Source organism: Streptomyces sp. NPDC021212 (assembly GCF_044332925.1).
Classification (GTDB): Bacteria; Actinomycetota; Actinomycetes; order Streptomycetales; family Streptomycetaceae; genus Streptomyces.
On the sequence record NZ_JBIRPZ010000011.1, the window covers coordinates 282,020 to 368,937 of the forward strand.

The window sequence follows — 86,918 nt, forward strand, 5'->3', positions numbered from 1 at the left end:
CGCCCACTCCCAGCAGCACGATCACGCCCTTGGGCAGCCCCTGCTTGGCGAAGGAGACGACTCCGCCGAGAAGGAACAGCCCGAGCAGGATGAAAACGGTCGACAGCCCGTTCATTCAGAGGGCGCCCTTCGTGGAGGGGAGGATCCCGGCGGCGCGCGGGTCGCGCTCGCTCGCGTACCGCAGGGCCCGGGCGAGCGCCTTGAACTGGCACTCCACGATGTGGTGGGCGTTGCGCCCGTAGGGCACGTGGACGTGCAGGGCGATCTGCGCCTGGGCGACGAAGGACTCCAGGATGTGCCGCGTCATCGTCGTGTCGTACGTGCCGATCATCGGCGCGATGTTCTCCGGCTCGGTGTGCACGAGGTACGGGCGGCCGGAGAGGTCGACGGTCACCTGGGCCAGCGACTCGTCCAGCGGCACGGTGCAGTTGCCGAAGCGGTAGATCCCCGTCTTGTCGCCGAGCGCCTGCTTGAAGGCGGCGCCGAGCGCGAGGGCGGTGTCCTCGATGGTGTGGTGGGTGTCGATGTGCAGGTCGCCCTCGGTCTTGACGCTGAGGTCGAAGAGGCCGTGGCGGCCGAGCTGGTCGAGCATGTGGTCGTAGAAGCCGACACCCGTTGATACTGCGACGTCGCCTTTACCGTCGAGGTCGATCTCGACGACGACCGAGGTCTCCTTGGTGGTGCGCTCCACGCGGCCCACGCGGGTCATGCGCTTCTCTCCTTCATCAGCTCGCGAACCGCGTCGAGGAACGCGTCGTTCTCGGTCGGGGTGCCCGCGGTGACCCGCAGCCGGCCCGGTACTCCGTTGTCCCGGACCAGGACGCCGTGGTCCAGCAGGGTCTGCCAGGCCGCATGGGCGTCCTCGAAGAGTCCGAACTGGACGAAGTTGGCGTCCGAGTCGGTCACGTCGCAGCCAAGGGCGCGCAGCTCCCGCACCAGCCGGTCGCGCTCGGTCTTGAGCGCGTCGACGTACCCGAGCAGCGTATCGGTGTGCTCCAGGGCGGCCAGCGCGGTGGCCTGGGTGACGGCGGACAGGTGGTACGGCAGCCGGACGAGCTGGACGGCGTCGACCACGGCCGGGTCGGCGGCGAGGTAGCCGAGCCGCAGCCCGGCGGCGCCGAACGCCTTGGACATCGTCCGGGAGAGCACCAGATGCGGCCGGCCCTCGATCAGCGGCAGCAGCGACGGGCGGTGGCTGAACTCGGCGTACGCCTCGTCCACGACCACCAGCGACGGCTTGGCCGCCTGCGCCGCCTCGTACAGCGCGAGCACCGTCTCGGCTCCGACGGCGGTGCCGGTCGGGTTGTTCGGCGAGGTGATGAAGACGACGTCCGGCTTGCGCTCGGCGATCTCCGCGCACGCGGCCCCGACATCGATCGTGAAGTCGTCGTTCCGCGGGCCGGAGATCCAGCCGGTGCCGGTGCCGCGCGAGATCAGCGCGTGCATCGAGTACGAGGGCTCGAAGCCGATCGCGGTGCGCCCGGGGCCGCCGAAGGTCTGGAGCAGTTGCTGCAGCACCTCGTTGGAGCCGTTGGCCGCCCACACCTGCTCGGGTCCCACCGCGAGACCCGCCGTACGGGTGAGATAGCGGGCCAGCTCGGTGCGCAGCTCGACCGCGTCCCGGTCCGGGTAGCGGTTGAGCCGGCGGGCCGCCTCGGCGACCCGCTCGGCGATCCGCTCCACCAGCGGCTCGGGCAGCGGATAGGGGTTCTCGTTGGTGTTCAGCCGTACGGGCACGTCCAGCTGCGGCGCGCCGTACGGGGTCTTGCCGCGCAGCTCGTCACGGATGGGCAGATCGTCAATCCCGGTCACTTGCTCCCAGGTACCTTCCAGTCGAACCGTGCCTTCACCGCCGCGCCGTGCGCGGGCAGGTCCTCCGCGTCGGCGAGCGTCACCACATGGCCCGCGACCTCGGCCAGCGCCTCGCGGGTGTAGTCCACGACGTGGATGCCGCGCAGGAAGGACTGCACCGACAGGCCGGAGGAGTGGCAGGCGCAGCCGCCGGTGGGCAGGACGTGGTTGGAGCCCGCCGCATAGTCGCCGAGCGACACCGGTGCGTACGCGCCGACGAAGATCGCCCCGGCGTTGCGCACCCGGGCCGCGACCGCCGCCGCGTCCTCGGTCTGGATCTCCAGGTGCTCGGCCGCGTACGCGTCGACCACCGCGAGGCCCTGTTCGAGGCCGTCGACCAGCACGATGCCGGACTGCCGCCCGGCGAGCGCCGGGGCGATGCGGTCCTCGACGTGCTTGGTGGCCGCGACCTGAACCTCCAGCTCCTTCTCGACCGCGGCCGCCAGCTCCTCGGAGTCGGTGACCAGCACCGAGGCGGCCAGCGGGTCGTGCTCGGCCTGGCTGATCAGGTCCGCGGCGACGTGCACCGGGTCGGCGGTGGCGTCGGCGAGGATCGCGATCTCAGTCGGCCCGGCCTCGGCGTCGATGCCGATGCGGCCCTTGAGCAGCCGCTTGGCGGCGGCGACCCAGATGTTGCCGGGCCCGGTGACCATGGAGACCGGACGGCACTCCTCGGTGCCGTACGCGAACATGGCGACCGCCTGGGCACCGCCCGCCGCGTACACCTCGTCGACGCCGAGCAGCGCGCAGGCCGCCAGGATGGTGGGGTGCGGCAGCCCGCCGAACTCCGCCTGCGGCGGGGAGGCGACGGCCATCGAGGCGACCCCGGCCTCCTGGGCGGGCACCACGTTCATCACAACGGAGGACGGATAGACGGACCGGCCGCCCGGTGCGTACAGCCCGACGCGCTCGACGGGCACCCAGCGCTCGGTGACCGTGCCGCCCGGCACGACCTGCGTGGTGTGGTCGGCGCGCCGCTGCTCGTGGTGGACCAGCCGGGCCCGCCGGATGGACTCCTCCAGGGCCGCGCGCACGGCCGGGTCCAGCTCCTGGAGGGCGCGGGTCAGCGCCTCGGCGGGCACCCGCACCCGCTCCATGGTCACGCCGTCGAACCGATGCGCGTACTCGATCAGTGCAGCGGTGCCGCGATGGCGCACGTCGTCGCAGATGGGCCGCACCTTCTCCAGGGCGGCCTCGACGTCCAGCTCGGCACGGGGCAGCAGGTCGCGGTCGATCCCGCCTTCCGGGAAGGCGGCACCGCGCAGATCGATACGGGAGATCACGCGATCAATTGTCTCAGACGTGTTCCGGCGTCCCGCCCCCCGTATCAGTGAGTGATACGGACCCCCTAAGTTGATCCTGACCGTTGGCGTTCAAGCGGTTACTCAGCGGGAATGTGGATCCGTACGGGGATACGGAGGACAGGAGGCACACGGCTGTGACCGAGCCACACGACGGCGATCCTCCCCCGGGGCTCGACCTGACCACCGCCGAGTGGGGCATGTGGCAGGCGTTCCGTAACGGCAGTACGCACGATCTGCGCACCTCCCACCCCCAGCGAAACGATCCGTCCGGCCCGTACGCCTGGGGCCCGGAGCGCAGTGTGCGCGCCCGGGTCGTCGCCCTGCTGCTGCTCGACGGGCCGCACGCCCAGCCGGGCCGGGTGGCCGCGCTCAAGCTCAACGGGGTGCACATCACCGGCACCCTCGACCTGGCCGGCGGCAGCATCGACCCGTACGTGGAGCTGAAGAACTGCCGCTTCGAGCGGGAGGTGCTGCTTCCCGAATCCCACTTCACCACCCTCCGCCTGGTGGGCTGCTCGCTCCCCCGGCTGGAGGCGGCCCGGCTGAGCACCGAGGGCGACCTGCATCTGCCGCGCTGCGTGGTCGACCACGGCATCCGGCTCACCGACGCCCACATCGGCACCGATTTACTGCTCAACCAGCTGATCGTGCGCCGCGACCGCCGGGGGATGTCGATCACGGCGGACGGGCTGACGGTGGCCCAGGACTTCCAGGCCGACATGATCGAGTCGTACGGCGAGATCAGTCTGCGCGGCGCCCAGATCGGCGTGTCGCTCTCCCTGCGCGGCAGCCGGCTGCGCAACCCGTACGGGCGACGGGCGCTGAACGCGCCGCAGCTGACCGTCGAGCGCAGCCTGTACCTCACCGCGGGCGGGCTGAGCACCTATTCCAGCGGTTCGACGCCGCCGTACGGCACCACCAGCACGCCGACGCGCGGCACCCGCATCCAGCGCTTCGAATGCGAGGGCGGGATCCGGCTGGACGACGGGCGGATCGGCGACGCCATCGACTTCGACCAGGCCCGCTTCGTCATGGAGAACGACCAGGAGCTGTCGCTGCGCCGGGTGCAGACGCCCGAGCTGCGCTTCCTGGGCGAGCGGCCGCAGCGCGGCCGGGTGATCCTGTCCGGCGCCAAGGTGGTCAATCTGGTCGACAAGTCGGTGAGCTGGCCGGGCCCCGGCGGGCTGACCATGGCGGGCTTCTCCTACGAGAACCTGATCCCGCGTGGCCACTTCCCGCTGTCCCGGCGGCTGGAGTGGGTGGCGGCCGCGACCCCCGAGTACGCGCCCGAGCCGTACGAGATGCTGGCCAACACGATGCGGGCCAGCGGCGAGGACGCCGACGCGCGCGAGGTGCTGCTCGCCAAGCAGCGCCGCCGCCGCGAAACGCTGCCGCTCGCCGGGAAGATGTGGGGCTACCTCCAGGACTGGACCGTGGCCTACGGCTACCGGCCCGGCCGGGCGGCGGTGTGGATGGCGGTGCTGTGGGCCGTCGGCTCGGTGTTCTTCTCACACAACAGACCGGACCCCATCAAACCGGACGAGACCCCGTACTGGAACGCCTCGCTCTATACGCTCGACCTGCTGATCCCGGTCATCAACCTGGGCCAGGACGGCTACTGGAAACCCGCGGGCGCGGTCCAGTGGGCGTCCATCGTGATGATCCTGCTCGGCTGGGTGCTGGCGACCACCGTCGCGGCCGGTGCCTCCCGGCTGCTGCGGCGCCAGTGAACAGACACGCGTGGGGCCATTAGGCTTACACCCCGTGACCTCCGCGCGCCTTCCGCTCTTCCCGCTGAACACGGTGTTGTTCCCGGGGCTCGTCATGCCCCTGAACGTCTTCGAACAGCGGTACCGCTCCCTGATGCGCGATCTTTCGGCGCTTCCCGAGGACGCGCCGCGCCGGTTCGGGGTGATCGCCATCAGGGACGGCCACGAGGTCGCGCCCAGCGCGATCGGTCTCCCGGAGTCGGCGCCCACCCCCGACCGGGGCCCGGCGGCCGGCTTCGGCCCGGACCCGGCCAAGTCGTTCTACGGGGTGGGCTGTATCGCTGACGCGGCCACCATCCGGGAGCAGAGGGACGGCACCTTCGAGGTGCTGGCCACCGGCACCACCCGCTTCGAACTGCTGTCCGTGGACTCCACGGGGCCGTACCTGGTGGGCGAGGTCAACGAGTTGGAGGAGGAGCAGGGAGACGGTGCCGGAGCGCTGGCCTCCGGGGTGGTACGGGCCTTCCGCACCTACCAGAAGCGGCTCGCGGGCGCCCGGGAGCGCACCCTGGCCGCCGAGCAGGACCTGCCGGGCGAGCCCTCGGTGCTCTCCTATCTGGTCGCGGCCGCCGCCGTGCTCGACACCCCGGCCAAGCAGCGGCTGCTCCAGGCGCCCGACACGGCGAGCCGACTGGCGGATGAGCTGAAAATGCTGCGCTCCGAGAGCGCGGTCATCGGTAAGCTCCCGTCCCTGCCCGCCGTCGACCTCACCCGCCGCCCCACCAGCCCCAACTGACGCAACCTCTTGTGAAGATGGCGAAGAAGACCAAGAAGAACTCCTCCGGTTCCACCGGAACCCCCGCCACCACCGCCCTCGCCGCGGCGGGCACGGCCTTCACCGTGCACTCCTACGACCACGACCCGGCCGCCCCCTCGTACGGCGAGGAGGCCGCGCGGGCGCTGGGCGTGGAGCCGGGCCGGGTGTTCAAGACCCTGATCGCGAGCGTCGACGACCGCCTCACGGTCGCCATCGTGCCCGTGTCGGCCACCCTCGACCTCAAGGCGCTCGCCGCCGCGGTCGGCGGTAAGCGCGCCACCATGGCGGACCCGGCGGCGGCCGAGCGCACCACGGGCTACGTCCGCGGCGGCATCTCCCCGCTCGGCCAGCGCAAACGGCTGCCGACCGCGCTGGACGCCTCCGCCGACGGCCACGAGACGGTCTGCGTCTCGGCCGGCCGCCGGGGCCTGGAGGTCGAGCTGTCCCCGCAGGACCTGGCGTCGCTGACGGACGCGGTGGTGGCGCCGATCGCGCGGTTCGACACGCCGTAGGGGGCGGTCCGCACGGTCGCGTCGGGCCCGTGATGTCGCCTCACGGCGGTAGCTGGGGGAGGCACTGCCCGCGACGAGAACGGAGCCGGGGTGCCGGGCCGTGCGTCGCGAGCCCGGCATGATCGGCGAGACACTCCCAGGGCTTGCCCGCGGGTCCCGCGGGGCGCACGGCACGCTCCCCCGGCGACCGCTCTGGACGTCGCGGGCGACCCGACGCGACTCTCGTGGGCGGGGGCGCGGCCGTCCTCCTCGCCCACGGAGGCCCCGACACTGTCGTGCTGACCCGCGCCGACCGGTGTGCCGACGCGCCGAGGACTGGTGGTGGCCCGGCGTCATCGCGGGGCTGAGCATGCTGGTCCTGCTCGCGCCGGGGTGGGCCCTGGCCCGACTGCGGGCCACCCCTCAGCCCCGGACGGTCCGGGCCCGGACCACGTGGCCGTCGCGGACCTCCACGTCGTACTCCACGCCCGGCGCCAGCGGGCCGCGCACCGCGCGGGCCGCGCCGTCCAGCCGTCCGCTCTGCCGGGCCCACTCCAGCCGCAGCAGTACGTCGGCGGCGAGCTCGGCGGGCTCGGGGGGCGTACCGGCCACCGGGCGGCCCCAGGCCGCGGCCACGCCCTCCACCCGCTCCAGAAAGCGGCGCGGCGACCAGCGGGGCGAGGCGAGGGCGGCCAGTACGGCGCGGGCCGTGGCCTCGGAGTCCACCAGCGCCACGTCCGCCGCGCCGTCCAGCGCCGCGTCGGGGCAGCCCGACCCGCCGGGGCCGACGCGCAGCACGACCCCGGTACGGCCGTCCGCCGCACCCGGCACCGACAGCGGCCCGGAGGGCCGGGCGGGGTCCAACGGCTCGGGCTCGTCCACCGCCCCCAGCCGCCGCAGGGCCGCGACGAGCGCGCCGAGCCCGTCGCACGCGGCGGCGGCGCCGGTCGGCCCGTTCACCAGCCACCCGCCGCTGTTCGCCACCACCCGCAGACCGGGCCGGCGGCCCGCCCGCGCCGCCGCGACCGCGACGGCCCGCCGGGCGGTCACGCCGCTGGTCCACGGCCGGGCCCAGTCGAACGCCCCGCGCTCACCGCACGCCCCGCACATCCGTTCACCTCCTCCGTCCCGGTACCGCCCACGGTCTCCCGGCCGCCCGCACTCCGGTGGCACACCGCCGGTGCGGACGTGGGAGACCCAGGTCCACCCCCGGCTTGGGAGCCGGGGCCGCGCGAGCCGCCGCGGCTACGGCATCACGTCGCCGCTGTTGGGTCCCAGCGTCTGGCCGACGTATAGGTTGCCGCCAGGGTCGGAGGCCAGCAGGACGGCGGTCGGCGCCACTTCCTCGGGGCGACCGAAGCGGCCCAGGGGGAGTTCGGCCTGCTTGGCGGCCTTCCACTCGGCGGTGATCCCGGCGACCATCGGGGTGTCGACGGGGCCGGGTGCGATGGCGTTCACCAGAACGCCGCGTTCCGCCACCTCCAGGGCGAGGGACTTGGTCAGCCCGATGACCCCGGCCTTGGCCGCCGCGTAGTGGGACAGCGAGCGGCCGCCCTTGATGCCGAGCTGGGAGGCGATGTTGATGACCCGCCCCCAGCCGCGCTCGGCCATCCCCGGTACGACGTAGCGGCAGCACAGGAAGACCCCGGTGAGGTCGACGGCGATGGTCTCCGACCACAGCCGCGGGTCCATCTCGGTCAGGGGCGCCTCGGTGAGGATGCCCGCGGCGTTGACCAGGATGGCGATGCCGCCGTGCTCCCGCGCCACCGCGGCCGTCACGGCCTCGACGGCGGCGGGGTCGGTGACGTCCAAGGCGGCGTGGCCCGCCGCGCCGGTCTCGGCGGCCGCCGCGGCGGCGCGGGGCCCGTCGCGGTCGGCGATCACGACCCGGGCGCCTTCGCGTACGTAGGCCGCCACGACGGCGCGGCCGATGCCGCTGGCCCCGCCGGTGACAAAAGCGGTGCGCCCGTCCAGCGCCCCGGCCGTCATGCGGGCATCCTCACCGTGAGGCCGCCGTCCACCACGAGGCTCTGCCCCGTGACGTACGAGGCGTCCTCGGAGGTCAGATAGGCGATCGCGGAGGCGACCTCCTCGGGCCTGCCGACCCGCCCCCAGGGGATGGAGCCGGCGGCGCGGGCGAGCCCGTCGGGGCCGAGCGAGTTGACCGGGTCGGAGGACTGCGGGGTGACGATGAGCCCGGGGATCACCGCGTTGACGCGGATTCCGCGCGGGGCGAGTTCGACCGCCAGGCTCCGGCACAGCCCCAGCACTCCGGACTTGGCGGCGGCGTAGTGGGCGTGGTCGCCCCAGCCGTAGACGCCGCCCGCGATGGAGGAGACGGCCACCATCGCGCCCGGCCCGGACATGCGCCCGGCGGCGGAGCGCAGGGTGCGCAGCACGCCGGTGAGATCGACGGAGAGCATGTCGTCCCAGGCCGCGTCGGTGAGTTCGGCGAGCGGCGCCCGGCGCAGCACCCCGGCGTTCGCCACGGCGATGTCCAGGCGGCCGTACGAGGTGAGGGCGGCCTGCGCGAACGCCTCGACGGCCGCCGGGTCGCGTACGTCCACCTCGTGCCGTACGCACTGGCCGCCCGCGGCCTCGACCAGGGTTGCGGTCTCGTCCGGGTCGTGGGGGTCGCCGGGGTAGTGGCCGAGCACCGTCCGTACGCCGCGGCGCGCGTAGGTGACGGCGAGCGCGCGGCCGATGCCGCTGGCCGCGCCGGTGATCACGGCGACCGGCCGCTCCGGCTGATCGTGCTGTATCACTGATCGGACTCCTGGTGGGATTCAGGCTTCGACGGTGTCGACCCGGCGGGCCGCGAACATCACGAAGCCGGAGAGGAACGTTCCGGCGGCGCCGACGAGCAGCGCGGTCTGGCCCCAGTGGGCGCCGGAGGCGAGCATCGCGGTGGCGATGGCACCGGCGATGACGGCCCCGGGCTGGCTGAAGGCGTTGATGAAGGAAGTGCCGGTGGCCCGGCAGCGGGTGTCGTAGCACTCACCCATGTAGAAGAGCATCGCCGCGTACGGGCCGATCAGGAAGAACATCCCGAGGGAGTAGAGCGCCACCACGGGCCCGGTGCCGTGCGCGACGGTGAGCATGAGGGCGAAGAGGATGCCGGAGACGATCCAGCCGCAGGCGATGACATTGCGGCGGCCGAAGCGGTCACCGGCCCAGCCGTGGAAGAGGTAGCCGGCGAAGCCGACGGCGTTGATGACGATGAACAGCAGCAGGGAGCCCTCGAAGCTGACGCCCTTGGCCTTGGTGAGCACCGTCGTACCGAGCACGCTGAAGATCTGGATGCCGAACCAGTTGGCGAGCCAGGCGAAGCTGAGGACGAGGGTGTTGCGCCGCGCCCGGCCGCGGAAGATCTCCAGCAGCGGGGCGCCGGGAGTCTCGTCCACGCCGTGGTCGGCGGCGAGTTGCCGCGCCTCCGTCTCCTTGCCCTCCTTCCGCAGGGCCCGCAGCCGCTTCTCCAGTTCGAACTGCGGGGTCTCCGGCAGGCCGCGCCGCAGCAGGGCGATGACGAGGGCGGGGAAGGTGGCGAGCAGGAAGCAGCCGCGCCAGCCGACGAGCGGCAGGAAGACGGCGACGAACGCGGCCGCGACGAGCGTGCCGACAGGCCAGCCGGACTGCACCATGCTGTAGACGAAGCCGCGGCGCTTCTTGATCGCCTCGTCCTCGGTGACGGCGTAGATCTCGTTGAGATAGGTGGTGTTGACGGCCTGTTCGGACAGGCCAAGGCCGCCGATCGAACGGACGCCGACCAGATAGCCGGCACCGGGGGTGACGGCCGAGGCGGCGGAGGCCAGGGCGGTGCCCGAGACGGTGAGGATCATGCCCTTGCGGCGCCCGAGCCGGTCCACGAGCGGGCCGACGCCGAGGACGACGACGGCGGTGCCGATGGAGATCAGGGTGGAGATCAGCGCCGCCCGCTCCTCGCTCCAGCCGAAGCGGCTGGAGATCTCGGGCAGCAGGGTGCCGAACAGGATGTAGTCGTAGACGGCGAACACCCAGGCGCAGAAGGCGATGGCGGTGGCCTTGCGCGTGGGGCGCACCCCGATGCGGGGCAGCCGCCGGGCGGGGGCCGTGGGGGGTCTGGGGTCGGAGGTGTCTCTGTTGTGGGAGGAGACGGTGGTCATGGCGGATGCCCCTTGTCGGAAGCGGGCCGCGCCGGCGCGGTGCGCCGTCGCGGTGAGAGGGGGAGGGGATGCTTCGTCGGCCGGGGGTGGGGGCCGGGCGCCGGCAGCGGGTGATCTGCCGCGCGGGAGGGTGCCGCGCCCGCGCGGGGTGACCGCGCGTGAGGGCTGATGGCGAGGGAAGCGGGGGGGACGGGGAGTACGGAGGGGGAATCAGGCCCGGGGGGAGCGGGCCTTGAAGTCGGTGGCGATCTCGTCGAAGGTCGACCAGCGCACGCCCTCGTGGCCGCTGATGTACTCGATGAGCCGCTCCAGCATCAGCAGCGTCTGGGGGCGGCCGGAGACATCGGGGTGGATCGTCATGGTGAAGGCCGCGTAGTCCATCTCGCGGTAGACCCAGTCGAACTGGTCGCGCCAGGTCTGTTCCAGCTCGCGCGGGCTGACGAAGCCATGGCTGTTGGCGCTGGCCTTGACGAACATCATGGGCGGCAGGTCGTCGAGGTACCAGTTGGCCGGGATCTCGACCAGATCGGTTTCCTCGCCGCGCACCAGCGGCTTCATCCACTCCTCGGCAGGGCGCGAGTAGTCGATCTTCGTCCAGCTGTCGCCGACGCGCACGTAATAGGGCGTGAAGTCGTTGTGCATCAGGGAGTGGTCGTACGCGATGCCGCGCTCGATCAGCAGCTCGTTGGTCACCGGCGAGAACTCCCACCAGGGGGCGACGTAGCCGGTCGGGCGGCGCCCCGCGACCTTCTCGATCAGCTCGATGCTGCGGTCCAGGATGGCGCTCTCCTGCGCCCGGGTCATCGCGATCGGGTTCTCGTGGCTGTAGCCGTGGGCGCCGATCTCATGGCCGCCGTCGACCACCGCGCGGGTCTGGTCGGGGAAGGTCTCCAGGGAGTGGCCGGGGATGAACCATGTGGTCCGCAGCTCCTTGCGCTCGAACAGGCGCAGCAGCCGCGGCACCGCGACCTCCCCGGCGAACATGCCGCGGGAGATGTCACAGGGCGAGTCCTCGCCGCCGTAGCTGCCCAGCCAGCCCGCCACCGCGTCGACGTCGACGCCGAACGCCACAAAGATCTCTTTAGCCATGCTGATTCCTCTCCAATGATGTTTCCACTGCTGTTCTCAGTTCGGTCCGCACCCGCGCCGGGTCGCCGTAGCACCCGAGCAGGGCGGTGAGCAGGACCCGCGCCTGGGAGGGGCGCAGGGTGCCGGTGGGGATGGCCCCGGCACGGGCAAGGTCGGCGCCGCCGCCGTTGCCGTACACCGCGGCGACCGGACCGGCGTGGACGCGGGTCGAGAGCGCGACCACGACGCCGGCGCCGACGAGCCGTCCGACCTCGGCGGCGACCTGTGGGTTGGCGTTGCCCGCGCCGGTGGCTTCGAGGACCACCGCGCGGGCGCCCGCGTCGGCCACCGCGCGCAGGGCCCGGATGTCGCAGCCGGGGTAGACCGCGACGATGTCGGTGCGGACGCGCTCGGGCTCCTCGGGGCGGAAGGCCGCGAGGTCGAGCGGTTTGGGACGCAGCGGCGCCGCGGTGATCTCCACCTCGCCGTCGGCCACCCGCCCCAGCGGGCCGCCGTCGGGGGCGGCGAACGCGGCGGGGGCCAGGGTGTGGGCCTTGCGGGTGCCGCGGGCGGGGTAGATCCGGCCGTCGAAGGAGACCAGCACGCCGAGGTCACGGGCGCGGGTGGCGTTCGCGACCGCGATGGCGTCGGCGAGGTTGCGCGGGCCGTCGCCGTCCGGGGCGTCCGCCGGGCGCATCGCGCCGGTGAACACCACGGGCCGGGGGTCCGCGTGGAAGAGGTCGAGGAGGTACGCGGTCTCCTCCAGGCTGTCGGTGCCGTGGGTGACCACCACCCCCCGGACGCTCTCGTCGGCCAGCGCCCGGTGGGCGGCCACGGCGACGTCACGCATATCGGCCGGGGTCAGCAGATAGCTGCCCAGGCAGAAGACGTCGCGCGTCTCGACGGGCACCCCCGGGGATCGGGGAAGCCGGTCCAGCAGGGCGTCCGCCGGATCGGCGGCGAGCCTGGTGCCATGGGCGTCCTGGCGGGTGGCAATGGTCCCGCCCGTCGACAGTACGACGATCCTGCGCACCCTGCCTCCTCCTGATGTGGCGCCGCAATATGGCGTGAAACCACGCCTGAGCGGCTCAATATTGTGCCCAATCGTTTGGGCCAATCGTTTGGGTAGGATGGGTGTCACCGGCCACGGGTGTCAAGAGGTCCGCTGTTACGATCACGCCCATGCGCCGTACCGGGGTCCGGGGTGCGGCAGTGGGACAACCGGAGGCCGAGCCGAAGTGGGCACGCAGAAATCACGACCGGTCACTCTGCGCACCATCGCCGATCAGCTCGGTCTGCATGTCTCGACCGTCTCGCGGGTGCTGCACGCCAAGCCGGACGAGAGCCTGCGCGCCGCCTCACCCGGCACCGTGGAGCGGGTCCGCCGGCTCGCCGACGAACTGGGCTACCAGCCCAACCCCCACGCCACCAGCCTGCGCACCCGGCGCAGCAACCTGGTCGGCGTCCTGGTCCCCCGGCTGTCGGACATCGTGCTCGCCACGATCTACGAGGGGATCGAGGACGCCGCCGCCGAGCAGGGCCTGTCGACGTTCGTCGCCAACACCGGCGACGAACCCGAGGCCCAGCGCACCCGCACCAACATGGTCATCGGGCGGCGTGTCGACGGCATGATCTTCGGCGACGCGCACGCGGACGGGCGCTTCCTGGACGAGGTGGCCGGGCGCGGCATCCCGTTCGTCCTGGTCAGCCGGACCTGTGGCAGCCACCCGTCGGTGACCTGCGACGACTATCTGGGCGGTCGGCTTGTCGCCGACCATCTGCTGGAGCTGGGCCACCGCGATGTCGCGGTCGTCGCGGGCGAGCCGTACGCGAGCACCGGCATCGACCGTACGGCGGGCCTGGTGGACCGCTACCGGGAGGCGGGGCTGCCGATCCCGGCCCACCGGATCACCCACTCCCGCTTCGACGTGCCCGGCGGGCACACCGCCACGGCGCGGCTGCTGGACACGCCGGAGCCGCCGACGGCGGTCTTCGCGGTGAACGACTTCGCGGCCATCGGCGCGATCGGCGCCCTCCGCGAACAGGGCCTGCGGGCGGGGGCCGACGTGGCGGTGGTGGGGTTCAACGACACCCCGCTGGCGGCGGAGCTGCCGCTGCCACTGACGACCGTCCGGTCCCCCATGCTGGAGATGGGCCGCCGGGGCCTGCGGCTGCTGGTCCGGCTGCTGGAGGGCGAAGCGGTCGAGTCCGAGCGCCTGCGCCCGGAACTGGTCGTCCGCGCCTCCAGCGCGCCGAGGGCCTAGCGGCCGCCGCCTACGCGGTGGTCGAGGCCTGGTAGTAGGTCTCCGGCTCCTCGTCGCGGGGGCCGAACAGGCCGGTCAGGGCCAGGTGCACGACCATCGCGGCCACCGACCACGCCAGCAGCGCGCCCTTCGCGTTCAGCTTCAGCGGGGCCTGGAACGCGACGCCCTTGCCGACCTGCCGGGCGTGCGCCACGACGTCCGTGGACGGCCCGAGCCAGACGCCGATCCGCCAGGCGATCACCGAGCCGAGGACGCCGCCGATGGCCAGCCCGACCACCAGGGCGACCCCGCCGCGCCGGCAGAACAGGAAGGTCAGCAGCGCCGAGACGAGGCCGAAGGCGAGCGCCGCCAGCACGAACACCCCGTCCGCGCCGATCGCGTCCTCACCCTCCGAGTTCTTCAGATAGACGGCCTTGCCGTCCGAGATCAGCCCCACCCGGGGCGCGAGCCACAGCCACAGCAGCCCGAGCCCCACGCCCGCGACCGCCACCGCGATCGCCACCACGGAGGCCTGTACCAGCTCGGCCCGCAGCTCCTCCCCCGGTTCGGAGTACTCGGCGGGCTCGGACTCCTCGGCGGGATACGGGTCGGGACGCCCCTGCGCGGCCGGTTCGCCCGGTGCGGGCTGCCCGTGCTCGGAGTTGTCGTGCGGCGAGGGCTGATCATGTGGCGTCAACGGTGCGGTCACTCCGTCATCGTGCCAGTTGGACGGCGTACTTCGGTCGGCGGGAGGTCCGCTGCGGCGCGTCACCGCACAGCGGCCCGGCGATAGGCCCAGGTCGCGGCGGCGAGCGACACCACGGCCACCCCCGCGCACACCCCGAGGTCGGCGCAGACCGCCAGCCAGTCGGGCTGGCCGTCGAAGGACCGGGCCAGGGCCTCCACACCGTACGTCGACGGCAGCAGATCGCGCGCGTACGACACTACCTCCGGCATCCGGGCGGCGGGCAGCACCCCCAGCAGCAGCGCGGCCGACATTCCCAACTGCCCCAGCAGCGTGGCCAGTTCCTGGCGCGGCGCGAGCAGTCCGAGCGCCGCGCCGAGCCCCGCGAGGGCGGCACCCGAGAGCGGGATCACCGCGGCGAGCACCCACAGGTGGCCCAGCGGCAGCTGGAACAGCACGCTGCCGACGACCGCGGTGACGGCCGTCCCGGGCACGGTGAAGGAGGCGTACGCGGCGGCCGCGCCGAGCACCACCGCGGCGGGCGGCACCGGCAGCGTCGCGTAGTGGTCGAGCCCGCCGCTCGCCCGTAGCTGGCCGAAGTACTGCGCGAGCAGATTGAGCGCCACGAAGGCCACGACGAGCACGCTCGACCCGGCCACCACGGACCGCGCCGCGCTGCCGCCCTCGTCCACCACACCGCGCATCAGGACCATGATCCCGACGGACTGGAAGGTCGCCACGAACAGCAGCGGAATCCGGGCCACCCGCGCCCGCGACAGCTGCGCCCGGTAGACCGCGACCAGCGCGGGCAGCAGCCGCGCGGAGGCCGCGAGCGGGGCGGGGGCTGCGTCGGCTGGCCGGGGCACGGCACCACCGGCCTCCTCGGCTGGCGCACCGGCCTTCGGCATGCCGGGCATGGCCTGCGCGGGCACGACACTCACGTCTGCGCTGCTCCTCTTCCGTCTGGCTTGGTCACGGGCTTGGTTACGGACGTGATCACGGTGGCGTTCAAGGGCGCGTTCACCTCGCGCCGTCCCCGGGTGCCGTCCCTCACGTCTTCACCAGCCCCTCCGCGCCCTCCGTACGGCCGCCCAGCGCCACGTAGACGTCCTCCAGGCTGGGCGTGGCGAGGGTGAAGTCGTCCAGCGCGGCGAAGGCGGGCCCGCCGGTCACGGTGGCGATCGCGGCGCGCGCCGCGTCCGGGGCCAGCCGCAGGGTCCAGCGCCGCCCGGAGGCGTGCGCGGCGTCCCGCAGCGCGGCGACCCCGGGGATGTGCAGCGGTGCCTCGGCGCGCCACACCAGCTCCACCCGCACCTCGTCCGCGACCATCGCCTTGAGCCCGGCGGGGGTGTCGCAGGCGATGACCCGGCCGTGGTCGAGCACCGCGACCCGGTCGAGCACGGTCTCGGCCTCGATGACGTTGTGCGTCACGAGCAGCACGGTCACCCCGCGCTCGGCCCGCCGCCGGTCCACGGCGGCCCAGACGGCGCGCCGCGCCACCGGGTCCATGCCGGTGGTCGGCTCGTCCAGCACCAGCAGCGGCCGCTCCCCCACCAGGGCGGCGGCGACGCAGGCCAGCCGGCGCTGGCCGCCGGAGAGCTTCTTGAGCGGCCGCCCGGCGATCCCGGCGAGCCCCAGCTCCTCGATCACCGCGTCCCGCTCGGCGCGGGCCGTGCGCGCGTCCAGGCCGCGCAGCCGCGCGGTGGTCTCGGCGGCGAGGGCGACGGTCAGCTCGTCCAGCGCGGTGGAGTCCTGGCCCAGGTAGCCGAGGAGGCGGGAGGCGCGCTCGGGGTGGCGCACGAGGTCGTGGCCGAGCACCCGTACCCGTCCCTCGTCGGGCCGCAGCAGGCCGGTGAGCTGGCGTACGAGGGTCGACTTCCCGGCGCCGTTGGGCCCGAGCAGCCCGAACACCTCACCGCGCACCACGTCCAGATCGACGCCGTCGCTGGCCCGTACCTCGGGCGTGGCGGGCGCACCGCGGCGGCCACGCGCCGCGGGATAGGTCTTGACCAGGCCGCGCACGGTGCACACCACATCGCCTGCCGTCGCCTGTTTCGCGCCCGTCCTCACGAGCTATGAGGGTACGCGCCCAAACACCCGGAGCCGTCCGCGGGGGCCCGGGGACAGGGGCGCTACTCCCCCGCCGGGGCGTGCTCGGCGGCGGTGCGGACGTCGATCTCGCGCCAGAACCCGGCCCGGATGGCATAGCGGTCGTGCTCGTCGATCTGGTCGTCCTTGTGGGCGAGCAGACCGAAGCGGGCCGCGTAGCGCAGCAGCTCGCCGTCGATGCGGTGCGGGATGCGCGGGTACTCCGTCGACAGCTGGTGGAGGTGGCCGGCGTCGGAGAGCCGCTCGGTCCAGCGGCGGGCGAAGACCTGGCCGACCTCGAACGGGTCGCCGCTGACCGCGGTGATGTCCTCCTCCCGGTCGGCCCAGCGCTGCTCGGCGCTGGTGAGCTGGGCCAGCATGGGCAGATTGGCGGTCTCCGGCGGCTCGCCCACTCCGGAGCCCGGGCCGCGATCGACCCAGCCCTTGTCGGAGGACCAGCGGAGGGTGGCGCTGGGTGCCGGGTGCTGGGCGGCGGGGCCGCCGGGCCCGCGGCCGAGGCCCGCGAGGTCCTTCGGGGTGGGCACGCCCTTGGCCCCGCCCGCGGTCGTGGCGTCCTGCCCGGCGGCTGGGGCCGGTCCCGGCGCCGTCCGGGCGTCCTGCCCGGCCGCGGCGGGGGCGGCCCCCGGGGCGGCCCCGGCGGGCCGCGCCGTGCCGTTGTGCGTGGCGGGCGGCTCCCCGGCCGCTGCCGCGGCGGCGGCCGCCGCGGCGGTCTCCGGCAGCGGGGCGGCGAGGATGGCGGCGATCTCGGGGCGCGGCTCGGTGGTGGGGGCGCAGGGCCCGGGAAGCTCCTTGGCGCGCACCGCCCTGGTGATCCAGGCCCGGTCCAGGACGCGCCGCTCGTCGGCCTCGGCGACCAGGTCCTCGGACTGGTTGTAGTCGCCGTCGGCGGCCTGGACGGCCCACAGGTGGACGGCGACGCCGTGCTCCTTGGCCGACATCAGCCCGGGCAGCAGATCGCCGTCGCCGGTGACCAGCACGATGTCGGAGCAGGCGCGGTTGCGGGCCAGCTCGGTCAGCTCGGCGTGCATGGCGGCGTCCACGCCCTTCTGCGCCCAGCGGCCGTCGCTGCGGGTCAGCGCGCCGAGCCGGACGGTGACACGGGGCATCACCCGCAGCCGCCGGTGCTCGGGCTGCGGTACGCGGTCGGGGGCGCCGTCGAACCAGTAGATGCGGAGCAGCGGGCGCTCGGTCTCGGCCTGGGCGCGCTCCCGCAAGCCCTGGATCAGGGTCGCGTGATCGACGGAGATACGGGAGCGGGCGGGCTCCCCGGCGAGCAGGCTCGCGGCGGCGCCCAGCAGATAGCCGGCGTCCACCAGGACGACGCAGCGGTCCACGTTCCACCCTCTTTCCTGAAGTCCAGTCGTCGGTCGCCCCCGACGCAGCCGTGCCCCGGATCTCTTCTTCGTCCTCCCTTCGAGTCTGCCCGACCGTACGGGGGTTATCAGTCCGAACTGGATCACCGGCGTGGCGGATACGGCCTCCTCGGCAAGACCGCCCTTCTCACTCACGGTAATTGCCCGAAATGCACGGGTCACCGAGGCGTGTCACTGTTCTTCCCGGGGGCTGATCCCAACTGGAGGCACACCACCATGGGTAAGAACAAGAACCGCGATCGCAAGCAGCAGCAGGAGCGGAACCGCGGTCAGGCCGACCAGACGCAGCAGTCCTCGGTGGAAGCGCAGGCCCCGCAGATGCCGTCGGAAGGCAGCCCTTCGACGGCACGCAAGGGCCGCCAGAAGAGCTTCGGCCACAACTGAGCCACCGCCCATGAGCGGTTGAGGGGCGCGCCCGGCAGTCCGGGCGCGCCCCTCGTCGTCTCACCATCCGCCGCTCAGCCCGCCAGGCAGGAGGCTCCCAGCAGCACCTTGAGGTCGCCGAAGAGCGCCGGGTCGGGGGTCACCCGGTGCCGGTCGAGCCGCAGCACGGTGGTCTTGCGCGCCCCTTGCAGCTTGATCCGCACCTCGGTCGAACCGCGGTGGTGGGTCAGCACCTCGCCCAGCTTCTCGACCAGCGGCGGGGTGACCTTGACGGTCGGAATGGTGATCGTCACGGGGGCATTGGCGCCCGCCTCGGACAGGTCGGGGACCATCAGCTCCATGGCGACCAGCCGGGGCACGTCCTCGCGCTTGTCGAGCCGTCCCTTGACGAAGACGACGGCGTCCTCGACGAGCTGGGTGGAGACCAGCTGATAGGTGGCCGGGAAGAACATGCACTCGATGGACCCGGCCAGGTCCTCGACGGTCGCGATGGCCCAGGCGTTGCCCTGCTTGGTCATCTTGCGCTGGAGGCCGGAGATGATGCCGCCGATGGTGACGATCGCCCCGTCGGCGTGCTCGCCACCGGTGAGCTGGGAGATGGCGGCGTCGGCCTTGTCGTTGAGGACGTGCTCGATGCCGAAGAGCGGGTGGTCGGAGACGTAGAGACCGAGCATCTCCCGCTCCTGGGCGAGCAGATACGCCTTGTCCCACTCGACGTCCGAGAACTCGATGTCGAGGCCGAAGCCCGGGGCCTCCCCGTCTCCGCCCTCGCCGCCCATGCCGCCGAAGAGGTCGAACTGCCCCTCGGCCTCCTTGCGCTTCACCGCCACCACGTTGTCGATCATCGTTTCGTAGTGCGCGGTGAGGCCCTTGCGGGTGTGGCCCATCTCGTCGAAGGCGCCCGCTTTGATGAGCGATTCGGTGGTGCGCTTGTTGCAGACGACCGCCTCGACCTTGTCCAGGTAGTCGGGGAACGAGGAGTACTTCCCCTTCGACTTGCGGCCGCGGATGATCGCGTCCACCACGTTCTGACCGACGTTACGGACCGCCGTGAGGCCGAAGAGGATCACATCGTCACCCTGGGCGGTGAAGTTGGCCTCGGACTCGTTGACGTTCGGCGTGAGCACCTTGATGCCCATGCGGCGGCACTCGTTGAGGTAGACCGCCGACTTGTCCTTGTCATCACGGACCGAGGTGAGCAGCGCCGCCATGTACTCGGCGGGGTAGTTGGCCTTGAGGTACGCGGTCCAGTAGGTGACCAGGCCGTACGCGGAGGAGTGCGCCTTGTTGAACGCGTATCCGGCGAACGGGACCAGCACGTCCCACACGGCCTGGATGGCCTCGTCGGAGTAGCCGCGCTCGCGGCAGCCCTTCTGGAAGGGCACGAACTCCTTGTCCAGGACCTCCTGCTTCTTCTTGCCCATCGCCCGGCGCAACAGGTCGGCTTGTCCTAGCGAGTACCCCGCGAGCACCTGGGCGGCCTTCTGCACCTGCTCCTGGTACACGATGAGGCCGTAGGTGATGCCCAGGACCTCCTTGAGCGGCTCCTCCAGCTCCGGGTGGATCGGGGTGATCTCCTGCTGGCCGTTCTTCCGCAGGGCGTAGTTGATGTGCGAGTTCATGCCCATCGGGCCCGGCCGGTAGAGGGCCGAGACGGCGGAAATGTCCTCGAAGTGGTCGGGCTTCATCATGCGCAGCAGGGAGCGCATGGGACCGCCGTCGAACTGGAAGACGCCGAGGGTGTCGCCGCGGCAGAGCAGTTCGAAGGTCTTGGGGTCGTCCAGGGTCAGGTCGAGCAGCTTGAGGTCGATGCCCTTGTTGGCACGGACCATCTTGACCGCGTCATCCATGATGGTGAGGTTGCGCAGGCCGAGGAAGTCCATCTTCAGCAGGCCCAGCGACTCACAGGTGGGGTAGTCCCACTGGGTCACGACCTGGCCGTCGTTCTTCGGCGAGAACACCGGGACGTGGTCGGTCACCGTCTCGCTGGACATGATCACGCCCGCGGCGTGCACGCCCATCTGCCGCACCAGGCCCTCGATGCCGCGCGCGGTGTCGATGACCTTCTTCACGTCCGGCTCGTTCTCGTACATCCCGCGCACCTCGCCCGCCTCGCTGTAGCGGGGGTGCTTCTCGTCGGTGATGCCGGACAGCGGGATGCCCTTGCCGAGGACATCGGCGGGCATGGCCTTGGTGATGCGGTCACCCATCGCGTACGGGTAGCCGAGCACACGGGCCGAGTCCTTGATCGCGTTCTTGGCCTTGATGGTGCCGTACGTGCCGATCTGGGCGACCTTGTCGGCACCGTACTTCTCGGTGACGTACCGGATCACCTCACCGCGCCTGCGCTCGTCGAAGTCGATGTCGACATCGGGCATGGACACACGCTCGGGGTTGAGGAACCGCTCGAAGATCAGCCCGTGCTCGACCGGGTCGAGGTCGGTGATGCCCAGGGCGTACGAGACGATCGAACCGGCCGCGGAGCCTCGGCCGGGGCCCACCGCGATGCCGTTGTTCTTGGCCCACATGATGAAGTCGGCGACCACGAGGAAGTAGCCCGGGAACCCCATCTGGATGATGACGTCCATCTCGTACTCGGCGAGCTTCTGCCGGTCCTCGGGGACGCCGCCGGGGAAGCGCTGGGCCATCCCCTTGCGGACCTCCTCCTGGAACCAGGTGACCTCGGTGTACCCCTCGGGCACGTCGAAGCGCGGCATCAGGTCGCGCTTCTCGAACCAGCCGGTGTTGTCGATCTGCTCGGCGACCAGGAGGGTGTTGCGGCACCCCTCCTGCCAGGCGTCCGAGGAGTCGATGGCGTACATCTCCTCCGTGGACTTCAGGTAGTAGCCGGTGCCGTCGAAGCGGAAGCGGTCCGGGTCGGAGAGGTTCTTGCCGGTCTGGACGCACAGCAGCGCGTCGTGCGCCACGGACTCGCGGGAGTAGGTGTAGTGCGAGTCGTTGGTGACCAGCGGCGGGATGCCCAGCTTCTTGCCGACCTCCAGCAGCCCGTCCCTGACCCGGCGCTCGATCTCGATGCCGTGGTCCATCAGCTCCAGGAAATAGCGGTCCTTGCCGAAGATGTCCTGGTATTCGGAGGCGGCCTTCAGGGCCTCGTCGAACTGGCCGAGCCGCAGCCTCGTCTGCAGCTCGCCGGACGGGCAGCCGGTGGAGGCGACCAGCCCCTCGGACCACTGGGCGATGGTCTCCTTGTCCATCCGGGGCCACTTGACGAAGTAACCCTCCATGTAGGCGTCGGAGGAGAGCCGGAAGAGGTTGTGCAGACCGGTCTTGTTCGTCGCCCAGAGGGTCTTGTGGGTGTAACCACCGGAACCGGAGACGTCATCGCGCTTCTGGTGCGGCTGGCCCCACTGGACCCGTCGCTTGTAGCGCCGCGACTCCGGGGCGACATACGCCTCGATGCCGATGATCGGGGTGACCCCGGCGGCCGTCGCCTGCTGGTAGAAGTCATACGCACCGTGCAGGTTGCCATGGTCGGTCATGGCGATGTGCGTCATGCCCATCTCGTTGCAGGCGTTGAACATGTCCTTGAGCCGCGCCGCACCGTCCAGCAGCGAGTACTGGGTGTGGACATGCAGGTGCGTGAAGGGCGGCTTGGTCACGGTGGCAGACCTCCGGCGAACGGTCGATGACAGGTGGGTGGGACAGGACCGAAGGTTACCCCTCCGGACTGACAGCGGACGGGCACGGGCGAGTAGCCTCAGACGTTGATTCTCTCGGGATCCTCCGTCCCGTCATGTACGTCGGAACGTATGTCGTACGGGACGAGAAACACCCTGTCGTATGAGTCACCACGCCGTAATCCCCATGCCCCAGGAGGCGCTCCGCGATGTCGACCCAGCAGACCCAGGCGGAACAGCGCGGCGAGCACATCCTCGCCGTCTTCGACACCGCCTTCGGCGAGCTGCTCGCCGCCGACCCGGCCGCCTTCCGGGTGAAGTTCCGGAAGATGGCCGCCTCGGCGTTCGCCTTCTACCGCGGCACCGCCTGCCTGTTCTACTCCGACGTGGAGCGCGAGCGCGCCGGCGGGCCGTACCTGGACGACCGCACCAGCCGGGTGTGGATCCACGGTGACCTCCACGCCGAGAACTTCGGCAGCTACATGGACGCCAACGGGCGTCTGGTCTTCAATGTGAACGACTTCGACGAGGCGTACGTCGGCCCCTTCACCTGGGACCTCAAGCGCTTCGCCGCCTCCGTCGCGCTCATCGGCTACACCAAGGCGCTCAGCGACGAGAAGATCACCGACCTGGTGCGCATCTACGCCGCCGCCTACCGCGAGCGGATCCACGCGCTGGCCACCGGCGCCAAGAACGACGAGGTGCCGCCCTTCACGCTGGAGACCGCCGAGGGCCCGCTGCTGGACGCGCTGCGCGTCGCCCGTTCGCTGACCCGCTTCGGGCTGCTCGACTCGATGACCGAGATCCGCGACTTCGAGCGCCGCTTCTCGGCGGGCGGCGGCTCCATCGAGCTGGACGCCGCGACCCGCTACAAGGTGCTGGCCGCCTTCGACGGCTATCTGGAAACGCTTCCCGAGTCCAGTCTCGCGCGTCCGGACTCCTACCGCGTCAAGGACGTCGTGGGCCGCCGGGGCATCGGCATCGGCAGCGCCGGGCTGCCCTCGTACAACATCCTCCTGGAGGGCAACAGCGACGCCCTGGAGAACGATGTGGTGATCTACATGAAGCAGGCGCAGACCCCGGCGGTCTCCCGGCACATCACCGACGAGCAGGTGCGCGCCTACTTCCACCACGAGGGCCACCGCACGGTGATCTCGCAGCGCGCGCTCCAGGCGCACGCCGACCCGTGGCTGGGCTGGACCGAGCTGGACGGGGCCGGGCAGCTGGTAGCCGAGGTGTCGCCGTACGCGGTGGACCTGGACTGGTCCGACATCGACGACCCGGCGGAGATCGCGGCGGTCGTCGCGGACCTCGGGCGGGCCACGGCCACCATGCACGCCGCCGCCGACGACCAGAGCGGTCACTCGCTGGTGCCGTTCTCCACCGAGCGCGCCATCGACGCGGTGATCGCCGCCGACGAGGACGGCTTCGGGGAGCTGCTGGTGGACTTCGCCCACACGTACGGCGCCCGGGCCCGCGCCGACCACCAGATCTTCGTGGACCTCTTCCGCAACGGCCGCATCCCCGGTCTCCAGCAGCAGGGCCTCTGACCAGGACGCGGGGTGCCCGCACGGGTGCCCCGCGCCCCCTCTTGATATCACTCCTACAGGCGAACGTGGCACAATCCGACCCTATGGACGGGATGGCCAGCGCCGTCGGCACCGGCGGCACCGGGCTCCAGCTGAGGGCCCTGCGCGCGGCGCTCTTCACAGCGCTGTGCGTCACCCTGTCCACGGCCTCCCACGTGCTGCTCTCCCGCGTCCCGCTGCCGCTGTCCACGGTCGCGGCGCTCGCGGTGGCCGTCTTCGCCCTCGCCTACGCCCTCGCGGGCCGGGAGCGGGGCTTCTGGGGCATCGCCGCCCTGCTGGTCCCGCTGGAGCTGGCCGCCGACACGATCTTCACCACGGGCCAGGACGCCTGTTACGGCCAGTCCGGTGGCCCGGTGGCCGGTCCCCTGCGCTCCATGGGCGTCGACCTGCTCTGCGGCAGCGGTGACGTGGGCACCCCGCTGGCCGGGGTCACCCATCCGGGGGGTGGCACGCCCCTGTCCGCCGTCGTCAGCTCCGCGACCCCGTGGCTGCTGCTCGCCGCCCATGTGGCCGTCGGGCTGATCGCCTCGGCCTGGCTGCGGCGCGGTGAGGCCGCCTTCGGGCGGCTGCTGGGGGCCCTCGCCGGTTTCGCCTTCCGGCCGCTGCTGCTGGCCGTCGCGGTGGTCACCGCGGCCCTGCGGCCGCAGGCCCCGGCCGCGCTGCCGACACGCCCGGCGCGTCCGGCCCCCGCGCTCCCCCTTCTGGTGCACTCCGTCGTGCGTCGTGGACCGCCCTGCTCAGTCGCCGCCTGAGCACAGCGTTTCCCTTCCACGTACGCACTACCGACCGACGTAGAAACGACGGAGATCGATCACTCATGAGCAACCGCAACAGCCACCAGAACAAGCAGGCCGCGCGCGAGCGGCTGCGCGCCGAGCGCGAGCGTCAGGCCAAGAAGGAGCGGATGCGCCGCCAGCTGTTCGTCGGCGGCGCGGTCGTCGCGGTCCTCGCGATAGCGGGCGGCATAGGCTACGCCGTCACCAACATGAACACGGGCACGGACAACGTCAACCAGAAGTGGCAGGCGGCCGCCAAGAAGCAGTCGCTGGTGAAGCCCGCCAACACCAGCGGGCCCCAGGGCACCACGGTCGTCATCGGCGACAAGAAGTCCAAGAACACGCTGCACGTCTACGAGGACATGCGCTGCCCGGTCTGCGCCCAGTTCGAGAAGTTCACCGGCCCGACCGTGCTCAAGGACATCAAGGACGGCACCTTCAAGGCGCAGTTCACGATGGGCACCTTCCTCGACGACAACGAGCAGATGCCCGGCGCCGGCTCGAAGAACGCCCTGAGCGCGCTCGGCGCGGCGCTCAACGTGAGCCCCCAGGCCTTCCTGGACTACAAGGCGGCGCTCTACTCCCCGAAGAACCACCCCGAGGAGACCGACGACGCCTTCGCGAGCGACCAGAAGCTGATCGACGTCGCCCAGCAGGTCAAGGAGCTGAAGGGCAACGCGGCCTTCGAGAAGGCCGTGAAGAAGGGCACGTACGACCGGTGGGCCCTGGCCATGTCCAAGACGTTCAACGACACCAAGGACGTCACCGGCACTCCGTCCTTCAAGCTCAACGGCAAGAAGCTGGAGGTCGAGAAGGGCAAGCCGCCGATGACGCCGGACCAGTTCACCCCGCTCGTCCAGCAGGGCCTCAAGAAGTAACCGCCCGGCACCGCCGGGTCCGCGCGGGCGCGCCCACGGGGGAACATCCCGAGGGCACGCCCGCCGACCCGGCGGTGACCCCGCGGCGACACATGGGCGAACTCCCCCCGGAATGCCTGCCCTCCGGGGCTACTTGCCAGTAATCTCATCGGCCGTGACCGACGCCAAAAACCACATATCCCGCCGCAGCGCCGTCACGGCCGTAGCGGCCACCGCCGCCCTGCTGCCGCTGGCCGCCCAGACGGCCGCCCATGCCGACACCGGTCCCGCCTTCCTGCACGGCGTCGCCTCCGGCGACCCGCTGCCCGACGGCGTCCTGCTGTGGACGCGCGTCAGCCCCTCCCCCGACGCCGTGCCCGGTTCGGGGCTCGGCCCGGCCGTCGAGATCGGCTGGGAGGTCGCCACGGACCGGGAGTTCCGTACGCTCGTCGCGCACGGCACCGGCAAGACCACCGCCGCGGCCGACCACACCGTCAAGGCCGATGTGCGCGGCCTGCGCCCGGCCACCGACTACTTCTACCGCTTCCGCGCCGACGGCGGCGCGTACTCCCCCGTGGGGCGCACCCGCACCGCACCGGCGGCCGACGCCGCGGCCCCCGGGATCCGCTTCGGCGTGGTCTCCTGCGCCAACTGGGAAGCGGGCTGGTTCTCCCCGTACCGCCATCTCGCCGCCCGCACCGACCTGGACGCGATCCTCCATCTGGGCGACTACATCTACGAGTACCAGACCGGCGAGTACCCCGACCGGAAGTACGTGGTCCGGCAGCACACCCCCACCCACGAGATCGTCACCCTCGCCGACTACCGCACCCGGCACGGCCGGTACAAGACGGATGCCGATCTGCAGGCGCTGCACGCCGCGGTGCCGATGATCGCCATCTGGGACGACCACGAGTTCGCCAACGACGCCTGGTCGGGCGGGGCCGAGAACCACACCCCCGGCACCGAGGGCTCCTGGGCGTCGCGCATGGCCGCCGCCAAACAGGCGTACTTCGAGTGGATGCCGGTGCGCCCCTCCACCGAGGGCACCACCTACCGGCGGCTGCGCTACGGCACCCTCGCCGACCTCCACCTGCTCGACCTGCGCTCGTTCCGCTCGCAGCAGGCAGCCGTGGGCAGCGGTGCGGTGGACGACCCGGAGCGCACGGTCACCGGGCGCGCCCAGCTCGACTGGCTGAAGTCCGGGCTCACCGGCTCGGACACCACCTGGCGGCTGGTGGGCAACTCGGTGATGATCTCGCCGGTCGCCTTCGGCGCGCTCCCCGCCGAGGTGCTCGCCCCGCTGGCCGAACTCCTCGGGCTGCCCAAGGAGGGCCTGGCGATCAACACCGACCAGTGGGACGGCTACACCGACGACCGGCGCGAGCTGCTCGCCCACCTCACCGGGAACGGCATCGGCAACACCGTCTTCCTCACCGGTGACATCCACATGGCCTGGGCCAACGACGTGCCGGTGAAGGCCGCGACCTATCCGTTCTCCGACTCGGCCGCGACCGAGTTCGTGGTCACCTCGGTGACCTCCGACAACCTGGACGATCTGCTCCACGTACCGGAGCACACCGTCTCCCTGGCCGCGGCCGCCGCCCTCCGCACCGCCAACCGCCATGTGAAGTGGCTGGACATGGACGCCCACGGATACGGCGTGCTCGACGTCACAGCCGAGCGGGCCCAGATGGACTACTACGCCGTCTCCGACAAGACCGATCCGCACGCCACCGCGTCCTGGACCCGGTCCTACCTCACCCGCTCCGGCACCCAGCGGGTCGAGCGCGCGGAAAAGCCCGTGGCCTGACCTACCCCAGCTCGTCGAGGAAGCCGAGCGCCACCCGCCAGGTGGCCTCGGCGGCCTGCTCGTCGTAGTCCGGCAGCTCCGGGTCGGTGAACAGGTGCCCGGCCCCCGGGTAGCGGAAGACCTCCACCTCGGCCCCGGCCCGCCCCATCCGCAGATACCAGGCGTTCAGCCAGTCGTGCGGCTCGAACGGGTCGGGGTCGGCGACGTGCAGCTGCACCGGCAGTTCGTCGGTCGTGGTGTCGTCGGCGATGTCCGAGGTCCCGTGCAGCAGAAGCAGCCCGCGCGCCTTCTCGTCGGCCAGCGCCAGATTCTGCGCGAGCGAGCCGCCGAGGGAGAAGCCCGCATAGACCAGACCACGGTCCGAGACGGGCGCCGCGGCCCGCACCGCCCGCTTCAGCAGCTCGTCCCCGCCGATCTCCTCCTTGAGGGCCATGCCCTCCTCGGCGGTGGCCGCCGTCCGCCCCTCGTACAGATCGGGTACGTGTACCTCGTGCCCCGCGGCGCGCAGCCGGCCCGCGGCCGCGTGCACCGCGGGCCGCAGGCCGTACATGGAATGGAGGAGCAGGATCGGGGAACCGGTCACAGTGGTCACTTCCTCGTGGGTGGGACGCGCTGCGCCCATCGTGCCAGTTACGGCCCGGGAAGGCTGAACCCGAAAACCTCCGGCGGAAGGATGAGGAAGATCTTCATGGAGGACGTGCTGCGTCCCGTCATCGTCATCGGCGGCTCCCTCGCCATCACCCTGTTCATCGGCTGGGGAGCCGACTGGCTGCTACGGCGGATCGACGCCCGGCACCCGGAGACCCCGCTATGGGACCTGCTGCGCGGCTGCCGGCTGCCGCTTCAGGTGACGGTGTGCACGGCGATGCTGCGCGGCTCGTACGAGACGATCGACGCGGAAGCCATCACCGCACACCAGACGGCGATCGGCCGGCTGCTCACGCTGGTGCTGATCGCGGCGACCGCCTGGCTGGCGATCCGGGTCTCCGGGGCCATCGTGGAGTCCTCGTACTCCCGCTACGCCGCCAGCGCGCACGACCCGGCGCGGGTGCGGCGGGTGCGCACCCAGGTGACGCTGATCCAGCGCGTGGTGGCCGCGGTGGTCGGGGTGGTGGCGGCGTCGGCGATGCTGCTGACCTTCCCCGCGATGCGCGCCGTCGGGACGTCCATGCTGGCGTCCGCCGGAATCCTGGGCATCGTCGCCGGTGTCGCCGCCCAGTCGACGCTGGGCAACCTCTTCGCCGGACTGCAGATCGCCTTCGGCGACATGGTGCGCATCGGTGACACGGTGGTGGTCAACGGCGAATGGGGCACGGTCGAGGAGATCACCCTCACCTTCCTGTCGGTGCGGACCTGGGACGAGCGCCGGATCACCATGCCGGTGTCGTACTTCACCGGCCAGCCGTTCGAGAACTGGTCGCGCGGCGGCACCCAGAAGACCGGCACGGTCCTCTTCCACCTCGACCACCACGCGCCGGTCGAGGAGATGCGGGCGAAGCTCCGCGAGATCGTGCAGAAGTCCCCGGCGTGGGACGGCCGGGACTGGAGCCTGGTCATCACCGACACCAGCCCGAGCACCATCGTGGTGCGGGCGCTGGTGACCGCGCGGGACTCGGACGACGCGTGGACGGCGCGGTGCGACATTCGGGAGCAGATGATCACCTGGCTGCGCGAGGAGCATCCGTACGCGCTGCCGCGGATCACGACCGCGCCCGCGGTGCAGGCCCAGGTGCCCGCGGCGGAGCCCGCCCGCCCGGAGCGCGAGGACCACTTCGCCCGCTTCGACAACGGTTTCCGCAAGAGCTAGGGGGCGTCTTGCGGTCCTGGGCTCCCGCGCGTTCCCGGGAACCGGGGCCAAGCCCCGCCGCGCGGCGGAGCCGCATATCGGGTGCTGCGGGAAGGGGCGGGGTGGGGTCAAGTCTCCGGCAGGTGGCGCCGCATCGCGCGGTGCGGAATGCCGCTGCCCTCGTCGAACTCCGGCCCGAACGCCTCGTATCCCAGCCGCTCGTAGAACGCGAGCGCGTGCGTCTGGGCCTCCAGGTAGACCGCGGACAGCCCCCGCCGCCCCGCCTCCGCCTCGACGGCCCGGACCAGCGCCGCCCCCAGCCCGGTGCCGCGCGCCGCGGAGGTGACGGCGAGGCGGCCGAGGACGGCGGTGGTGGCACCGTTCACCCCGGCGTGGCCGTACTTCTTGTCGGCCGCCGCGCCGTGCAGGAAGCGGACGGTGCCCACGGGACGGCCCGCCGAGGAGGCCAGGAGGTGGACGGCGTGCACGTCGTACGCGTCCAACTCCTCCGCCTCGGGGATGTCCTGCTCGACCACGAAGACTTCGCGGCGCACGGCATGGCAGGCCGTGAGGTCGCCGTCGGCCACCACCTCGATGGCGTACGGACCCGCCGGGCTCACGCGCTCTCCGCCCGCACGATGTCCAGCGCCCGCTGGAGGTCGTCCGGGTAGGGGCTCTCGAACTCGATCCAGCTGCCGTCGGACGGGTGCTCGAAGCCCAGCCGCATCGCGTGCAGCCACTGCCGGGTCAGCTTCAGCCGCTTGGCGAGCGTGGGGTCGGCGCCGTAGGTGAGGTCGCCGACGCATGGATGGCGGTGGGCCGACATGTGCACGCGGATCTGGTGGGTGCGCCCGGTCTCCAGCTTGATGTCGAGGAGGCTGGCGGCGCGGAATGCCTCGATGAGGTCGTAGTGGGTGACGCTCGGCTTGCCGTCCGCGGTCACGGCCCACTTGTAGTCGGCTTGCGGATGCCGCCCGATCGGCGCGTCGATGGTGCCGCTGAGCGGATCGGGGTGGCCCTGGACCAGCGCGTGGTAGCGCTTGTCGACCGTACGCTCCCGGAACTGCTGCTTGAGCAGGGTGTACGCGCGCTCGGACTTGGCGACGACCATCAGACCGGAGGTGCCCACGTCCAGCCGGTGGACGATGCCCTGGCGCTCGGCGGCGCCCGAGGTGGCGATGCGGAAGCCGGCGGCCGCGAGCCCGCCGATCACCGTGGTGCCGGTCCAGCCGGGGCTGGGGTGGGCGGCGACGCCGACCGGCTTGGCGATGACCACGATGTCGTCGTCGTCATGGACGATCTCCATGCCCTCGACGGGCTCGGCGACGACCTGGACCGGCGGTGCGGCCTGCGGCATCTCGACTTCGAGCCAGGCCCCGCCGGAGACCCGGTCGGACTTTCCGGCGGTGCTGCCGTCGACCTGCACCTTCCCGGCGGCGGCCAGCTCGGCCGCCTTGGTCCGCGAGAAGCCGAACATGCGGGCGATCGCGGCGTCGACGCGCTCGCCCTCCAGTCCGTCGGGTACGGGCAGGGTGCGGATCTCGGGAATCGTACTCACCCGTCGAGTATGACGGACCGGGCGCACCGGTTCGTACGCCCGTCGGATACCGCCCGGCCTCAGTCCTCGTGGACCGTGCCGTCCGGGTCCAGACCGCGGAACGACAGGATCACGATCAGGAAGCCGCCGCACACGATCGCCGAGTCGGCGAGGTTGAAGACCGCGAAGTGGGCGGGCGCGATGAAGTCCACGACCGCCCCCTGCAGATCGCCGGGAGCCCGGAAGATCCGGTCGGTGAGGTTGCCGAAGGCGCCGCCGAGCAGCAGGCCGAGGGCGATGGCCCAGGGCAGGCTGTAGAGCTTGCGGGCCAGCCGCGCGATGACCACGATCACCGCGGCCGCGATCACCGTGAAGACGATGGTCATCGCCTCGCCCATGCCGAAGGCCGCACCGGGGTTACGGATCACCTCCAGCTGCAGCCAGGTGCCGATCACCTCGACCGAAGCGTGGTGCTCCAGCTTGGCGACCACGGCCAGCTTGCTGCCCAGGTCCAGGAGGTACGCGAACGCCGCGACCGCGGCCAGCACCCCGATCCGGCGCTTCTTCCCGGCTTCGGCAACGGCGTCGGCTGCGCTGGTCCCGGCGCCCCCCTCGGCCTTCCCCGCGTCTGGCGTACCGATGGCCTGCTCCGCCTCTGTCAACGTGTGTCCTCATCGTCCGGGCCAGTCTCCCCCTGGCTCAGACGAGGGTACGACACAGGCGTGCGGGTGGTCAGCGGCGCTCCTGACGCTGCTTGCACTCGACGCACAGCGTGGCGCGCGGGAACGCCTGCATCCGGGCCTTTCCGATCGCGTTTCCGCAGTTCTCGCACAGGCCGTACGTCCCGGCGTTCAGCCGTTCCAGGGCGCGCTCGGTCTGCAGCAGCATCTCGCGGGCGTTCCCGGCCAGGGCCATCTCGTGCTCGCGCGTGATGTTCTTGGTGCCGGTGTCGGCCTGGTCGTCGCCCGCGCCGTCGCCGGAGTCCCGCATCAGGCCGGTGATGGCCTCCTCGGAGGCGAGGATCTCGGTGCGCAGCCGCCCGGCCTCGGTCAGCAGCTCGGCGCGCGCCTCGTCCACCTCCTCCGCCGACCAGGGGTCCTCACCGGGGCGTACGGCCAGCTCGGCGGGGTCGACGGGGCCGCCCGCGACCCGGGCCTTGGGCACGCCGGAGGGCGGCGCCTGCTTCGCGGTCGGTGCGCCGCCGGAAGTCTTCTTCGCAACCACTTTCCTGGCTCCCGTCTTCTTCGCGGGCACCGCCTTCTTGGCCGGTGCGGCCGATGCGGTCTTCTTGACCGTGGCCTTCTTGTCGACCGTGGCCTTCTTGGCCGGCGCAACCGTCTTGGCGGATGCGTTCTTCCTGGTGGGCGCGGCGGCCTTCGCCCCGGGCGTGGCCTTCTTGGCGGCCGCCTTCTTGGTGACCTTCGTGGCCTTCGTGGCCTTCTCCGCCTTCTCGGCCCGTCCGGCGGCCGAGTCTCTCTTCTTGGCGGACGCGGCCTTCGTCGCCTTCGCCGTGCTCTTCTGCACGGCGGTCTTCCTAGCCACCATGGCCGCGGCCCCTTCACATATTGTGATCTTGCTCGCGAATCGTTCCGGAACGATAAATCGACTCCGAGCACGCGGCAACGGGGCACGCCGCCCGATTCGCCCGGCTTGCCCGTGCGACAACCCGGTCTCCACCGTTGTGCCCCACCCGCGGCCCGGTAATCCGGCCGGGAACCGGTACCGGAGAGTGACGTGCGACGACTCCCGGGCTGCAGCACCCGGCGTATCGGCATTCGGGTCATCTCAGGCCCGGTCGTACGCCAGTCGGCGCAGCCGCGTAAAGCGGTCGGCCTCGGTCCGTCCGGCCCCGTACACTGGGCGCAGCGAAAGGCGTGGATGGGGACGAGTAGCGTCGTAGGCGGCCACGAGCGACCCGGGGACGGTGTGAGCCCGGGGGCGAGCGCGATGCGAAGGATCACCCCGGAGCCGCCGGAAGAACGCCCGCACCGGGCCAGTAGAACCGGCATCGCGACCCTAATGAGGGGGCCGGGAGCGCACTGCTCACGGCCAAGGAGGGTGGTACCGCGGGAGCGCTGACGGCTCTCGTCCCTCCGACGGAAACGACGAGACGTATCCGCCGGAGGAAGTAGTCCGATGACGCAGTACCGCCAGGTGCCCGCCCAGGTCGACCTGCCCGCCCTCGAGCACGCCGTGCTCGACTTCTGGCGGGAGAACAAGATCTTCGCCCGTACCCTCGAACAGTCCGAGGGCCGGCCGGAGTGGGTCTTCTACGAGGGCCCGCCCACCGCCAACGGCATGCCGGGCGCCCACCACATCGAGGCCCGCGTCTTCAAGGATGTCTTCCCCCGCTTCCGCACCATGCGCGGCTACCACGTCGCCCGCAAGGCGGGCTGGGACTGCCACGGCCTGCCGGTCGAGCTGGCGGTCGAGAAGGAGATGGGCTTCAACGGCAAGAAGGACATCGAGGCGTTCGGCATCGCCGAGTTCAACGCCAAGTGCCGGGAGTCGGTGACCCGGCACACCGACGCCTTCGCCGAGCTGACCCAGCGCATGGGCTACTGGGTCGACCTGGACGACGCCTACCGCACGATGGACCCCGAGTACGTCGAGTCGGTGTGGTGGTCGCTCAAGGAGATCTTCAACAAGGGTCTGCTGGTCCAGGACCACCGGGTCGCCCCCTGGTGCCCGCGCTGCGGCACCGGACTGTCCGACCACGAGCTGGCGCAGGGGTACGAGACCGTCGTCGACGCCTCGGTCTACGTACGCTTCCCGCTGACCTCCGGCCCGCTGGCGGGCGAGGCGTCCCTGCTGGCCTGGACGACCACCCCGTTCTCGCTGGTCGCCAACCTCACGGTCGCCGCCCACCCCGAGGTGACCTATGTGGTCGCCACGGACGGAAACGAGAAGCTGGTCGTCGCCGAGTCGCTGGTCGAGCAGGCGCTGGGCGAGGGATGGCAGACCACGGGCCAGAGCTTCACCGGTGCGGAGATGGAGCGCTGGACGTACCAGCGCCCCTTCGAGCTGGTGGAGATCCCCGACGCGCACTTCGTCGTCAACGCCGACTACGTCACCACCGAGGACGGCACCGGACTGGTCCACCAGGCGCCCTACGGTGAGGAGGACTTCAAGAGCAGCCGCGCCTACGGCGTGCCGATCGTCAACCCGATCCGCACGGACGGCACCTTCGAGGAGGGGCTCGACCTGGTCGGCGGCCAGTTCTTCAAGAAGGCCGACGAGGCGCTGGTCCGCGACATGGACGAGCGCGGCCTGCTCTTCAGGCACCTGGCGTACGAGCACAGCTACCCGCACTGCTGGCGCTGCCACACCCCGCTGATCTACTACCCCCAGCCCTCCTGGTACATCCGCACCACCGCGATCAAGGACGCGCTGCTGCGGGAGAACGAGCGGACCAACTGGTTCCCGAACTCGGTCAAGCACGGCCGCTTCGGCGACTGGCTGAACAACAACATCGACTGGGCGCTCTCGCGCAACCGCTACTGGGGCACCCCGCTGCCCATCTGGCGCTGTGAGGAGAACCACCTGACCTGCGTCGGCTCGCTCACCGAGCTGTCCGAGCTGACCGGCACCGACCAGACGGGACTCGACCCGCACCGGCCGTACATCGACGAGGTCACCTTCGCCTGCCCCGCCGACGGCTGCTCCCTGGAAGCCGTGCGGGTGCCGGAGGTCATCGACGCCTGGTACGACTCGGGTTCCATGCCGTTCGCGCAGTGGGGCTACCCGTACCGCAACAAGGAGGTCTTCGAGAAGCGCTACCCGGCGCAGTTCATCTCCGAGGCCATCGACCAGACCCGCGGCTGGTTCTACACGCTGATGGCGGTCGGCACGCTCGTCTTCGATCGGTCGAGCTATGAAAACGTGGTCTGCCTCGGTCACATCCTGGCCGAGGACGGCCGGAAGATGTCCAAGCACCTGGGCAACATCCTTCAGCCGATCCCGCTCATGGACCAGCACGGCGCCGACGCCGTGCGCTGGTTCATGGCCGCCGGCGGATCGCCCTGGGCGGCCCGCCGGGTGGGCCACGGCACCATCCAGGAGGTCGTGCGCAAGACGCTGCTCACCTACTGGAACACGGTCGCCTTCCAGGCCCTGTACGCCCGCACCTCGGGCTGGGCGCCGTCCGCAGCCGACCCGGCCCGGGCCGAGCGCCCGATGCTGGACCGCTGGCTGCTGGGCGAGCTGGGCACGCTCACCGAGCAGGTCACCCGGGCGATGGAGGCGTACGACACCCAGCGCGCCGGGCGGCTGCTGTCGGCGTTCGTGGACGACCTGTCCAACTGGTACGTGCGCCGTTCGCGGCGCCGCTTCTGGCAGGGCGACGCGGCCGCGCTGCGCACGCTCCACGAGGTCATCGAGACGGTCACCCGGCTGATGGCCCCGCTGGTCCCGTTCATCACCGAGCGCGTCTGGCAGGACCTGGTCGCCCCGGTGACCCCGGACGCCCCCGACTCCGTCCACCTGACCTCCTGGCCGGAGCCCGACCAGGCCATGATCGACCCGGCGCTCTCGGCCCAGATGGCGCTCGTGCGGCGCCTGGTGGAGCTGGGCCGGGCCACCCGCGCCGAGTCCGGCGTGAAGACCCGCCAGCCGCTGTCGCGGGCGCTGGTCGCCGCGTCCGGCTTCGAGAACCTGGGCCCCGAGCTGCGCGCCCAGATCGAGGAGGAGCTGAACGTCTCCTCGCTCGCCGCGCTGAACGAGGTCGGCGGTTCGCTGGTCGACACCACCGCCAAGGCCAACTTCCGTGCCCTGGGCAAGCGCTTCGGCAAGGGCACCCAGCCGGTCGCCAAGGCCATCGCGGAGGCCGACGCGGCCGCCCTCTCGGTCGCGCTGCGCGAGGGAACGGCGTCGGTCGTGGTGGACGGCGAGACGGTCGCCCTCTCCCCCGACGAGGTCATCATCACCGAAACCCCGCGGGAGGGCTGGTCGGTCGCCTCGGACTCGGGCGCCACGGTCGCCCTCGACCTGGAGATCACTCCGGAGCTGCGGCGCGCGGGGCTGGCGCGGGATGCCATCCGGCTGATCCAGGAGGCCCGTAAGAACAGCGGGCTGGACGTCGCGGACCGGATCGCCCTGCGGTGGGAGTCCGCCGACGAGGAACTCCGCCAGGCCCTCACCGACCACGCGGGGCTGATCGCGGACGAGGTCCTCGCCACGGACTTCGCCTCCGGCGAGGCCGACGCCGCCTACGGCACCCCGTTCGAGGACCCCACCCTGGGCCTCACCTTCCGCCTCCGCAAGGCGTAACCCCTGCCGGGGGCTTCGTTCCCCACCCCGCCCCTTCCCGCAGCACCCGACATGCGGCTCCGCCGCGTGGCGGGGCTCCGCCCCAGACCCCGGACCTCAATCGCCGGACGGGCTGAAAATCAGCCCGTCCGGCGATTGAGAACACGCCCGAAGGGCGTCCCAGGGGGCGGAACGCGGCCCGAACTCCAGCCCGTCCGGCGCTTAAGGACCCGGGACCCGGAGCGGAACGCGGCCCGCACCCCAGCCCGTCCGGCGCTTGAGGACCGGGGGTCCGGGGGCGGAGCCCCCGGTTACGGGAAGGGGCGGGTCGGGGACAAAGCCCCCGCCAGCCGCCACGCGCACGGCGAAGGGCCGGGCCCGGGAGTTCGAGACTCCCGGGCCCGGCCCTCGTGATTGCCGAGACGCGCCTACGCGGCGTACCGCGTCAGTTGTCGTCCTCGTCGATGAGGAAGCCCCGCATCGGGCTCGGCGCCTGCTGCATCGGCTGCGGACTCTGCGGCCGCACCGGTGCCATCGGCTGGGTCATCGCGGGAGACATCTGCTGCTGGCCACCGTACGACGGCGCGCCGCCGTTCTGGTTGTGGCCGCCGCCCATCGACTGGTTGCCGCCCATCGTGTGGCCGCCCATCGAGCCGGCACCCGAGGAAGCCATGGACCCACTCATCGAGGGGGACGGCGGCAGCGAGGCGGTCGCCGGGGTACGCGGCGGGGCCAGCGAGTCGTCGGACTGGTTCTCCAGCTGGCGCAGCTGGCTCTCCAGGTACGACTTCAGCCGCGTGCGGTACTCGCGCTCGAAGCCCCGCAGGTCCTCGACCTTGCGCTCGAGCGTGGCACGAGCGGACTCCAGGGAGCCCATCGCGACACGGTGCTTCTCCTGCGCGTCCCGCTCCAGCGCGTCCGCCTTGGCGCGGGCGTCGCGCTCCAGGCCCTCGGCGCGGCTGCGGGCCTCGCCGACGATCTTGTTGGCCTCGGAACGGGCCTCCGCGATCGCCTGGTCGGCGGTCTGCTGCGCGAGCGAGAGCACGCGCGCGGCGCTGTCGCCGCCCGGGCCCTGACCCGGCTGCGGCAGCTGCGGGCCGCCGGGACCACCGGGGCCGCCCATCGGGCCACCCATGGGCCCGCCGGGACCCATGGGGCCGCCCTGGCCCATCGGACCGGGACCGCCGGGGCCACCAGGCCCACCAGGACCCTGGCCCATCGGGCCGGGACCACCGGGACCACCGGGGCCGCCCTGGCCCATCGGGCCGGCAGGCAGCTGCGGCGCACCGCCCGGAAGCTGGGGCGGACCGCCCATCTGCTGCTGCTGTTGCTGCTGTTGCTGCTGCTGTTGCTGCTGCGGCGGGCCGGGCTGACCCTGCTGCTGCGGCGGTCCGGATATGGCGGCGGGAACAGGGGCGCCGGGTCGCTCCTGCTGTTCCGGAGGTTTGCGCATGCCTTGTTGCTGCTGACTCTGTGCGGCGGCCCTGGTGGCTGCGGCCAGCTTGGCGCGCAGGTCCTCGTTCTCCCGCAGCAGCCGGGTCAGTTCGGCTTCGACCTCATCGAGGAAGGCATCGACCTCGTCCTCGTCATAGCCTTCTCGGAGGCGGACGGTCGTGAACTGCTTGTTCCGCACGTCCTCGGGGGTCAACGGCATCTCTACTTCACCTCAACGTAGTCGTCGGCAATCGGCAAGACCGTATCGTTCACACCCTGCTCGCAAAATTGCTCACGACGGTGATCAGGATCCAGACGATGATCATCAGCACGAAGAAGGACAGGTCGAGCGCCACACCCCCGAGACGCAACGGCGGGATGACCCGCCGCAGCAGCTTGAGTGGCGGATCGGTCACAGTGTAGGTGGCCTCGAGGATGACCACCATCGCCCTACCGGGTTGCCACGAGCGTGCGAACTGGAAGACATAGTCCATCACCAGCCGGAAGATCAGCACGATCAGGAAGCAGTACAGCGCGATGTAGATCACCTGTAGTGCGATGCTCATCTCGCGCGTCCCTCTCCCCTGTTTCGTACGCGGCCTTGCGGCCTCGGATGACTCGGTGTTGCCGTGTTGCGTCTCAGCTCTGGTTGAAGAACCCGCCCTCTGCGATACGGGCCTTGTCCTCCGCCGTGACATCGACGTTAGCAGGAGACAACAGGAACACCTTCTGTGTCACTCGCTCAATGCTCCCATGGAGACCGAACACGAGTCCGGCGGCAAAGTCGACAAGTCGCTTCGCGTCCGTGTCGTCCATCTCCGTGAGATTCATGATCACCGGAGTGCCCTCACGGAAGTGTTCCCCGATAGTACGGGCCTCGTTGTAGGTCCGGGGGTGCAGTGTGGTGATGCGGTACGGCTCCCGCTCGGACACAACCTTGGGCATGATCACCGGTGCGTTCTTCTCCAAGTTCTGACGTTCAGGTGTGATAGACGCCACGGGGGCAATTCGCGCGGGTTGCCTGCTTTCCGTCACAAGCGGAGCCGGTTCACGCTGTGCGGGGGGATGGACGACTCGCACAGATTCGCCCCTTTCCGGCCGCGCTTCGGTCTCCACTGCCGGATGACGCCGACGCTCCCGCTCGGGCTCCGGCTCGGGTTCGAATTCGTCGTCGGGGTCGAACCCCCGGCCGTCGTACCCATCGTCCTCCACGAGGCCGAGGTAGACCGCCATCTTGCGCATCGCGCCGGCCATTCTCTGCGTCCTCCGCTCTGTGGTGGATCGGCTCCGCCACCGGATGCCTTGGATCCACGTGGCCTGCCCGTCTTTTGACGGGAATGACCATATTTTCTGCTGTGGTCCGACTTCTTCGCGACGTTACCGGAGCCTGGGGCGGACTCCGAGTACCGCAGTGCCGACGCGCACATGTGTCGCCCCCGCCGCAACCGCTTCTTCCAGATCTGAGCTCATTCCCGCCGAGACCATGTTCGCAGCAGGATGAGCCACGCGCAGGCCGGATGAGATTTCCATCAGCCGGTCGAACGCCGCCCGCGGACGGTCCGCGTAGGGACCGGCCAGCGGCGCCACGGTCATCAGACCGTCCAGCCGCAGCCCGTCGGCCGCGATCACGGCATCGGCCAGCGCGCCCACACCATCCGGACCGACGCCACCCCGCTGACCCCGCTCCCCGGAGTCCACGTCGAGCGCAACTTGAAGCAGGACGCCCAGCTCGCGCGCGGCCCCCACGGCCGCACCCGAGAGCGCGTCGACCAATCGCTTGCGATCAACCGATTGCACCACATCGGCATAACTGCATACGGAACGCGCCTTATTGGTCTGCAGCTGTCCAACAAAGTGCCAGATCAAAGGCAAATCAGCGCATTCCGCAGCTTTGGGGGCGGCCTCCTGATCGCGGTTCTCCGCGACGTGCCGGACTCCGAGTTCCGCGAGCAACCGGACGTCGCTCGCGGGATACGTCTTGGTGACCACGATCAGGGTCACCTCTTCGCGCTTGCGACCGGCGGCGGCGCAGGCGGCGGAGATACGTTCCTCCACCCGTGCCAGATTCGCGGCCAGTTCCGTCTTGCGATCCGTCACAGCTCAGCCGTCCAACCAGACATAGCTCGCGAGCCGCCCCGTGGTGCGGTCGCGCCGGTACGAGAAGTGGTCCGCCGATTCCAGCGTGCAGATGTGAGATTGTCCATCCGTCCCCACACCGGCCATCTCCACACCGGCCCGGGCGAGTTGGGCCCGGACTCCGGCCACCACGTCCACCGCCGGGGTGCCCCAGCTGGTCTCGGCCCAGGACTCGGGCACCGTCCCGGCGACGTCGGCGCGCATGTCCGCGGGGACCTCGTAGCACCGGCCGCAAACGGAGGGGCCGATTCGGGCCACGATCCGGGCCGGGTCCGCGCCCTGAGCCGTCATCGCCTCGACCACCGCCGGAACCACCCCGGCGACCAGCCCCGGCCGGCCGGCGTGCGCCGCACCGGCGATACCGGCGACCGGATCGGCCAGCACCACCGGGGTGCAGTCGGCGGTGAGGACGGCGAGGGAGAGCCCCCGACGCGACGTCACCACCGCGTCCACGCCGGGAACTTCACCGGTCGCCCACGGGCCCTCGACCACGGCCACGTCCCGGCCGTGCACCTGGTTCATCCAGACGACGGACGACGGGTCCAGGCCGAGCGCCTTGGCCGCCAGCTCGCGGTTGGTCCGTACGGCCTGGGGGTCGTCGCCCACCGCGCCGCCGAGGTTGAGCTCGTCATACGGAGCGGCGCTCACCCCGCCCCACCGGTCGGTGAAGGCGAAGTGCGCGCCGCTCACGTCGTGCTGTTGCGCTATCACTGCGGGATCGCTTCAGGGTCGCCGTGGAGCCATGACAGCCGGCTCACTTCAGGAAGTCCGGCACGTCCAGCTCCTCGGCCTGGCTGTCCTGGTAGGGACGGGCCGGCGGGACCTGCGGAGTGGCCACCGGGGGCGGCGGCGGGACCTCGGCGACCGGAGCGGGCTCCGCCGGGGCGGGCTCCTCCTCACGCGGAGTGACGCTGCCGAGGCCGCCGAAGGACGGACGGCCGGGCTCCGGGGGGGACTGACGGGGAGCCTGGTTGCTCGTGCTCTCCTCGCGGCCGCCGTTGTACGAGCCCAGCACCTTGTCACGGTTCTGGTTCTTCGCCGGCGGCTGGCCGCCGTCGAAGCCCGCCGCGATCACGGTGACCCGGACCTCGTCGCCGAGGGCGTCGTCGATCACCGCACCGAAGATGATGTTGGCCTCGGGGTGGGCGGCCTCGCTCACCAGCTGGGCGGCCTCGTTGATCTCGAACAGGCCGAGGTCGGAGCCACCGGAGATGGAGAGCAGCACGCCCCGGGCGCCGTCGATGGACGCCTCCAGCAGCGGCGAGGAGATCGCCATCTCGGCGGCGGCCACCGCGCGGTCGTCGCCGCGCGCCGAGCCGATGCCCATGAGCGCCGAGCCCGCCTCGGACATCACGGACTTGACGTCCGCGAAGTCGAGGTTGATCAGGCCGGGGGTGGTGATGAGGTCGGTGATGCCCTGAACGCCCGACAGCAGCACCTGGTCCGCCGACTTGAACGCGTCGAGCACGCTCACCTGGCGGTCGGAAATCGACAGGAGCCGGTCGTTGGGAATGACGATGAGGGTGTCGACCTCGTCGCGCAGTCCCGCGATGCCGTCCTCGGCCTGATTGGCCCGGCGGCGGCCCTCGAAGGTGAACGGACGGGTGACCACACCGATCGTCAGTGCGCCGAGCGAGCGCGCGATGTTGGCGACCACGGGGGCGCCGCCGGTGCCGGTGCCGCCGCCCTCGCCCGCGGTCACGAAGACCATGTCGGCCCCCTTGAGGACCTCCTCGATCTCCTCGCGGTGGTCCTCGGCGGCCTTCCGGCCGACATCGGGGTTGGCGCCGGCGCCCAGTCCACGAGTGAGCTCGCGGCCGACGTCGAGCTTGACGTCCGCGTCACTCATCAGCAGGGCCTGCGCATCGGTGTTGATCGCGATGAACTCGACGCCCTTGAGCCCGACCTCGATCATCCGGTTGATGGCATTCACGCCACCGCCGCCGATGCCGACGACCTTGATGACTGCGAGGTAGTTCTGCGGTGCTGCCACGTCGAAGGCCTCTCGCCTCGAGTTACGTGTCGCCACCCCGCTGTTGCCGCGGTGCGCCGACTGATGCCGAATGGGACGGTTCCGATTGCCGACCCCAACCCTAACGCTGAAGTTTAGGGTTACCAGTGCCTCCGTTTCCCGGAGTCTTCGGAACAGGACACTAAGTCGACAAGTGGCGCGCGTTCAACGAACACGCCGAACCTCCCGCTTTTCTTTTCACCCTATGTGATCACGCGGAGGGCTAGCCAACCAGGGTGCTGGCCTGCCGCTATCCCCGTCAACTACGGGACACCGCGGGCGCGCTCGGCGCGCTGACGTCGAAGTGACCGGCGTCGGGCCGCGCTTTCATGAGCGCGGTGAGCGCCTTGGTCTTCGCGGCGCCGCGCTCATCGCTCCCCCACGCGACCGTACGGCTCCGGGTCAGCTCCAGAGTGATCGAATCGTACGAGCGGACCCGGACCGAGCGCATGTCCGTACGGACCTTCGCCGGGAGCCCGGCGACCACCCGGACGGCCTCGCGGCGCAGCCGCGCCGGGCCGAAATGGCGTGAACTCGGCGACCGGTCCGGCTCCATTTCGAGCAGCGGAACGCCCTCGGGACGCTTGGTCACACGGGAGAACGCCACGCCGTCGGCGTCCACTTCGCGAAACTTCCCGCGCTCTTCGACAATCACTTCGGCCTTGCGTTCCGTCACATCAAGACTGATGGTGTGCGGCCATGACCGGGATACGTCCACTTTCGCTATGCGCGGGAGCCGGTCGCGCAGCCGGTCCCCGATCGCACCGGTGTCCACCGCGGCCAGCGGGGTGTCCAGCGGGACGGCCGCGGCCTTCCGGACCTCGTCCGGGGTGAGCACGTCCGCGCCGGTGACCGTCACCCGCTCGGCCCGCAGCCAGCTCGATCCGTACAGCAGCCAGCCGGTCCCGCCGCCCAGCAGGGCGGCGGCCACCGCGGCGATCACCAGGGTGCGGCGGCGGGGCAGGCGGAGCCTGCGCCGCGCCGCGAAGAGGCGCGGGGGCGGGCCGGACGGCGACGTCCTTCGGGGGCCGCTCTCGGCGGTCGTCGGTCCGGCCACGCTCCCTGCCTTCTCACGCCTGGCGGCGTGCCGCGATTGCCTCGTACACCATGCCGACCAGCAACTCGTCGGCGTCCCGGCGGCCGAACTCGGCGGCGCGCCGCGACATCTCGTACAGCCGGTGCGGGTCGCCGAGCACCGGGAGCACATTGCTCTGCACCCACTCGGGCGTCAGTTCGGCGTCGTCGACCAGCAGTCCGCCGCCCGCCTTGACCAACGGCTGTGCGTTGAGCCGCTGCTCGCCGTTGCCGATGGGCAGCGGGACGTAGGCGGCCGGCAGCCCGACGGCGGACAGCTCCGCGACGGTCATCGCGCCCGCGCGGCAGAGCATCATGTCGGCCGCGGCGTACGCGAGGTCCATCCGGTCCACGTACGGTACCGGGATGTAGGGCGGCATTCCGGGCATGTTGTCCACATGCGGCAGTTCGTTTTTCGGGCCGACCGCGTGCAGAACCTGGATTCCGGCCCGCTGGAGGAACGGGGCGACCCGCTGGACGACCTCGTTCAGCCGGCGCGCGCCCTGCGAGCCGCCGGAGACCAGCAGCGTCGGCAGGTTCTGGTCGAGACCGAAGGCCGCGCGCGCCTCGGGGCGGACCGCCGCCCGGTCCAGGGTGGCGATGGAGCGGCGCAGCGGGATGCCCACGTAGCGGGCGCCCCGGAGCTTGCTGTCCGGGGTGGAGACCCCGACGGACGTGGCGTAGCGGGAGCCGATCTTGTTGGCGAGCCCGGGCCGGGCGTTGGCCTCATGGACGATGATCGGCACGCCCAGCCGCTTGGCGGCCAGATAGCCGGGCAGGGCCACATAGCCGCCGAAGCCGACCACGCAGTCGGCCTTGGTGCGCTCCAGGATCTGCTCGGCGGCCTTGATGGTGCCGCGCAGCCGCCCGGGGACGGTGATCAGCTCGGGGGTGGGCTTGCGTGGCAGCGGCACGGCCGGGATCAGCCCGAGTTCGTAGCCGCGCTCGGGCACGAGGCGGGTCTCCAGCCCGCGCTCCGTGCCGAGCGCCGTGATTCCCACGGTCGGATCCTGCCTTCGCAGGGCGTCCGCGAGGGCGAGCGCGGGCTCGATGTGGCCGGCGGTCCCCCCACCGGCGAGTACGACATGCACCGAAATTCACCGCTCTCCGGACGGCCGTTCCTTGACGCGCCGTCTCATCGTCTTCCGTCTCACCCGAGCCAGCTTCTTCCGCAAAGCAGGCTGCCGCATGGCCAGTGCCGCCCGCGCAGCGGGCTCGGCCCGTGCGAAGGCGATCAGCAGACCGACGGCGAACATGGTCGGCAGCAGGGCGGACCCTCCGTAGGAGAACAGCGGGAGCGGAACCCCGGCGATCGGCAGCAGACCGAGCACCGCACCGATGTTGATCACGGCCTGGGCCGTGATCCAGGTGGTCACGCCTCCCGCGGCGTACCTCACGAAGGGGTCCTCCGTGCGTCCGGCCACGCGGATACCCGCATAGCCTAGAGCCGCGAAGAGGACGAGCACCGACAGCGTCCCCGCCAGGCCGAGTTCCTCCCCGGTAATGGCGAAGATGAAGTCAGTGTGCGGTTCGGGGAGTTCGCCCCATTTTTCCATGGACGCACCGAGTCCGGAGCCGAACCATCCGCCGTTGGCCAGAGCATAGATCCCATGCACCGCCTGCCAGCACTGATCGTTGGCTCCGGGCTCGGTGGCGCCGATGCAGGCGAGCCGGGACATCCGGTTGGCGCTGGTCTTGATCAGCAGAATGCCGATCACCCCGGCGAAGGCGAGCACACCCCCGAAGAGCCGGGTGGGGGCGCCCGCGAGCCAAAGCAGGCCGAAAAGAATCGCCGCGAGAATGATCGCGGTGCCCATGTCGCCACCCAGCATGATCATTCCGAGCAGCAGGGCAGCCGCCGGGACGAGCGGCACCAGCAGGTGCTTCCACTGCGCGAGCAGCCGCTTGTCCTGCTTGCGGGCCAGCAGATCGGCGCCCCACAGGACGAGCGCGAGCTTGCCGAACTCGCTCGGCTGGAGCATGAACGGGCCGCCGAAGGAGATCCAGTTCTGGTTGCCGTTGACCGAAATCCCTATCCCCGGCACCTGGACCAGGCACATCAGGAAGACCGAGGCGGCCAGCAGCGGATAGGCGAAGGCGCGGTGCAGCTTGATCGGCATGCGCACGGCCAGGAGCATCAGCGCGGCGCCGAGCGCCGCAGCGAAGAGTTGTTTGCGGAAGAAGTACGAGGGTGCCAGGCCCGACTGGAGCGCCTTGATCTGGGAGGCGGAGTAGACCATCACCAGGCCCAGCACGATGATCAGCGCGGCGCCCCCGAGGATCAGGTAGTACGCGGTGAGCGGCCGGTCCCAGGCCTTCTTGGCGCGCTGCTGTGTGCCCCGCAGGGCGTCCAGCAGGCTGCCCTTGGAGGGACGGCGGGGCGCGCGGATCACCGGGCGGCGGGGGGCCCTCGGCGGGCTCGGACGGCCCTTCCCGGCCGTGGGCCTGGCCGCCGCGGCCTCGTCCGCCCTGGCCTTGTCCGCCCTGGCCCTGCCCGTCCGCCCCTTGTCCGCCCTGCCCTTTTCCTGGGGGGTGCCGCGGCCGCCCTGGGGGCGGGCGGGCGCGGCTGTCCGCTCCCCGCCCCGCGCCGCCGGCCGCGGCCGCGCGGCGCCGCCCGCCCGCGACCCGGAGCGGCCGGTGGCTGCTCCGGTCTGCCGGGACCGCGGCGCGGCGGGCTGGTCAGGCGTCATGTCGAATCCCCTCCAGGTTCTCCGCGCGAGCGGTGGTCCTCGCGGGGGACCGGCGGGCTACTGCTCGTCCGTGACCGGGCCCGGGGCCAGCTCGTGAACCGCCGCGGCGAAGGCGTCGCCCCGCTTGTTGTAGTTGGTGAACATGTCCATCGAGGCACAGGCCGGGGCCAGAAGGACGGTATCGCCCGGCCGGGCGAGCCGGGCCGCTTCCCGGACAGCCGCCGCCATCGCCCCAGTGTCGGTCCGGTCGAGGTCCACGACCGGGACATCCGCTGCGTGTCGCGCGAGCGCTTCCCGGATCAGGGCGCGGTCGGCGCCGATCAGCACCACGCCGCGCAGTCGCGCGGCGGCAGTGGAGACCAGTTCGTCGAAGGTGGCGCCCTTGGCGAGGCCGCCGGCGACCCACACGATGTGCTCGTAGGCGCCCAACGACGCCTCGGCGGCGTGGGTGTTGGTCGCCTTGGAGTCGTCCACGTAACTCACGCCCTCGACGTCCGCGACGTGCTCCACGCGGTGCGGGTCCGGGCGGAAGGCGCGCAGCCCGTCCCGTACGGCCTCGGGCGGCACGCCGAAGGCGCGGGCCAGGGCCGCGGCGGCGAGCGCGTTGGCGATGTTGTGCGGCGCGGGCGGGTTGACGTCGGCGACCTCGGCCAGCTCCTGGGCGTTCTTCTGCCGGTTCGCGACGAAGGCCCGGTCGACCAGGATGTTCTCGACGACGCCCAGCTGGGAGGGGCCGGGGGTGCCGAGGGTGAAGCCGATCGCCCGGCAGCCCTCCTCGACGTCGGCCGCCCGGACCAGGTCCTCGGTGGCGGGGTCGGCGACGTTGTAGACGCAGGCGACCTGGTTGCCCTCGTAGATCCGGCCCTTGTCCGACGCGTACGCCGCCATGGAGCCGTGCCAGTCGAGGTGGTCGGGGGCGAGGTTGAGCACCGTGCCGGAGTGGGCGCGCAGCGAGGGCGCCCAGTGCAGCTGGTAGCTGGACAGCTCGACGGCGAGCACGTCGTACGGCGTGTCGCCCAGCACGATGTCCAGGAGCGAGACGCCGATGTTGCCGACGGCGGCGGTGCGCAGTCCGGCCGCCTCCAGGATGGACGCCAGCATGCGCACGGTGGTCGTCTTGCCGTTGGTGCCGGTGACCGCGAGCCAGGGCGGGGAGTCCGGGCCGCGCAGCCGCCAGGCCAGCTCCACGTCGCCCCAGACCGGGACGCCGGCCTTCTCGGCGGCCAGGAAGAGCGGGCTGGTGGGCTTCCAGCCGGGCGTGGTGACGACCAGTTCGGTGCCGTCCGGGAGAGTGTCCCCGTCGCCGAGCCGGACCGTGATGCCGAGCGGCTCCAGTTCGGCCGCCTGGGCGCGCTGGGGCTCGCCGTCGCTTCCGTTGACGACGGTCACCGCGGCCCCGAGTCCCCGCAGCGCACGCGCTGCGGGGACCCCGGAGACGCCGAGTCCGGCGACGGTGACATGGCGGCCCGCGAGGTCGGTGACGTCGATGGTCACGAAGCCCGCCAGCCCGCGTAGAAGAGCCCGAGTCCGACGATCACGCACATGCCCTGGATGATCCAGAACCGGACCACCACAAGGACTTCGCTCCACCCCTTGAGTTCGAAGTGGTGCTGGAGTGGTGCCATTCGGAAGACCCGGCGCCCGGTGAGCCGGAACGAGCCGACCTGGATGACCACGGACAGGGTGATCAGGACGAACAGCCCGCCGAGGACGGCCATCAGCAGCTCCGTGCGGGAGCAGATGGCGAGCCCCGCGAGCCCGCCGCCGAGCGCGAGCGAGCCGGTGTCCCCCATGAAGATCTTGGCGGGCGAGGTGTTCCACCACAGGAAGCCGAAGCAGGCGCCCATCAACGCGGAGGCGACGACCGCGAGGTCGAGCGGGTCGCGCACCTCGAAGCAGGACGAGGGGTTGGTGAGGGTGTCCGCGTTGGCGCAGGACTCCTGGTACTGCCAGACGCCGATGAAGGTGTAGGCGCCGAAGACCATCACGGAGGCGCCGGTGGCCAGGCCGTCCAGGCCGTCGGTGAGGTTCACGCCGTTCGACATCGCGAGGATCATGAACAGCGCCCAGATCGCGAAGATCACCGGGCCGAAGGACCAGCCGAAGTCCTGGACGAAGGAGAGCCGGTCGGAGGCCGGGGTCTGCTGGCGGGCGTCGGCGAAGTTCAGCGCGAGGATCGCGAAGGCGACACCGACGATCAGCTGACCGGCCATCTTGGCCTTGGCCCGCAGGCCCAGGCTGCGCTGCTTGACGATCTTGATGTAGTCGTCGAGGAAGCCGACCAGGCCCATGCCCGCGAACAGGAAGAGCACCAGCACACCGGAGAAGGTCGGCTGGCTGCCGGTGATCACCTTCGTCACGGCGTAGGCGATCAGCGTGGCCAGGATGAAGGAGATGCCGCCCATGGTGGGCGTGCCCTTCTTGCTGCCGTGCGTCCGCGGGCCGTCGTCCCGGATGTACTGGCCGTAGCCCTTGCGGGCAAGCAGCTTGATCAGCAGCGGGGTGCCGATCAGGGTCAGGAAGAGACCGATGGCGCCGGAGAAGAGGATCTGCCTCATGGCGCCTACGTGTTCTTCTTCCCCCGCGGCGAGGAGGATCTGCCCCATGGTCATCGCCCGGTGACCTCACCCTCGAGCAACGCCTGCGCGAGTTGCTCCAGGCCGACCGACCTGGAGGCCTTCACCAACACGACATCCCCCGGTCGCAGCTCGCTCCGCAGCAGATCGACCGCTGCCCGCACGTCGGACACGTGCACCGACTCCTCACCCCACGAACCCTCGTTCTTGGCGCCCATGTCCAGCCACGCGGCCTCCTGGCCGCCGACCGCCACGAGCTTGCTGACGTTGAGCCGGACGGCCAGCCGTCCGACCGCGTCGTGCTCGGCCAGTGACTCATCGCCAAGCTCGGCCATCGGGCCCAGCACCGCCCACGTGCGACGCCCCGGTGTTGCGGCGCCCATCGCGGCCAGCGCGCGCAGCGCGGCTCGCATGGACTCGGGGTTCGCGTTGTAGGCGTCGTTGACGACCGTCACGCCGTCCGAGCGCTCGGTGACCTCCATCCGCCAGCGGGAGAGCTGACCCGCCTCGGAGAGCGCCACGGCGATCTCGTCGACGGACATGCCCGTCTCATGGGCGACGGCGGCCGCGGCGAGCGCGTTCGACACGTGGTGCTCACCGTACAGGCGCATGGTCACGTCACCGCACCCGGTAGGGGTGTGAAGCGTGAAGGCGGGGCGGCCACCGTCGGCAAGCCGGACATTCGAGGCGCGTACGTGGGCGTCCCCGGCCTCGCCGAACAGGACGGTACGGGCCTTCGTACGGGACGCCATGGCGCGCACCAAGGGGTCGTCGGCGTTGAGCACCGCCACCCCGCCGTCCTCGGCGGAGGGCAGCGACTCGACCAGTTCGCCCTTGGCCTCGGCGATCTGCTCGCGGCCGCCGAACTCACCGATGTGCGCGGTGCCGACGTTGAGGACGAGCCCGATGCGGGGCGGGGTGAGGTCCGTCAGATAACGGATGTGGCCCTTGCCTCGGGCGCCCATCTCCAGCACCAGGTGCTGGGTGGTCGTGTCGGCGCGCAGCGCGGTCAGCGGAAGCCCGATCTCGTTGTTGAACGAACCGTGCGTCCATACGGTCGGGCCGTGCCGCTGGAGCAGCTGGGCGATGAGGTCCTTGGTGCTGGTCTTCCCGGCGGAGCCGGTGAGCGCGACCACGGTGGTGCCGAGCCGCTCGACGACGGCGCGGGCGAGCGCGCCCATGGCGGCGACGACGTCGGGGACGACGATCGCCGGAACCGGGGCGTCCGGTGTGGAGACCGGGCGGGTGGCCAGAACCGCCACCGCGCCCGCCGCGACCGCGCCGGGCGCGTAGTCGTGGCCGTCCACGCGCTCGCCGGGGAGCGCGGCGAACAGGCTCCCGGGCCGCACCTCGCGGGAGTCGATCACGACGGGTCCTGTGACCTTCAGGTCAAGGTCCGGTATGTCGTGCGGCTGCCCACCGACGAGGCCGGTGATCTCGGTGAGGGACAGTGGGATCACTGATCACCTCCGGCCGTGCGGGAGAGCTGCCTGGAGGGGGCTGGTGCGCGCATGGCGGTCTGTCATCCCTGGTCGTTTTGGTGTGTGTGCCCGTGCTGTTCGCTCGCCTCGGGGCGTCGCGGACCGCGCCCCTTGGCTCGCTCGCTGAGCTCGATGGCTTCCCGCAGGACCTGGCGGTCGTCGAAGGCGCGAACCACCCCGGCGATCGTCTGGCCCTGCTCATGGCCCTTGCCCGCGACGATCACGGTGTCGCCGGGCTCCGCGCGGGCGACGGCGGCGGCGATGGCGTTCCCCCGGTCCTCCTCGACCAGGACGTCGCCGCGCTCGTGCGCGGGCACCTCGGCGGCGCCCGCGAGCATCGCGGCGAGGATGGCGAGCGGGTCCTCGGAGCGAGGGTTGTCCGAGGTCAGCACGGCCGTGTCGGCGTACCGGGCCACGGCGGAGCCCATCGGTCCGCGCTTGAGCCGGTCGCGGTCGCCGCCGCAGCCGAGGACGGCGTGCAGCTTGCCTTCGGTGACCTTGCGCAGGGCGCGCAGCACCGACTCCACGGCGTCGGTCTTGTGGGCGTAGTCGACCACCGCGAGGTACGGCTGGCCCACGTCGACGCGCTCCAGCCGGCCCGGCACGCCGGGGACGGCGGCGATGCCGTCCGCGGCCGTCTGCGGGTCGATCCCGGCGACGGCGAGCGCGACGAGGGCGGCGAGCGCGTTGGCGACATTGAACGGACCGGCGATCGGGGCGGCGGCCCGTACCGTCTCGCCGTTCGGGCCGACCGCGGTGAACGTCGAGCCGAGCGGGCCGACCTCGACGTCCGCGGCGCGCCAGTGGGCGTCGGGGTGGCCCTCGGCGGAGAAGGTGGTGACCGGGACCTCGGACTCCTCGATGAGCCGTCGGCCGTACTCGTCGTCGTAGTTGATCACTCCGGCCCGGCTGCGGGCCTTGGTGAACAGCTGGGCCTTGGCCTGGAAGTAGTCCTCCATCCCCGAGTGGAACTCCATGTGCTCCGGGGAGAGGTTGTTGAAGACGGCGACGTCGAAGACGCAGCCGTCGACGCGGCCGAGGACCAGGGCGTGGCTGGAGACCTCCATGACGACCGAGTGGACGTCGCGTTCGCGCATCACCGCGAACAGCGCCTGGAGGTCGGTGGCCTCGGGGGTGGTGCGCTCGGACTTGATGCGGTCGTCGCCGATGCGCATCTCGACGGTGCCGATGAGCCCCGTGGGACCGCCGCCGGCCTTCTCGGAGGCGGCCCTGAGCCCGCCGTCGACGAGGTACGCGGTGGTGGTCTTGCCGGAGGTGCCGGTGATGCCGATCTGCAGCAGGCTGTGGCCCGGCTCGTCGTAGATCGTGGCGGCCAGCGCGCCCATCCGGCCGCGCGGGTTGTCCACGACCAGGACCGGCAGCCCGGTGGCGGCGGCGCGCTCGGCGCCGTCCGGGTCGGTCAGCACGGCGGCCGCGCCGAGGTCGGCGGCCTGGGCGGCGAAGTCCGCGCCGTGCAGCCGGGCGCCGGACAGCGCCGCGTACACATCGCCCGGGCGCACGGCACGCGAGTCATGGGTGATCCCGGTGACCGCGGCCTCCGCCGGGACGCCGGAGGCATCGACGCCCAGCTGGTCCGCCAGCTCCGCGAGCGGTACGGGGCGGACCTGGAGAGGGCGGGGCGCTCCCGGGTATTCCACAGAAACGTCCTTCTGAGGGGTTTGGGACTGATCAGCTTGGGGCACGGCGGTGAGCGTACCCGGCCCACCCGCTTCGTCGCGAAATCCGGCGGCGGAGCAGTGGCGCACCGGCCCCTGGTTCCCGGGCTCCGGCGTGATCGTCGTCACGGCTGGACCCGCTCACCGGGCCGGGCTGTAGCTCACGGGGAGCCGCTTGGGCTGCTTACCCGTAGGCGGGACCTGCAACGATTTGAGCGCGAACTCCATGACCTTCTTGTAGACCGGCCCGCAGACCTGCCCACCGAAATAGCTGCCCTTGGTGGGATTCTGCACCGCACAGTAGACCGTGAGGCGCGGTTTGTCGGCAGGTGCGAAACCTGCGAACGAAGCGGTGTAACCGTGATAACGGCCGGTTTTCGGGTCCACGCGGTTGGACGTGCCGGTCTTGCCCGCGACCTGGTAGCCGGGGATCTTCGCCTTGGTGCCGGTGCCCTGCTCGTCGTCCACGACCGATTCGAGCATCTGGGCCAGCGTCTTCGCGGTCTTCGCGCTCACCACGCGGGACTTCTTGGGCGCGGGCGCCGGGGTGAAGTGACCGCCGGGGCCCCTGGTGCCGCTCACCAGGCTGGGGGCGATGCGCAGGCCGCCGTTGGCGACGGTGGAGTAGACGGAGGCCGCCTGGACGGCGTTGAGCGACAGGCCCTGGCCGAAGGGGATGGTGTACTGCTGCGTGGGGCTCCAGTCCCGCGGCTTGGCCAGGATGCCCGAGGTCTCGCCGGGGAGGCCGAGCCCGGTGGGCTGTCCGATGCCGAACCGCCGCAAGTAGGAGTAGAGGATCCGGTTCTTCTGCTTCTCGGTCTTGCCCAGCTGCTCGGTGGCGAGGATGGTGCCGATGTTGCTGGACTTGGCGAGCACCCCGTTGAGGGTGAGGTACCAGGTGGGGTGGTCGATGTCGTCGGCGAAGGCGCGGCCCGCGCGCGGCAGCCGGTTCGGGACCTCCACCTGGGTGTTCCAGCGGGCGGCGCCCTCCTGGAGCACGGCGGCCATCGACATCAGCTTGCTGACGCTGCCCGGTTCGTAGGCGTCGGAGACCGCGGCGTTGCCGAGGGCGTCGCCGTCCGCGGTGGAGATGTCGTTGGGGTCGAAGCCGGGGGCGTTGGCCATGGCCAGCAGCCGTCCGGTACGGGTGTCCTGCACGACGACGTAGCCCCGGTCCGCCTGCGACTTCTTCACCTGGTCGGAGATGGCGCTCTGGGCGGCCCACTGGATGTCGCGGTCGATCGTCAGCTCGACGTCGTTGCCGGGCACCGCGGGCTTCTCGCTGAGGTCCCCGGTGGGCACCTGATGGCCGCCGGACTGGGCGTAGACGCGCTTGCCGTCCTTGCCCGCGAGCTTCTTGTTCAGCTGCTGCTCGATCCCGGCGGCGCCGCGCCCGTCGGCGCCCACGAAGCCCAGGATCGAGGCCGCGAGGTCGCCGCCGGGGTAGACCCGCTTGCTGTGCGACTCCCGGTTGACCCCGGCCAGGACGTTGGTGCCCTTGCCCTTGGCCGCGGCGTCGTCCAGGGCGTTCTTCAGGTCCTTGATCTGGTTCCAGACCTGCGGGGTCTGCTGCCGGGCCAGCACGGCGTACTGCGACTTCGGATTCTCGGTGAGCTTCTTCTCCAGGTCCGCCTCGTTCTTGCCGAGGATCGGCGCGAGGAGGGCGGCCGCCTGCCGGGGCGCGTCCTTGATCTTGGCGTTGCGCGGGGTGAGCAGATCGGGGGCGGCGGTGATGTCGTACGCGTCCACGGTGGTGGCCAGGTTGACGCCGTCGCGGTCGGTGATGGAGCCGCGCTCGGCGGACAGCGTCACCGGGATGTAACGGTTGACGTTGGCCTTGGCGGCGTACGCGGAGGCGTCCACGGCCTGCACCTGGAGCAGCCGTACGACGAAGGCCAGCATGACGAGCGTGAGGCCGAGGCTGATCAGCCGCAGCCGGGGGCGCGGGCTGCCCAGCCGCAGCTGCGCCGGGGCGCCTCCGGGGCGCCCGCCGCGCTGCGCGCCGGGGCGCGGGCCGCGCTCCGAGGGGCGACGCTGCGCCCCCTGGCGCGGGCGGCGGTCGCGGTCGCCGCGCGGTGCCGCCGGGCCGGGCACCCGTCGGCGGGGGTCCTGGGGTCGCGTCACCGTGTCACCTGCCAGGGGCCGGGGTGGTCGGCGCGCCGGTGCCGGCCGCCGGGGTCAGGGGGCGCGCCGGCGCCGGTACGGCCGGGGCCTTGGTGGAGGCCGAGGGGGTGGGCGCCGGGGCGGGGTCGAGCACGAGCGGGGGCAGCGGGCCGGGGGCGTGCGCCACGGAGGGCCGCCCGGTGGCCGGTGCGGGCACCCCGGCGACCGTGCCGTCCGGGTTGAGGAAGGCCGGGCTGCCGCCGGGCACCATGCCCAGTTCCCGGGCGCGCTGCTCCAGCGCGCCGGGGGCGGAGAGCTGGTCGACGTCCTGCTGGAGCGACTGGCGTTCGTCGCTCAGCTCGTCGGTCTGCTTCTCCAGCTTGGTCAGCTCGAACGAACCCTGGTTGAGGGAGGAGTTCAGGAGCAGCAGCGCGATCAGGCCGGTGCCGAGCAGGACGACGACGAGCAGCACGAAGGGCGCGCGCCTGGCCGTGGCCGCCCCCGGCACCGCCCCTTTCGCCAGCCCTTTCGCCCCGGACAGTCCTTTCACCCCCGCCGCGCTCATAGGGCGCGCGCTCATAGGGCGTCCTCGCGAATGCGCTCCGCTCCGCGGAAGCGGGCCGGGGCGGCGCGGCGGTTCTCGGCGATCTCCTCCTCGGTGGGCAGCTCGGCGCCGCGGGTGAGCAGCTTGAGCCGGGGCTGATAGCGCTCCGGGACGATCGGCAGGCCGGGCGGCGCGGTGTTGGCGGCGCCCGCCGCGAGCACCTGCTTGACCAGCCGGTCCTCCAGCGAGTGGTACGACAGCACGGCGATCCGCCCACCCACCGCGAGCGCCGCCACGGCCGCCGGGACGGCCCGCTCCAGAACGGCCAGCTCGCCGTTGACCTCGATGCGCAGCGCCTGGAAGGTGCGCTTGGCGGGGTTGCCGCCGGTGCGCTTGGCGGCCTGCGGCAGGGCCTCGCGGATCAGCTCGACGAGCCGGGCGCTGTTGCTGAACGGCTCCTTGGCGCGCTCCCGGACCACCGCGTCCACGATCTTCTTGGCGAACTTCTCCTCGCCGTACGTCCGCAGGATGCGCACCAGGTCGCCGGGCGGGTAGGTGTTCAGCACCTCGGCGGCACCGATGCCCGTCGTCTGGTCCATCCGCATGTCCAGCGGGGCGTCCTGCGCGTAGGCGAAGCCGCGCCCGGCCTCGTCCAGCTGCATGGAGGAGACGCCGAGGTCGAACAGGACGCCCTGGACGCGCGGCACCCCGAGCCGGTCCAGGACCTCGGGCAGCTCGTCGTAGACGGCGTGCACCAGGGTCGCCCGGTCGCCGTAGGGGGCCAGCCGCTCACCGGCCAGCCGCAGCGCGTCGGGGTCGCGGTCGAGGGCGACGAGCCGGGCCGCTGGGAAGCTGCGCAGCAGCGCCTCGCTGTGCCCCCCGAGGCCGAGCGTGCAGTCGACCACCACCGCGCCGGGTTCGGCGAGGGCGGGGGCCAGCATGTCCAGGCAGCGCTGAAGCATGACGGGAACGTGGAGAGCGTTGCTGCTCATTGCGCTGCTCGTGCGCCCTTCTGAGGGTCGGGCGTGGCGGGTACGCACCGCCGGGTCCCCACCCGCTCCGAAGGGGAAGCGGCCGACTGGCGCCGGGGAAGTGACGTCAGGCGACCGGAGCGGGAGGAGGCCGAGGGGTACGTACGCACCGCGCTCACGCGAAAATTTCCGGGATCCAAGGGGAGCGTCACGCCTCCCACTTCGCGCCACTTTAGTCCACTCGTCCCTTCGGTCAACCAACCGGCCAGCGCGCCCCGCCGACGGAGTGGAAGGCTCGCCCGAGCGTGTGGCGAAAGGGCGCACAGGGGGTGTGGAGTAGCTCACAATCACCCCTTCGGAGCACCCGATGCCCTCGTTTGCGTAACCTAAAGAAAAGACAAAATCCCCTGGTGGGATTAGGGTCATAGCCATGTCGATATCTGTCACCGACCGCTTGGTCGAGGCCAACCGCCAGTACGCCGAGAAGTTCACCGACCCCGGCATGGACGCGCGCCCCGTGCAGCACGTCGCCATCGTCGCCTGCATGGACGCACGTCTCGACCTGCACGAGGCGCTCGGCCTGGAGCTGGGCGACTGCCACACCATCCGCAACGCGGGCGGCGTGGTCACCGACGACATCATCCGTTCCCTGACCATCAGCCAGCGCGCGCTGGGCACCCGCAGCGTCGTGCTGATCCACCACACCGGCTGCGGCCTGCTGAACCTCACCGAGGACTTCCGGCACGAGCTGGAGGAGGAAGTGGGCCAGCGGCCGTCGTGGGCGGTCGAGGCGTTCAAGGACCTGGACGCCGACGTGCGCCAGTCGATGGAGCGGGTGCGCACCTCGCCGTTCCTGCTGCACCGCGACGATGTGCGGGGCTTCGTTTTCGATGTGACGACCGGTCTGCTGCGCGAGGTCGAACCGCGCAGCTGAGTGGATTTTCACTCCTAACTCGTACAAGCGTGACAAATAACCCCGGGTTATCCACAGCCGAGTGACGCGAGACGGCGAAGACCGCAAGAATGCGTAGATGACATCGTCCCCCGCAACCCCGCGGGGGATGGTGCCAGCGTTTGCGGTGGGCCGGTCCGTCCCTTGGTGGACACTCGGCCCTGAGAACGGGCCGAGGAGGGCCGGGTGACGACCTATGACGAACGAGCGAGCCTCAGCGATCTGACCACCACAGCGGAGCGGGTCCGCCGGTCGGTGGAGGGTGTGATCGAGGGCAAGCCCGAGGTCGTGCGGCTTTCGCTGACCGTGCTGCTCGCCGAGGGGCATCTGCTGATCGAGGATGTCCCGGGCGTGGGCAAGACCATGCTCGCCAAGGCGCTCGCGCGGTCCATCGACTGCTCGGTGCGCCGTATCCAGTTCACCCCCGACCTGCTGCCGTCGGACATCACCGGGGTGAGCATCTACGACCAGCAGCGCAAGGAATTCGAATTCAAACCGGGCGCGATCTTCGCCCAGATCGTCATCGGCGACGAGATCAACCGCGCCTCGCCCAAGACGCAGTCCGCGCTCCTTGAATCGATGGAAGAGCGCCAGGTCACCATCGACGGGAAGAGCTACGAACTGCCCGGCCCCTTCATGGTGGTGGCCACCCAGAACCCGATCGAGATGGAGGGCACCTACCCGCTGCCCGAGGCGCAGCGCGACCGCTTCATGGCGCGCGTCTCCATCGGCTACCCCAGCCCGCAGGCGGAGCTGGAGATGCTGGATGTGCACGGCGGGGTCTCCCCGCTGGACGACATGCAGCCGGTCGCGCACGCCCACGAGATCGTCAAGCTGGTCGAGGCGGTGCGCTCGGTGCACGTCGCCGAGGCCATCCGGCGGTATGCGGTGGACCTGGTGTCCGCCACCCGCAACCACCCCGATCTGCGGCTCGGCGCCTCGCCCCGGGCCACCCTGCACCTGCTGCGGGCCGCCAAGGCGGCGGCCGCGCTGGCCGGGCGGGACTTCGCCCTCCCCGACGATGTGCAGTCGCTCGCCGTCCCCGTGCTGGCCCACCGGCTGCTGCCCACCGCCCAGGCCCAGCTGAACCGGCGCACCGCGGAGCAGGTCGTCGGCGACATCCTGCAGCGCACCCCGCTGCCCACCTCCGGGCAGCGGAGCGGCGGACCGGTGCCCCCGGTGCCCTCCATGCCCCCGGTCGACTACGGGCAGCAGCCGGGCGCACGGAGGCTGTGATGACCACAGGGGGGACGGGTGCGGGCCCTGGGAGCGCCGGAGGCGGGGAGGAGCGGGGCACGATCCGGGCGGCGCTCGCCGGGCTGACCACCCGCGGCCGGTCCTTCCTTGCCGCCGGGGTCGCCGCCGCGGTGTGCAGCTATGTGCTGGGCCAGGCCGATCTGCTGCGGGTGGGACTGCTGCTGGCGGCGCTGCCCCTGGTGTGCGTGGCCGTCGTCCACCGCACCCGGTACCGGGTGGCGGGCAGCCGTCGGCTCGCGCCCGCGCGGGTCCCGGCGGGCTCCGAGGCCCGGGTGCATCTGCGGATGGACAACGTCTCGCGGCTGCCCACCGGGCTGCTCATGCTCCAGGACCGGGTGCCGTATGTGCTGGGGCCGCGCCCCCGCTTCGTGCTGGACCGGGTGGAGCCGGGCGGCCGCCGCGAGGTGTCCTACCGGGTCCGCTCCGATCTGCGCGGCCGCTATCCGCTGGGCCCGCTGCAGCTGCGGCTCAACGACCCGTTCGGGATGTGTGAGCTGACCCGCTCCTTCAGCGCGTACGACACGCTCACCGTGGTGCCCCCGGTCGAGCCGCTGCCCGCGGTGCCGCTGACCGGCGAGGCCGCGGGTTACGGGGACGGGCGGCACCGCTCGCTGGCCCTGGCCGGTGAGGACGATGTGATCCCACGCGGCTATCGCCACGGCGACGACCTGCGCCGGGTCCACTGGCGGTCCACCGCGCGCTACGGAGAGCTGATGGTGCGCCGTGAGGAGCAGCCGCAGCGCGCCCACTGCACAGTGCTGCTGGACACCCGGGGCTACGCCTACGAGGGCGCGGGGCCCGACTCCCCCTTCGAGTGGGCGGTGTGCGGCGCGGCCTCGGCCGCGGTGCACCTGCTGGAGCGGGGCTACGCGGTCCGGCTGCTGACCGACACCGGAAGCTCGGTGCCAGGGCCGGACGGCGGAGGCGGATTCACCGGTTCCACGCATGACTCCGCGGAGACGGCCGGGCTGATGCTGGACACCCTCGCGGTGGTGGACCACTCCGACGAGGACGGGCTCTCCCTCGCGTACGACGTGCTGGGCGGCGGGGGCGAGGGCCTGCTGGTGGCCTTCCTCGGCGATCTGGACGAGGAGCAGGCCGCGCTCGTCGGGCGGATGCGGCACCGCTCCACGGCCGCGGTGGCGTTCGTCATGGACGGCCCGGCCTGGTCGCGGGGGGTGGAGCCCGCCGACCCGCGGCAGTTGGAGGACGCGCTGCGCGGGCTGCGCGAAGCGGGGTGGACGGCGCTGCCGGTCACCCCGGGCGCCTCGATGGCGGAGCTGTGGCGGCAGGCCGACAGGCAGGGCGCCATCCGGGCCGACGCCGGGCGTTCGGGCATCGGCGGCATGACAGGGAGCTGGGGATGAGTGGGAGCGTTCGGCTGGCCGTCTGCGCGGCGCTGGCCACGGCGGCGGCCGCGTGCGCGCTGCTGCCGCTGGTGAATCCGGCCGGGTGGCTGCTGCAGGCCGTCCTGCTTCTGGCGGTCCAGACCGCGGCGGGCGTGGCCGCCCGCCGGGTGCCGCTGGCCCGTCCGCTGACGGTGGCGGGGCAGGGCGTGGTGATGCTGCTGCTGCTCACGGTCGTCTTCGCGTCCGGGCAGGCGTTCGCCGGGGTGCTGCCGAGCCCGGAGGCCCTCCACGAGTTCGCGCTGCTGCTGCGCGAGGGCACCAGCGACGTCGGGCAGTACGCGACCCCGGCTCCCGTCACCGACGGCATCCGGCTGCTGCTGGTCGGCGGGGTGCTGCTGATAGGGCTGGTGGTCGACGCGCTCGCGGTGACCTACCGCAGCGCGGCCCCCGCCGGGCTGCCGCTGCTGGCGCTGTACTCGGTCGCGGCGGGTCTGTCGGACGACGGCAGCGACTGGGTGTGGTTCCTGGTGGCGGCGGCCGGCTATCTGCTGCTGCTCCTGGCCGAGGGCCGGGACCGGCTCTCCCAGTGGGGCCGCGTCTTCAGCGGCGGCGCCCCGCGCGCGCCGGGCATGCCGCCCTCGGGGCCGGTCGGAGCCGGTGGCGGCCCGGCCGCAACCCCGGTGCGGGCCGGTCACCGGATCGGCGTGCTGGCGCTGGGCATCGCGGTCGCGGTGCCCGCGGTGCTGCCGTCCCTGGACGGCGGGCTGCTGGACCGGCAGGGCAGCGGCGGCGGGCCGAGCGGCGGCGGCACCATCTCGGCGGTGAATCCGCTGGTGTCGCTCCAGGACAGCCTGAACCAGCCGGAGAACAGGGAGGTGCTGCGGTACCGCACCTCCTCGCAGACCACCCAGGACATGTATCTGCGGATCGTGGCGCTCGACAAGTTCGACGGCGCCTCGTGGAAGTCGTCGGAGCGGCACGTCACCGATGTGCCGGGCCGGCTGCCGGCGCCGACCGGCCTCGGCCCCGCGGTCCGGACCACCTCCGTGGACACGTCCATCTCGGCCGCCGAGTGGTATGCGCAGAACTGGCTGCCCCTCCCCTACCCGGCCGACAAGGTGCAGATCGACGGGCGCTGGCGGTACGAGCCCGAGGGCCGCACCCTGGTCGGCGACCGCGGCCAGACCACCCGGGGCGCCCGCTACCGGGTGACCAGCCTGCTGGTGGAGCCGACCGCCGACCAGCTGGCCTCCGCCCCGCCTCCCAACCCGCGGCTGGTGCGCGAGTACACCGAGGTGCCGGACTCGTTGCCGCCCGTGGTCGCCCGGACCGCGCGCGAGGTGACCTCGGGCGCGTCCAACGCGTACGAGAAGGCGGTCAAGCTCCAGGACTGGTTCGCGGTGAACGGGGGCTTCCGGTACGACACCGAGGTGCAGTCCGGCAGCGGTTCGGCCGCCATCGCGAAGTTCCTGAAACAGAAGGCGGGATTCTGCGTCCACTTCTCCTTCTCCATGGCGGCGATGGCCCGCACGCTGGGCATACCGGCGCGGGTGGCCGTCGGGTTCACCCCCGGCACCTCGCAGGCGGACGGTTCGGTGTCGGTCGGCCTCAAGGACGCGCACGCCTGGCCCGAGCTGTACTTCGAGGGGGTCGGCTGGACCCGCTTCGAGCCCACGCCGAGCCGTGGCACCCAGCCCGACTACACGATGGAGCAGACGCCGTCGGGCGAGGTCCCCGACGAGCCGTCGACCGACCCGAGCACCAGTTCCGAGCCGACGGCCGCGCCGTCCGCCTCGGACAGCTGCCCACCGGAGCTGCGGAAGCAGGGCGGCTGCGAGGCCGCCGCGCCCCAGCAGCCCGGTGACGGCGCCTCGGGCGGCGGCTTGTCGGTGACCACGGTCACCAGTTGGAGTTCGCTGGCGGTGCTGCTGCTCGTGGTGCCGCTGCTGCCCATGCTGTGGCGGCGGAGAGTCCGGGCCCGCAGACTGGACGGCTCCGGTGGGCGCACCGAACAGGACGCCGCCGACCGGGTCCTGGCCGCCTGGCACGAACTGACCGATACGGCCTGGGACTTCGGCGTCCTCCCGGACGACTCCCAGACCTCGCGCAAGGCCGTGGCCCGGATCGTGCGGGAGGCCGAGCTGGACGACGAGGCGAGCCGGGCGGCGCAGCGGGTGGCCGCGGCGGTCGAGCAGGTGCTGTACGCGCCGCGGCCGGGACCGGTCGCCGGGGTCGCCGACGATGTGCGGCGCGTCCTGGCCGGTCTCCGGGCCGGGGCCGGGCGCCGGGAGCGGTTGCGGGCGCTGCTGGCCCCGCGCTCGGCGGTCCAGGTGGTGTGGGCGGGCTCCCGCCGCTGGTCCGCGCTGGTCGAGCGGTGGGGAGCGCCCCGGTGGGCACGGTGGGCGGCCCAGCTGCGCGGCCCCCGCGGCGAGCGGGGCTGAGCCGGCCCCTCATCCTCATCGGCCTCCGGGGTCCGGGAGGTCGATGAGGGTGGGCCTGGCTCCGGTGCACGACATGGGTGAGGGGCGGTCGCCGATGGCGACCGCCCCTCACCCATGAGTTCTCAGTGGCCCTGCTCGTCGCGGCGGCGCTGCCACCGCTCCTCGATCCGGTCCATCATCGAGCGGCGCTGACGGCCCTGACGGCGGGGCGGCCCGGCCCCACCCGCCCGCTGCGCCTCGCCCGGCTTGGGCGCCTTGCGCCAGCCCGTCACGGCGAGCACCGCACACCCCAGCATGATGAGGAAGCCCACCACGCTGATCCAGATCTGCGGAACGATCACTCCGACCATCAGGAGCGCGATGCCGACCAGAAATCCCGCGACCGCCTGGTAGACCCGTCGCCGGGTGTACGTGCGCAGGCCGCTTCCCTCAAGCGTTGTCGCGAACTTGGGATCTTCGGCGTACAACGCTCGCTCCATTTGCTCGAGCATGCGCTGCTCGTGCTCCGAGAGCGGCACGGAGTCCTCCTACTCGTCGGTCGCGGGGGGCGACCGGGGTGCGACCCTTTCAGGATAGGCAGGGAATCGCCCCCGTGAAACCCGCCCCTCAGCGCCAATTCGCCCACCGTTACGTGCGTGACGAAAGTTGACGCTGAGACGTCCATTCCCCTCCCGCCGATTCGCCATGCCGGACGGTGTACCCCGATCATACGGGGCCGGAAGGCCGAGCGGGTGCCCTGTGGCCTACTCCACCTGCGCCGTCCGTCACGGGGCGGGGAGGGATCGGCGGGGTCGTCAGTCGCGCTCCGCGAGGACGTGCAGCTGGGTGGCGACCGAGTGGAAGGCGGGCAGCTCGGCGGCGGCCTCCTCCAGGCGCAGCAGCGCGTCGAGGGCGCCGGGCTCGGTGTCGACGAGCACTCCGGGAACCAGATCGGCGAAAACCCGTACGCCGTGCACGGCGGCGATTTCCAGCCCGGCCGCGGCCACCAGCCCGGACAGCTGGTCGGCGGTGAAGCGGCGCGGCACGGGGTCGCCGTCGCCCCAGCGGCCGTCCGGGCCGGTAAGCGCTTGCCGAGCCTCGGTGAAGTGTCCGGCCAGGGCACGCGCGAGCACGGCGCCGCCCAGCCCCGCGGCGAGCACGCTGAGGGTGCCGGCCGGGCGCAGCGCGTCCGCCGCGTTCCGCAGGCCCTCGGCGGGGTCGTCCACGTACTCCAGCACGCCATGGCACAGGACCACGTCGTAGCCACCGCGCTCGACCACGTCGAACAGGCCGTGGGCGTCACCCTGGACGCCGCGCACCCGGTCGGCGACCCCGGCCTCGGCGGCCCGCCGCTCCAGCGCGAACAGCGCGTTGGGGCTGGGGTCGACGACCGTGACGCGGTGACCCAGCCGGGCGACCGGCACGGCGAAGTTGCCGCTGCCGCCCCCGGTGTCGAGCACGTCGAGCACCCCGTGCGCGGCCCCCTCGGCCCCCGCTGCCGCCCCGCCCGCGGCCTTGGCCCGCCGTTCCAGGGCGTCTTTCAGTACCTCCCACACCACGGCGGTACGGAGGGACGCACGGGGGCGCTGCGGGTCTGACACGGCGGGTGGCTCCTCGGCGCGGTGCCGTCGCCGCGGGGGCGGCGACGACGGGTTACTGACGTCGCTACCAGCCTATTGCCTCCGGAGCCCGGGCCGGTCCCGCGGTGGTTTCAGCGACCCGGCTCCCCGTCCGCCGACGGGGCCTGCCGGGGCAGCGTGGGCTGGAGCACGAGCATCCGCTCGACCAGCCGCAGGAACATGGCGGCGGCGCGCAGCAGATCGTCCGCGTCCCGGCAGCCGGCCGCGCCCCGTATACCGGCCTCGGCGCGGGCCCGGCGCTCGGCGCCGGCGGCGAACAGGGCGCTCCACTCGGTCAGTTCGGGGGCGACCTCCGGCAGCACGTCCCAGGTGCTGCGGATCCGGGCGCGGCGCCGGGCGGTGGTCTCGGGGCGGCCCCGCACGGCGAGCACGGCGGCCGCCGTGCGCAGGGCCGCCAGATGTGCGGTGGCAAATCGCTCGTTCGCGGTCTCCAGCGCGGCGGCCTCCTCCAGCCCCTGGTGGGCCTGGGTGAGCAGGTCGAGTGCGGCGGGCGGGGCCGCGGAGCGGCGCAGAACGGGGTGGACGTCGCTCGCGGGGCCGGTCGGCGAAGGGGCGGGGGCAGGGGCAGGGGTAGAGGCAGGGGCGGCGGCACGGTGTCGGCGCTCTGCGGCGGTACTGGCCATGACGAACCTCCTGTCGTCGCGTGGTGGCCCGGTCGTGTGACGGAGCGGCCACCGTATGGATCCATCGTGGGACACACCACTGACAATCGGCCCTGACCTGCGATTTTCCCCTCTGACCCGGCCCCGACGCGGCCGTCACCCCGCGATGCCGCATACTGAATTGAACTGACTGGTCAGTGCAAAAAGTTGATGATTCACACAGGGAGTGGTTCTCGTGACGGGCACCCCGGACAGGGGCGCCGGAGCGGCGGTGACGGCCGGCGGACTCGGCGTCAAGGGCTCACACGGCTGGGCGTATCGCGAGGTCGACGTCACCGCTGACCCCGGCGCGCTGATCGCGGTCGAGGGTCCCTCGGGCTCCGGCCGCACCTGCCTGCTGCTCACCCTCACCGGCCGGATGCGCCCCACCGCCGGGGAGGCCGCCGTCGGCGGCTTCCGGGTGCCCCGGCAGATGCGGCGTATTCGCCGGATCAGCGCGCTCGCCCATGTGCCCGGCGTCAGCGAACTCGAACCGGCGCTGACGGTCGCCGAGCATCTGCGCGAGCGGGCCCTGCTCCAGCGCCGGTTCGGGGACTCGCCGCGCGGGCTGCTGCGGCCGCGCCGGGAGCGCGCCGCCGCCTCCCGGGCCGCGATCGAGGCGGCCCTCACGGCGGCGGGGCTCGACCTGGAGGCGCTGCCCAAGGGGTCCCGTACGGCCGTACGGGACCTGGAACGGCTGGAGGCGCTGCGGCTGTCGGTGGCGCTCGCGCTGGTCTCCCGGCCGCGGCTGCTGGCCGTGGACGACACCGACCTGAAGCTCTCGGACGCCGCGCGCGAGCGGGCCTGGGCGCTGCTGCGGGGGATCGCGGAGAGCGGCGTCACGGTCCTCGCGGTGTGCAGCCAGGCCCCGGAGGGTGCCGTGGTGGTCTCGACCGTCATGGAGCCCCGGGACGACGGCGAACACGACGATGGGCGCGACGACGAGCACGACGACGAGGAGGGGGCGGCGGATGCGCTCGCCGAAACTGGCCGCGCTTGAGCTGAAGCGGTTCGGCAGGGGAAAGCTGCCCCGGGCGGCGCTCGCCGCCCTGCTCCTGCTGCCCCTGTTGTACGGCGCGCTCTATCTGTGGTCCTTCTGGGATCCGTACGGCAAGCTCGACAAGATCCCGGTGGCGCTCGTCGACTCCGACAGCGGCGCCACCGTGAAGGGCAAGCACCTCACCGCGGGCGACGACCTCACCGAACGGCTGCTCGGCAGCAGCAAGAGCTTCGACTGGCACCGCACCAGCGCCGCCGAGGCGCGCGAGGGCGTCGAGAACGGCACGTACTACCTGTCGCTGACCGTGCCCGAGGACTTCAGCAAGCGGATCGCCTCCAGCTCCGGCGGGAGCCCGGAGACCGGCGCCCTCAAGGTGCGCACCAACGACGCCAACAACTACATCGTCGGCCAGATCTCCCGCAGCGTCTTCTCCGAGGTGCGCGCGGCGGCCTCCACCAAGGCGTCCCGGGGCTTCTACGACAACATCTTCGTCTCCTTCGCGGACATCCACGGCCGGACCGAGAAGGCCGCCAAGGGCGCCGACGAGCTGGGCCGGGGCATCGGCAAGGCCAGGACGGCCGCGGGTGACCTCGCCAAGGGCCTGGGCACGGCGAAGAAGGGCACCCACGGCCTGACGTCCGGGCTGCGCAAGCTCAACAAGGGCGCCGGGACGCTGGACACGGGCGCGGGCGGTGTCGCCGACGGCACCCAGACCCTGGCGGACACGGTGAACGACGTATCGGCAAAGGCCGGTCCGTTCCTCAAGAAGCACGGCAAGGAGATCGGCGACGTCGCCCGGCTGGTCGCGGACGCCTCCCAGCGGGCGTCCGACACCATGGACGACCTCCCCGAGGCGGCCTCCACCGCCGCCACCGACGCCCGTCAGGCGTCCGACGAACTCGCCGCCGACTACCGGACCCGCTGCGAGGGGCCCGTCACCACCACCCCCGACTGCCCGGCGCTGAAGAAGGCGGTAGGGGCGGCCGACCGCGCCGCCGATGTGGCCGAGGACGTCAACCAGCTCGTCAAGGACAACACCGGGCAACTCGACACCCTCACGGACGACTTGAACGATCTGCACGACAAGGCGCTTCTGCTCGCGGACAAGGCCCCGCACCTGGGCACCGACCTCGACTCCGCGGTCAAGAAGGTCAACGCCCTCAACTCCGGCGCGCACAAGGTCGCCAAGGGCGCGGGCAAGCTGCACACCGGGCTGACCACCGCCCACGGCGCGGCGTCCACCCTCGACAGCGGCGTCGGCGAGCTGCGCACCGGGGCGACCTCCCTGAAGGGCGGACTGGTCAAGCTGGCCGACGGCTCCGGCACGCTCTCCGGCGGGCTGCACGACGGTGCCCAGCAGATCCCCGCGTACGACAAGCACGACCGGGACGCCCGTACGGGAGTGATGGCCGACCCCGTCCAGCTCGTCAACCACGCGCTGCACAAGGCACCCAACTACGGCACCGGTTTCGCGCCGTACTTCATCCCGCTGTCCCTGTGGGTCGGTGCGATGGTGGCCTACATGCTGATCCCGCCGCTCAACGGCCGGGCGGTCGCCGCCGGAGCCTCCTCCTGGCGCGTCGCGGTCGCCGGATGGCTGCCCGTCGCCGCGATCGGCGCGCTCCAGACGGCGGCGCTGATGGCCGTGCTGCACTGGGCGGTGGGGCTGCAGATGGTGCGGGCCGCGGGCACGATCGGCTTCCTGATGCTGGTGGCCGCCTGTTTCGCGGCGATCGTGCAGTGGCTGAACGCCCGCTTCGGACCGGCCGGGCGGATCCTCGTGCTGGCGCTGCTGATGCTCCAGCTGACCTCGGCGGGCGGCACCTATCCGGTGCAGACCAGCCCCCGGTTCTTCAACGCCATCCACCCCTTCCTGCCGATGAGCTACGTCGTGGACGGGCTGCGGCGGCTCATCACGGGCGGCGGGCTCGGCCCGGTGTGGGTCGCGTGCGGGGTGCTGTGCGGCTTCGGCGCGGCCGCGCTCGCGCTCACCGCGTGGTCGGCGCGGCGCAGGCAGGTATGGTCGGTCGACCGGCTGCACCCCGAGCTGTCCCTATGAGCGCCGGGTCTGTGAGCGCCCTGTGAGCGGGACCACTCCGGCAGCGGGCAGAATCGACGCCATGGACAGCAGCAGCACGCGCCGCCAGGGCACCCGGCAGAAACTCTTCGAGGCAGCGGTCACCCTCATCGCCGAACAGGGCTTCTCGTCCACCACCGTGGACGAGATCGCCGAGCGGGCGGGGGTGGCCAAAGGCACGGTGTACTACAACTTCGCGTCGAAGACCGTGCTCTTCGAGGAGCTGCTGCGGCACGGCGTCGAACTGCTGACGGCCTCGCTCCAGAGCGCAGCCGACGAGAACGCCGAGCGCGGCGGCAGCCATGTGGACGCGCTGGACGCCATGGTCCGGGCCGGTCTGCACTTCATCTCCCGCTATCCGGCCCTGACCCAGCTGTACGTGGCCGAGCTGTGGCGCACCAACCGAGCCTGGCAGTCGACCCTGATGATGGTCAGGCAGCAGGCCATAGCGGTCATCGAGACCGAGCTGCGGGCCGGGGTGGCGGCGCGGGAGCTGAGCGACGACATCGACATCCCGCTGACCGCCTCGGCACTGTTCGGGATGGTGCTGGTGGCCGCACTCGACTGGCAGTCCTACCAGCCGGAGCGGTCGCTGGACGATGTCCACGCCGCCCTGTCCCGGCTGTTGCAGGGGCGGGTGGGCGGAGCCCTGGTCAAGGAGGCTCCGGCTTCGGGCTGACGCCGCCGCGCGGCAGCGCCGAACAGCGGCTGCCGCACAGCGGTCGCCCGCACGAAACAGAAGGCGCTGTTCCGGAGCGGTTCGACCCCCATCGACCCGCCTCGGAACAGCGCCTCCCCCCGTACTTCCCCCGTTTCCCCCGTACTTCCCCCGTCTTCCCCCGTGAGAGCCCCCGGGGCGGATTCCCCGGCGGCTCCCCCGTCCGGAAGGGCACCGTTCCGTTCCGCCGCCCCGTGTCGGCGGTCCGGTCCGCGTCCTTCCGTGTGCTCCACTCTCTCGTTCGCGGGGGCGGCCGCCCATCCGCGCGCCTACTCATCTCGCCGACTGAGTACGGGTACTCAGTCGGCGCGCACATGCCCAGGGTTCGCCCGGGGACGGGCGCGGGGCTGTCGGTGGGGCCGGATAAAGTCACTGGCATGGCACGGATTGCGGTGATCGGCGCCGGCATGGGCGCCATGGCGGCCGCCGCCCGGCTGGCCGTCGCGGGCCACCGGGTGGTGGTGTACGAGCGCGGGCGGACCCATGGCGGCGGGGTCGGGCTGTTCGAGAAGGACGGGTTCCGTTTCGATACGGGCCCGGGTCTTCTGCGGCTGCCCGCCGTCTACCGGGACCTGTTCGTGAAGACCGGCAAGGAGACCCTGGAGCAGACCGTCCGGCTCACCCAGGTCGACCCGGCGGTACGGCACCTCTTCGCCGACGGCACGGACGTCCTGCTGCCCAACGCCTCGCGCGCCGGGGTGGTCCAGGCGCTGGACGGCGCCTTCGGCGCGGGCGCGGGCGAGCGCTGGAGCGATCTGGTCAACCGGGCGCGCGAGGTGTGGGACGCCACTCGCAGGCCGCTGCTGGAGGAGCCGCTGCGCACCGACTGGCGGGTGCTGGGCAGCGATCCGTATCCGGCGGCCGCCCCCGCGCGGCGTGGCCGGTTCGGCGGGCTCTTCGGGCGCGGCGGTGGCCATCCGCGGGTGCCCACCCTGGCCGAGGTGGCGCGGCGCGAGCTGGCGGATCCGCGCGCCGCCGCCCTGCTGGAGAGCCATGCGCTCGCCCATGGCCTGGACCCGCGCACCGCCCCCGCGAGCGCCACCGTGCTGCCCTATGTGGAGCAGACCTTCGGCACCTGGTACGTCGGCGGCGGCATGCGGGCGCTCGCCGACGCGCTGTACGAGCGCTGCGGCAAGCGAAAGGTGGAGTTCCGCTTCGAGGCGGAGGTCACCGGCATCGTCGAGAAGGACGGCCGGGCGGCGGGCGTCGAGTTGGCCGACGGCACGGTCGCCGAGGCGGACACGGTGGTCTCGGACATCGACCCGGCGCTGCTGCCCGCCCTGCTCGGCGGCCAGGAGCCGTGGCGGGAGGGCGAGGACGTGCGGCCCGGGCCGGGGCCCGGCGGAGGTCCGGCCGGCCGGCTCAGCGTCTTCCTGGCGCTGCGCGGCGGCCGCCCGGGGGACGCGGTGCACCGGACCGTGGTGCACACCCCGGACCGCGAGGCGGAGCTGACCGCCGTCTTCGGCGAACGCAATCCCAGCTGTCCGCGCCCGACGGTGACCGTCCTGCGCCCGGACGATCCCGCGACCCGCCCCGACGACGGCCACGAGGCCGTCACCCTCAGCGCGGTCGTCGCCCCGCACGGGCCGGTCGACTGGGCCGACGGGGAGGCCGTCGCGCAGGGCGCGGACCGGCTGATCACGGCCGCCGAAGCGGCCATACCGGGGCTGCGGGACCGGATCCTGTGGCGCGAGGTCCGCACCCCCCGCGACACCGCCGCCGACACCGGTGTCGCGGGCGGCTCCGTGCCCGGCCCGGCGCTGGCCGGTGCCGAGGGCAGGTATCTGCGCCCGGCCAACGTCACCCGGCTCCCGGGCCTCTATCTGGCGGGCGGCTGGTCCCACCCGGGCGGCGGGCTGGCCCACGCCGGAATGTCGGGCGCGCTGGTGGCGGGCCTGATCGTCGAGGGCCAGGACTGGCGCGGCTCACAGTAGGCCGCGCCGGACCCGCCCGCCGCCGGACCCCGCCCTCGGTCAGAACCCGCCCGCGTCAGAGCCCGCGTCGGAACGCGCGTCAGAAGCGGTACTGCTCGTCGTATCCCTGCTGGAAGCCCTGCTGCTGGTACGGGTACGGCGGCTGGTCCTGCTGGCCGGGCGGGGTGTCGCCCTCGCGCTGCTGCGGGACCCAGGGGCCGCCCGGCTCCATCGCGTCGGCGCCCGGGGCGTACTGCTGCTGCGGCGAGTCGTACGAGGCGTCCGCCGCGTAGTGGTCCCCGCCGTACCCACCGGCGGCGTACGGGTCCTGCTGGTAGCCCGCGTACGGATCGGCGTACTGCGCTTGCGCGTACGCCTGCTGGTCGTACTGCTGCTGGTCGTAGGAAGCGGCGTACGGGTCCTGGTGGTAGGCCGCGTACGCCTGGTCCTGGTAGCCGTACTGCCCGGCGTCCGCGTACCCGTCCTGGCCCTGACCGCCCTGGCCGTAGCCCACGTCACCGTAGCCCTGACCCGGAACGCCCTGGCCGTCCTGCGAGGCGTACCCGGCGTACGTCTCGTACGGGCTGTACCCGGCGTTCGGGTCCGTGTAGGCGCCGGAGGCGGGGGTGAACGGGGACGGCTCCTCGTAGACGCCGTACTCGCTGGTGTCGTCCGGCATCGGCTCCGGCCGGTAGGTGGGCGGCTCCGGCCGCGAGACCGGGACGTCCTCCAGGTCCGACACCTGGAGCATCGGCTCGGGCTCCGGATCGTCCGGCGCCGGGCCGCGCTCGCGTCCGCGGCCCAGCCCCGGCAGCCCGGGTACGCCGTCCAGCGCCCAGCCCCTCTCGAAGCCTTGGCGGAAGGAGAGCGTGACGTAGGTCTGGCCGATCGCGAAGGCGATCGCGCCGATCGCGATCACCACCACCGAGGGGATCAGCACCCCGACGACGACGCCCAGAAAGCCGACGAAGGCAAGCAGCCGCCAGCGCAGCCGCGCCTTGTACTGCAGCAGTACCTCTCCCAAGAGCCACAGCGCCACGACGCCGAAAGCGATGTAGAGGACCGTCCAGCCCATGCCCGCCCCTCTCAGTGCGGCTGCCCGTCGGCCGCCGTATCAGGACCGCTGGTGCAGTCCCAGATTCTTGTAGATTTCCAGCGTCGCCGTGGAGTGGTTCAGGGTAATGAAGTGAAGCCCGGGGATCTCCTCGGCCATCAACCGCGCGCACAGCTCCGTCGCGTAGTCGATCCCGATCGAGCGTACAGCCGCCGCGTCGTCCTTGACCGCCAGGATGCGTTCGGCCAGCTCCGGCGGGAAGGCGGCGTTGCTGAGCTGCGCGAACCTCTCGATCTGCCTGACGTTTGTGACCGGCATGATCTCAGGGATGATCGGCGTCGTACAGCCCGAGGCCGCGACCCGGTCGCGCAGCCGCAGATAGTCCTCCGGGTAGAAGAACATCTGCGTGATCGCGAAGTCGGCGCCCGCGCGGCACTTGTCGACGAAGTGACGGATGTCGGTGTCCCAGTCCGTCGAGCGCGGATGCATCTCGGGGAAGGCGGCGACGCCGACGCAGAAGTCTCCCGCCTCCTTGATCATGCGGACCAGCTCGGCGGCGTAGGTGATGCCCTCGGGGTGTCTGACCCACTCCGCCATCGGGTCGCCGGGCGGGTCGCCACGCAGGGCGAGCATGTTCCGGATCCCGGCACCGGCGTACTGGCCGATGATGTTGCGCAAGTCGGCGAGGGAGTGGTTGACCGCGGTCAGGTGGGCGACGGGGGTGAGGGTGGTTTCGGTCGCTATGCGCTCGGTGGCACGGACGGTGCCCTCACGGGAGGAGCCGCCGGCGCCGTACGTCACGGAGACGAAGGTCGGTGAGACTGCCTCCAGCCGGCGGATGGCGTTCCACAGCGTGTGCTCGCCCTTGTCCGTTTTGGGGGCGAAGAATTCAAAGGAATACGACTGCTCACCCGAAGCGAGCAGGTCACGCACGGTAAGGGCTCGATCAGTCCTGGTGGAAGCGGTACCTAGGGCCATAACCGGAAGGTTAGCCAGCCGGGTGGCCGACGCCCACCCGGCGACGTGGTTATGGGGGTTTTGCCGGGCTCCTGTCCGCAATGCGGACAGGATGATCACGCCGGGCCCGGATCCGACACGTTCTGGCCATCTGCCGCTCGTACACGCTTCGCCAGGGATTCCGCTGCCGCCGCCGGATCCGCGGCCTCGGTGATGGCCCGCACCACGACGACCCGGCGCGCTCCCGCCTCCAGCACCTCGTCCAGGTTCGACGCGTCGATGCCGCCGATCGCGAACCAGGGCCGGCCGGGGCGCCGGGCGGCCGCGTGACGGACCAGGGAGAGGCCGGGGGCGTGGCGGCCCGGCTTGGTGGGGGTGGGCCAGCAGGGGCCGGTGCAGAAGTAGTCCACGCCGGGCTCGGCGAGGGCCGCGTCGACCTCGGCCTCCGCGTGGGTGGAGCGCCCGATCACCGGGCCGTCGCCGAGGATGGCGCGCGCCGCCGGGACCGGCAGGTCGCCCTGGCCCAGGTGGAGCACGCCGGCACCGGCGGCGTGGGCGACGTCCGCCCGGTCGTTGACGGCGAGCAGCTTGCCGTGGCGGCGGCAGGCGTCGGCGAAGACGGCGAGGTGGTCCAGCTCCTCGGCGGCCTCCATGCCCTTCTCCCGCAGCTGGACGATGTCCACACCGGCCGCCAGCACGGCGTCCAGGAACTCCGGCAGGTCGCCCTGGCGCTTGCGCGCGTCGGTGCACAGGTAGAGGCGGGCGTCGGCCAGCTGCTCGCGTGCGGTCATGGGTGGCTTTCCCCCCGGGGTCGTGCGGCGCACGGGCCGGGGGTGCCTTGGGCCCCGGCCCGCACGCCAGGTGGTGGTTCGGGAATCGGCGGGCGGCGTCAGACGGCGAGCGCCTGCGCGCGCCGCTTCACTTCCGTGCCGCGATTCTCGCGCAGCGCCTGGGCCGGGGTGCCCGGCAGGCTCGGATCAGGAGTGAAGAGCCACTCCAGCATCTCCTCGTCACTGAAGCCGTCGTCCTTGAGCAGTGTCAAGGTCCCCACGAGGCCCTTGACGACCTTTCCGTCACCGATGAAGTCCTCGGGCACCTGGAGCACCCGGTTCTCGCCACGGCGCACCGCGATCAGCTGGCCCTCCTTGACCAGCTGCCTCACGCGCGTCACCTCGACGCCGAGCCGGTCGGCGATGTCGGGGAGAGTGAGCCAGGCGGGGACGAGAGCATCGATCTTTGCGTCAATCTCGGTCACAGGACAAGCCTGCCATCTGGGACTGACAGTGGGTAGCCGGGCGTCGGCCGTGCGGACCGCCGGGTGCGGGGCCCGCCGGTCCCGCCGGGCCCCGCACCCCTGCTCAGCGGGGGTACCGGAGGGTCACAGAACGGCCGACTTCAGCGGCACCGACGGATCCGTGGCCCGGGTCCGGTCCAGCCGCGCGCCGCGTTCGATCAGCTTGCGGCCCTGGGCCAGATCGCGCGGACGGCCGACGGCCAGCAGGGCGACCAGCGCCCCGTCCCGCAGCCAGCACACCGACCAGGCGGCGCCGTCCGGGTCGCCCCGCCAGACCAGTTCGTCGGCGTCCGAGTGGTGTCCGGCGTACTGCACGAACCGCCCGAACTGCTCGGACCAGAAGTAGGGCACCGGGTCGTAGACCTGGCCGGGGAAGTGCGCGGTCCGGCTGCCCACCACATTGGCGGCGACCGTCCGCGGCCCCTGGAGCGCGTTGTCCCAGTGGTGCACCAGCAGCCGGGTCCCGTAGCGGGCGGAGGGGAAGGACGCGCAGTCGCCGACCGCGTACACGTCCGGCACCGAGGTGCGCAGTCCCTCGTCGGCGACGACGGACCGGTCCTCGGCGAGTGCGACGCCCGAACCGGCCAGCCAGCCGGTCGCGGGCCGGGCGCCGATGCCGATGACGACCGCACCGGCCCGCAGCCGGGTGCCGTCGCCGAGCTGCAGTCCGTGCCGGTCGAGCGCGGTCACCCGGGCGCCGGTGACCAGGGTGGCGCCGTAGTCCGCGTACCAGCCGGTCATGTGGGCGGCGACCTCCGCCGGGAGGGCGCCCGCCAGCGGCCGGTCCGCGGCCTCGACGACCGTCACCGCGCAGCCCGCCTCGCGGGCCGCGGTCGCGAACTCCGCGCCGATCCAGCCCGCCCCGACCACCACGATCTCCTGCTGCGCGGCGAGCACCGGGCGCAGCCGTTCGGCGTCGTCCAGCGTGCGCAGGAGGTGGACGCCCGGTACGCCCTCGCTGCCAGGCAGGGCGATCGGCTCGGCGCCGGTGGCGATCACCAGGACGTCGTACGGGATCGGCCCGGACCCGGTCCCGACCGTCCGCCCGGCCGTGTCCAGCCCGGTCACGGGGACGCCGAGCCGCAGCTCGATGCCGAGCGCTGCGAAGTCCACGTCCAACGCGGACCCTTCGGCCTTGCCCAGCAGCACGGCCTTGGACAGCGGCGGCCGGTCGTACGGCTGATGGGGCTCGGCGCCCAGCAGCAGGATCTCCCCGGTCCAGCCCTGCTCCCGCAGCGCGACGGCGGTCTGCACCCCCGCCATGCCCGCGCCGACGATCACCACCCGCTGTCCACCGCCACCCGCCGAGGACGCCATCGTCTTCGTCGTCTCATCGCTCACACGATCACTGTATTGCGGCAGGTGGGGCGGACCGGAGAGCGCACGACGAGATCTCGGGCACAGCCCGACGGGCCGACCGGCGGGCCGCGGGGGACCGCCGGGCGTGCCGTACGGCCTGTGCCCGGCCCGGCCCGGGGCGCTCCCTTCCGGGCGATTCGGGGCGCGTACTAGGGTGGCGGGACAGAGCACTCGCGGGAGCCCGGGCGCACCGGGCTGAGAGGGAGGCTGGCGCGGCCTCCGACCGTACGAACCTGATCCGGGTCATGCCGGCGAAGGGAGGGGGCGACCAGCCCATGCACACACCACCACACACACCACGCGCAGCATCCCCAGGCGACGCGCCGTACGACGTCCTCGTCATCGGCGGCGGCATCATCGGCCTGGTCACGGCCTGGCGGGCGGCCCAGCGGGGCCTGCGCACCGCCGTCGTCGACCCGGCGCCCGGCGGCGGGGCCGCGCAGGTCGCGGCCGGGATGCTGGCGGCCGTCACCGAGCTGCACTACGGCGAGCAGACCCTGCTCGGGCTGAACCTGGCCTCGGCGCGCCGCTATCCGTCGTTCGTGGCGGAGCTGGAGCAGGCGAGCGGCCATGACCTGGGCTTCCGCACCTGCGGCACGCTCTCCGTCGCGCTCGACGCGGATGACCGCGCCCATCTGCGCGAGCTGCACGCCTTCCAGCAGCGGCTCGGGCTGGACGCGCAGTGGCTGACGGGGCGCGAATGCCGGCGCCTGGAGCCGATGCTCGCGCCGGGCGTACGCGGCGGCCTGCGCGTCGATGGCGACCACCAGATCGACCCGCGGCGGCTGGCGGCGGCGCTGCTGGCGGCGTGCGAGCGCGCCGGGGTGGTCCTCCACCGCGCCCGCGCGGAGCGGCTGCTGCTGGACGGCGACCGCGCCGCCGGGGCCGAGCTGGCCGACGATGCGCGCACGCGGCTGGCGGCCGGGCAGACCGTGCTGGCCGCGGGCAGCCTCAGCGGGCGGCTCCCGGGCGTCCCCGAGGAGGTCCTGCCGCCCGTACGTCCCGTCAAGGGCCAGGTCCTGCGGCTGTCGGTGCCCGGCCCGTACGCGCCCTTCCTGTCCCGGACCGTGCGGGCCGTGGTGCGCGGCGGGCACGTCTACCTCGTCCCGCGCGAGAACGGCGAGCTGGTCGTCGGCGCGACCACGGAGGAGCTGGGCTGGGACACCACGGTCACCGCGGGCGGGGTGTACGAGCTGCTGCGCGACGCGCACGAGCTGGTGCCCGGCATCACCGAACTGCCGCTCGTCGAGACCCGCGCCGGGCTGCGCCCCGGCTCCCCCGACAACGCCCCGCTGCTCGGCCCGACCGAGCTGCCGGGCCTCCAGCTGGCCACCGGCCACTACCGCAACGGCGTCCTGCTCACCCCGATCACCGGCGATGTCATGGCCGAGGCGCTGACGAGCGGCGAACTCCCGCCCGAGGCGCGGCCGTTCTCCCCGCGGCGCTTCGCGGGGACCACGCCACTCACCACAGCAGCACAGGCAGCGTCGATACAGGAGCACACCGCATGACCGTCACTGTGAACGGCGAGCCCCGCGAGCTGCCCGACGGCACCACCCTCGACGGGGTCGTCGCGACCCTCACCCAGGCGCCCTCGGGCGTCGCCGCGGCCGTCAACGAGACGGTCGTCCCGCGCGGCCAGTGGCCCGCGACCCCGCTCGGCGACGGCGATCGCGTCGAGGTCCTCACCGCGGTCCAAGGAGGCTGAACCCCATGTCTCACGCCACAACGTCGCAGCCGACCACACTGGATCAGGTCCTCACCGACGCCGATCCGCTCACCATCGCCGGTACGACCTTCGGCTCCCGCCTGATCATGGGCACCGGCGGCGCGCCCAGCCTGGACGTCATGGAGCGCTCGCTGATCGCCTCCGGCACCGAGCTGACCACGGTCGCGATGCGCCGCCTGGACCCCACGGTGCAGGGCTCGGTGCTGTCCGTACTGAACCGGCACGGCATCCGCCCCCTCCCCAACACCGCGGGCTGCTTCACCGCCGGGGAGGCCGTGCTGACCGCCCGGCTCGCCCGCGAGGCGCTGGGCACGGACTGGGTGAAGCTGGAGGTCGTCGCCGACGAACGCACCCTGCTCCCCGACCCCATCGAGACGCTGGACGCCGCCGAGACCCTGGTGGACGACGGCTTCACGGTCCTGCCGTACACCAACGACGATCCGGTGCTGGCCCGGAAGCTGGAGGAGGTCGGCTGCGCCGCGATCATGCCGCTGGGCTCGCCGATCGGCTCCGGCCTCGGCATCCGCAACCCGCACAATTTCCAGCTGATCACCGAGCGCGCCGGGGTCCCCGTGATCCTCGACGCGGGCGCGGGCACGGCGTCCGACGCCGCGCTGGCAATGGAGCTGGGCTGCGCGGCGGTCATGCTGGCCTCTGCCGTGACGCGGGCCCAGGAGCCGGTGCTGATGGCCGGGGCGATGCGGCACGCGGTCGCCGCGGGGCGGCTCGCGCACCGGGCCGGCCGCATCCCCCGCCGCCACTTCGCCGAGGCGTCGTCCCCGGCCGAGGGCCTGGCCGCCCTCGACCCGGAGCGGCCCGCGTTCGCGTAACGGATGAAGTTCGCGTAACGGACGAAAACGGACCGGCATACCGTGGAAGCGGAGGTGGTCGCCGTGACCGTGACCGTGGCCGACCGGATCGAGCGTGAGATGTACATCGCCGCCCCCGCCGACCGCGTCTGGCGGGTGCTGACCACGCCGGAGCACATCCGCACCTGGTACGCCCCCGGCGGCTGCGAGATCGATCCGCGCCCCGGCGGCACCCTCCGCTTCCGCTGGGACGAGTACGGGGAGTTCCACGGCCGGGTCGAGCGGGCGGTGCCCGACGTCCTGTTCCGCTTCCGGCTGGCCCACGCCCCCGACCGCGCCCCGCTCTCCCCCGGCCAGTCCACCGTGGTCGAGTTCACGCTCTCCCCGGAGGGGGCGGGGACCCGCCTCCGCCTCGCCGAGACCGGCATCCGCGCGCTCGACCTCCCCGACGAGGCCAAGGCCAAGCACGCCGAGTACGCCGCCCTGGCCTGGACCTCCGCGTGTGAGGAGCTGGCCGCCCTGGCCGCCGCCTCGCACAACTGAGACCGAGGTCACCGTTCTGTCGCAGTCCGTACCGGACATGTGGGCACCGGACCAACGCGCCCCTGACGACTCGTAGACTGCGTTCTCGTGGATACGACGCTCCAGGACCCCCTTGTCGGGCAGGTGCTCGACGGCCGCTACCGCGTCGAGGCGCGCATCGCCGTGGGCGGGATGGCGACGGTCTACCGGGCCGTCGACACCCGGCTCGACCGCGTCCTCGCCCTGAAGGTGATGCACCAGAGCCTCGCCTCGGACGCCGCCTTCGTGGACCGCTTCATCCGCGAGGCCAAGTCCGTCGCCAGACTCGCGCACGCCAACGTGGTCGGCGTCTACGACCAGGGCACCGACGGCGCGCACGTCTACCTGGCCATGGAGTACGTCGCCGGGTGCACCCTGCGCGACGTCCTGCGCGAGCGCGGCGCCCTCCAGCCCCGCGCCGCCCTGGACATCCTGGAACCGGTCCTGGCCGCCCTCGGCGCCGCCCACCGCGCGGGCTTCGTCCACCGCGACATGAAGCCGGAGAACGTCCTGATCGGCGACGACGGCCGGGTCAAGGTCGCCGACTTCGGCCTGGTCAGGGCCGTGGACACCAACACCAGCGCCTCCACGGGATCCGTCCTGGGCACCGTGTCCTACCTCGCGCCCGAGCAGATCGAGCACGGTACGGCCGACACCCGCGCCGACGTCTACGCGTGCGGCGTGGTCCTGTACGAGATGCTCACCGGCTCCAAGCCGCACGGCGGCTCGACCCCCGCGCAGGTCCTCTACCAGCATCTGCACGAGGACGTACCGCCCCCGTCCGCCGCCGCGCCCGAGGTCGCGCCGGGGCTGGACGCGCTGGTCGCCTCCGCCACCGCCCGCGATGTGGCGCTCCGCCCCGACGACGCCGTCGCGCTCCTCGGCCAGGTCCGTACGGCGCGCGCCGCCCTCACCGACGCCCAGCTGGACGCCATACCGCCGCAGGCCCACGAGGAGGCGCTCGGCGACGGCTCCGAGGACCGTACGTCGGTGATCCCGCGCCCGGCCGCTTCCCCTCAGCAGGACGAGCTGCACCACACCAGCCGCCTGGAACTCCCCCCGGACCCGCCCCAGCCGCGGCAGCGCCGCCATCTGCCGCGCCGCGGCGTGGTGACGATCGTCGCCGCCGTGCTGCTGGCCCTCGGCATCGGCGCCGGGGTCTGGTACATCAGCGCCGGGCAGTTCACCAACGTCCCGTCCGTGCTGAAGATGACCCAGCCGGACGCGGAGAAGAAGCTGCGCGACGCCGGTCTGGACGTCAAGGTCGTCCAGGACTACAGCGATGTCGTGGACAAGAACAAGGTCATCAGCTCCAAGCCCGGCGTCGGCGAGCGCATCCGCTCCACCGGCACCGTCACCATCCACGTGTCCCAGGGGCCGCCGCGGGCCGAGGTGCCCAATGTCGTGGGCCGGCCGCTCACCGAGGCCAAGCAGAAGATCGCCGACGCGGGGCTGAAGGTGGGCACCGTGACCCGCAAGTTCAGCGACGAGACTCCGCAGAACTCGGTGCTCCGCACCACCCCCGGCCCGGATGCCGTCCGCCGACCCGACACGCCCGTCGACATCGTGGTCAGCATGGGCGAGAGCATCGACATCCCGGATGTCATCGGCGACGACCCGTCCGATGCCCGGTCCGAGCTGAGCGACGCGGGCTTCAAGGTCAAGATCGCCGAGGGCGGGGTGTTCTCGGACGAGGACAAGGGCACGATCGCCGAGCAGTCCCCGAAGGAGGGATCCAAGGGCGCCAAGGGCGACACGGTGACCCTCACCCTCTCCAAGGGCCGGCAGATGATCGAGGTCCCGGATGTCACGGGCGACAACATCGACGACGCGAAGCAGCAGCTGGAAGACCTGGGCTTCACGGTGAACGTCGACAAGCCGCTGCTGTTCCCGGGCGACACGATCAAGGACCAGTCGGTGTCCGGCGGCGACAAGGCGCCGAAGGGGAGCGAGATCACGATCACGGTGAAGGGCGGCGTCTTCTAGCGCCGGCGGTGTTTGTTCCCCACCCCGCCCCTCCCCGATCCGTGGCTGCGCCCCGGGGCTGGGAGGTGCCCCTTCGGGGCTGGGGTCGCCGTGGCCGGGATCAGAGCCGTGTCAGTCGTTTGTCAGGCCCATCGGGGAATGTGACCACAACGACCGCCACGGAAGGATTCCGATGAGTCGAACGGTTCCCATCCCGCAGGGCCTCCCCCTGGAGCGCGACGCGGGCCCCTTCGACCCGCCCCGCCGGATCACCCGGCTGCGCGAGGCCCGCCCCGTCAGCCCCATGATCTTCCCCGACGGTCATGAGGGCTGGCTCGTCACCGGCTACGACGCGGTCCGCCGGCTCATGGCCGACACCCGGTTCAGCTCCCGCCGGGACATGAGCATTCCTCACGTGCCGTACGAGATCACCGGCATGCCCGTCCTCACCGAGCCGATCCCGCAGCAGCCGGGCCTGTTCATCTCCATGGACCCGCCGGACCACACCCGGCTGCGGCGCAAGCTCACCGGCGCCTTCACCGTCAAGCGCATGAAATTACTCGAAGAGCACATCGTCGAGATCACCGAGCGGCAACTGGACGAGCTGGCGCGCCTGACCCCGCCGGTCGACCTGGTCAAGGAGTTCGCGCTGCCGGTGCCCTCGCTGGTGATCTGCGAAATGCTCGGTGTCCCCTACGCGGACCGGGACACCTTCCAGGTCAACTCCGCCAAGATCATGGTCAAGGACCAGACGCTCGAGAAGAAGATGGCCGCGTTCGGCGCGATGACCGCGTACCTGTCCGAACTGGTCACGCGCAAGCGCGCCGAACCCGGCGAGGACCTGCTGTCCGACCTGGCCCGCGATGACGACCTCAGCATCGAGGAGCTGACCGGCGCCGCCTTCCTGCTGCTGCTCGCGGGTCACGAGACCACCGCCAACATGCTGGGTCTCGGCACCTTCGCGCTCCTGGAGCACCCAGAGCAGCTGGCCGAACTGCGCGCCGACCCGGATCTGCTCCCCGACGCCGTCGAGGAACTCCTGCGCTACCTGTCCGTTGCCGACATCTTCTACCGCTACGCCACGGAGGACATCGAACTCGGCGGGGAAACAATCCGTAAGGGTTCGACCGTCGTTGTCTCTCTCCTGGCCGCCAACCACGACCCCCGGCGCTTCGACAACCCCGGCACCCTGGACATCCACCGCAAGGCCCGCGGCCACCTGTCCTTCGGCCACGGCGTCCACCAATGCCTCGGCCAGCAACTGGCCCGCATCGAGATGCGCGCCGGTATCGGCGGACTGCTGCGCCGCTTCCCGGCCCTCGCGCTCGCCGTCCCCGCCGACGAGGTGAGGCTCAGGACCGACATGAACATCTACGGCGTCCACGAACTCCCGGTCACCTGGACGGAGACGCCCCGGTAACCGGCGCTTCGGAGGGCCCTGGCGGGCTGGGATGCTGGAGGAGTGAGTACGAATCGCAGCCGCAACCCCATCGGCGGCCACATCCGCGTCGCCGGTGGCCTCGCCACCACCGGCCTCCCGCACGCGCAGGACATCGGCGCCGAAACCGTGCAGGTCTTCGTCGCCAATCCGCGCGGCTGGGCCACCCCGCCCGGCACCCCGGCCCAGGACGAGGCGTTCCGGGCCGCGTGTGCCGAGCAGTCCGTACCGGTGTATATCCACGCCCCGTACCTGATCAACTTCGGTTCCCACACCGAGGCCACCGCCGACCGCTCCGTCGATTCGCTGCGGCATTCGCTCCGCCGGGGCCGGGAGATCGGGGCGCTGGGGGTCGTCGTGCACACCGGTTCGGCGACCGGCGGGCGGGCGCGGAAGACGGCGATGGCGCAGGTGCGGGAGCGGATGCTGCCGCTGCTGGACGAGCTGACGCGGGACGACGACCCGCCGCTCCTCCTGGAGCCGACGGCGGGGCAGGGCACGTCCCTGTGCGCGCTGGTCGAGGATCTCGGCCCGTACTTCGAGGCGCTGGACCGGCACCCGAAGCTCGGCGTCTGCCTCGACACCTGCCATGTGTTCGCGGCGGGCCACGACCTGGCCGCCCCCGGCGGGATGAAGCAGACGCTGGACGAGCTGGTAAACGTCACCGGCACGGGGCGGCTGAAGCTGATCCACGCGAACGACTCCAAGGACGTGGTCGGCGCGCACAAGGACCGGCACGCGAACATCGGCGCCGGGCACATCGGTGAGGAGCCGTTCCGGGAGCTGTTCACGCATCCGGCGACGCAGGGCGTGCCGCTGGTGATCGAGACGCCGGGCGGGACCGACGGGACCGAGGGGCACGCGGCGGACATCGCCCGGCTCAAGGCGCTGCGGGATGGCTGAACAACACCATTGAGGAATACCCCCTAGGGGTATAGGGTTCCTTCCATCGAAAGGATCGCTACTACCCCCTGGGGCGTCCGAAATGGATCGCATGGAGCACGACACGCACCACACGCACGGCGAGCACGGCACACACGGCGCACACGGCGCCGGTCACGGGGGCCACGGGCCCGCCACCTGGCGCATGGCCGCCCAGGCCACCCTGCACTGCCTCACCGGCTGCGCCATCGGCGAGATCCTGGGCATGGCCATTGGCACGGCCCTCGCCTGGCACAACGTCCCGACCATGATCCTGGCGATCGTGCTCGCCTTCACCTTCGGCTACGCGCTCACGATGCGCGGCGTCCTCCGTGCCGGACTCGACCTGCGGAGCGCGCTACGCGTCGCACTGGCGGCGGACACCGTGTCCATCATCGTCATGGAGCTGGCGGACAACGGAACGATCCTGCTGTTCCCGGGCGCGATGGACGCGACCCTCTCCGACGCCCTGTTCTGGCTGAGCCTGGCCCTCTCCTTCGTGGTCGCCTTCACGCTGACCACCCCGGTCAACAAGTGGATGATCGGGAGGGGAAAGGGCCACGCGGTGGTGCACCAGTACCACTGAGAACCGACCCACTCAGCCCTCGCCCGGAGTCTCCGCCTCCAGCGCGGCGAGCAGATCGTCGAGCGCGGGCAGTGCCCGCTCCAGCGCCTCGCGACTCGCCGGGGTGAGGCCGTCCAGCGCCCGGCGCAGGGCGGCCGCGCTGGTGCGGTCGTAGGCGTCGAGCATGTCCAGCGCCTTCGGTGAGGCGGCGAGCCTGACGGTGCGCAGGTCGACGGTGGAGGGGGTGCGCTCGACCAGGCCGGCGGCGGCCATCGTACGGACCAGATTGCTGACGGTGGACGGGGCGACCCGCAGCCGCGCCGCGACCTCACGCGGGGTCGCGTCGCCCGCGGCGAGCACCCGCAACAGCTCGATCTGGGCCTCGGGAAGCTCGGGGAGCCCTGCGGTGTGGCGGGTGCGCAGGACGGCCCTGCGCAGGGGGCCGAGGAGTCGGCCGAACTCGGTCGCGGTATCCATGGGCCCATTCTGCCGGGGCTCATAGTTTTGACACAAAACAGTTTTGTTGCAAAATTGAATGGTCGGCCGACCCAAGACCCATCCACCCCGAGGAGGCAGACCATGACCACCGTCGCCAACCCCGTCCCCCCGCAGGACCTCTCCGGGATCGTCGGCCACCGCTTCGTCTACACGTACGCCAACGGCTGGCAGTACGAGATGTACGTGAAGAACGACCACACCATCGACTACCGCATCCACTCCGGCATGGTCGGCGGCCGCTGGGTCAAGGACCAGCACGTCGACCTGGTGCAGCTGGACGACGACAGCTTCAAGATCTCCTGGAACGAGCCCACCGGCACCTCGGTCTCGGTGAACGTCATGCCGCGCAAGCGCCGCCTGCACGGCGTGATCTTCTTCCCGCACTGGGTCGAGGAGCACGGCGAACGCACCGTCTGCTTCCAGAACGACCACCTCGACGCGATGCGCGCCTACCGCGACCAGGGCCCGACGTACCCGGTCTACGTCGTCCCGGAGTTCGCCAGGATCACCCTCTTCGAGCACGTCGGCACGGACGACGAGTCGGTCATCGCGACGGCGCCCGGCGCCCTCCCCGAGGGCTGGTCCGCCCGTACCAATTAGCCCGTCCCGATGAGGCAGAGAGGCGGACTCTCTACAGCTCGGGGCCGTCGCCCGGCTCCTCCTGGTACGTATAGCGCTGCTCGCGCCAGGGGTCGCCGATGTTGTGGTAGCCGCGCTCTTCCCAGAAGCCACGCCGGTCCGCGGTCATGTATTCGACACCGCGGACCCACTTCGGGCCCTTCCAGGCGTACAGATGCGGGACGATCAGCCGCAGCGGGAACCCGTGCTCGGCGGTCAGCAGCTCGCCGTCCTTGTGGGTGGCGAACATGGTCGCCTCGGTCATGAAGTCCGCCAGCCGCAAATTCGAGCTGAATCCGTACTCCGCCCACACCATGACGTGCGTGACGCCGGGCGCCGGCGGCGCGAGCTTGATGATCTCGCTCGCCGCGACGCCGCCCCATTCCGCGCCCAGCATGGAGAACTTGGTGACGCAGTGCAGATCGGCGACGACCGTGGAGTAGGGCAGAGCGGAGAACTCTTCATGCGTCCAGCAGTGCTTCTCCCCGTCCGCGGTCGCGCCGAAGACACGGAACTCCCAGCGGTCCGGCCGGAATTTCGGGACCGGCCCGTAGTGCGTAACCGGCCATCCGCGCTGCAGTCGCTGACCAGGAGGCAGCTGCGCAAGCTCTCCCTCACGGTACTCCGACTGACCCATGGACTCCATGCTCTCACCCCGCCGGGGGTGGTCGGGACCAGGGCGGGCGGCGCCGGGGCAACTCGCACTAAGCGTGCCCTTGCTGGACGCCCCAGCTGCGGCGATGCAACGATGCCGGAACCTGGCATTCCCCCCTTCAGATGGGAAGGAGCCCCTTCGATGCAGGGCGACCCCGAGGTTCTGGAATTCCTCAACGAGCAGCTGACCGGTGAGCTGACGGCCATCAATCAGTATTTTCTGCATTCGAAGATGCAGGACAACTTTGGCTGGACCCGGCTTGCCGCATACACCCGGTCGGAGTCTTTCGATGAGATGAAGCACGCGGAGATGCTCACCGACCGCATCCTGCTTCTCGACGGGCTCCCCAATTATCAGCGGCTCTTCCACGTACGCGTGGGCCAGACGATCACCGAGATGTTCCAGGCCGACCGCCAGGTGGAGGTCGAGGCCATCGACCGCCTCAAGCGCGGCATCGAGCTGATGCGGAACAAGGGCGACATCACCTCGGCCAACATCTTCGAGAGCATCCTCGCCGACGAGGAGGAGCACATCGACTACCTCGACACCCAGCTCCAGCTGATCGAGAAGCTGGGTGAGGCGCTCTACATCGCCCAGCAGATCGAGCAGCCGAGCAGCTGAGCGGCCGGGCGGGCTACGCGGCCTCGGCGGCCTCGACCCCTGTGGCCGCCGCGGCGGCAGACAGCGCGACGGGCTCGAGCGGGGCGTCGCGGCGCGGGCACGCGCCCCGACCCAGCAGCGCCTGGATCTTGCGTACGCAGGAACCGCAGTCCGTGCCCGCCTTGCAGGCACCGGCGATCTGGCGCGGCGTGCACGCGCCCGTGGCGGCGTGCTCGCGCACCTGCTTCTCGGTGATGCCGAAGCATGAGCAGACGTACACGGGCAGACTCTCCAGCGTTGATCAATAAGGTAACCCTAACCTTACCTTCCAAGCCGGAGCCTTACAACGGCGTGGGGCGCGGATCGATGTGATCCGCGCCCCACCTGCGTATGGATGATCTCTACTGGTCCCGGTACATCTCCGCGACCAGGAACGCCAGGTCCAGCGACTGGCTGCGGTTCAGCCGGGGGTCGCAGGCCGTCTCGTAGCGCTGGTGCAGATCGTCGACGAAGATCTCGTCGCCGCCGCCCACGCACTCCGTGACGTCGTCACCGGTCAGCTCCACATGGATGCCGCCCGGGTGGGTGCCCAGCTCCTTGTGGACCTCGAAGAAGCCCTTGACCTCGTCCAGCACATCGTCGAAGCGGCGCGTCTTGTGGCCCGACGCGGCCTCGAAGGTGTTGCCGTGCATCGGGTCGCAGACCCACGCGACCTGCGCGCCGGACGCGGTGACCTTCTCCACCAGGTGCGGCAGCTTGTCGCGGACCTTGTCCGCGCCCATCCGCGTGATGAAGGTGAGGCGGCCCGGCTCGCGGTCCGGGTCGATCTTGTCGATCAGCGTCAGCGCCTCTTCGGGCGTGGTCGTCGGGCCCAGCTTCACGCCGACCGGGTTACGGACCTTCGACGCGAACTCGATGTGCGCCCCGTCCAGCTGCCGGGTGCGCTCGCCGATCCACACCATGTGGCCGGACACGTCGTACAGGTCGCCGGTCCGCGAGTCGGTGCGGGTCATCGCCGACTCGTAGGCCAGGATCAGCGCCTCGTGCGACGAGAAGAACTCGACGGTCTTGAACTCCTCCGGGTCCACCCCGCAGGCGTTCATGAAGTTCATCGCCCGGTCGATCTCGCGCGCCAGCGCCTCGTAGCGCTGCCCCGAAGGGGACGACTTCACGAAGTCCTGGTTCCAGGCGTGCACCTGCCGCAGATCGGCGTAGCCGCCGGTGGTGAAGGCGCGGACCAGGTTCAGCGTGGAGGCCGACGCCTGGTACATCCGCTTCAGCCGCTGCGGATCCGGGATCCGCGCCTTCTCCGTGAACTCGAAACCGTTGACCGAGTCCCCGCGGTACGTGGGCAGGGTCACCCCGTCGCGGGTCTCGGTCGGCTTCGAGCGCGGCTTGCTGTACTGGCCGGCGATCCGCCCGACCTTCACCACCGGGACGGACCCGGCGTAGGTCAGCACGGCGCCCATCTGGAGGAGCGTCTTCAGCTTGTTACGGATGTGGTCGGCGCTCACGCCGTCGAAGGCCTCGGCGCAGTCGCCGCCCTGCAGCAGAAACGCCTCGCCCCGGGCCACGGCCCCCAGGCGGTGCCGCAGCTGGTCGCACTCGCCCGCGAAGACGAGCGGCGGATAGGCCTCGAGCTCAGCGATCACATCGCGCAGAGCCTCTTGGTCCGGCCAGTCAGGCTGCTGCGCCGCGGGAAGGGACTGCCAGGTGTGGCCACCGGCGTGGGATTCAGCGTTCACGGTCACCCGGACTAGGTTACGGGGTCTTCCTCCGTGCCCAGCTCGCCGCCCAAGCTGTGAGACGCCCCGCCTCACGCTTTGAGCTCGAACCACACCTTCTTCCCTGGTCGGCCCTGGTGCCGTTCCACGCCCCACGCGTCCGTGATCAACTCCACCATCGCCAGCCCGCGCCCGTTCTCGTCCCACGGTCCTGCCGCGCGCCGCACGGGTACGACCGGCGAGGCGTCGCCGACCTCGACCCGCAGCTTCCCCTCCTGCGCCAGGAGCAGCACGGTGCAGCTCGCACCGGGCACGTGCTTGATCACGTTCGCCAGCAGCTCGGTCACGGCCAGCCCGGCGGGCTCGGCCAGGTGCGGCATGTCCCACATGGCGAGGAACGTACGGACGATACGGCGGATGTGGCAGGCCGCGTGCGCGGACAGCGTGGTGAAGGTCAGGTGGTAGTGGGGCGGTGGGTACGCAATGTCTTCGTTCACGCCACAAGGGTGGATCCGGACGATTACTGTGGGCTACCTCACGAACACAACGTGCTGGTTGTTGGGGGCCGTCATGCCGAACATCCGAAAGCTGGACCCGACTACGTCTCCGATGCATCACCTTGGCGCGGAGCTGCGCCGATATAGGGAGGCCGCCGGGCTCACGCAGGATCAGTTGGGCGGGAAGGTGTACTGCACGGGCTCGCTGATCGGTCAGTACGAGACGGCGCGGAAGATTCCGACCCGGCGCTTCACGATGCAGTTGGACGACGTGCTGAATACGGGCGGCGCGCTGCTGCGGCTGCTGGAGATGGCGTTGTGCTTTCGGGTACCTCTGCAGGACCAGCAGTACGCGGACCTGGAAGCCGAGGCAGCCCAGGCGTACTTCTTCGAGCCGAACGTGGTGAACGGCTTGCTGCAGACCAAGGACTACGCACGAGCGGTGATCGGCGTGCTCGACAAGGACAGCCTTGACTCCCGGCTGGCGCACCGCATGGACCGACAGCGTGTCCTGCTGCGAGAGAACCCGCTGCTGACGTGGGTGATTCTCGGCGAGGCAGCACTGCACCAAGCGGTCGGCGGCCCAGAGGTGATGTGGAACCAACTGGCCCACCTGTTGACCTTCCGCGACCAGGACTGGGTGAACATCCAGGTGTTGCCCTACTCGGCCGGAGCACATGTCGGCTTCCCGGGCGCGTTCACATTGTTCCGCTTTGAGAAGGGACCGGATCTCGCCTTCAACGAGGACTACGAGGCCGGTTACTTGACCGCAAATCCGCAGGACATCACCGCCCGCACGCTCCGTTACGCTCACCTTCAGGCCGCCGCTCTGTCCATCCAGGACTCGGCAGATCTGATCGCCCACGTAATGGAGGAACGCTATGGATCGCAGCCCTGAGTGGCGCAAGTCCAGCCACAGCAGCGACATAGGCAATTGCGTGGAGGTCGCCGAGATACCCGGCCGGGTCGCCGTCCGCGACTCCAAGAACCCCGACGGTCCCGTCCTGCTCCTCTCCCCCGCCGCCTTCGGCGACTTCGTCGCCGCTGCCGCGAACAGCGAACTCTGATCCCGAAGGCGCGGCTTTCGTCGCGCCTTCGGCGATGGAGCATGGAGGGGGCCCGGGGGGGGGGCCAAGCCGCGCCGTCGCCGCCCAGCCGGTGACATTGAGGCGGCTCACAGACCCCGCCCAGGCCGGAGACCTACGGCCCCGATGTCCGTGAGCCACCTCAACGGGGTTCTCCGACGCCCCTGACGCGCCCGCAGCCCGGCACCGCCCCACGTCACGAGGGCGCGGAGCCGCCACCAAGCCCAGCCCGAGCGAACCGTCCGAAGGCAACGGCGGGCCCCGGCCCCCGGGCGCCCCGGATGCTCCAATCACCGAAACCGGGACGAGCCCGCACCCGGCATCCGGTCAGGGCGCCCACCCACGACGCCCACAGAACACTCCGGGCCGTGGGGGGCGCCCCCCCCCCGCCCCCCCCCCCCCCCCCCCCCCCCCCCAAATGCCCCCCGGGGTAATTGTGTCGGGGTGCCATGAGAGCGGGTAAATGGGGCGGCCGGTGGGGGGGCACAGGTTCGTCGCGGTAATGGG

At 71.7% G+C, this 86,918-nt stretch carries 80 protein-coding genes and 1 riboswitch (1 of these 81 cut by a window edge); of the genes, 31 read left to right on the top strand and 49 right to left on the bottom strand.

The annotated features are described in order from the left end of the window. The 4 genes in view from ACH4SI_RS29280 to hisD are tightly spaced (each overlapping or abutting the next) and all read right to left on the bottom strand, a layout consistent with a single transcriptional unit that may run on beyond the window. Positions 1–115, bottom strand: partial view of a hypothetical protein gene (locus ACH4SI_RS29280; RefSeq protein WP_398300774.1) — the 5' portion only. The gene continues 50 nt to the left of window position 1, outside the view; the window shows 115 of its 165 coding nt (coding positions 1–115); its start codon is at positions 113–115; its stop codon lies beyond the left edge, outside the window. Further along, positions 116–709, bottom strand: a complete 594-nt coding sequence (hisB, locus tag ACH4SI_RS29285) for an imidazoleglycerol-phosphate dehydratase HisB (protein ID WP_398300776.1) — start codon at positions 707–709, stop codon at positions 116–118. Further along, positions 706–1,812 carry a histidinol-phosphate transaminase gene (locus ACH4SI_RS29290; protein ID WP_398300778.1) on the bottom strand — a complete coding sequence of 369 codons (1,107 nt, stop codon included), beginning with the start codon at positions 1,810–1,812 and terminating at the stop codon, positions 706–708. The genes hisB and ACH4SI_RS29290 overlap by 4 nt, the downstream gene beginning before the upstream one ends. After that, positions 1,809–3,134 carry a histidinol dehydrogenase gene (gene hisD, locus ACH4SI_RS29295; protein WP_398300780.1) on the bottom strand — a complete coding sequence of 442 codons (1,326 nt, stop codon included), beginning with the start codon at positions 3,132–3,134 and terminating at the stop codon, positions 1,809–1,811. The genes ACH4SI_RS29290 and hisD overlap by 4 nt, the downstream gene beginning before the upstream one ends. 155 nt (positions 3,135–3,289) lie before the next feature. On the opposite strand from hisD, the gene ACH4SI_RS29300 reads away from it, so the two are divergent. Genes ACH4SI_RS29300 through ybaK form a run of 3 tightly spaced genes read left to right on the top strand, consistent with a single transcriptional unit; the run spans position 3,290 to position 6,193 of the window. Beyond that, positions 3,290–4,885: an oxidoreductase gene (locus ACH4SI_RS29300; RefSeq protein WP_398300782.1), complete on the top strand. Its 1,596-nt coding sequence runs from the start codon at positions 3,290–3,292 to the stop codon at positions 4,883–4,885. Positions 4,886–4,919: 34 nt separating this feature from the next. Then, complete coding sequence (locus ACH4SI_RS29305; RefSeq protein ID WP_398300784.1) at positions 4,920–5,660, top strand: LON peptidase substrate-binding domain-containing protein; 741 nt, start codon at positions 4,920–4,922, stop codon at positions 5,658–5,660. Between the two features lie 17 nt (positions 5,661–5,677). After that, positions 5,678–6,193, top strand: a complete 516-nt coding sequence (ybaK, locus tag ACH4SI_RS29310; protein WP_398300786.1) for a Cys-tRNA(Pro) deacylase — start codon at positions 5,678–5,680, stop codon at positions 6,191–6,193. A 402-nt stretch (positions 6,194–6,595) separates the two neighbouring features. Here ybaK and ACH4SI_RS29315 read toward each other — a convergent pair whose 3' ends face one another. The 6 genes from ACH4SI_RS29315 to ACH4SI_RS29340 form a co-directional block, all read right to left on the bottom strand. Beyond that, a complete protein-coding gene (locus tag ACH4SI_RS29315) occupies positions 6,596–7,282 on the bottom strand; it encodes a hypothetical protein (RefSeq protein WP_398300788.1) in 687 nt (228 codons plus the stop codon). 135 nt (positions 7,283–7,417) lie between these two features. After that, the gene (locus ACH4SI_RS29320) at positions 7,418–8,161 is read right to left on the bottom strand and encodes an SDR family NAD(P)-dependent oxidoreductase (protein ID WP_398300790.1); all 744 of its coding nucleotides are present in this window, start codon (positions 8,159–8,161) and stop codon (positions 7,418–7,420) included. Beyond that, a complete protein-coding gene (locus tag ACH4SI_RS29325; RefSeq protein ID WP_398300793.1) occupies positions 8,158–8,937 on the bottom strand; it encodes an SDR family NAD(P)-dependent oxidoreductase in 780 nt (259 codons plus the stop codon). The genes ACH4SI_RS29320 and ACH4SI_RS29325 overlap by 4 nt, the downstream gene beginning before the upstream one ends. 21 nt (positions 8,938–8,958) lie before the next feature. Continuing rightward, positions 8,959–10,314 carry an MFS transporter gene (locus tag ACH4SI_RS29330; protein ID WP_398300795.1) on the bottom strand — a complete coding sequence of 452 codons (1,356 nt, stop codon included), beginning with the start codon at positions 10,312–10,314 and terminating at the stop codon, positions 8,959–8,961. A gap of 210 nt (positions 10,315–10,524) precedes the next feature. Then, the gene (locus ACH4SI_RS29335; protein ID WP_398300797.1) at positions 10,525–11,403 is read right to left on the bottom strand and encodes a polysaccharide deacetylase; all 879 of its coding nucleotides are present in this window, start codon (positions 11,401–11,403) and stop codon (positions 10,525–10,527) included. Continuing rightward, complete coding sequence (locus tag ACH4SI_RS29340; RefSeq protein WP_398300799.1) at positions 11,396–12,415, bottom strand: asparaginase; 1,020 nt, start codon at positions 12,413–12,415, stop codon at positions 11,396–11,398. The genes ACH4SI_RS29335 and ACH4SI_RS29340 overlap by 8 nt, the downstream gene beginning before the upstream one ends. Positions 12,416–12,620: 205 nt before the next feature. On the opposite strand from ACH4SI_RS29340, the gene ACH4SI_RS29345 reads away from it, so the two are divergent. Further along, positions 12,621–13,646: a LacI family DNA-binding transcriptional regulator gene (locus ACH4SI_RS29345; RefSeq protein ID WP_398300801.1), complete on the top strand. Its 1,026-nt coding sequence runs from the start codon at positions 12,621–12,623 to the stop codon at positions 13,644–13,646. A gap of 10 nt (positions 13,647–13,656) precedes the next feature. On the opposite strand, the gene ACH4SI_RS29350 is transcribed toward ACH4SI_RS29345, so the two are convergent. From ACH4SI_RS29350 to ACH4SI_RS29365, 4 genes are all read right to left on the bottom strand, one after another. After that, complete coding sequence (locus ACH4SI_RS29350) at positions 13,657–14,334, bottom strand: ABC transporter permease (protein WP_398300803.1); 678 nt, start codon at positions 14,332–14,334, stop codon at positions 13,657–13,659. A gap of 59 nt (positions 14,335–14,393) precedes the next feature. Beyond that, a complete protein-coding gene (locus tag ACH4SI_RS29355; RefSeq protein WP_398300954.1) occupies positions 14,394–15,218 on the bottom strand; it encodes an ABC transporter permease in 825 nt (274 codons plus the stop codon). A gap of 142 nt (positions 15,219–15,360) precedes the next feature. Further along, entirely contained in the window at positions 15,361–16,380 is a 1,020-nt protein-coding gene (locus tag ACH4SI_RS29360; RefSeq protein WP_398300805.1) for an ABC transporter ATP-binding protein, read from the bottom strand. A gap of 62 nt (positions 16,381–16,442) precedes the next feature. Continuing rightward, the gene (locus tag ACH4SI_RS29365; protein WP_398300807.1) at positions 16,443–17,753 is read right to left on the bottom strand and encodes an NYN domain-containing protein; all 1,311 of its coding nucleotides are present in this window, start codon (positions 17,751–17,753) and stop codon (positions 16,443–16,445) included. A gap of 255 nt (positions 17,754–18,008) precedes the next feature. Here ACH4SI_RS29365 and ACH4SI_RS29370 point away from each other — a divergent pair, with 255 nt between their 5' ends. Further along, on the top strand, positions 18,009–18,176 hold the full coding sequence (locus ACH4SI_RS29370; RefSeq protein ID WP_398300809.1) for a hypothetical protein: 168 nt from the start codon (positions 18,009–18,011) through the stop codon (positions 18,174–18,176). Positions 18,177–18,250: 74 nt separating this feature from the next. Here ACH4SI_RS29370 and dnaE read toward each other — a convergent pair whose 3' ends face one another. Then, positions 18,251–21,796 carry a DNA polymerase III subunit alpha gene (dnaE, locus tag ACH4SI_RS29375; protein WP_398300811.1) on the bottom strand — a complete coding sequence of 1,182 codons (3,546 nt, stop codon included), beginning with the start codon at positions 21,794–21,796 and terminating at the stop codon, positions 18,251–18,253. A gap of 227 nt (positions 21,797–22,023) precedes the next feature. Here dnaE and ACH4SI_RS29380 point away from each other — a divergent pair, with 227 nt between their 5' ends. The 4 genes from ACH4SI_RS29380 to ACH4SI_RS29395 all read left to right on the top strand — a co-directional run bounded on the left by ACH4SI_RS29380 (position 22,024) and on the right by ACH4SI_RS29395 (position 26,849). Then, positions 22,024–23,364 carry a DUF2252 domain-containing protein gene (locus ACH4SI_RS29380; RefSeq protein ID WP_398300813.1) on the top strand — a complete coding sequence of 447 codons (1,341 nt, stop codon included), beginning with the start codon at positions 22,024–22,026 and terminating at the stop codon, positions 23,362–23,364. 92 nt (positions 23,365–23,456) lie between these two features. Then, a complete protein-coding gene (locus tag ACH4SI_RS29385; RefSeq protein ID WP_398300956.1) occupies positions 23,457–24,155 on the top strand; it encodes a hypothetical protein in 699 nt (232 codons plus the stop codon). Between the two features lie 65 nt (positions 24,156–24,220). Further along, entirely contained in the window at positions 24,221–25,057 is an 837-nt protein-coding gene (locus tag ACH4SI_RS29390; protein ID WP_398300815.1) for a thioredoxin domain-containing protein, read from the top strand. Between the two features lie 112 nt (positions 25,058–25,169). After that, positions 25,170–26,849, top strand: a complete 1,680-nt coding sequence (locus ACH4SI_RS29395; protein WP_398300817.1) for an alkaline phosphatase D family protein — start codon at positions 25,170–25,172, stop codon at positions 26,847–26,849. A 1-nt stretch (position 26,850) separates the two neighbouring features. Here the strand turns inward: ACH4SI_RS29395 and ACH4SI_RS29400 are convergent, their stop codons facing one another. Beyond that, positions 26,851–27,432 carry a dienelactone hydrolase family protein gene (locus ACH4SI_RS29400; RefSeq protein WP_398300819.1) on the bottom strand — a complete coding sequence of 194 codons (582 nt, stop codon included), beginning with the start codon at positions 27,430–27,432 and terminating at the stop codon, positions 26,851–26,853. Positions 27,433–27,537: 105 nt separating this feature from the next. On the opposite strand from ACH4SI_RS29400, the gene ACH4SI_RS29405 reads away from it, so the two are divergent. Further along, positions 27,538–28,656 (top strand): mechanosensitive ion channel family protein, encoded by a 1,119-nt coding sequence (locus tag ACH4SI_RS29405; protein ID WP_398300958.1) that lies wholly within the window; start codon positions 27,538–27,540, stop codon positions 28,654–28,656. Positions 28,657–28,763: 107 nt separating this feature from the next. Here ACH4SI_RS29405 and ACH4SI_RS29410 read toward each other — a convergent pair whose 3' ends face one another. The 4 genes from ACH4SI_RS29410 to ACH4SI_RS29425 all read right to left on the bottom strand — a co-directional run bounded on the left by ACH4SI_RS29410 (position 28,764) and on the right by ACH4SI_RS29425 (position 31,717). Then, complete coding sequence (locus ACH4SI_RS29410) at positions 28,764–29,255, bottom strand: GNAT family N-acetyltransferase (RefSeq protein WP_398300821.1); 492 nt, start codon at positions 29,253–29,255, stop codon at positions 28,764–28,766. Then, the gene (locus tag ACH4SI_RS29415; protein ID WP_398300823.1) at positions 29,252–30,193 is read right to left on the bottom strand and encodes an RluA family pseudouridine synthase; all 942 of its coding nucleotides are present in this window, start codon (positions 30,191–30,193) and stop codon (positions 29,252–29,254) included. Before ACH4SI_RS29415 ends, ACH4SI_RS29410 begins: the two co-directional genes overlap by 4 nt. Before the next feature lie 59 nt (positions 30,194–30,252). Then, positions 30,253–30,834: a signal peptidase II gene (gene lspA, locus ACH4SI_RS29420; RefSeq protein WP_398300825.1), complete on the bottom strand. Its 582-nt coding sequence runs from the start codon at positions 30,832–30,834 to the stop codon at positions 30,253–30,255. Positions 30,835–30,904: 70 nt separating this feature from the next. Next, positions 30,905–31,717, bottom strand: a complete 813-nt coding sequence (locus ACH4SI_RS29425; RefSeq protein WP_398300827.1) for a TraR/DksA family transcriptional regulator — start codon at positions 31,715–31,717, stop codon at positions 30,905–30,907. A gap of 591 nt (positions 31,718–32,308) precedes the next feature. On the opposite strand from ACH4SI_RS29425, the gene ileS reads away from it, so the two are divergent. Then, complete coding sequence (gene ileS, locus ACH4SI_RS29430) at positions 32,309–35,440, top strand: isoleucine--tRNA ligase (RefSeq protein WP_398300829.1); 3,132 nt, start codon at positions 32,309–32,311, stop codon at positions 35,438–35,440. A 424-nt stretch (positions 35,441–35,864) separates the two neighbouring features. Here the strand turns inward: ileS and ACH4SI_RS29435 are convergent, their stop codons facing one another. The 16 genes from ACH4SI_RS29435 to rsmH all read right to left on the bottom strand — a co-directional run bounded on the left by ACH4SI_RS29435 (position 35,865) and on the right by rsmH (position 54,136). Then, positions 35,865–37,073 (bottom strand): DivIVA domain-containing protein, encoded by a 1,209-nt coding sequence (locus ACH4SI_RS29435; RefSeq protein ID WP_398300831.1) that lies wholly within the window; start codon positions 37,071–37,073, stop codon positions 35,865–35,867. A 49-nt stretch (positions 37,074–37,122) separates the two neighbouring features. Further along, positions 37,123–37,419, bottom strand: a complete 297-nt coding sequence (locus ACH4SI_RS29440) for a YggT family protein (protein WP_009718667.1) — start codon at positions 37,417–37,419, stop codon at positions 37,123–37,125. A 73-nt stretch (positions 37,420–37,492) separates the two neighbouring features. Then, the gene (locus ACH4SI_RS29445; RefSeq protein WP_398300834.1) at positions 37,493–38,107 is read right to left on the bottom strand and encodes a cell division protein SepF; all 615 of its coding nucleotides are present in this window, start codon (positions 38,105–38,107) and stop codon (positions 37,493–37,495) included. Between the two features lie 123 nt (positions 38,108–38,230). Beyond that, positions 38,231–38,950: a YggS family pyridoxal phosphate-dependent enzyme gene (locus tag ACH4SI_RS29450; protein WP_398300836.1), complete on the bottom strand. Its 720-nt coding sequence runs from the start codon at positions 38,948–38,950 to the stop codon at positions 38,231–38,233. A 3-nt stretch (positions 38,951–38,953) separates the two neighbouring features. Continuing rightward, positions 38,954–39,700, bottom strand: a complete 747-nt coding sequence (gene pgeF, locus ACH4SI_RS29455) for a peptidoglycan editing factor PgeF (RefSeq protein ID WP_398300838.1) — start codon at positions 39,698–39,700, stop codon at positions 38,954–38,956. 43 nt (positions 39,701–39,743) lie between these two features. After that, the gene (gene ftsZ / locus ACH4SI_RS29460; protein WP_398300840.1) at positions 39,744–40,982 is read right to left on the bottom strand and encodes a cell division protein FtsZ; all 1,239 of its coding nucleotides are present in this window, start codon (positions 40,980–40,982) and stop codon (positions 39,744–39,746) included. A 277-nt stretch (positions 40,983–41,259) separates the two neighbouring features. Further along, entirely contained in the window at positions 41,260–42,057 is a 798-nt protein-coding gene (locus tag ACH4SI_RS29465; RefSeq protein WP_398300842.1) for a cell division protein FtsQ/DivIB, read from the bottom strand. 13 nt (positions 42,058–42,070) lie between these two features. Continuing rightward, positions 42,071–43,165, bottom strand: coding sequence for an undecaprenyldiphospho-muramoylpentapeptide beta-N-acetylglucosaminyltransferase (gene murG, locus ACH4SI_RS29470; protein ID WP_055556334.1), 1,095 nt, complete (start codon positions 43,163–43,165; stop codon positions 42,071–42,073). 6 nt (positions 43,166–43,171) lie between these two features. Continuing rightward, on the bottom strand, positions 43,172–44,764 hold the full coding sequence (ftsW, locus tag ACH4SI_RS29475) for a putative lipid II flippase FtsW (RefSeq protein ID WP_398300844.1): 1,593 nt from the start codon (positions 44,762–44,764) through the stop codon (positions 43,172–43,174). Positions 44,765–44,821: 57 nt separating this feature from the next. Beyond that, positions 44,822–46,258, bottom strand: a complete 1,437-nt coding sequence (gene murD / locus ACH4SI_RS29480) for a UDP-N-acetylmuramoyl-L-alanine--D-glutamate ligase (RefSeq protein ID WP_398300846.1) — start codon at positions 46,256–46,258, stop codon at positions 44,822–44,824. Beyond that, positions 46,255–47,322, bottom strand: coding sequence for a phospho-N-acetylmuramoyl-pentapeptide-transferase (gene mraY / locus ACH4SI_RS29485; protein WP_398300960.1), 1,068 nt, complete (start codon positions 47,320–47,322; stop codon positions 46,255–46,257). Before mraY ends, murD begins: the two co-directional genes overlap by 4 nt. A gap of 50 nt (positions 47,323–47,372) precedes the next feature. Next, positions 47,373–48,800, bottom strand: coding sequence for a UDP-N-acetylmuramoyl-tripeptide--D-alanyl-D-alanine ligase (gene murF, locus ACH4SI_RS29490; RefSeq protein WP_398300848.1), 1,428 nt, complete (start codon positions 48,798–48,800; stop codon positions 47,373–47,375). A 62-nt stretch (positions 48,801–48,862) separates the two neighbouring features. Then, positions 48,863–50,479, bottom strand: a complete 1,617-nt coding sequence (locus tag ACH4SI_RS29495) for a UDP-N-acetylmuramoyl-L-alanyl-D-glutamate--2,6-diaminopimelate ligase (RefSeq protein WP_398300850.1) — start codon at positions 50,477–50,479, stop codon at positions 48,863–48,865. Between the two features lie 159 nt (positions 50,480–50,638). Next, the gene (locus ACH4SI_RS29500) at positions 50,639–52,621 is read right to left on the bottom strand and encodes a peptidoglycan D,D-transpeptidase FtsI family protein (protein ID WP_398300852.1); all 1,983 of its coding nucleotides are present in this window, start codon (positions 52,619–52,621) and stop codon (positions 50,639–50,641) included. Between the two features lie 4 nt (positions 52,622–52,625). Next, on the bottom strand, positions 52,626–53,180 hold the full coding sequence (locus tag ACH4SI_RS29505) for a septum formation initiator family protein (protein ID WP_398300854.1): 555 nt from the start codon (positions 53,178–53,180) through the stop codon (positions 52,626–52,628). Further along, positions 53,177–54,136, bottom strand: a complete 960-nt coding sequence (gene rsmH / locus ACH4SI_RS29510; protein WP_398300856.1) for a 16S rRNA (cytosine(1402)-N(4))-methyltransferase RsmH — start codon at positions 54,134–54,136, stop codon at positions 53,177–53,179. Before rsmH ends, ACH4SI_RS29505 begins: the two co-directional genes overlap by 4 nt. 409 nt (positions 54,137–54,545) lie before the next feature. Here rsmH and ACH4SI_RS29515 point away from each other — a divergent pair, with 409 nt between their 5' ends. The 4 genes from ACH4SI_RS29515 to ACH4SI_RS29530 all read left to right on the top strand — a co-directional run bounded on the left by ACH4SI_RS29515 (position 54,546) and on the right by ACH4SI_RS29530 (position 60,114). Continuing rightward, positions 54,546–55,049 (top strand): beta-class carbonic anhydrase, encoded by a 504-nt coding sequence (locus ACH4SI_RS29515; protein ID WP_398300858.1) that lies wholly within the window; start codon positions 54,546–54,548, stop codon positions 55,047–55,049. A 204-nt stretch (positions 55,050–55,253) separates the two neighbouring features. Next, positions 55,254–56,303: an AAA family ATPase gene (locus ACH4SI_RS29520; protein ID WP_398300860.1), complete on the top strand. Its 1,050-nt coding sequence runs from the start codon at positions 55,254–55,256 to the stop codon at positions 56,301–56,303. Continuing rightward, positions 56,303–57,691: a DUF58 domain-containing protein gene (locus ACH4SI_RS29525; RefSeq protein WP_398300862.1), complete on the top strand. Its 1,389-nt coding sequence runs from the start codon at positions 56,303–56,305 to the stop codon at positions 57,689–57,691. The genes ACH4SI_RS29520 and ACH4SI_RS29525 overlap by 1 nt, the downstream gene beginning before the upstream one ends. Beyond that, positions 57,688–60,114, top strand: a complete 2,427-nt coding sequence (locus ACH4SI_RS29530) for a transglutaminaseTgpA domain-containing protein (protein ID WP_398300864.1) — start codon at positions 57,688–57,690, stop codon at positions 60,112–60,114. The genes ACH4SI_RS29525 and ACH4SI_RS29530 overlap by 4 nt, the downstream gene beginning before the upstream one ends. Before the next feature lie 122 nt (positions 60,115–60,236). Here ACH4SI_RS29530 and ACH4SI_RS29535 read toward each other — a convergent pair whose 3' ends face one another. The 3 genes from ACH4SI_RS29535 to ACH4SI_RS29545 all read right to left on the bottom strand — a co-directional run bounded on the left by ACH4SI_RS29535 (position 60,237) and on the right by ACH4SI_RS29545 (position 62,356). Then, positions 60,237–60,632 (bottom strand): DUF3040 domain-containing protein, encoded by a 396-nt coding sequence (locus ACH4SI_RS29535; protein ID WP_009718649.1) that lies wholly within the window; start codon positions 60,630–60,632, stop codon positions 60,237–60,239. A 276-nt stretch (positions 60,633–60,908) separates the two neighbouring features. Next, positions 60,909–61,694 (bottom strand): methyltransferase, encoded by a 786-nt coding sequence (locus ACH4SI_RS29540; protein ID WP_398300867.1) that lies wholly within the window; start codon positions 61,692–61,694, stop codon positions 60,909–60,911. A 110-nt stretch (positions 61,695–61,804) separates the two neighbouring features. After that, the gene (locus tag ACH4SI_RS29545; protein ID WP_398300869.1) at positions 61,805–62,356 is read right to left on the bottom strand and encodes an SAV_6107 family HEPN domain-containing protein; all 552 of its coding nucleotides are present in this window, start codon (positions 62,354–62,356) and stop codon (positions 61,805–61,807) included. 205 nt (positions 62,357–62,561) lie between these two features. On the opposite strand from ACH4SI_RS29545, the gene ACH4SI_RS29550 reads away from it, so the two are divergent. The 4 genes from ACH4SI_RS29550 (at position 62,562) to ACH4SI_RS29565 (ending at position 68,103) form a co-directional block, all read left to right on the top strand. Next, entirely contained in the window at positions 62,562–63,374 is an 813-nt protein-coding gene (locus tag ACH4SI_RS29550) for an ATP-binding cassette domain-containing protein (protein ID WP_398300871.1), read from the top strand. Next, the gene (locus tag ACH4SI_RS29555) at positions 63,346–65,433 is read left to right on the top strand and encodes a YhgE/Pip family protein (RefSeq protein WP_398300873.1); all 2,088 of its coding nucleotides are present in this window, start codon (positions 63,346–63,348) and stop codon (positions 65,431–65,433) included. Before ACH4SI_RS29550 ends, ACH4SI_RS29555 begins: the two co-directional genes overlap by 29 nt. Positions 65,434–65,494: 61 nt before the next feature. Beyond that, a complete protein-coding gene (locus ACH4SI_RS29560) occupies positions 65,495–66,130 on the top strand; it encodes a TetR/AcrR family transcriptional regulator (RefSeq protein ID WP_398300875.1) in 636 nt (211 codons plus the stop codon). Positions 66,131–66,546: 416 nt separating this feature from the next. Beyond that, on the top strand, positions 66,547–68,103 hold the full coding sequence (locus ACH4SI_RS29565; RefSeq protein WP_398300877.1) for a phytoene desaturase family protein: 1,557 nt from the start codon (positions 66,547–66,549) through the stop codon (positions 68,101–68,103). 79 nt (positions 68,104–68,182) lie between these two features. On the opposite strand, the gene ACH4SI_RS29570 is transcribed toward ACH4SI_RS29565, so the two are convergent. The 5 genes from ACH4SI_RS29570 to ACH4SI_RS29590 all read right to left on the bottom strand — a co-directional run bounded on the left by ACH4SI_RS29570 (position 68,183) and on the right by ACH4SI_RS29590 (position 72,704). Continuing rightward, positions 68,183–69,157 (bottom strand): hypothetical protein, encoded by a 975-nt coding sequence (locus ACH4SI_RS29570; RefSeq protein WP_398300879.1) that lies wholly within the window; start codon positions 69,155–69,157, stop codon positions 68,183–68,185. Between the two features lie 39 nt (positions 69,158–69,196). Continuing rightward, positions 69,197–70,114, bottom strand: coding sequence for a methylenetetrahydrofolate reductase [NAD(P)H] (metF, locus tag ACH4SI_RS29575; protein WP_398300881.1), 918 nt, complete (start codon positions 70,112–70,114; stop codon positions 69,197–69,199). A gap of 95 nt (positions 70,115–70,209) precedes the next feature. Further along, entirely contained in the window at positions 70,210–70,884 is a 675-nt protein-coding gene (gene thiE, locus ACH4SI_RS29580; protein ID WP_398300883.1) for a thiamine phosphate synthase, read from the bottom strand. Positions 70,885–70,982: 98 nt separating this feature from the next. Continuing rightward, positions 70,983–71,348, bottom strand: a complete 366-nt coding sequence (locus ACH4SI_RS29585; protein ID WP_398300885.1) for an Rv2175c family DNA-binding protein — start codon at positions 71,346–71,348, stop codon at positions 70,983–70,985. A 123-nt stretch (positions 71,349–71,471) separates the two neighbouring features. Next, the gene (locus ACH4SI_RS29590) at positions 71,472–72,704 is read right to left on the bottom strand and encodes an NAD(P)/FAD-dependent oxidoreductase (protein WP_398300962.1); all 1,233 of its coding nucleotides are present in this window, start codon (positions 72,702–72,704) and stop codon (positions 71,472–71,474) included. A 205-nt stretch (positions 72,705–72,909) separates the two neighbouring features. Continuing rightward, positions 72,910–73,023, top strand: a riboswitch (TPP riboswitch). On the opposite strand from ACH4SI_RS29590, the gene thiO reads away from it, so the two are divergent. The 8 genes from thiO (at position 73,022) to ACH4SI_RS29630 (ending at position 80,755) form a co-directional block, all read left to right on the top strand. Beyond that, positions 73,022–74,257, top strand: a complete 1,236-nt coding sequence (thiO, locus tag ACH4SI_RS29595) for a glycine oxidase ThiO (RefSeq protein ID WP_398300887.1) — start codon at positions 73,022–73,024, stop codon at positions 74,255–74,257. (Overlaps the previous riboswitch by 2 nt.) After that, a complete protein-coding gene (gene thiS / locus ACH4SI_RS29600; protein WP_123106968.1) occupies positions 74,254–74,454 on the top strand; it encodes a sulfur carrier protein ThiS in 201 nt (66 codons plus the stop codon). Before thiO ends, thiS begins: the two co-directional genes overlap by 4 nt. Before the next feature lie 5 nt (positions 74,455–74,459). After that, entirely contained in the window at positions 74,460–75,305 is an 846-nt protein-coding gene (locus tag ACH4SI_RS29605; protein WP_398300890.1) for a thiazole synthase, read from the top strand. A 63-nt stretch (positions 75,306–75,368) separates the two neighbouring features. Continuing rightward, positions 75,369–75,827, top strand: coding sequence for an SRPBCC domain-containing protein (locus tag ACH4SI_RS29610; protein WP_398300892.1), 459 nt, complete (start codon positions 75,369–75,371; stop codon positions 75,825–75,827). Positions 75,828–75,914: 87 nt separating this feature from the next. Continuing rightward, complete coding sequence (pknB, locus tag ACH4SI_RS29615) at positions 75,915–77,831, top strand: Stk1 family PASTA domain-containing Ser/Thr kinase (protein WP_398300894.1); 1,917 nt, start codon at positions 75,915–75,917, stop codon at positions 77,829–77,831. Between the two features lie 172 nt (positions 77,832–78,003). After that, positions 78,004–79,230 (top strand): cytochrome P450, encoded by a 1,227-nt coding sequence (locus ACH4SI_RS29620; RefSeq protein WP_398300896.1) that lies wholly within the window; start codon positions 78,004–78,006, stop codon positions 79,228–79,230. A gap of 42 nt (positions 79,231–79,272) precedes the next feature. Next, positions 79,273–80,151 carry a deoxyribonuclease IV gene (locus tag ACH4SI_RS29625; RefSeq protein ID WP_398300898.1) on the top strand — a complete coding sequence of 293 codons (879 nt, stop codon included), beginning with the start codon at positions 79,273–79,275 and terminating at the stop codon, positions 80,149–80,151. Between the two features lie 91 nt (positions 80,152–80,242). Continuing rightward, the gene (locus ACH4SI_RS29630) at positions 80,243–80,755 is read left to right on the top strand and encodes a DUF4396 domain-containing protein (protein ID WP_398300900.1); all 513 of its coding nucleotides are present in this window, start codon (positions 80,243–80,245) and stop codon (positions 80,753–80,755) included. A 12-nt stretch (positions 80,756–80,767) separates the two neighbouring features. On the opposite strand, the gene ACH4SI_RS29635 is transcribed toward ACH4SI_RS29630, so the two are convergent. Next, entirely contained in the window at positions 80,768–81,211 is a 444-nt protein-coding gene (locus tag ACH4SI_RS29635) for a MarR family winged helix-turn-helix transcriptional regulator (protein ID WP_398300902.1), read from the bottom strand. 102 nt (positions 81,212–81,313) lie between these two features. Between ACH4SI_RS29635 and ACH4SI_RS29640 the strand changes: the two genes are divergently transcribed. Next, positions 81,314–81,832 (top strand): phenolic acid decarboxylase, encoded by a 519-nt coding sequence (locus ACH4SI_RS29640; RefSeq protein ID WP_398300904.1) that lies wholly within the window; start codon positions 81,314–81,316, stop codon positions 81,830–81,832. A 31-nt stretch (positions 81,833–81,863) separates the two neighbouring features. Here ACH4SI_RS29640 and ACH4SI_RS29645 read toward each other — a convergent pair whose 3' ends face one another. After that, positions 81,864–82,487 (bottom strand): sulfite oxidase-like oxidoreductase, encoded by a 624-nt coding sequence (locus ACH4SI_RS29645; RefSeq protein WP_398300909.1) that lies wholly within the window; start codon positions 82,485–82,487, stop codon positions 81,864–81,866. A 159-nt stretch (positions 82,488–82,646) separates the two neighbouring features. Between ACH4SI_RS29645 and bfr the strand changes: the two genes are divergently transcribed. Further along, complete coding sequence (gene bfr, locus ACH4SI_RS29650; RefSeq protein WP_398300911.1) at positions 82,647–83,126, top strand: bacterioferritin; 480 nt, start codon at positions 82,647–82,649, stop codon at positions 83,124–83,126. Positions 83,127–83,139: 13 nt separating this feature from the next. On the opposite strand, the gene ACH4SI_RS29655 is transcribed toward bfr, so the two are convergent. The 3 genes from ACH4SI_RS29655 to ACH4SI_RS29665 all read right to left on the bottom strand — a co-directional run bounded on the left by ACH4SI_RS29655 (position 83,140) and on the right by ACH4SI_RS29665 (position 85,326). After that, the gene (locus ACH4SI_RS29655) at positions 83,140–83,385 is read right to left on the bottom strand and encodes a bacterioferritin-associated ferredoxin (RefSeq protein ID WP_398300913.1); all 246 of its coding nucleotides are present in this window, start codon (positions 83,383–83,385) and stop codon (positions 83,140–83,142) included. 121 nt (positions 83,386–83,506) lie between these two features. Continuing rightward, entirely contained in the window at positions 83,507–84,856 is a 1,350-nt protein-coding gene (locus ACH4SI_RS29660; protein WP_398300915.1) for a class II 3-deoxy-7-phosphoheptulonate synthase, read from the bottom strand. 65 nt (positions 84,857–84,921) lie between these two features. Next, the gene (locus tag ACH4SI_RS29665) at positions 84,922–85,326 is read right to left on the bottom strand and encodes an ATP-binding protein (RefSeq protein ID WP_398300917.1); all 405 of its coding nucleotides are present in this window, start codon (positions 85,324–85,326) and stop codon (positions 84,922–84,924) included. Positions 85,327–85,438: 112 nt separating this feature from the next. Here ACH4SI_RS29665 and ACH4SI_RS29670 point away from each other — a divergent pair, with 112 nt between their 5' ends. After that, positions 85,439–86,224 (top strand): helix-turn-helix domain-containing protein, encoded by a 786-nt coding sequence (locus ACH4SI_RS29670; RefSeq protein ID WP_398300919.1) that lies wholly within the window; start codon positions 85,439–85,441, stop codon positions 86,222–86,224. Further along, entirely contained in the window at positions 86,208–86,393 is a 186-nt protein-coding gene (locus ACH4SI_RS29675) for a DUF397 domain-containing protein (protein ID WP_398300921.1), read from the top strand. Before ACH4SI_RS29670 ends, ACH4SI_RS29675 begins: the two co-directional genes overlap by 17 nt. The last annotated feature ends 525 nt before the right edge of the window (positions 86,394–86,918 follow it).

Excerpts from the sequence above, each read along its gene's own strand:
- ACH4SI_RS29640 (WP_398300904.1), top strand. The coding sequence starts at position 81,314 with ATGACCACCGTCGCCAACCCCGTCCCCCCGCAGGACCTCTCCGGGATC.
- thiO (WP_398300887.1), top strand. The coding sequence starts at position 73,022 with ATGCACACACCACCACACACACCACGCGCAGCATCCCCAGGCGACGCG.
- ACH4SI_RS29390 (WP_398300815.1), top strand. The coding sequence starts at position 24,221 with ATGAGCAACCGCAACAGCCACCAGAACAAGCAGGCCGCGCGCGAGCGG.
- ACH4SI_RS29370 (WP_398300809.1), top strand. The coding sequence starts at position 18,009 with ATGGGTAAGAACAAGAACCGCGATCGCAAGCAGCAGCAGGAGCGGAAC.
- ACH4SI_RS29515 (WP_398300858.1), top strand. The coding sequence starts at position 54,546 with ATGTCGATATCTGTCACCGACCGCTTGGTCGAGGCCAACCGCCAGTAC.
- ACH4SI_RS29505 (WP_398300854.1), bottom strand. The coding sequence starts at position 53,180 with ATGAGCGCGCGCCCTATGAGCGCGGCGGGGGTGAAAGGACTGTCCGGG.
- ACH4SI_RS29440 (WP_009718667.1), bottom strand. The coding sequence starts at position 37,419 with ATGAGCATCGCACTACAGGTGATCTACATCGCGCTGTACTGCTTCCTG.
- ACH4SI_RS29670 (WP_398300919.1), top strand. The coding sequence starts at position 85,439 with ATGCATCACCTTGGCGCGGAGCTGCGCCGATATAGGGAGGCCGCCGGG.
- ACH4SI_RS29335 (WP_398300797.1), bottom strand. The coding sequence starts at position 11,403 with ATGGCTAAAGAGATCTTTGTGGCGTTCGGCGTCGACGTCGACGCGGTG.
- ileS (WP_398300829.1), top strand. The coding sequence starts at position 32,309 with ATGACGCAGTACCGCCAGGTGCCCGCCCAGGTCGACCTGCCCGCCCTC.
- bfr (WP_398300911.1), top strand. The coding sequence starts at position 82,647 with ATGCAGGGCGACCCCGAGGTTCTGGAATTCCTCAACGAGCAGCTGACC.
- ACH4SI_RS29545 (WP_398300869.1), bottom strand. The coding sequence starts at position 62,356 with ATGGCCAGTACCGCCGCAGAGCGCCGACACCGTGCCGCCGCCCCTGCC.
- ACH4SI_RS29620 (WP_398300896.1), top strand. The coding sequence starts at position 78,004 with ATGAGTCGAACGGTTCCCATCCCGCAGGGCCTCCCCCTGGAGCGCGAC.
- ACH4SI_RS29645 (WP_398300909.1), bottom strand. The coding sequence starts at position 82,487 with ATGGGTCAGTCGGAGTACCGTGAGGGAGAGCTTGCGCAGCTGCCTCCT.
- hisB (WP_398300776.1), bottom strand. The coding sequence starts at position 709 with ATGACCCGCGTGGGCCGCGTGGAGCGCACCACCAAGGAGACCTCGGTC.
- rsmH (WP_398300856.1), bottom strand. The coding sequence starts at position 54,136 with ATGAGCAGCAACGCTCTCCACGTTCCCGTCATGCTTCAGCGCTGCCTG.
- ACH4SI_RS29320 (WP_398300790.1), bottom strand. The coding sequence starts at position 8,161 with ATGACGGCCGGGGCGCTGGACGGGCGCACCGCTTTTGTCACCGGCGGG.
- ACH4SI_RS29560 (WP_398300875.1), top strand. The coding sequence starts at position 65,495 with ATGGACAGCAGCAGCACGCGCCGCCAGGGCACCCGGCAGAAACTCTTC.
- ACH4SI_RS29380 (WP_398300813.1), top strand. The coding sequence starts at position 22,024 with ATGTCGACCCAGCAGACCCAGGCGGAACAGCGCGGCGAGCACATCCTC.
- ACH4SI_RS29425 (WP_398300827.1), bottom strand. The coding sequence starts at position 31,717 with ATGGTGGCTAGGAAGACCGCCGTGCAGAAGAGCACGGCGAAGGCGACG.
- ACH4SI_RS29435 (WP_398300831.1), bottom strand. The coding sequence starts at position 37,073 with ATGCCGTTGACCCCCGAGGACGTGCGGAACAAGCAGTTCACGACCGTC.
- ACH4SI_RS29590 (WP_398300962.1), bottom strand. The coding sequence starts at position 72,704 with ATGGCGTCCTCGGCGGGTGGCGGTGGACAGCGGGTGGTGATCGTCGGC.
- ACH4SI_RS29555 (WP_398300873.1), top strand. The coding sequence starts at position 63,346 with ATGCGCTCGCCGAAACTGGCCGCGCTTGAGCTGAAGCGGTTCGGCAGG.
- mraY (WP_398300960.1), bottom strand. The coding sequence starts at position 47,322 with ATGAGGCAGATCCTCTTCTCCGGCGCCATCGGTCTCTTCCTGACCCTG.
- metF (WP_398300881.1), bottom strand. The coding sequence starts at position 70,114 with ATGGCCCTAGGTACCGCTTCCACCAGGACTGATCGAGCCCTTACCGTG.
- ACH4SI_RS29445 (WP_398300834.1), bottom strand. The coding sequence starts at position 38,107 with ATGGCCGGCGCGATGCGCAAGATGGCGGTCTACCTCGGCCTCGTGGAG.
- thiS (WP_123106968.1), top strand. The coding sequence starts at position 74,254 with ATGACCGTCACTGTGAACGGCGAGCCCCGCGAGCTGCCCGACGGCACC.
- ftsW (WP_398300844.1), bottom strand. The coding sequence starts at position 44,764 with ATGACGCCTGACCAGCCCGCCGCGCCGCGGTCCCGGCAGACCGGAGCA.
- ACH4SI_RS29405 (WP_398300958.1), top strand. The coding sequence starts at position 27,538 with ATGGAGGACGTGCTGCGTCCCGTCATCGTCATCGGCGGCTCCCTCGCC.
- ACH4SI_RS29315 (WP_398300788.1), bottom strand. The coding sequence starts at position 7,282 with ATGTGCGGGGCGTGCGGTGAGCGCGGGGCGTTCGACTGGGCCCGGCCG.
- ACH4SI_RS29355 (WP_398300954.1), bottom strand. The coding sequence starts at position 15,218 with ATGCCGAAGGCCGGTGCGCCAGCCGAGGAGGCCGGTGGTGCCGTGCCC.
- ACH4SI_RS29635 (WP_398300902.1), bottom strand. The coding sequence starts at position 81,211 with ATGGATACCGCGACCGAGTTCGGCCGACTCCTCGGCCCCCTGCGCAGG.
- ACH4SI_RS29570 (WP_398300879.1), bottom strand. The coding sequence starts at position 69,157 with ATGGGCTGGACGGTCCTCTACATCGCTTTCGGCGTCGTGGCGCTGTGG.
- ACH4SI_RS29675 (WP_398300921.1), top strand. The coding sequence starts at position 86,208 with ATGGATCGCAGCCCTGAGTGGCGCAAGTCCAGCCACAGCAGCGACATA.
- ACH4SI_RS29330 (WP_398300795.1), bottom strand. The coding sequence starts at position 10,314 with ATGACCACCGTCTCCTCCCACAACAGAGACACCTCCGACCCCAGACCC.
- ACH4SI_RS29630 (WP_398300900.1), top strand. The coding sequence starts at position 80,243 with ATGGAGCACGACACGCACCACACGCACGGCGAGCACGGCACACACGGC.
- ACH4SI_RS29525 (WP_398300862.1), top strand. The coding sequence starts at position 56,303 with ATGACCACAGGGGGGACGGGTGCGGGCCCTGGGAGCGCCGGAGGCGGG.
- ACH4SI_RS29385 (WP_398300956.1), top strand. The coding sequence starts at position 23,457 with ATGGCCAGCGCCGTCGGCACCGGCGGCACCGGGCTCCAGCTGAGGGCC.
- ACH4SI_RS29530 (WP_398300864.1), top strand. The coding sequence starts at position 57,688 with ATGAGTGGGAGCGTTCGGCTGGCCGTCTGCGCGGCGCTGGCCACGGCG.
- ACH4SI_RS29565 (WP_398300877.1), top strand. The coding sequence starts at position 66,547 with ATGGCACGGATTGCGGTGATCGGCGCCGGCATGGGCGCCATGGCGGCC.
- ACH4SI_RS29395 (WP_398300817.1), top strand. The coding sequence starts at position 25,170 with ATGCCTGCCCTCCGGGGCTACTTGCCAGTAATCTCATCGGCCGTGACC.
- ybaK (WP_398300786.1), top strand. The coding sequence starts at position 5,678 with ATGGCGAAGAAGACCAAGAAGAACTCCTCCGGTTCCACCGGAACCCCC.
- thiE (WP_398300883.1), bottom strand. The coding sequence starts at position 70,884 with ATGACCGCACGCGAGCAGCTGGCCGACGCCCGCCTCTACCTGTGCACC.
- ACH4SI_RS29605 (WP_398300890.1), top strand. The coding sequence starts at position 74,460 with ATGTCTCACGCCACAACGTCGCAGCCGACCACACTGGATCAGGTCCTC.